This is a genomic window from Azospirillum sp. Sh1 (assembly GCF_008365135.1).
Taxonomy (GTDB): Bacteria; Pseudomonadota; Alphaproteobacteria; order Azospirillales; family Azospirillaceae; genus Azospirillum; species Azospirillum oryzae.
In genome coordinates this window covers 1-113,671 of record NZ_VTTK01000004.1, presented here as the reverse complement: position 1 = coordinate 113,671, position 113,671 = coordinate 1, and the positions used below count along the sequence as shown (strand labels likewise).

At 68.5% G+C, this 113,671-nt stretch carries 99 protein-coding genes (1 of these 99 cut by a window edge); 47 read left to right on the top strand and 52 right to left on the bottom strand.

Annotated features, from left to right (window positions below):
- The 12 genes from FZ029_RS06435 to FZ029_RS06375 form a co-directional block, all read right to left on the bottom strand.
- A protein-coding gene (locus tag FZ029_RS06435; protein WP_149268479.1) for a YoaK family protein crosses the window boundary here: on the bottom strand, positions 1-552 show its 5' portion. It extends 150 nt beyond the left edge of the window; only the first 552 of its 702 coding nucleotides appear in the window; the start codon lies at positions 550-552; its stop codon lies beyond the left edge, outside the window.
- Between the two features lie 29 nt (positions 553-581).
- The gene (locus FZ029_RS06430; RefSeq protein ID WP_149268478.1) at positions 582-1,028 is read right to left on the bottom strand and encodes a DoxX family protein; all 447 of its coding nucleotides are present in this window, start codon (positions 1,026-1,028) and stop codon (positions 582-584) included.
- Positions 1,029-1,198: 170 nt separating this feature from the next.
- Positions 1,199-3,181: an amidohydrolase gene (locus FZ029_RS06420; RefSeq protein ID WP_247892165.1), complete on the bottom strand. Its 1,983-nt coding sequence runs from the start codon at positions 3,179-3,181 to the stop codon at positions 1,199-1,201.
- Entirely contained in the window at positions 3,178-3,468 is a 291-nt protein-coding gene (locus FZ029_RS06415; RefSeq protein WP_149268477.1) for a XapX domain-containing protein, read from the bottom strand. The genes FZ029_RS06420 and FZ029_RS06415 overlap by 4 nt, the downstream gene beginning before the upstream one ends.
- A 65-nt stretch (positions 3,469-3,533) precedes the next feature.
- Positions 3,534-4,220 carry a hydrolase gene (locus FZ029_RS06410; RefSeq protein WP_149268476.1) on the bottom strand — a complete coding sequence of 229 codons (687 nt, stop codon included), beginning with the start codon at positions 4,218-4,220 and terminating at the stop codon, positions 3,534-3,536.
- Between the two features lie 161 nt (positions 4,221-4,381).
- Positions 4,382-4,876, bottom strand: a complete 495-nt coding sequence (gene dps, locus FZ029_RS06405) for a DNA starvation/stationary phase protection protein Dps (RefSeq protein ID WP_149268475.1) — start codon at positions 4,874-4,876, stop codon at positions 4,382-4,384.
- 3 nt (positions 4,877-4,879) lie between these two features.
- On the bottom strand, positions 4,880-5,716 hold the full coding sequence (locus FZ029_RS06400) for an alpha/beta hydrolase (RefSeq protein ID WP_149268625.1): 837 nt from the start codon (positions 5,714-5,716) through the stop codon (positions 4,880-4,882).
- 328 nt (positions 5,717-6,044) lie between these two features.
- Complete coding sequence (locus FZ029_RS06395; RefSeq protein ID WP_149268474.1) at positions 6,045-7,229, bottom strand: Gfo/Idh/MocA family oxidoreductase; 1,185 nt, start codon at positions 7,227-7,229, stop codon at positions 6,045-6,047.
- Entirely contained in the window at positions 7,226-8,293 is a 1,068-nt protein-coding gene (locus FZ029_RS06390) for a sugar phosphate isomerase/epimerase (RefSeq protein ID WP_149268473.1), read from the bottom strand. Before FZ029_RS06390 ends, FZ029_RS06395 begins: the two co-directional genes overlap by 4 nt.
- A 236-nt stretch (positions 8,294-8,529) precedes the next feature.
- Entirely contained in the window at positions 8,530-9,510 is a 981-nt protein-coding gene (locus FZ029_RS06385) for a substrate-binding domain-containing protein (protein WP_149268472.1), read from the bottom strand.
- A gap of 24 nt (positions 9,511-9,534) precedes the next feature.
- On the bottom strand, positions 9,535-10,509 hold the full coding sequence (locus tag FZ029_RS06380; RefSeq protein ID WP_247892164.1) for an ABC transporter permease: 975 nt from the start codon (positions 10,507-10,509) through the stop codon (positions 9,535-9,537).
- A 10-nt stretch (positions 10,510-10,519) separates the two neighbouring features.
- The gene (locus FZ029_RS06375) at positions 10,520-12,052 is read right to left on the bottom strand and encodes a sugar ABC transporter ATP-binding protein (RefSeq protein WP_149268471.1); all 1,533 of its coding nucleotides are present in this window, start codon (positions 12,050-12,052) and stop codon (positions 10,520-10,522) included.
- A gap of 354 nt (positions 12,053-12,406) precedes the next feature.
- On the opposite strand from FZ029_RS06375, the gene FZ029_RS06370 reads away from it, so the two are divergent.
- Positions 12,407-13,639 (top strand): ROK family protein, encoded by a 1,233-nt coding sequence (locus FZ029_RS06370; RefSeq protein WP_149268470.1) that lies wholly within the window; start codon positions 12,407-12,409, stop codon positions 13,637-13,639.
- Here the strand turns inward: FZ029_RS06370 and FZ029_RS06365 are convergent.
- The 3 genes from FZ029_RS06365 to FZ029_RS06355 all read right to left on the bottom strand — a co-directional run bounded on the left by FZ029_RS06365 (position 13,617) and on the right by FZ029_RS06355 (position 18,373).
- Positions 13,617-15,719, bottom strand: a complete 2,103-nt coding sequence (locus FZ029_RS06365) for a HAMP domain-containing methyl-accepting chemotaxis protein (protein ID WP_149268469.1) — start codon at positions 15,717-15,719, stop codon at positions 13,617-13,619. The two genes, FZ029_RS06370 and FZ029_RS06365, sit on opposite strands and share 23 nt — an antisense overlap.
- Before the next feature lie 390 nt (positions 15,720-16,109).
- Entirely contained in the window at positions 16,110-17,462 is a 1,353-nt protein-coding gene (locus tag FZ029_RS06360; RefSeq protein WP_247892163.1) for a DUF5666 domain-containing protein, read from the bottom strand.
- Entirely contained in the window at positions 17,459-18,373 is a 915-nt protein-coding gene (locus FZ029_RS06355; RefSeq protein WP_211104100.1) for a DUF6502 family protein, read from the bottom strand. The genes FZ029_RS06360 and FZ029_RS06355 overlap by 4 nt, the downstream gene beginning before the upstream one ends.
- 352 nt (positions 18,374-18,725) lie before the next feature.
- Between FZ029_RS06355 and FZ029_RS06350 the strand changes: the two genes are divergently transcribed.
- Positions 18,726-19,436: a hypothetical protein gene (locus tag FZ029_RS06350; protein ID WP_149268467.1), complete on the top strand. Its 711-nt coding sequence runs from the start codon at positions 18,726-18,728 to the stop codon at positions 19,434-19,436.
- A 180-nt stretch (positions 19,437-19,616) separates the two neighbouring features.
- On the opposite strand, the gene ptsP is transcribed toward FZ029_RS06350, so the two are convergent.
- On the bottom strand, positions 19,617-22,181 hold the full coding sequence (gene ptsP, locus FZ029_RS06345; RefSeq protein ID WP_149268466.1) for a phosphoenolpyruvate--protein phosphotransferase: 2,565 nt from the start codon (positions 22,179-22,181) through the stop codon (positions 19,617-19,619).
- Between the two features lie 330 nt (positions 22,182-22,511).
- Here ptsP and ptsG point away from each other — a divergent pair, with 330 nt between their 5' ends.
- From ptsG to nagA, 3 genes are all read left to right on the top strand, one after another.
- Positions 22,512-24,296 carry a PTS glucose transporter subunit IIBC gene (gene ptsG / locus FZ029_RS06340; protein WP_149268465.1) on the top strand — a complete coding sequence of 595 codons (1,785 nt, stop codon included), beginning with the start codon at positions 22,512-22,514 and terminating at the stop codon, positions 24,294-24,296.
- A 179-nt stretch (positions 24,297-24,475) separates the two neighbouring features.
- Positions 24,476-25,537: an SIS domain-containing protein gene (locus FZ029_RS06335; RefSeq protein WP_149268464.1), complete on the top strand. Its 1,062-nt coding sequence runs from the start codon at positions 24,476-24,478 to the stop codon at positions 25,535-25,537.
- The gene (nagA, locus tag FZ029_RS06330; RefSeq protein ID WP_149268463.1) at positions 25,537-26,700 is read left to right on the top strand and encodes an N-acetylglucosamine-6-phosphate deacetylase; all 1,164 of its coding nucleotides are present in this window, start codon (positions 25,537-25,539) and stop codon (positions 26,698-26,700) included. Before FZ029_RS06335 ends, nagA begins: the two co-directional genes overlap by 1 nt.
- Positions 26,701-26,870: 170 nt before the next feature.
- Here the strand turns inward: nagA and FZ029_RS06325 are convergent, their stop codons facing one another.
- Together FZ029_RS06325 and FZ029_RS06320 are read right to left on the bottom strand one after the other, a co-directional pair.
- Complete coding sequence (locus FZ029_RS06325) at positions 26,871-27,536, bottom strand: HAD family hydrolase (RefSeq protein ID WP_149268462.1); 666 nt, start codon at positions 27,534-27,536, stop codon at positions 26,871-26,873.
- A gap of 51 nt (positions 27,537-27,587) precedes the next feature.
- Positions 27,588-28,346, bottom strand: coding sequence for a GntR family transcriptional regulator (locus FZ029_RS06320; RefSeq protein ID WP_149268461.1), 759 nt, complete (start codon positions 28,344-28,346; stop codon positions 27,588-27,590).
- Between the two features lie 207 nt (positions 28,347-28,553).
- On the opposite strand from FZ029_RS06320, the gene FZ029_RS06315 reads away from it, so the two are divergent.
- From FZ029_RS06315 to FZ029_RS06300, 4 genes are all read left to right on the top strand, one after another.
- Positions 28,554-29,471 (top strand): N-acetylmuramic acid 6-phosphate etherase, encoded by a 918-nt coding sequence (locus FZ029_RS06315; protein WP_149268460.1) that lies wholly within the window; start codon positions 28,554-28,556, stop codon positions 29,469-29,471.
- 58 nt (positions 29,472-29,529) lie between these two features.
- Positions 29,530-30,999, top strand: coding sequence for an N-acetylglucosamine-specific PTS transporter subunit IIBC (nagE, locus tag FZ029_RS06310; protein WP_149268459.1), 1,470 nt, complete (start codon positions 29,530-29,532; stop codon positions 30,997-30,999).
- Positions 31,000-31,101: 102 nt separating this feature from the next.
- Complete coding sequence (locus tag FZ029_RS06305; RefSeq protein ID WP_149268458.1) at positions 31,102-32,415, top strand: amidase; 1,314 nt, start codon at positions 31,102-31,104, stop codon at positions 32,413-32,415.
- Between the two features lie 366 nt (positions 32,416-32,781).
- The gene (locus FZ029_RS06300; protein ID WP_149268457.1) at positions 32,782-33,711 is read left to right on the top strand and encodes a hypothetical protein; all 930 of its coding nucleotides are present in this window, start codon (positions 32,782-32,784) and stop codon (positions 33,709-33,711) included.
- Positions 33,712-33,753: 42 nt separating this feature from the next.
- On the opposite strand, the gene FZ029_RS06295 is transcribed toward FZ029_RS06300, so the two are convergent.
- The 5 genes from FZ029_RS06295 to FZ029_RS06275 all read right to left on the bottom strand — a co-directional run bounded on the left by FZ029_RS06295 (position 33,754) and on the right by FZ029_RS06275 (position 40,713).
- Entirely contained in the window at positions 33,754-35,094 is a 1,341-nt protein-coding gene (locus tag FZ029_RS06295) for a sigma-54 dependent transcriptional regulator (protein ID WP_149268456.1), read from the bottom strand.
- Positions 35,067-36,905 (bottom strand): ATP-binding protein, encoded by a 1,839-nt coding sequence (locus tag FZ029_RS06290; RefSeq protein WP_149268455.1) that lies wholly within the window; start codon positions 36,903-36,905, stop codon positions 35,067-35,069. Before FZ029_RS06290 ends, FZ029_RS06295 begins: the two co-directional genes overlap by 28 nt.
- 99 nt (positions 36,906-37,004) lie before the next feature.
- On the bottom strand, positions 37,005-38,285 hold the full coding sequence (locus FZ029_RS06285; protein ID WP_149268454.1) for a dicarboxylate/amino acid:cation symporter: 1,281 nt from the start codon (positions 38,283-38,285) through the stop codon (positions 37,005-37,007).
- A 103-nt stretch (positions 38,286-38,388) separates the two neighbouring features.
- On the bottom strand, positions 38,389-39,807 hold the full coding sequence (aspA, locus tag FZ029_RS06280; protein ID WP_149268453.1) for an aspartate ammonia-lyase: 1,419 nt from the start codon (positions 39,805-39,807) through the stop codon (positions 38,389-38,391).
- Between the two features lie 204 nt (positions 39,808-40,011).
- Positions 40,012-40,713: an MOSC domain-containing protein gene (locus tag FZ029_RS06275; protein ID WP_149268452.1), complete on the bottom strand. Its 702-nt coding sequence runs from the start codon at positions 40,711-40,713 to the stop codon at positions 40,012-40,014.
- A gap of 86 nt (positions 40,714-40,799) precedes the next feature.
- On the opposite strand from FZ029_RS06275, the gene otnI reads away from it, so the two are divergent.
- Positions 40,800-41,585 (top strand): 2-oxo-tetronate isomerase, encoded by a 786-nt coding sequence (otnI, locus tag FZ029_RS06270; RefSeq protein ID WP_149268451.1) that lies wholly within the window; start codon positions 40,800-40,802, stop codon positions 41,583-41,585.
- On the opposite strand, the gene FZ029_RS06265 is transcribed toward otnI, so the two are convergent.
- Complete coding sequence (locus tag FZ029_RS06265; RefSeq protein ID WP_149268450.1) at positions 41,582-42,022, bottom strand: GNAT family N-acetyltransferase; 441 nt, start codon at positions 42,020-42,022, stop codon at positions 41,582-41,584. The two genes, otnI and FZ029_RS06265, sit on opposite strands and share 4 nt — an antisense overlap.
- 94 nt (positions 42,023-42,116) lie before the next feature.
- Positions 42,117-43,187 carry an NADP-dependent oxidoreductase gene (locus FZ029_RS06260; RefSeq protein ID WP_149268449.1) on the bottom strand — a complete coding sequence of 357 codons (1,071 nt, stop codon included), beginning with the start codon at positions 43,185-43,187 and terminating at the stop codon, positions 42,117-42,119.
- A 92-nt stretch (positions 43,188-43,279) separates the two neighbouring features.
- Here FZ029_RS06260 and FZ029_RS06255 point away from each other — a divergent pair, with 92 nt between their 5' ends.
- Complete coding sequence (locus FZ029_RS06255; protein ID WP_149268448.1) at positions 43,280-44,215, top strand: LysR family transcriptional regulator; 936 nt, start codon at positions 43,280-43,282, stop codon at positions 44,213-44,215.
- On the opposite strand, the gene FZ029_RS06250 is transcribed toward FZ029_RS06255, so the two are convergent.
- The 3 genes from FZ029_RS06250 to FZ029_RS06240 all read right to left on the bottom strand — a co-directional run bounded on the left by FZ029_RS06250 (position 44,179) and on the right by FZ029_RS06240 (position 47,692).
- On the bottom strand, positions 44,179-45,501 hold the full coding sequence (locus tag FZ029_RS06250) for a YbfB/YjiJ family MFS transporter (protein WP_247892162.1): 1,323 nt from the start codon (positions 45,499-45,501) through the stop codon (positions 44,179-44,181). The two genes, FZ029_RS06255 and FZ029_RS06250, sit on opposite strands and share 37 nt — an antisense overlap.
- Before the next feature lie 98 nt (positions 45,502-45,599).
- Positions 45,600-46,202: a TetR/AcrR family transcriptional regulator gene (locus tag FZ029_RS06245; RefSeq protein WP_149268447.1), complete on the bottom strand. Its 603-nt coding sequence runs from the start codon at positions 46,200-46,202 to the stop codon at positions 45,600-45,602.
- A 119-nt stretch (positions 46,203-46,321) separates the two neighbouring features.
- Complete coding sequence (locus FZ029_RS06240) at positions 46,322-47,692, bottom strand: FAD-containing oxidoreductase (RefSeq protein ID WP_149268446.1); 1,371 nt, start codon at positions 47,690-47,692, stop codon at positions 46,322-46,324.
- Positions 47,693-47,897: 205 nt separating this feature from the next.
- Between FZ029_RS06240 and FZ029_RS06235 the strand changes: the two genes are divergently transcribed.
- From FZ029_RS06235 to FZ029_RS06220, 4 genes are all read left to right on the top strand, one after another.
- A complete protein-coding gene (locus FZ029_RS06235; protein WP_149268445.1) occupies positions 47,898-49,568 on the top strand; it encodes an ATP-binding protein in 1,671 nt (556 codons plus the stop codon).
- Positions 49,569-49,573: 5 nt separating this feature from the next.
- Positions 49,574-50,215 (top strand): response regulator, encoded by a 642-nt coding sequence (locus tag FZ029_RS06230; RefSeq protein ID WP_149268444.1) that lies wholly within the window; start codon positions 49,574-49,576, stop codon positions 50,213-50,215.
- A 121-nt stretch (positions 50,216-50,336) separates the two neighbouring features.
- Entirely contained in the window at positions 50,337-50,723 is a 387-nt protein-coding gene (locus tag FZ029_RS06225; RefSeq protein WP_188051830.1) for a response regulator, read from the top strand.
- A 216-nt stretch (positions 50,724-50,939) separates the two neighbouring features.
- Entirely contained in the window at positions 50,940-53,558 is a 2,619-nt protein-coding gene (locus tag FZ029_RS06220) for an ATP-binding protein (RefSeq protein ID WP_149268443.1), read from the top strand.
- A gap of 7 nt (positions 53,559-53,565) precedes the next feature.
- Here FZ029_RS06220 and FZ029_RS06215 read toward each other — a convergent pair whose 3' ends face one another.
- Together FZ029_RS06215 and FZ029_RS06210 are read right to left on the bottom strand one after the other, a co-directional pair.
- Complete coding sequence (locus tag FZ029_RS06215; RefSeq protein WP_149268442.1) at positions 53,566-54,339, bottom strand: M48 family metallopeptidase; 774 nt, start codon at positions 54,337-54,339, stop codon at positions 53,566-53,568.
- Positions 54,340-54,422: 83 nt separating this feature from the next.
- On the bottom strand, positions 54,423-55,331 hold the full coding sequence (locus FZ029_RS06210) for a LysR family transcriptional regulator (RefSeq protein ID WP_149268441.1): 909 nt from the start codon (positions 55,329-55,331) through the stop codon (positions 54,423-54,425).
- 94 nt (positions 55,332-55,425) lie between these two features.
- On the opposite strand from FZ029_RS06210, the gene FZ029_RS06205 reads away from it, so the two are divergent.
- A complete protein-coding gene (locus FZ029_RS06205; protein WP_149268440.1) occupies positions 55,426-56,295 on the top strand; it encodes an aldo/keto reductase family oxidoreductase in 870 nt (289 codons plus the stop codon).
- Positions 56,296-56,411: 116 nt separating this feature from the next.
- On the top strand, positions 56,412-57,932 hold the full coding sequence (locus tag FZ029_RS06200) for an AMP-binding protein (protein ID WP_149268439.1): 1,521 nt from the start codon (positions 56,412-56,414) through the stop codon (positions 57,930-57,932).
- 16 nt (positions 57,933-57,948) lie between these two features.
- Here the strand turns inward: FZ029_RS06200 and FZ029_RS06195 are convergent, their stop codons facing one another.
- Positions 57,949-58,374 (bottom strand): PAS domain S-box protein, encoded by a 426-nt coding sequence (locus FZ029_RS06195; RefSeq protein ID WP_149268438.1) that lies wholly within the window; start codon positions 58,372-58,374, stop codon positions 57,949-57,951.
- Between the two features lie 35 nt (positions 58,375-58,409).
- Positions 58,410-59,411, bottom strand: coding sequence for a PDR/VanB family oxidoreductase (locus tag FZ029_RS06190; protein WP_247892161.1), 1,002 nt, complete (start codon positions 59,409-59,411; stop codon positions 58,410-58,412).
- Between the two features lie 204 nt (positions 59,412-59,615).
- Here FZ029_RS06190 and FZ029_RS06185 point away from each other — a divergent pair, with 204 nt between their 5' ends.
- The 3 genes from FZ029_RS06185 to FZ029_RS06175 all read left to right on the top strand — a co-directional run bounded on the left by FZ029_RS06185 (position 59,616) and on the right by FZ029_RS06175 (position 64,643).
- A complete protein-coding gene (locus FZ029_RS06185; protein WP_149268437.1) occupies positions 59,616-60,251 on the top strand; it encodes an SH3 domain-containing protein in 636 nt (211 codons plus the stop codon).
- A 210-nt stretch (positions 60,252-60,461) separates the two neighbouring features.
- Positions 60,462-62,177 carry a methyl-accepting chemotaxis protein gene (locus tag FZ029_RS06180; protein WP_149268436.1) on the top strand — a complete coding sequence of 572 codons (1,716 nt, stop codon included), beginning with the start codon at positions 60,462-60,464 and terminating at the stop codon, positions 62,175-62,177.
- A 129-nt stretch (positions 62,178-62,306) separates the two neighbouring features.
- On the top strand, positions 62,307-64,643 hold the full coding sequence (locus FZ029_RS06175; protein ID WP_149268435.1) for an Orn/Lys/Arg decarboxylase N-terminal domain-containing protein: 2,337 nt from the start codon (positions 62,307-62,309) through the stop codon (positions 64,641-64,643).
- Between the two features lie 37 nt (positions 64,644-64,680).
- On the opposite strand, the gene FZ029_RS06170 is transcribed toward FZ029_RS06175, so the two are convergent.
- Complete coding sequence (locus FZ029_RS06170) at positions 64,681-65,607, bottom strand: LysR family transcriptional regulator (protein ID WP_149268434.1); 927 nt, start codon at positions 65,605-65,607, stop codon at positions 64,681-64,683.
- Positions 65,608-65,760: 153 nt separating this feature from the next.
- Here FZ029_RS06170 and FZ029_RS06165 point away from each other — a divergent pair, with 153 nt between their 5' ends.
- Complete coding sequence (locus FZ029_RS06165) at positions 65,761-66,747, top strand: MBL fold metallo-hydrolase (protein ID WP_149268433.1); 987 nt, start codon at positions 65,761-65,763, stop codon at positions 66,745-66,747.
- A 6-nt stretch (positions 66,748-66,753) separates the two neighbouring features.
- On the opposite strand, the gene FZ029_RS06160 is transcribed toward FZ029_RS06165, so the two are convergent.
- From FZ029_RS06160 to FZ029_RS06150, 3 genes are all read right to left on the bottom strand, one after another.
- Positions 66,754-68,070 carry an aminotransferase class III-fold pyridoxal phosphate-dependent enzyme gene (locus FZ029_RS06160; protein WP_149268432.1) on the bottom strand — a complete coding sequence of 439 codons (1,317 nt, stop codon included), beginning with the start codon at positions 68,068-68,070 and terminating at the stop codon, positions 66,754-66,756.
- Positions 68,071-68,076: 6 nt separating this feature from the next.
- Positions 68,077-69,114, bottom strand: coding sequence for a phosphotransferase (locus FZ029_RS06155; RefSeq protein ID WP_149268431.1), 1,038 nt, complete (start codon positions 69,112-69,114; stop codon positions 68,077-68,079).
- A gap of 94 nt (positions 69,115-69,208) precedes the next feature.
- The gene (locus FZ029_RS06150; protein ID WP_149268430.1) at positions 69,209-69,922 is read right to left on the bottom strand and encodes a GntR family transcriptional regulator; all 714 of its coding nucleotides are present in this window, start codon (positions 69,920-69,922) and stop codon (positions 69,209-69,211) included.
- A gap of 132 nt (positions 69,923-70,054) precedes the next feature.
- Here FZ029_RS06150 and FZ029_RS06145 point away from each other — a divergent pair, with 132 nt between their 5' ends.
- Positions 70,055-70,780: an aspartate/glutamate racemase family protein gene (locus FZ029_RS06145; RefSeq protein ID WP_188051828.1), complete on the top strand. Its 726-nt coding sequence runs from the start codon at positions 70,055-70,057 to the stop codon at positions 70,778-70,780.
- Here FZ029_RS06145 and FZ029_RS06140 read toward each other — a convergent pair.
- Together FZ029_RS06140 and FZ029_RS06135 are read right to left on the bottom strand one after the other, a co-directional pair.
- The gene (locus tag FZ029_RS06140) at positions 70,713-71,363 is read right to left on the bottom strand and encodes a class I SAM-dependent methyltransferase (protein ID WP_149268429.1); all 651 of its coding nucleotides are present in this window, start codon (positions 71,361-71,363) and stop codon (positions 70,713-70,715) included. The two genes, FZ029_RS06145 and FZ029_RS06140, sit on opposite strands and share 68 nt — an antisense overlap.
- A 46-nt stretch (positions 71,364-71,409) precedes the next feature.
- On the bottom strand, positions 71,410-72,093 hold the full coding sequence (locus FZ029_RS06135) for a GntR family transcriptional regulator (protein WP_149268428.1): 684 nt from the start codon (positions 72,091-72,093) through the stop codon (positions 71,410-71,412).
- A 152-nt stretch (positions 72,094-72,245) separates the two neighbouring features.
- Between FZ029_RS06135 and FZ029_RS06130 the strand changes: the two genes are divergently transcribed.
- The 3 genes from FZ029_RS06130 to FZ029_RS06120 all read left to right on the top strand — a co-directional run bounded on the left by FZ029_RS06130 (position 72,246) and on the right by FZ029_RS06120 (position 75,133).
- Positions 72,246-73,091 (top strand): fumarylacetoacetate hydrolase family protein, encoded by an 846-nt coding sequence (locus tag FZ029_RS06130; protein ID WP_109156303.1) that lies wholly within the window; start codon positions 72,246-72,248, stop codon positions 73,089-73,091.
- Between the two features lie 246 nt (positions 73,092-73,337).
- On the top strand, positions 73,338-74,333 hold the full coding sequence (locus FZ029_RS06125) for a 2-keto-3-deoxygluconate permease (RefSeq protein WP_247892160.1): 996 nt from the start codon (positions 73,338-73,340) through the stop codon (positions 74,331-74,333).
- 68 nt (positions 74,334-74,401) lie between these two features.
- Positions 74,402-75,133 (top strand): SDR family oxidoreductase, encoded by a 732-nt coding sequence (locus FZ029_RS06120; RefSeq protein ID WP_149268426.1) that lies wholly within the window; start codon positions 74,402-74,404, stop codon positions 75,131-75,133.
- Between the two features lie 5 nt (positions 75,134-75,138).
- On the opposite strand, the gene FZ029_RS06115 is transcribed toward FZ029_RS06120, so the two are convergent.
- Together FZ029_RS06115 and FZ029_RS06110 are read right to left on the bottom strand one after the other, a co-directional pair.
- The gene (locus tag FZ029_RS06115) at positions 75,139-76,053 is read right to left on the bottom strand and encodes a nickel/cobalt efflux transporter (RefSeq protein WP_149268425.1); all 915 of its coding nucleotides are present in this window, start codon (positions 76,051-76,053) and stop codon (positions 75,139-75,141) included.
- A 9-nt stretch (positions 76,054-76,062) separates the two neighbouring features.
- The gene (locus FZ029_RS06110; RefSeq protein WP_085082254.1) at positions 76,063-76,332 is read right to left on the bottom strand and encodes a metal-sensing transcriptional repressor; all 270 of its coding nucleotides are present in this window, start codon (positions 76,330-76,332) and stop codon (positions 76,063-76,065) included.
- 207 nt (positions 76,333-76,539) lie between these two features.
- On the opposite strand from FZ029_RS06110, the gene FZ029_RS06105 reads away from it, so the two are divergent.
- The 3 genes from FZ029_RS06105 to FZ029_RS06095 are packed head-to-tail and all read left to right on the top strand — an operon-like array spanning position 76,540 to position 78,248.
- On the top strand, positions 76,540-76,965 hold the full coding sequence (locus tag FZ029_RS06105; RefSeq protein ID WP_149268424.1) for a YqaA family protein: 426 nt from the start codon (positions 76,540-76,542) through the stop codon (positions 76,963-76,965).
- A 31-nt stretch (positions 76,966-76,996) separates the two neighbouring features.
- Positions 76,997-77,470 carry a YchJ family protein gene (locus FZ029_RS06100; RefSeq protein WP_149268423.1) on the top strand — a complete coding sequence of 158 codons (474 nt, stop codon included), beginning with the start codon at positions 76,997-76,999 and terminating at the stop codon, positions 77,468-77,470.
- 16 nt (positions 77,471-77,486) lie between these two features.
- Entirely contained in the window at positions 77,487-78,248 is a 762-nt protein-coding gene (locus tag FZ029_RS06095) for a YkgJ family cysteine cluster protein (protein ID WP_149268422.1), read from the top strand.
- A gap of 15 nt (positions 78,249-78,263) precedes the next feature.
- On the opposite strand, the gene FZ029_RS06090 is transcribed toward FZ029_RS06095, so the two are convergent.
- From FZ029_RS06090 to FZ029_RS06080, 3 genes are all read right to left on the bottom strand, one after another.
- Entirely contained in the window at positions 78,264-79,655 is a 1,392-nt protein-coding gene (locus FZ029_RS06090; protein ID WP_149268421.1) for an aspartate aminotransferase family protein, read from the bottom strand.
- Between the two features lie 29 nt (positions 79,656-79,684).
- Positions 79,685-81,178, bottom strand: coding sequence for an NAD-dependent succinate-semialdehyde dehydrogenase (locus FZ029_RS06085; protein ID WP_149268420.1), 1,494 nt, complete (start codon positions 81,176-81,178; stop codon positions 79,685-79,687).
- 142 nt (positions 81,179-81,320) lie between these two features.
- Positions 81,321-81,827, bottom strand: a complete 507-nt coding sequence (locus tag FZ029_RS06080; RefSeq protein WP_149268419.1) for an Lrp/AsnC family transcriptional regulator — start codon at positions 81,825-81,827, stop codon at positions 81,321-81,323.
- 120 nt (positions 81,828-81,947) lie between these two features.
- On the opposite strand from FZ029_RS06080, the gene FZ029_RS06075 reads away from it, so the two are divergent.
- The 10 genes from FZ029_RS06075 (at position 81,948) to ehuB (ending at position 91,635) form a co-directional block, all read left to right on the top strand.
- Positions 81,948-83,303 (top strand): PLP-dependent aminotransferase family protein, encoded by a 1,356-nt coding sequence (locus FZ029_RS06075; protein WP_211104099.1) that lies wholly within the window; start codon positions 81,948-81,950, stop codon positions 83,301-83,303.
- A gap of 123 nt (positions 83,304-83,426) precedes the next feature.
- Positions 83,427-84,212: an ectoine/hydroxyectoine ABC transporter ATP-binding protein EhuA gene (gene ehuA, locus FZ029_RS06070; RefSeq protein ID WP_149268417.1), complete on the top strand. Its 786-nt coding sequence runs from the start codon at positions 83,427-83,429 to the stop codon at positions 84,210-84,212.
- 65 nt (positions 84,213-84,277) lie between these two features.
- Entirely contained in the window at positions 84,278-84,937 is a 660-nt protein-coding gene (gene ehuC / locus FZ029_RS06065) for an ectoine/hydroxyectoine ABC transporter permease subunit EhuC (protein ID WP_149268416.1), read from the top strand.
- An 11-nt stretch (positions 84,938-84,948) separates the two neighbouring features.
- Positions 84,949-85,605 carry an ectoine/hydroxyectoine ABC transporter permease subunit EhuD gene (gene ehuD, locus FZ029_RS06060; RefSeq protein ID WP_149268415.1) on the top strand — a complete coding sequence of 219 codons (657 nt, stop codon included), beginning with the start codon at positions 84,949-84,951 and terminating at the stop codon, positions 85,603-85,605.
- Positions 85,606-85,638: 33 nt separating this feature from the next.
- Positions 85,639-86,424: an ectoine utilization protein EutA gene (eutA, locus tag FZ029_RS06055; protein WP_149268414.1), complete on the top strand. Its 786-nt coding sequence runs from the start codon at positions 85,639-85,641 to the stop codon at positions 86,422-86,424.
- Complete coding sequence (gene eutB / locus FZ029_RS06050; RefSeq protein ID WP_149268413.1) at positions 86,421-87,407, top strand: hydroxyectoine utilization dehydratase EutB; 987 nt, start codon at positions 86,421-86,423, stop codon at positions 87,405-87,407. The genes eutA and eutB overlap by 4 nt, the downstream gene beginning before the upstream one ends.
- The gene (gene eutC, locus FZ029_RS06045) at positions 87,395-88,387 is read left to right on the top strand and encodes an ectoine utilization protein EutC (protein WP_149268412.1); all 993 of its coding nucleotides are present in this window, start codon (positions 87,395-87,397) and stop codon (positions 88,385-88,387) included. The genes eutB and eutC overlap by 13 nt, the downstream gene beginning before the upstream one ends.
- A gap of 44 nt (positions 88,388-88,431) precedes the next feature.
- Positions 88,432-89,622 carry an ectoine hydrolase DoeA gene (doeA, locus tag FZ029_RS06040; RefSeq protein ID WP_211104098.1) on the top strand — a complete coding sequence of 397 codons (1,191 nt, stop codon included), beginning with the start codon at positions 88,432-88,434 and terminating at the stop codon, positions 89,620-89,622.
- Between the two features lie 2 nt (positions 89,623-89,624).
- Entirely contained in the window at positions 89,625-90,647 is a 1,023-nt protein-coding gene (gene doeB, locus FZ029_RS06035; RefSeq protein WP_211104097.1) for a N(2)-acetyl-L-2,4-diaminobutanoate deacetylase DoeB, read from the top strand.
- Positions 90,648-90,789: 142 nt separating this feature from the next.
- Positions 90,790-91,635, top strand: a complete 846-nt coding sequence (gene ehuB / locus FZ029_RS06030) for an ectoine/hydroxyectoine ABC transporter substrate-binding protein EhuB (protein WP_149268410.1) — start codon at positions 90,790-90,792, stop codon at positions 91,633-91,635.
- 15 nt (positions 91,636-91,650) lie between these two features.
- Here the strand turns inward: ehuB and FZ029_RS06025 are convergent, their stop codons facing one another.
- A complete protein-coding gene (locus tag FZ029_RS06025; protein ID WP_149268409.1) occupies positions 91,651-92,541 on the bottom strand; it encodes a LysR family transcriptional regulator in 891 nt (296 codons plus the stop codon).
- 144 nt (positions 92,542-92,685) lie between these two features.
- On the opposite strand from FZ029_RS06025, the gene FZ029_RS06020 reads away from it, so the two are divergent.
- The 5 genes from FZ029_RS06020 (at position 92,686) to FZ029_RS06000 (ending at position 99,772) form a co-directional block, all read left to right on the top strand.
- A complete protein-coding gene (locus tag FZ029_RS06020) occupies positions 92,686-93,813 on the top strand; it encodes a 4-oxalomesaconate tautomerase (RefSeq protein ID WP_149268408.1) in 1,128 nt (375 codons plus the stop codon).
- Between the two features lie 29 nt (positions 93,814-93,842).
- Positions 93,843-95,222, top strand: coding sequence for a C4-dicarboxylate transporter DctA (gene dctA / locus FZ029_RS06015; RefSeq protein ID WP_149268407.1), 1,380 nt, complete (start codon positions 93,843-93,845; stop codon positions 95,220-95,222).
- A gap of 304 nt (positions 95,223-95,526) precedes the next feature.
- Positions 95,527-95,925 carry a response regulator gene (locus FZ029_RS06010; protein ID WP_149268406.1) on the top strand — a complete coding sequence of 133 codons (399 nt, stop codon included), beginning with the start codon at positions 95,527-95,529 and terminating at the stop codon, positions 95,923-95,925.
- Between the two features lie 24 nt (positions 95,926-95,949).
- Positions 95,950-97,332 (top strand): hypothetical protein, encoded by a 1,383-nt coding sequence (locus FZ029_RS06005; RefSeq protein ID WP_149268405.1) that lies wholly within the window; start codon positions 95,950-95,952, stop codon positions 97,330-97,332.
- A gap of 76 nt (positions 97,333-97,408) precedes the next feature.
- Positions 97,409-99,772, top strand: coding sequence for an FIST N-terminal domain-containing protein (locus FZ029_RS06000; RefSeq protein ID WP_149268404.1), 2,364 nt, complete (start codon positions 97,409-97,411; stop codon positions 99,770-99,772).
- Positions 99,773-99,789: 17 nt separating this feature from the next.
- Here the strand turns inward: FZ029_RS06000 and FZ029_RS05995 are convergent, their stop codons facing one another.
- From FZ029_RS05995 to FZ029_RS05960, 8 genes are all read right to left on the bottom strand, one after another.
- A complete protein-coding gene (locus FZ029_RS05995) occupies positions 99,790-102,078 on the bottom strand; it encodes a mechanosensitive ion channel family protein (protein ID WP_149268403.1) in 2,289 nt (762 codons plus the stop codon).
- A gap of 96 nt (positions 102,079-102,174) precedes the next feature.
- Positions 102,175-102,363 carry a hypothetical protein gene (locus FZ029_RS05990; protein ID WP_149268402.1) on the bottom strand — a complete coding sequence of 63 codons (189 nt, stop codon included), beginning with the start codon at positions 102,361-102,363 and terminating at the stop codon, positions 102,175-102,177.
- Positions 102,364-102,490: 127 nt separating this feature from the next.
- The gene (locus FZ029_RS05985; protein ID WP_149268401.1) at positions 102,491-103,873 is read right to left on the bottom strand and encodes an L-serine ammonia-lyase; all 1,383 of its coding nucleotides are present in this window, start codon (positions 103,871-103,873) and stop codon (positions 102,491-102,493) included.
- Between the two features lie 218 nt (positions 103,874-104,091).
- A complete protein-coding gene (glyA, locus tag FZ029_RS05980) occupies positions 104,092-105,366 on the bottom strand; it encodes a serine hydroxymethyltransferase (RefSeq protein ID WP_149268400.1) in 1,275 nt (424 codons plus the stop codon).
- 15 nt (positions 105,367-105,381) lie between these two features.
- A complete protein-coding gene (locus FZ029_RS05975) occupies positions 105,382-105,936 on the bottom strand; it encodes a sarcosine oxidase subunit gamma family protein (RefSeq protein ID WP_149268399.1) in 555 nt (184 codons plus the stop codon).
- A gap of 11 nt (positions 105,937-105,947) precedes the next feature.
- Complete coding sequence (locus FZ029_RS05970) at positions 105,948-108,947, bottom strand: sarcosine oxidase subunit alpha (RefSeq protein WP_149268398.1); 3,000 nt, start codon at positions 108,945-108,947, stop codon at positions 105,948-105,950.
- Positions 108,944-109,267, bottom strand: coding sequence for a sarcosine oxidase subunit delta (locus FZ029_RS05965; RefSeq protein WP_085082214.1), 324 nt, complete (start codon positions 109,265-109,267; stop codon positions 108,944-108,946). The genes FZ029_RS05970 and FZ029_RS05965 overlap by 4 nt, the downstream gene beginning before the upstream one ends.
- Positions 109,268-109,277: 10 nt before the next feature.
- Entirely contained in the window at positions 109,278-110,531 is a 1,254-nt protein-coding gene (locus FZ029_RS05960) for a sarcosine oxidase subunit beta family protein (RefSeq protein ID WP_149268397.1), read from the bottom strand.
- A gap of 114 nt (positions 110,532-110,645) precedes the next feature.
- Between FZ029_RS05960 and FZ029_RS05955 the strand changes: the two genes are divergently transcribed.
- The 4 genes from FZ029_RS05955 (at position 110,646) to FZ029_RS05940 (ending at position 113,532) form a co-directional block, all read left to right on the top strand.
- Positions 110,646-111,689 (top strand): GlxA family transcriptional regulator, encoded by a 1,044-nt coding sequence (locus tag FZ029_RS05955; protein WP_149268396.1) that lies wholly within the window; start codon positions 110,646-110,648, stop codon positions 111,687-111,689.
- Positions 111,690-111,876: 187 nt separating this feature from the next.
- Complete coding sequence (locus tag FZ029_RS05950) at positions 111,877-112,407, top strand: YbaK/EbsC family protein (protein WP_149268395.1); 531 nt, start codon at positions 111,877-111,879, stop codon at positions 112,405-112,407.
- Between the two features lie 34 nt (positions 112,408-112,441).
- A complete protein-coding gene (purU, locus tag FZ029_RS05945) occupies positions 112,442-113,305 on the top strand; it encodes a formyltetrahydrofolate deformylase (RefSeq protein ID WP_188051827.1) in 864 nt (287 codons plus the stop codon).
- 29 nt (positions 113,306-113,334) lie between these two features.
- Entirely contained in the window at positions 113,335-113,532 is a 198-nt protein-coding gene (locus FZ029_RS05940; RefSeq protein WP_149268394.1) for a hypothetical protein, read from the top strand.
- Positions 113,533-113,671 lie beyond the last annotated feature (139 nt).

The window sequence follows — 113,671 nt, the reverse complement described above, 5'->3', positions numbered from 1 at the left end:
GACGCTGCCGATGCGGCGGATCCAGTTGGTGTCGGATCCGCCGGCCAGTCGGGAATCGGCCGCCAGTCCGGTCAGCGTCAGGGTCAGCACCGTGGTGGTCAGATCGGGCACCTTCAACTGGCGGATCGTCGCGTTGCGGAAGCCCATCGCCAGCGCGGTCAGCAGGATGATGCCGTAGAAGCTGGCCGGTGACGCCTCGCCGGTCTGGCGCAGCCATGCCAGCAGGGCGGCCAGCCACAGCAGTCCGGCCTCGATGGCGGCGGCCTTCAGCAGCCAGCGGCGCAGCGGCCGGCCGGCATGGGCCTTGCCGGTGCGGCCGGCGACCAGCGCGCCGACCAGGAAGGCGCTGATCGCCGTCAGATAGGGGGCGACGTCGAATCCCGGCGTGCCGGCGGCGGCGAAGCCGAGAAAGACGATGTTGCCGGTCATGTTGGCGGTGAACACCTTGTCGAGGCCGAGCACGCTGGTGGCATCCACCAGACCGGTCGTCACCGACAGCAGCATCAGCAGCCAGGGCAGCGGGGCGGCGACCGGAGGAGAAGGCGGGGCCATGGTGCTTCCCCTCTATCAGTGGTTCGGGATCAGTCGTTCGGGCCAAGGCGGCGGCGCATCCGCGAGATGATCGCCGCCAGGACGAAGCCGCCGACAAGGCCGATATGCTCGAAGAAGGCATTGGTCGCCATGAAGCGCTCCTGTCCCGCCATCGTCCAGAAATCATTGGCGATCAGGGCGGCCAGAACGGTGAAGACGCCGAGCGCGCCCGCACCGAGCCAGAGCGCGCGGTCCATCAGGATCAGCAGCGGGCCGACCAGTTCGACCGCAATGGTCAGCGCCGCCCAGAGCGCCGGCGGGGTGAGGCCGAAATGCGCCTGTTCGGCGACGGCGCCCGGCCAGTCGGTCAGCTTCACCAGACCGCCGAGCAGATAGGCCCCCACCAGCGCCAGCCGGGCCAGCAGCCATGTGCCGTCCCAGTCGAGGATGCGGTCGACGATGCGCTCTGCCGGGCGTTCGAAGGAGCGGAGGGTCATGGGGGTGTTCCGGGTTGGGGAATCGCGGGATTCTCCCTCTCCCCCCCGGGGAGAGGGTCGGGGTGAGGGGGATGCACAGGGAGGATTTTCGGGTAAGGGCCGCCGCGCGACCCCCTCACCCTAACCCTCTCCCCGGGGGGGAGAGGGGATCCGCTTTAGGGGAGAGGGGGTTACACCGCCCAGCAGCCGCAGCCGAGTGCGCCCCAGAAGGATTGCACGTCGGCGGCCGGGACATCGGTGGCATAGGCGGCGGCGTGGTCGTGGCCGTGGACGCCGCAGCCGGTGGCGCAGCCGCAGGCCGAGGCGAGCGCCTGGCGCTGGTCGCCCGAGGCGCTGTCGGCCGACTTGTAATAGCCGCCGAAGGTCCGCACCGGCGACCAGTCCGGCATCGGCTTGGGCAGTTGCGGGGCCAGCGGGCCGAAATCGCCCTCGCCGTGCACGACGGCGCCACCGAGGACGGTCAGCACCGAGTTCAGATGGGCGATGCGGTCCTCCGACACCGAGAAGAAGTCGTCGGACAGCACGGCGAGGTCGGCCAGCTGCCCGGCCTTGATCTGGCCCTTCTTGCCCTGCTCGTTGGAGAACCAGGTGTTGGCCTCCGTCCACAGGCGCAGAGCGGTTTCGCGGTCCATCAGGTTGGCCTGGGGATAGAGGCCGAGCCCGCCCACCGTCTTGCCGGTCACCAGCCAGGACAGCGAGACCCACGGGTTGTAGCTGGCCACGCGGGTGGCGTCGGTGCCGGCGCCGACCGGCAGGCCGGCCGCCATCATCTTGGCGATCGGCGGGGTGCGTTCGGCCGCCTTGGTGCCGTAGCGCTCGACGAAATATTCGCCCTGGTAGGCCATGCGGTGCTGGACGGCGATGCCGCCGCCGAGCGCGGCGATGCGGTCGATGTTGCGGTCGCTGATCGTCTCGGCATGGTCGAAGAACCAGTGCAGCCCGTCGAAGGGGATGTCGCGGTTGACCTTCTCGAACACGTCGAGCGCGCGGCTGATGGTCTGGTCGTAGGTGGCGTGCAGGCGCCAGGGCCAGCGGTTCTCGGCCAGCAGGCGGATCACCGGCTCCAGATCGCCTTCCATGTTCGGCGGCATGTCGGGGCGGGCGACGCGGAAATCCTCGAAATCGGCGGCGGAATAGACCAGCATCTCGCCGGCGCCGTTGTGGCGATAGCTGTCGTCGCCATCGCCGGGCTTGACCTTCGACGCCCAGCCGGCGAAGTCGGACAGCTCCTCCTTCGGCTTCTGGGTGAACAGGTTGTAGCTGATGCGCAGGGTCAGCTCGCCGTCGGCATGCAGTTTTTCGATGATGGCGTAATCGTCGGGATAGTTCTGGAAGCCGCCGCCGGCGTCGATCACCCCGGTCACGCCCAGCCGGTTCATCTCGCGCATGAAATGGCGGGTGGAGTTCAGCTGGTACTCGGGCGGCAGCTTCGGACCCTTGGCCAGCGTCGAATAGAGGATCGTCGCGTTGGGCTGGGCCAGCAGCAGGCCGGTCGGGTTGCCGGCGGCGTCGCGCACGATCTCGCCGCCGGGCGGATTCTGGGTGTCCTTGGTGTAGCCGACGGCGCGCAGGGCCGCGGCGTTCAGCAGGGCGCGGTCGTAGAGATGCAGGATGAAGACCGGCGTGTCGGGGGCGGCGGCGTTCAGCTCCTCGATGGTCGGCAGGCGCTTTTCGGCGAACTGGTGCTCGGTGAAGCCGCCGACCACGCGCACCCATTGCGGGGCCGGGGTGATGGCGGCCTGCCGCTTCAGCATCGACATGGCGTCGGCGAGGCTCGGCACGCCGTCCCAGCGCAGCTCCATGTTGTAGTTCAGGCCGCCGCGGATGATGTGCATGTGGCTGTCGATCAGCCCGGGGATCACGCGGCGGCCCTTGGCGTCGATCACCGTCGCCTGGGGTGCCGCGGCGCGCACCTCCGCCTCCGTGCCGACGGCGAGGAAGCGGCCGTCGCGGATGGCGATGGCGCTGGCCTGCGGGTTGGCGCGATCGAGCGTGGTGACCTTGGCATTGACGAGGATCAGGTCACCTGTGGGCGCGGTGTTCGGCATGGCGGCATTCCCGGATCTGGATGCGAGGGTGGACAGCAGCGGTGCGGCGAGCAGCGAGGCGGCGGCGCTTCCCGCCATGGCCTTCCGGCGGGTGACCGGCTTCACGCCTTTTCCCCGCCCGTGGTCTCGGCCTTGGCGGGCGTAGGCGGCTCGGGCGGCTCGGCAGCGGCATGCGGCCCCAGAACATGGCGGGCGCAGTCGGTCTGGATGAAGGCGAGCACCGGCTCGCCGGCCACCAGCCGCTTGACGACCGGCACCACCTGTTCGCCCACCAGCATGCCGAGCAGACCGATCAGGGCGATGGTCGGCGGCGCCGGGGAACGGACCCCGAGCAGCGCATAGATCACGCCGACCAGGATGCCGGCACCGGCCGAAAGAAGATAGGGCATCATCTTGCCGTCTCCCGCTCTGGACTGGGGGACCGGCGCCCGCAATGGAGCGGGCGCCGGAGGGAGCATCAGGCGTGCTCGTGCGCGGCGGCGCCGGTCACCTTGTGCGCGAACTCGCCGCGCTGCGGGGCCTTGTGGACCATGGTGTAGGCGTAATCGACGCCCATGCCGTAGGCGCCGAAATGCTCGCGGACGATGTTCATCACGCCGTCATAAGTGCCGCGCTTGGCCCAGTCGCGCTGCAGTTCCAGCAGGACGTTGACCGAGGTGATGGAATGGGCGCCGGCCTGCTCCATGCGGCGGATGGCGGCGTCGTGGGCTTCCTGCGAGGTACCACCCGAGGCGTCGGTGACGATGTAGACCTCGAAGCCTTCCTCGATGGCGCACAGCGTCGGGAACAGCAGGCAGGCCTCGGTCCACAGCGCGGCGATGACCAGCTTCTTCTTGCCGGTCGCCTTGACGGCGGCCACCAGCTCTTCCGAATCCCAGCTGTTCATCGAGGTGCGCTCGATCGGGTCCTGCTTCAGGACATCCATCAGCTCCGGCCAGATGTAGCCGGAGAAGCTCTCGGTCTCGACGGCGGTCAGGATGGTCGGGGCGCCGAACAGCTTGGCGGTCTTGGCCAGGGCGACCGTGTTGTTCTTCAGCTGCTGGCGGTCGATGTTGACCACGCCGAAGGACATCTGCGGCTGGTGATCGATGAAGATGAAGGCGGTGTCGTCGGCGTTGATGAGCGACTTGGCCGGGAAGGTCATGATCGTTTCCTGTTCGGTGTGGGTTTCAAAGGATTGGGCCGCCTGCCGCCGGTGCGTCGTCGGCGCCGTCTGACAGGGACCTTGCCATGGTGGAGGCTGTTCGAACAATCATGCGTGATGGAACATGACTGTTGCGCTAGGGGAGACAGTTGCGGTGAGGATCAGGCGGCGGATTCGCCGGTCACCAGATGGGCTTCGAGCATCCACAGCTGCTTGTCGCACTCGCGCGAGACCTGCGTGAACAGATCGGCCGTGTCGGCATCGCCGACGCCGGTGGCGGTCTCGATATTGGCCCGCACGCGGGCGCCGAACTGGGCCAGCGCGCCGGCCAGCGCCTTCAGATGCGCCACGCCGTCGACTGCCTGCAGCGGATATTCGTAGAGGGCGCTGCGGGCGGCGGTGGTCTGCACGCGACCATCGGCGATGTGGCCCAGGGTGGTGATGCGCTCGGCGATCAGGTCGACGAAGCCCTCGACCTCGTCATGGACGCGGTCGAACAGCTCGTGCAGCTGCAGGAAATGCGGCCCCTTGACGTTCCAGTGCGCCTGCTTGGTCTGGGCTTCCAGGTCGAGCGCATCGGACAGGCGGGACTGGAGCAGAGCCGCGGCTTCCTTGCGCACCACATCGTGCAGGTCGAGACGGGACAGGTAGGTCATGGCTCAGCTCCGGATGAAGGCCAGCAGTTCCTCGTTCACGATGTCCTTGTGCGTGGTGCACAGGCCGTGCGGTGCGCCGGCGACGACCTTGAGCGTGCCCTTCGGCAGAAGCTTGACGGCGGCCTTGGCGGAGGTGGCGATCGGGACGATCTGGTCGTCGTCGCCGTGCAGCACCAGCGTCGGGACGATCATCTTCTTCAGGTCTTCGCGCTGGTCGGTCTCGGAGAAGGCCTTGACGCACTCGTACTCGGCCAGCAGGCCGCCCATCATGCCCTGCATCCAGAAGCTGTCGATCGCGCCCTGCGAAACCTTGGCGCCCGGACGGTTGAAACCGTAGAAGGGGAGGGCGAGGTCCTTGAAGAACTGCGAGCGGTCGGCCTTCACGCCGGCGCGGATGCCGTCGAACACCTCCATCGGCACGCCGTCGGGGTTCCAGTCGGTCTTCACCATGATCGGCGGGATGGCGCCGATCAGGGCGGCCTTGGCGACGCGCGACACGCCATGGCGGCCGATGTAGCGGGCAACCTCGCCGCCGCCGGTGGAATGGCCGACATGGACGGCGCTCTTCAGATCCAGCGCCTCGGTCACCGCGGCCAGATCGTCGGCGTAATGGTCGAGATCGTTGCCGAAGCCCGGCTGCGACGAGCGGCCATGGCCGCGGCGGTCATGGGCGATGGTGCGGTAGCCGTGCTGGGCCAGGAACATCATCTGGTCTTCGAAGGCGTCGCCGGTCAGCGGCCAGCCATGGCTGAAGACCACCGGCTGGCCGGTCTGCGGACCCCACTGCTTGACGTAGATCTGGACGCCGTCCTTGGTGGTGACGTAGCTGCCCTGGAGCATCGGTTTCGTTCCTTTGGTCGGGTCTTGACGGGTGGCCGACTTTTCGGCCGCGGCGGCGGTGCCGGGGAGCGCGCCCAGCAGGCCGCTGCCCGCAACGGCGAGGGCGGCGCTGCCGGAGAGGACCGTCCGGCGGGAGGGATGGAATTCCTGGATGGTCATGCGTAGTCCGTTCAGGACCGGACCGGCGGGGCCGGCTCCGGCTGTCTTGATGAACGGATGGTACGGAAAGGGCGCAGAGGGTGATTGCCTCTTCGGAACGGCTTTTGCCGGTTCTGCGCATTATCCCCTCTCCCCGGGGGGGAGAGGGGGATTTGGGCGGGAGAGGGAATTAATCCGCCAACGACACCCATGCCGCATTGCTGCGGCTGGACTCCACAGCAGTATGTATGAAGCGCACGCCGCGCAGCCCGTCCTCCACTGTCGGCAGGGGCACGTCGGCCGGGACCGGGCGGCCGTCCAGGCGGGCGGCGATGCGGTCGGCGGCGTCGCGGTAGATCTGGGCGAAGCCTTCCAGATAGCCCTCCGGATGGCCGGCGGGGGTGCGGGCGATGGAGGTGGCCGCGGGCAGGCTGCCGGCACCGGCGCGCAGCAGGGTGCGGGTCGGCTCGCCGAGCGGGGTGAAGCGCAGTTCGTTGGGCTGTTCCTGCTGCCATTCCAGGCCACCGGCCTCGCCGAAGACGCGCAGCCGCAGGCCGTTGGTGGTGCCGGGGCAGACCTGGCTCGCCCACAGCATGCCGCGGGCGCCGCCGTCGAAGCGCATCATGATGTGGGCGTTGTCGTCCAGCCGCCGGTTGGGGACGAAGGCGGTCAGATCGGCGGCGAGATCGGTGCAGGTGAGGCCGGTGACGAACTCGGCGAGATGGAAGGCGTGGGTGCCGATGTCGCCGATGCAGCCGGCGATGCCGCTCCGCGCCGGATCGGTGCGCCAGGAGGCCTGCTTCTGGCCGCTGGCCTCCAGATCGGTCGCCAGCCAATCCTGGGCATATTCGACCTGAACCACCCGGATCTTGCCCAGCGTCCCGGCCGCCACCATCGCGCGGGCCTGCCGGATCATCGGGTAGCCGCTGTAATTGTGGGTCAGCACGAAGACGAGATCGCGGCTGCGCACCAATGCCGCCAATTCCTCCGCCTCCTCCACCGTATGGACCAGCGGCTTGTCGCAGATGACGTGGATGCCGGCCTCCAGAAAGGCCTTGGCGGCGGGGTGATGCAGGTGGTTCGGCGTGACGATGGCGACCGCGTCGATGCCGTCGGGGCGTGCCGCCTCCGCTTTCGCCATGGCGTGGAAATCGTCGTAGCAGCGGTCGGGGGCGATGAACAGCTCCGCCCCGCTGGCCCGCGCCCGTTCCGGATCTGAGGACAGGGCGCCGGCGACCAGCTCATAACGGTCGTCGATGCGGGCGGCGATGCGGTGGACGGCGCCGATGAAGGCGCCCTGGCCGCCGCCGACCATGCCCAGCCGCAAGCGCCTCGCGAAGGCGGACGAGTGGGGTGGTAATTGATCCGCGCTCATGCTGCCCCTTTCCCCAGACCGAGGATCCGGCGGTTGGCCGCCTCGTCGGTGCCGGCATCGGCGAAATCGTCGAAGGCGCGGTCGGTGACGCGGATGATGTGGTCCTGGATGAAGCGGGCGCCCTCGGCGGCTCCCTGCTCCGGATGCTTGATGCAACATTCCCATTCCAGCACCGCCCAGCCGTCGAAGCCGTACTGGGTCAGCTTGGAGAAGATGCCGCGGAAATCGACCTGTCCGTCGCCCAGCGAGCGGAAGCGCCCGGCCCGGTCCTTCCACGGCGCATAGCCGGAATAGACGCCCTGCCAGGGGGTCGGATTGAACTCCGCATCCTTGACGTGGACCATGCGGATGCGGTCGCGGAAGACGTCGATGTAGCCGAGATAGTCCAGCTGCTGCAGGACGAAGTGGCTGGGGTCGTACAGGATGTTGCAGCGCTGATGCCCGCCGACGCGGTCGAGGAACATCTGGAAGGTGGTGCCGTCGAACAGGTCCTCGCCGGGATGGATTTCGTAGCAGAGATCGCAGCCGGCCTCGTCGAAGGCGTCGAGGATCGGGCGCCAGCGCTTGGCCAGTTCGTCGAAGGCGGTTTCGATCAGGCCCGGCGGACGCTGCGGCCAGGGATAGAGGTAGGGCCAGGCCAGCGCGCCCGAGAAGGTGGCGTGGGCGGTCAGGCCGAGGTTTGCCGACGCCTTGGCGGCGAGGTGCAGCTGGTCCACCGCCCAGGCCTGCCGGGCGTCGGGGCGGCCATGGACCTCCGCCGGGGCGAAGCCGTCGTAAAGCGCGTCGTAGGCGGGGTGGACGGCGACCAGCTGGCCCTGCAAATGGGTGGACAGCTCGGTCAGTTCGACGCCGGCATCGGCCAGCGTGCCCTTGACCTCGTCGCAGTAGGTCCGGCTGGTGGCGGCCTTCTGCAGGTCGAACAGGCGGCGGTCCCAGCTGGGGATCTGCACGCCCTTGAAGCCGAGGCCGGCAGCCCAGCGGGCGATGGCGTCCAGCGAATTGAAGGGGGCGGCGTCGCCCGCGAACTGGGCGAGGAAGATCGCGGGGCCTTTGATGGTCTTCATGGGTTTTGGCTCCCTGATGGGGGGAGGTGTCGGCTGGCGAATGCCCCCTCCCCATCCCTCCCCCGCTCTCAGCGGACCTATGGTCCGCCTGTCGCGTCAGCACAAAGCAAAGCTTTGTGCGAGAGCTTCGCGGGAGAGGGGGTAGGACGCTTGCAGGAGTGATGCAAAGGAGCGGCGGCAGTTCCCTCTCCCTCGAAGAGGGGGAGGGTTAGGGAGGGGGCAACCGGCGCCAAGGATCAGTACGGCGAATCCGGGAAGTAGAACTCCTTGGCGTTCTCCTTGGTGATCAACGCCGACGGGATGATGTGGGTGGCCGGCAGCTTGTCGCCCTTCAGGCGGGCTTCGGCGGTCATCTTGATGGCGTCGTAGATGAATTTCGGCGAATAGGACACGTCGGCGTGGATCAGCGGGTTGGAGCCGTCCATGATGGTCTTCACCATCGTCTTGGACCCGGCGCCGCCGAACACCTCCTTGATGTCGGTGCGCTTGGCCTGCTCGATGGCCTTCAGCACGCCGAAGGCCATGTCGTCGTCGGCGGCCCAGATGACGTCGATGTCCTTGAAGCGGGTCAGGAAGTCCTGCGTCACCTTGAAGGCGTCGTCACGGTTCCAGTTGGCGTATTTGCCGTCGAGGATCTTGATGTCGGGATACTGCTTCAGCACGCCGGTGAATGCCTCCCACCGCTCGTTGTCGAGCGTGGTCGGGATGCCGCGCAGCGCCACGATGTTGGCCTTGCCGTTGTATTTCTTGGCGATGTATTCGGCCGGGATGCGGCCGAAGGCGGTGTTGTCGCCGGCGATGTAGGCGTCCTGCGCGCTGGTGTCGGTCAGGCCGCGGTCGACGACGGTGACATAGACGCCCTTCTTCTTGGCCTGCATCACCGGCTGGGTCAGGGCGGCGGATTCGAAGGGGAAGATGACCAGAGAATTGATCCCCGTCACCGTCACCAGATCCTGAAGCTGGTTCGCCTGCTCCGGCGCGCCGCCGGCGGTCTTGACGGTGATCTTCAGGTTGGGATGGGCCTTTTCAAGCTCCGCCTTCGCCTGGTTGGCCCACCAGACGATGCCGCCGGTGAAGCCGTGGGTGGCGGCCGGGATGCTGACGCCCAGCTTGACGGTGTCGGCCGCGAAGGCGACGCCGCCGAGGGCGACCGTTGCCGCCATCGCCAAGCCCGTGCCCAGCACCATACGTCGAGTGTAACGCGCAACTTCCGACATGACGTTTCTCCTCCTTATCGTTTTTCAGGGACGCCGGCGCTGCAGGAAGGCGACGGCGATGATGACGCAGCCCTGGACCGCCGCGTTCAGATAGACGCTGATGATGCTGGTCAGGTTCAGGATGTTGCTGATGACCGACAGCAGGACCGCACCGATCACCGTGCCGGCGATCCGGCCCTCGCCCCCCTTGAAGGAGGTGCCGCCGACGATCACCGCGGCGATGGCCTCCAGCTCCCACAGCAATCCGGTGGTGGGGGAGGCGGACCCCAGGCGCGGCACGTACAGCACCGTGGCGATGCCGACGCAGACGCCGAGCAGGCCGTAGGTCAGCAGCTTCACCCGGTCGACGTCCACCGCGGCGAAGCGGGCCACCTGCTCGTTGGAGCCGATGGCCTGGACATAGCGGCCGAAGGCGGTGCGGTTCAGCAGAACCGCACCCGCGACCGACACCGCCAGGAAGACCCAGACCGGAACCGGCAGACCCAGCAGGCTGCCGTAATAGACCGGGCCGTAGGCGTCGGACAGGTCGTTGTCCAGCGTGATGGCGCCGCCGTCGGCCAGCCAGGTCAGCACCGCGCGGAAGATGCCGAGCGTGCCCAGCGTGACGATGAAGGGCTCGATCCGCCCGCGCGTGATCAGATAGCCGTGCGCCAACCCGAAGCCGCCGCCCAGCAGCAGCGCGAACAGGACGCCGAGGGCCACCACCGCGACCGGCGAGCCGACCGACGCGGCGACCGCGTTCATCAGCAGGATCATGCTGCCGGCGATCAGCGCCGCCATCGACCCGACCGACAGGTCGATGCCGCCGGAGATGATGACGAAGCACATGCCGATGGAGATGATCCCGATGAAGGCCGTGCGGGTTAGCACGTTCATCATGTTGCCCCAGGTGGCGAAATCCGGGTTCAGCGCCGTGCCGATCACCAGCAGCAGCACCAGCCCGACGACCGGGCCGAAGCGGTGCGGGTCGAAGCGGCGCGCCGGCTTGCCTGTGGACACGGCGCGGACCTCAGCAGCGGGTGTGGGTGCGGGTGTGGGTGCTGACGTCGGTCCCGCTGGCATCTGTCCCGATGGCATGGGCAATCAACTCCTCTTCGCTGAGCCGGTCGGCGGGCACGGTCGCGGTCACCCGGCGCCCGCGCATCACGATCACCCGGTGGCAGAGCCCGATCAGTTCGATCAGTTCCGATGAAATGACGATCACGCCGCGCCCTTCGGCGGCCAGCCGCGCGATCAGGAAATAGATGTCCCGCTTGGCGCCGACATCGACGCCGCGCGTCGGCTCGTCCAGCACGAAGACGCGCGGGTCCGGCTCCAGGAACTTGGCGATGGCCAACTTCTGCTGGTTGCCGCCGGAGAGCGACGACGCGGCGCCCCGCGGGTCGCCGCGGATGCCGAAGCTGGCGACGGCATGCTCCAGCGCCCTGTCCTCCGACGCCGGCGACAGCAGCGGGTGGGCATGGTGGCGCAGAGTCATCAGGGTCAGGTTGTCGCGCAGGCTCATGCCGACATGCAGGCCCTTGCCCTTGCGGTCCTCGCTGAGATAGGTCAGGCCATTGCGCATCGCCTCGCGCGGGGTGCGCAAGGACACCGGGCGGCCGTCGATCTCGATGGTTCCGGCGCTGCGCGGGCGCAGGCCGAGGATGCCTTCGAACAGTTCGGTGCGGCCGGCGCCGACCAGACCGGCGAAGCCCAGGATCTCGCCGGGCAGGAGGTCGAAGCCGACATCCTCCGCCCAGCCGGGCACGGTCAGGCCGCGCACCGCCATCAGCGGCCGGCCCGAGGGAGGCGCGAAGCGTTTCTCCGGGAACATGTCGGTCAGCTCGCGCCCGACCATCAGCGTCGCCATGCGCTGGCGCGGCGTCTCGGCCGTGGGCGCGCGGGCGACGAAGCGGCCGTCGCGCATCACGATCACCTCGTCGGTGATGCGCTCCACCTCGTCCAGCTTGTGGGAGATGTAGACGATGGTGACGCCGTCCCGGCGCAGCCGGTCGATCAGCCCGAACAGCCGGTCGCATTCCGACGGGGTCAGGCTGGCGGTCGGCTCGTCCATGATCAGCAGGCGGGCGTTGCGCAGCTGCGCCTTGGCGATCTCGACCAGCTGCTTTTCGGCGACGATCAGGTCGCGCACCTTGGTGTCGGGATCACCGTCGAAGCCGACCTGCCGCAGGGCCTCGGCTGCCTGTGCGCGCATGGCGCGGTCGTCGAGCAGCCAGCCGCGCTTGATCTCGTGGCCGAGGAACATGTTCTGGGCGACGGTGAGGTCGTCGGCGAGGCTGAGTTCCTGGTGGATCAGAACGATCCCGCGTTTCTCGGCGTCGCGGGAGTTTTTGAACGTCACCGCCTCGCCGTCGATGCTGAGCGTGCCGGAGGTCGGCGCGTGATAGCCGGCGAGTATCTTCATCAGCGTCGATTTGCCGGCGCCGTTCTCGCCGAGCAGCCCATGCACCCGGCCGGGATGCAGGTCGAAGCCGACGCCGTGCAGGACGCGCACGGCTCCGAATTCCTTGGTGATGCCGTCGAAGGCGACATGCAGGCTCATGGCTCCGCACCCCCTGACGGTCGTTCCACCGGCCGCGTTGCGGCGTGGCGGATGCCGTCCATGACGTTTCTCCCATCGCGGAGCGTGTCGTCCCGAAGGCCGCCGCTTCGTTCGTTGAGCGGATGGTAAGCCCGGTGCTTTGGACAGACAATGGACGACTTCGAACATAATTTGGCAAAAGTGGGATGGGTGTGGTAGGGATGGGGGTGGAATCGGGTGCCCCCTCCCTAACCCTCCCCCGCTCACGCGGGAGAGGGGACTGCCGCCGCTTTTCCGCGCAAGCGCTTGCTCCCTCTCCCGCGAAGCGGGGGAGGGATGGGGAGGGGGCAGCACAGTTCAGAAAGGCATTCGTCGATGGTTGACTGGCAACGTCTGTCGGACGGCGAGCGCGCCCTGCTGGAACGGTTGTTCTGGGCGGGCGGGCTGTCGCGCGGCGAACTGGCGGCGTCGGTCGACTTCTCCAAGAGCAAGGCCAACCTCGCCATTTCCAGCCTGATCGGCCGCGAACTGATCGAGGAGGGCGGGGTGCAGCCGTCTTCGGGCGGCCGGCGGCCGGAAGTGCTGCGGCTGAGCCACCGGATGGGGGTGCTGGCGGGGATCGACATCGGCGCCACCAGCATCGACGTGGCGCTGCTCGCCCCCGACATGACGGTGCTGGACCATCGGTCGGAGCCGGCGGACGTGCGCGACGGGCCGGCGGCGGTGTTCGGGAGGGTGCGCGACCTGCTGCGCGAGGCGCGGGAGCGGATGGGGATCGGGCCGGCGCGGGTGCTGGGGATCGGCGTCGGCGTGCCGGGACCGGTCGCCTTCGGCAGCGGCATGCTGGTCAACCCGCCGCTGCTGCCGGGGTGGGAAACCTTCTCGATCCGCGAATGCCTGGCGGAGGAGTATGCCGCACCGGTCTTCGTCGACAACGACGTGAACATCATGGCGCTGGGCACCCATTGGCGCCTGCGCGGCCAGCTTCAGAACTTCCTGGTCATCAAGATCGGCACAGGCATTGGCTGCGGCATCATCTGCCACGGCATGGTCTATCGCGGGCGGGATGGTTCGGCGGGGGACGTCGGGCACATCTGCGTCGATCCCCACGGGACGGTCTGCCATTGCGGCAATGCCGGCTGCGTCGAGGCGATGGCGGCCGGCCCGGCCATCGCCCGCATGGCGGAGGAAGCCGCACGCGCGGGCGAAAGCCCGCGGCTGATGGAGGTGCTGGAGCGGAACGGCATGCTGACCACCGTCGATCTCGGCAACGCCAGCCGGGCAGGCGATGCGGCGGCGAATGCCATCGTCCAGCAGGCCGGCGGCCATATCGGGCGGATGCTGGCGGCGGTGGTCAATTTCTTCAACCCGTCGCACATCTTCATCGGCGGCGGCGTGGCGCGGATCGGGCCGCTGCTGCTGGCCTCGATCCGGCAAAGCGTCTATCAGCGCTCGCTCGCCCTCTCCACCCGGCATCTCGACATCCAGTATGTGCCGGAGGTCGAGAGCGCCGGGGTGATCGGGGCGGCGGTGATGGCGGTGCAGGAAACCATGCTGGCTGGAGTTGGGCTTGCAGGTGCGGGCATCACGCCGCGCGAACGGCGGTGATGAAGCTGGTGACCTCGCCGCGCAGGGTCTCGGCCTCGCGCGCGAGGCTGCTGGCGGCGTCCAGCACCTCGGTGGCGGCGGAGCCGGTTTCCAGCACCGCCTGATTGACGCCGACGATGGTGGAGGAGACCTCGGTGGTGCCGCGCGCCGCCTCCGTCACGTTGCCGGCGATGTCGCGGGTGGCGGCGCCCTGCTCCTCGATGGCGGCGGCGATGGTGGTGGTGATCTCGCTGATGCGGCCGATGGTCTGGCCGATGCCGGCGATGGCGTCCTGGGCGCCGCCGGTGGCCTGCTGGATCTCCTTCACCTTGGCCTGGATCTCGTCGGTGGCGCGGGCGGTCTGGCTGGCCAGCGCCTTCACCTCGCCCGCCACGACGGCGAAGCCCTTGCCCGCTTCACCTGCACGCGCGGCTTCGATGGTGGCGTTCAGCGCCAGCAGGTTGGTTTGCGCGGCGATGGTGTTGATCATCTCCACCACATGGCCGATCTGGTCGGCCGCCTCCACCAGCAGCCGCATGGTGCTGTTGGTCCGTTCGGCCTGGGTCACCGCCTCGCCCGAAATGCGGGTGGAGGCGGCGATCTGACGGCCGATCTCCAGGATGGAGGCCGACAGTTCCTCCGTCGCCGATGCCACCGTCTGCACGTTGGCCGACGCCTGTTCGGAAGCCGCGGCGACGGCGGTCGCCTGCGCGCTCGCCTGGGTCGCGGTGGTGGACATGGCGCCGGCGGTGCCCTGCATCTCGGTCGCGGCGGAGGCGACGGTCTCCACGATGTGCATCGCCTTGGCGTCGAAGTCGCGCATCAGCGCTTCCAGCCGGGCGGCCCGCGCCTCCTTGGCGGCCTGTTCGCGGGCCTGTTCCGCCGCCAGACGGTCGGCGGTGATCATGCTGTCGCGGAAGACGGTGACGGTCGCCGCCATGCCGCCGATCTCGTCGACACGGCCCAGGCCGGGGATCGCCACCGCCATGTCGCGGTCGGCCAGACGGCGCATCGCCTCGGTCATCGAGCGGATCGGGTCGCTGACCCGGCGCTTGGCGACGATCAGGCCGGCGACGGTCAGCAGCACGGCGGCCAGCACCAGCAGGCCGGCGATGACGGCGTCGCGGGTCGCACGCGCGGCCTGCGATTCGGAGCGGACGACCATCCGGTCCACCGCGGCCAGCGCGGCATCGACGATGTAGCCCTGGCTGGCGGTGTCCTGCCGGCGCAGCGTGCCGATCTCAACCGGCGAAGGGCGGCCCTCGGCCAGTGCGGCGAGCACCGCCTTGCGCTGGTCGACCAGCGGGCCTTCGAAATTCACCTTGGCCTTCTCGACCGCATCGCGGATGGCGTCCGGCGTGTCGGGGCGGGAGGCCGCTTCCTTGACCAGCGCCCAGGCCTGCCCGGTGCGGCCGATGGCCTCCGCCACCGCCTGCGCGTCGGCCGGCGTCCAGGCCTGGCCGGTGGCGACCGCGGTCTGGATGCGCAGCGCCATGCCGCCGGCATTCAGGCGGGTGTTCCAGGCGGCGCGCTTGACGCCCAGCAGATGGTCGACCATCGGATCGGCCAGCTTCAACGATCCGTCGAGCAGGTCGGTGGCGGCGGTCAGGGCGTCGAGATAGGCGACGGGCGCCGTCGCCCAGGCGTCCGCCACCGCCGGATCGCGCGAGGCCTTGCGCTGGCGCACCGCGCCATCGACCTGCCGGCGCAGGGCGGCAAGCGTGTCGTGGGTGGCGCGCAGTTTGTCGGCCGCGGACGGCAGGCCGGGCAGGTCGACAGTGGCGAGCTTGGCGGCGATGGCGGCATAGCCGGCCTCCGCCACCGCGCGGTTGGCGGCGATGTCGCGCAGTTCGGCATCGCCGGCTGGCTCCTCCGCCCCCAGTGCCGGGCCGACCAGACCGCGTTCCAGACGGATGGCCAGCAGCGTGCGCAGCAGGTCGCGGCTGGTCTCGCTCAGGGTGGCGACGCGGTGGGCGTTGCGGGTCCGGTCCACGACGTCGACCAGCGTGTAACTGCTGGTGGCGATCAGCAGCAGGCCCAGCGCGGCGACGACGAGTCCAAGGGTGGCGCGGATCGACAGCCGCGAGAGGAGCGTGATCATGGTCGATTCCTGTCTTTGCGAAGAGTTCGAGCCGTGGCGGAAGGCCCCGCACTCCTCCGCCGGCGGCAGTGGACCGGCACCGGCTGAACGGGCGCTGCTTGAAAGCAAGTCGGGATCTAAGCCGAAGTTGTTGATGGAAACCGACCAGTGCTTCCGGCTCAGCCCTTATTGACAGCGGTCGGCATGGCCCGCGGCGGCATCTATCCGACGTTGATATATTAATATTCTAAATCTCTCTGGTTTGAGAATGCAGATAAATCCGAAGCATGGATCAAAATGCCGCACGAGCATGATGCAAGTATTTGCCCGGAATTTAAAATAAAAGTAATGAGAGAGCCATGCTCTGGCGGAAGATCAACTTTATGTTGATAAGGCGGGCGACGGGCGTGGTCAGAAATGCCCGCCCCTGCCACCGAAACCACCGCTCGGCCCTCCATCGGGACCACTGCCGGTCCCGCCGCCAAAGCCGCCGCCGAATCCACCACGGGGGTTGCTGTGCGGGGAGCCGCCGCCACCTGGAACACTGCCTTGGGAACCGGCCGGAGCGCTGCCGGGCACACCTCCGGGTCCCCGGCCGGGACCGCCGAACGCACCGCCCGGACCGGGGGGACCGCCAATGAGGCCGGGGGGCGGCGCCGCTCCGGGACGGGAGCGCATGCCGCCGACCGGACCATCCGGCCCCGCCATGCCGGGCGCGTCCGGTCCCGGCATTCCGTCGGAGCGCATGCCCTCTGGCCGCATGCCCGCGCCTGCCAGCCCGGCGGCGCGGTCGGCGGGATCGGTGCCGGGCAGAGACCGGCCGCCCAGATGCGGCGCGCCGAAGGCCCGTCCGCCGCCGACCCCGCCGCCGGAGATGACCACACTGTCGATCACCACCCGTGCCGGCGCGGCGATGCCGTTCGCCCGGTCGATGCGTGGTCCGCCCGGCGCGACGGTCTGGCCGGAGCCGTCCACATAGGTTTCGACCGACAGGGCGCCGACCGTGGTGCCGAAGGGGTTGAAGGGATCGGGTTCCACCGTCAGCGCCGCGGTGCCAGCAGCTTTTTCGGCGACAGCGCCGGTGACCCGTACCATGCCGCCCACCTCCGGCAGTCTGCCGTCGAGCCCCCGGCCGCGGGATAGCGTCAGGCCGGCGACGGTCAGTGTCTTCGGCGTGACGGCATCGAGCCGGCCGCGCAGAACCCAGCCGCGCGCCGGATCCCAGGGCTCGACACGGCTGGCGTCGATCACGCCATCGGGACGGCGCAGGCCTGAGACGGCAACCCAGCGTCCGGGCGTGAGCGCGGTGGTGCCCTCGGCCTCGGCGAGGTCGATGCGCTGGCCCAGCACCAGCGCGCCGCCGGCCGTCGCCCGTTCCACCGGGCCGGCGACGGCGAAGCGCACCTCCAGCGTCCGGGCGGTCAGGCCGGTCGGCCCGCCGGGGGCGGCGGTCATCGCGACGGTCTGGCCGATGCGGACGTCGCCGGGCTGCGCCGGCTGGCCTTCGATCCGCACGGCGGTGGTCGGCGGCAGATCGACCCGCAGGCCGTTGACCCAGACGCTGCCGAAGGCGGTGACGGTGCCGACGACGCCAGTGCCTCCGATCCCCGTGCCGCCGATGCCGCGGTCGGCGACGGACACGCCGGTTCCGCCGATGCCGCGGTCCGCCAGCCCGTCGTCTCGGCCGGGGGAGTGGGCAGGCCCACAGCCGGCGGCCAGCAGCAGCGTCAGCAGCAGGGTCCGGGCGAGGGGTTTACCGGTCACGATGCGCCTGCTCCCCCGCCGGAGCCGGCATGTTGCGGCGCAGGAGCGGACGCCTCGTCCTCGTCATAGAGGTAGAGGCCGGCGGTGAAGCGGTGGCTGGCGTCGTCGCGGCCGGCATCGCCGTCGGCGAGATCCGCCGCCATGCGATTCAGCTCGACCAGCATCGCCATGCCCAGCCGGTCGGCTTCGCGACGCAGGGCGGCGATGGAGTCGGGGCTGAGCCGGTCATAGGCCAGCGCCCGCTCCAGGAAAGGCGGGGTGCCGCCGGCCAGATTATGCCCGGACGCCGCCAGATGGTCGGCGAGGTTGCGGCCGTAATAATAGGCGAGCTTGTCCAGGTCGCCGCGCGGCACATGCGCCGCCTCGGCGAGCTCGAGCAGGCCGTCGGGCCGTTCCGTCACCAACCCGGCATGCAGCAGCTCGTCCAGCAGGGCGCGCGGGCGGATGTCCTTGCTGATGCCGGTCACCAGCGTCTCGAAGCTCGGCTCGCCATCCGCAGCGGAACCGCGGGGCAGGGGGCTGGGGCGGCCGGCGGCATCGCGGAAGCCGGGATCGGTCAGCCAGCGGCTCAGCACCTGCGATCCCAGCGACGGCGCGGCGGCGGCGGCGGCTTCCGCGGCCGGTGGAGCACCGCGGATCTGGCTGACATCCTTGCGGTGGACGCCGGTCAGCAGGGTGATGCGGCTGTCGGTCATCGGCTTTCCGGGCAGCGCGAAGCCACGCTCCGCCACCTCGACATACACCGACTTCAGCAGGGTGGCCAGCATCGGCCAGGAAATGCCGAAGCCGATCAGCGTCCGCACCAGCGGGACCAGCACCCGGCGCACCGCCGACAGCAGCGCCGGCGGCGGTGCCGCCCCGGTGATGCCCGCCTCGCTGGGGCGGTCTGGCTGGGGGCTGCGGGTGGGCACGCGCCTGACACTCCGGCGGTTGGGGCTGTCTCTGTGGACCTCTATGGCCGATGTGACAATAGCGCGGCGGGACCGAAAGGGAATCACCTTTTCGCTTGATGTGGGAAATTTTCCCACGCATGATGCGGGACATGCGACGGCCGCCGTCGCTGCGCATTTCCACAAGGACCGACAAGGTCCCCCAAGCTTTCCCCAAGGTTAGGAGCGGCCGTCCGCCGTAGCCCGCATGAGCCTGTCATCGATTGATCAGCCTGCTTATCCGCCCGCCTGCGGGGATGCTCCGAACCCTGTCGGGGCGCATGGAAAACGGAACCCGTCTTCGGTCCTTCCCTTTCGAACGCGAGCGTCCGACATGGCGTCGTCCATCGCCCGTCACGCGGCCGTCAACCGGTCGGCTTTGATCCGCAGCATCCTGTTCGGGGCGGCGGCGAACCTGCTGGTGGCCGGCACCGCGCTCTATGCCCGGCCGCTGCAGGACGCCCTGTGGACGGGGGCCGACGACGGCAGCCTGCTTCTGCTGGTCGCTGTCGCGCTGAGCCTGTTCGCCCTGCATGCGCTGCTGGACTTCGGCCAATCGCGTGAACTGGCGCAGCTGGTGCCGCCCGGTGCCGTGTCCGGTGCGCCGGCGGGGTTGCTGGAACGGCTGTGGCTGCCGGAAGCGGCATGGGCACCGGTGCATCTGGCGGTGCTGGCACTGCTGAACCCGCTGATGGGGGCGATGGCGCTGGCGGGGATCGCGGCGTTGGCGGCGATGATCGCCGTCGGCGCCACCGGGCCGGCGAACGCGCCGGGCGGGCAGTCGCAGCTCGCCCGGCTGGCCGGCGCGGACAGTTTCGGCTGCACCGACGGATTCCTTGCCGGTTTGGGCTTCTGCGAGACGGTCTATCGGGTGCTGATCGTCGGGCTGGGGGGGGCGCTGCTGGTGCGTGGCGATCTGGAGCCGGCACTGTTCGTCGCCGCCTCACTGATCGGCATCGCCGCGATGCGCTCCGCCGCGCGGGCCGCCGCCCGCTGGCATGGCGGACGGCAGGCGGCGGTGATGCTCAGGGTCGGGCGGGTGTGATGGGATAAGTGCCCTCTCCCGCCCCGGGAGAGGGAGGGGACCCGCCGAAGGCGGGGAGGGTGAGGGGCGATCCGGACATGAATCCTGATCCTCGGGCCACCCCTCACCCTTCCCATGCTGCGCATGGGCCCCTTCCCTCTCCCGGGGCGGGAGAGGGAGTTTTACGCGGTAATCGATCGTTCAAAGCCCCGGCCACGCCTCCGCGACCAGACGGCGGACTTCGTCGGCGCTGTCGGTGCCGAGCGCGGCTTCGGCGACGCGGCGACAATCCTCCAGGCGCAGGGTGCGGATGAAGGCCTTCAGGTCGGCGATCACCGCCGGGGTGGCCGACAGCTCCGTCACGCCAAGCCCGATCAGCAGAGGCGCTGCCATCGGGTCGGAGGCGGAGCCGCCGCACACCGCCACCACCCGGTCGTGGGTCTTCGCCCCCATCACCGCAAGGCGGATCAGCCGCAGCACGCCCGGATGCAGCGCGTCGAGTTGGGCCGCCACATGCGGGTTGCCGCGGTCCATCGCCAGCACATACTGGGTCAGGTCGTTGGTGCCGATCGACAGGAAATCCGCCACCGCGCCGATGCGGTCGGCGATCAGGGCGGCGGCCGGCACCTCGATCATCGCGCCCAACTCGATCGGTTCGGCGCGGCCCAGCTTGGCCCGCTCCTCGTCCACCATTGTCCGCACCGCCTGGAGTTCGGACGGGGAGGCGATCATCGGCACCATGATGCGGCAGATGCCGGCCGGCTTGACGCGCAGGATGGCGCGGATCTGCGCGCGCAGAAGCTCCGGCTCGCGCAGGCCGACGCGGACGCCGCGCAGGCCCAGCACCGGGTTCTCCTCCTTCGGCAGCGGCAGGTAGGACAGCGGCTTGTCGCCGCCGACATCCAGCGTGCGGATCACCAGCGGCCGGCCTTCCAGCGCGTCGGCGATCTGCTGGTACTGCTGGTATTGCTCATCCTCCGTCGGGGCGGACTGGCGTTCCAGGAACAGGAATTCGGTGCGCAGCAGGCCGCAGCCCTCCGCCCCTTCCACCACGGCGCCGGGGGCGTCGCTGACCCGGCCGAGATTGGCGAACACCTCGATCCGCGTGCCGTCGGCCATGCGGCAGTCCTCGCGGGAGGTGCGGCGGTTCTCCTCGCGCCGGGCCGCACGGGCGGCGACGGCGGTGCGGGTGGTCGCCAGCATGTCCTCCGGCGGGAAGACCAGCAGCTCGCCGCGGTTGCCGTCGAGCACCACGGGGGCGCCGTCCGGCACCCGTTCCGCCTGCCGGCCCAGCGCCACCACGGTCGGCACGCCGAGCGCCGCCGCCAGGATGACGGCGTGGGAGGTCGGGCCGCCATGCGCCATGCTGATGCCGGCCAGCCGACCGGCCGGAACCCCGGCGAGGTCGGAGGGGAGGATCTCGTCGGCCAGCACGATGCTGCCGGCCGGCAGGTCCGCCAGACCGACCGACGGCTCCTTGCCGGACAGGGCGGTCAGCACCTGCTGCTCCAGATCGCGCAGGTCCGCCGCCCGTTCGGCCATGCGGGGATCGGCGAGAGCGGCCAGCGCATCGGCCTGCATCCGCGCCGCGCGCTGCCATGCCCATTCCGCACTCTTGCCGGCACGGATGTCGGCGAGGGCGGCGTCCAGCAGTTCGGGGTCGTCCAGAATCTCGCGGTGGGCCTGGAAGATGGCGGCGTGGTCCGGCATGCGTTGCGCCGACTGGGTCAGGCCGGCGACCACGCGGTCGAGCGCCTGCCGCAGCCGCGGCTCCTCGACTTGCTCGCCGGCGCCCTGTTCGGCCACGCGCACGCTGCGGCGGAAACGGCGGACGGTGGTACCGACCGCCTGTCCCGGCACGGCGATGGTGCCCTTCAGCAGCGCCTCCTCGCCGGGTGCGAAGGGCGGGCCGACCTCTTCCTCGGCGGCCGGCTGGGCCGGGGCGGCGGCCGGTGTTGAAGCGGCCGGAGCGGCGGCGCCTTCGACGACGGGATCGCCAAGGCCGCTGTCGATCAGGCCGGCGATGTTATCCACCACGCCCTGCGCACCGGGGCCGGTCGCGCGGATGGTCAGCCGGTCGCCCAGCACGGTGCCGAGCCCCATCAGCGCGACGACGCTCTTGGCGTTGGCGCTGCGGTCGCGGCAGAGGATGGTGACGGTGCCGGGATGTGCCTTGGCGGCGGCGACCAGGGCTGCGGCGGGGCGGGCATGCAGGCCGTGGGCGATGCGCAGGGGCACGGTACGCTCCGCCGTCTCGCCCGAGTCGGCGGTGGCGGCGGCAGCCGGGGTGGGCGCGGCATCGGCGCCGCTGCCGCCATGGATGGTCATCGCCGCGTCGCCGGCGGCGATCTCGCGGTTCACCGACTGGCCGTCGACGGTGTAGCCGTCATTGACCACCACCATCATGCTGACCAGGCTCTGCGCCCGGCTTCCCACCAGATCCATGTCGAAGCTGATGAGGCGGTCGCCGGTCTTCACGGACTGCCCGTCCTGGACATGGGCGGTGAAGCCCTCGCCGTTCAGGCCGACGGTGTCGACGCCCAGATGCAGAAGAACCTCCGCCCCGCTGGCGGCGCGGACGGTGCAGGCGTGGCGGGCGCGGTGGACCGACAGCACGACGCCGTCGCAGGGGCTGCGCAGTTCGTTCACCGTCGGGTCGATGGCCATGCCGGTTCCGACCAGCCCCTGGGCGAAGGCGGGGTCGGGCACTTCGGTCAGCGGCATGGCCCATCCGGCCAGCGGCGCTGCAAGCGTGATCGAGGTCATGATGGTTCGGTCCTCTTTTCTTATCGCTTCGACCGGGGCGGGTGTCCCAAGGCGGGCGTCTCCTGTTGGACGTCTCTTGTCGGGCGCCATCTGTGCGCAGACGCCGCATAGCCCAAGCGCAATTCCGATTATATGTTATCGAAAGATCCTGTCTGGAAAAGGCGGAAGCCTGCGGCCAATCCGCGCCCCATGTGGCGCATCGGGGATAAGCCGCAAGCTTGCCCGACACTCAACGTCGCCTATGTCGAGAAAACTGAGCACGGGTCAGGTTGTATTCCCATCCAGGGCTGACGATGTTGCCGCCGCCGGACAATTTGCGGGAGAGCCGCCATGGCATTGAACCCCTTTGCGTTTCTACAGAAAATCGGCAAGTCGCTGATGCTTCCGGTGGCGGTGCTTCCCGTCGCCGGCCTGTTGCTGGGCATCGGTGCGGCGAATTTCGAATGGATGCCGCCGCTGCTGTCGATGCTGATGAAGAATTCGGGCGACGTGATCTTCGGCAACCTGCCGCTGATCTTCGCCATCGGCGTGGCGCTGGGCTACACCGAAAATGACGGCGTGTCGGCCATCGCCGCCACCATCGGCTATGTCGTCATGCTCGCCACGCTGGGTGTGATGACCGGGGTCTGGGGCATGGAGCCCAAGACCATCATGGGCATCAAGTCGATGGAAACCGGCGTGTTCGGCGGCATCCTGGCCGGCGGGCTGGCAGCGGCGATGTTCAACCGCTTCTACAAAATCACGCTTCCGGCCTATCTGGGATTCTTCGCCGGCAAGCGGTTCGTGCCGATCATAACCGCGCTGGCCGCCATCGTGCTGGGCGTCGTCCTGTCGGTGATCTGGCCGCCGATCCAGGGTGGAATCAACAGCTTCTCGCACTGGGCGGCGGTGAACGACCCGCGCTTGGCCGCGACCATCTACGGCTTCGTCGAACGGCTGCTGATTCCATTTGGCCTCCATCACATCTGGAACGTGCCCTTCTTCTTCGAGATCGGGTCCTTCCAGAACGCCACCGGCCAGATCGTCCATGGCGACATCAACCGCTATTTCGCCGGCGATCCGACCGCCGGCATCCTGTCCGGCGCCTTCCTGTTCAAGATGTTCGGCCTGCCGGCCGCGGCCATCGCCATGTGGCATGCCGCCAAGCCGGAGAACCGGGTGCGCGTCGGCGGCATCATGATCTCGGCCGCGCTGACCTCTTTCCTGACCGGCATCACCGAGCCGATCGAGTTCAGCTTCCTGTTCCTGGCGCCGGTTCTGTACCTGATCCATGCGGTGCTGGCGGCGACCTCGCAGTTCATCATGAACTCGCTGGGCGCCCATATGGGCTTCACCTTCTCCCAGGGCGGCATCGACTTCGTGCTGTTCAACGTGCTCAGCCCCTATTCGCAGAAATGGTGGCTGGTGCTGATCCTGGGGCCGATCTATGCGGCGATCTATTATGTCGTGTTCCGCTACACCATCCTGGCGCTGAACCTGAAGACCCCCGGCCGTGAGGACGCGACGGAAGAGGGCATCAGCACCGCCACCGGCAGCGAGCGGGCGCGCGACCTCGTTCTGGCCTTCGGCGGGCGGGGCAACATCAGCAATCTGGACGCCTGCATCACCCGCCTGCGCGTGGTGGTGAAGGATCCGGCGCGCGTCGACGAGGGCAAGCTGCGCAACATGGGCGCGTCGGGCGTGCTGCGGGTGCGCGACAGCGTGCAGGCGGTGTTCGGCACCCTGTCGGAAAACCTGAAGACGGAGATGCAGGAGTATCTGCACAGCGCCGGTTCGGAAGCCGACGGTCCGGCCAGCGTGGCGGCACCGGTCGCGGCGGCGCCCGTTGCCGCATCGGCCGCAACCCCGCTGCCGACCGAGCGCGCCACCCGCATCGCCGAGGCGCTGGGCGGGACCGGCAACATCAAGACGCTGGCCGCTTTCGCCACCACCCGCCTGCGGGTCGAACTGAGCGACGCCGGCAAGGCGAATGCCGAGGCGCTGAAGCGGGCCGGCGTGCGTGCGGTTATGGGGCTGGGAGCCAACGGCATCGACCTGATCGTCGGCAACGACGCCGATGCGCTGGCCGGCGCGATGACCGGCATGCTGCCGGGCGGACGGCGCGCCGCCGAATAGCAGGACCCATGTCTGGTATTTGAGTGGTTTCATCAGGCGGCGCGACCAATCCCGGGTCGCGCCGCTTTTCTTTTCCGCAGTGCGGCTGTTGACGTGATGCGATTCCACCAATGGACGCTGGCCTCCGGCGCAAGAAGGTCTTACATTGGTATCTATACCAGTCAATCGCGAGCGCCGCCATGACCGATCCGGGCAATCCAGGTTTCAAGCCATCCCGCACAATTCCCCTGATGGCGGTGGAGGCGGCGGAGGCGCCCGCCGCGGTGGCCCGGCAGATCGAACGCTGCGGTGCCGGCTTCGCCGAGTTGGGCGCGCGCCTGCGCCGCGAGCCGCCGCGCTTCGTCGTCACCTGCGCCCGCGGCAGCTCCGACCATGCCTCGGCCTACGGCAAATACCTGATCGAGACGCGGATCGGCCGGGCGGTGGCCTCCATCGGGCCGTCGATCGCCTCCGTCTATGGCGGACATCTGAGCCTGGAGGGCGCGCTGTTCGTCGCGGTGTCCCAGTCCGGACGCAGCCCGGACCTGCTGCGGCTGGTGGAGGCGGCGAAGGCCGGCGGGGCGCTGGTGGTGGGATTCGTCAATGCGGAGGACTCGCCGCTGGCGGAGATGTGCGACCATTTCCTGCCGCTGGCGGCCGGGCCGGAGTGCAGCGTCGCCGCGACGAAATCCTGCATCGCTTCGCTGGCCGCCTATCTGCAGCTGGTGGCGCATTGGCAGGACGATCCCGCGTTGAAGGCGACTCTGGCGGCCTTGCCCGACACGCTGGAGGCGGCCAAGGCGCTGGACTGGACACCCGCGCTGATGCCGCTCGCCACGGCACAGAATCTCTATGTGCTGGGGCGCGGAGTCGGCTTCGGCGCGGCGCTGGAGATGGCGCTGAAATTCAAGGAGACCTGCCGCCTGCATGCCGAGGCCTTCAGCGCGGCGGAGGTCGTGCACGGCCCGCTGGCGCTGGTCGGCCCCGGATTCCCGGTGCTGGCCCTGACCCAGGCCGATGCGGCGGAACCCCACACCCGCGCGGTGGTTGAACGCATCGTCGGGCTGGGTGCCGCCGTCGCCACCACCGAAGCGGGACTTGCCGGAACCACGCTGCTGCCGAGCCTGCCGGGGATTGCACCGGAGGCCGCACCGCTGGCGGCGTTGCAGAGCTTCTACGGCGCGGTCTATGAACTGGCGCTGGCCCGCGGCATCGACCCCGACAGCCCGCCCAACCTTGCCAAAGTGACGAAGACCGTCTGATGCGACAACTCCTGACCGGCGCCCGGATTTTCACGGGCGAGACCATCCTCGACGGCCGCAGCCTGCTGGTCGGCGATGGCCGCGTCCTCGACATCGTCGCCCCCGGCCGCACCCCGCCGGACGTCGATCGGACGGTGGCGCTGGAGGCGGGCGACCTGCTGGCCCCCGGCTTTATCGACATCCAGGTCAATGGCGGCGGCGGCGTGCTGTTCAACGAGCAGCCGTCGGCGGAGGGGGCGCTCGCCATCGCCGCGGCGCACCGGCGCTTCGGCACCACCGGGCTGCTGCCGACCATCATCACCGACACCCCCGACTGCCACCGTGCCGCCGCCGAGGCCGCGGTGGAGGCGGTGGCGCAGCCCGGCAGCGGCGTGCTGGGCATCCATTTCGAAGGTCCCTTCATCAGCCCGCAGCGGGTGGGCGCCCACGACCCGCGCTTCGTCCGTGCGCCGGACGACGGCGATCTGGACTTCATCGGCGGGCTGCCGGCGCGGATGCCGGGCGGGCGGGTGCTGCTGACCCTGGCGCCGGAATGCGTGGAGGATGCGGCGCTGTCACGGCTGATGGCCGCCGGGGTCATCCTGTCGGTCGGTCACACGATGGCGAGCGCCGAGCGGGTGGTCGAAGCCTTCGATCTCGGCGTGCGCGGGGTGACGCATCTTTACAATGCGATGCCCGGCATCGCCAATCGCCAGCCCGGTCCGGCAGGGGCGGCGCTGGGCGACGGGCGGCCCTGGTGCGGACTGATCGCCGACGGGCATCATGTCCACCCGCTGATGATGCGGGCGGCGCTGGCGGCCCGGCCGCGCGGTCGGATGATGCTGGTGACCGACGCGATGCCGCCGACGGGCACCGACGCGGATCGCTTCGAGCTGAACGGGCGGACGATCTACCGGCGCGACGGCCGGCTGGTGCTGGCCGACGGGACGCTGGCCGGAGCGGATCTCGACATGGCGACGGCGGTGCGCAATGCCGGGACGCTGATCGGCCTGCCGCTGGAGGAGTCGCTGCGGATGGCGTCGCTCTATCCGGCGGAGTTTTTGGGGATGGATGGCGAGCGCGGAAGGATCACGCCGGGTTGGCGGGCGGATCTGGTGCTGCTGCGGCCGGATCTGACGGTGAAGGGCACTTGGGTGGAGGGGGAGTGGCGGGGGGCTGAGTGAGGGGATTTAGGATGTGAAAGTGTCGGGCTGACGATACCCCCACCCTAACCCTCCCCCGCTGGGCGGGGGAGGGACTGCCGTCGCCTTTCCGATTAAGCGCTTATCCCCTCCCCCGCCCAGCGGGGGAGGGTTAGGGTGGGGGCATCGTCAGCCTGAACCTCAAGGACTCGTCAGCCCACCGCCACGATCTCCAGCCCATCCTCCTCCACGCGCACCCGCAGAGCCGTCAGGTCGGGCAGGCACAGGTTGCCGCCCAACTCCTCCGCCGGCAGAGTCGTGGTCAGCGCGATCACCAGGGCGCCGGCGGCGCGGCCGGCCTCCAGACCCGCCGGGGCATCCTCGAACACCACGGTCTCGCGCGGGTCGAAGCCGAGTTTCTCGGCGGCGGTGCGGTAGCCTTCAGGGTGGGGCTTGCCGTGGGTGACCATGTCGGCGCCGATCAGCAGGTCGGGCAGGGGCAGGCCGGCCTGGGCGATGCGCTTCCGCGCCATGTCCTGCGGGGCGGAGGTCACCACCGCCCAGCGGTGACGCGGCAAGGACTGCAGAATCTCCAGTGCGCCGGCGACGGCGCGCACGCCTTCGACGTCGTTGGTGTAGCACTCCTCAACCAGGCGCACCTCCTCCTCGATGTCGGCGCCGGCGGGGGCGAAGCGGCGGACGGTTTCGATGCTGCGGACGCCGTGGCAGACGGCCAAGATGGCGTCGGGATCCAGGTCGTGCCGGGCGGCCCAACTGCGCCAGGAACGCTCCACGGGACCCTTGGTGTCGATCAGGGTGCCGTCCATGTCGAACAGGATGGCGCGGACACGGAACGGGGTATCAAGGGCAGGCTTCATCGCGCGCTCTCGTCAGGATTTTTTTGCAGGGGACGGAATGGTCCGGGGGGATCAGACCAGCGACAGCTCCACGACGAAGTCATAGGCGTCGCCGCGGTAGTGGGAACGGACGAACTCCAGGGGGGTTCCGTTCTCCAGGAAGGTGCGGCGCTCAATGTAGAGGGCGGGGGCGCCGTCCGGAACCCCCAGAAGCGTCGCCTGATCCGTCGGCAGGCGAATGGCAGACAAGCGTTGCAGCGCCCGGAAGGGCGGATTGCCGCGTGCGCGCAAGGTCTCGTACAGGGAACCCTGCACCAGATCCGGGTCGGGCAGAAAGCTGGTCGGCAGGGCGCTGAGTTCGATGGCGAGCGGGGTGCCGTCGGCCAGCCGCAGCCGGTGCAGCCGCACCACCTCCGCCCCCGGCCGCAGACCCAGCGCCATCGCCTCCTCCGGCGTCGCGGTGGCGACGGAGCGGCTGAGCCAGCGTGAATCGGGCTTCAGCCCGCGCCCGCCGATATCCTCGGTGAAGCTGGTCAGGGCGGACAGCCGCTGTTCCACATGGGGGCTGCGGTTGATGAAGGTGCCGGCGCCCTGGCGCTGGTGCAGCAGCCCCTCCGCGATCAGTTCGCGCAGCGCCTTGCGCACGGTGACACGGGACACGCCGAAGATCTCCGCCAGCTCCCGTTCGCCGGGCAGGGCGTCCTGGTCGGTCAGCCGGCCTTCGACGATCAGCGTCCGCAGATGCCGCGCCAGCTGAAGATAGAGCGGCAGGGGCAGCGCATCCGACAGGGCGGCGGGGTCGAACGGGGCCGCGGGGGCGGCGGTGGACATCGGCAACCACTCCAGTGCTCCGGGACCGGCATGATACCACTGAAAGGCCTTTGGGCAACAGGCCCGGACGGCAGCCGGCGGTGCCGCGCACGATTATGACCAGTTTCAGATTGCGGAATGTCCGGATTTTGGTATTCTGCACATACAGTCCAATCTAATACCACCAACCTCCGGTCCATGTACCGGAGCGACAGCGGAGCCGGGGGAATGGCAAGCGGCACCGAGGATGCGGCGAACCGGTACGGCCGGCTGGACGTGTGGCCGGCCGCCGAACTGATGACGGCCCTTTGGGAAGGGCAGACGCGGGCGCTGGCCGCCTGCGTTCCGGCATTGCCCGCGGTCGCCGCCGCCGTGGAGGCCGCGGCCGGGCGGCTGTCCGGCGTAAGTATGTCCGGCGGGCAGGGACGGCTGGTCTATGCGGGTGCAGGGTCGTCGGCGATGGTGGCGGCGCTCGACGGGATGGATCTGGGGCCGACCTTCGATTGGCCGGCGGAGCGTCTGGTGCTGCTGATCGCCGGGGGGCTCGACCTGTCGCGCGGGCTGGCCGGGGCGGCGGAGGATGACGAGGGGGCCGGTCGCGCCGATGCCGGCCGGGTGGGGATTTCCGCCGCCGACGTGGTTGTCGGGCTGTCGGCCAGCGGCGCCAGCGCCTACACCGTCGGCGTCCTGCGCGCCGCGCGGGAGGCGGGGGCGCTGACCATGGGCATCGCCAGCAGCGCCGGCTCTCCCCTGCTGGAGGCGGTGGAGCACCCGGTGCTGACCGCGACGGGGGCGGAGGTGATCGCGGGATCGACCCGGCTCGGCGCCGGAACCGCGCAGAAGGTGGTGCTGAACCTGTTTTCGACCGGCGTGATGACGGCGCTCGGCAATGTCTACGACAACCTGATGATCAATGTCCGGCCGGAGAACGCCAAGCTCCGCCGCCGCTGCACCGCCATGGTCGCCCGCATTGCCGGCGTCGACGAGGATGCTGCCGGGACGGCGCTGGAACGGCATGGCGACGTGCGCCGCGCCGTGCTGGGGCTGGCCGGGCTGGACGGGGCCGACATCGACCGGCTGCTGACGGAAACCGGCGGCAACCTGCGCCGGGCGATGGAACGGGCCAGGCCGACACCGCGAAAATGACCAACATGACGGGTCCGGCACAGTGAGGCCGGGGCCCGCTTCACTGGGAGACGTCCGAATGTCTGCTGATCGTTTGCCGGGCGACCGTTTCTCGGGCGTCCAGAGGCTGGGGCGGGCGCTGATGCTGCCGATCGCCGTTCTGCCCATCGCCGGGCTGCTGCTGCGCATCGGCCAGCCCGACCTGCTGAACATCGCCTTCATCGCCGCGGCGGGCGACGCCGTCTTCTCCAACCTGGGCGTCCTGTTCGCCGTCGGCATCGCCATCGGCTTCGCGCGGGAGAACCATGGCGCCGCCGGCCTGGCCGGTGCGGTGGGCTATTTCGTGGCGGTGAAGGGTGCGGTGGTGCTGAGCGGCGTCGCGCCGGAGCTGGTGGCGAAGATGTCCAGCCGCATCAGCATTCCGGTCGGCATCCTGATCGGCATCATCGCCGGCCAGCTCTACAATAGATACAAGGACATCAAGCTGCCGGACTATCTCGCCTTCTTCGGCGGGCGGCGCTTCGTGCCCATCATCACCGGACTGGCGGCGCTGGGGATCGCGCTGGTCTTCGGCTATGGCTGGCCCATCGTCGATTCCGGGCTGACCGCGCTGACCACCGGCGTGCTGGGGCTGGGCGAGTTCGGACTGTTCCTCTACGGCGTGCTCAACCGCATCCTGATCATCACCGGCCTGCACCACATCATCAACAACATCGCGTGGTTCCTGCTGGGCGATTACCAGGGCGTCACCGGCGACCTGAACCGCTTCTTCAAGGGCGACCCGACGGCCGGCGCCTTCATGGCCGGCTTCTTCCCGGTGATGATGTTCGGCCTGCCCGCCGCCTGCCTCGCCATGTACCACACCGCCAAGCCGGAGAACCGCGCGGCGGTCGGCGGCGTGCTGCTGTCGATGGCGCTGACCGCCTTCCTGACCGGCGTGACGGAGCCGGTGGAATTCGCCTTCATGTTCCTGGCGCCGGTGCTGTTCGCCGTCCATGCCGTGCTGACCGGCCTGTCGATGGTGCTGATGGACGTGCTGAACGTGAAGCTGGGCTTCGGATTCTCGGCCGGCCTGTTCGACTATGTGCTGAATTACGGCAAGGCGACCAACCCGATCCTGCTTCTGCCGGTGGGGGCGGTGTACTTCGCCGTCTATTACGGGCTGTTCCGCTTCGTCATCCAGCGCTTCGATCTGAAGACGCTGGGCCGTGACGACGTCGCCATTCCGGCCAGTCAGGCGCCGGCAACCGAGGGCGTCCGCCCCGCCGCTGCCGCGCCGGTGGCGGTGACCAGCGACCGGGCCGGTGCCTATGTCGCCGCATTGGGCGGGGCGGGCAACCTGCGCTCGGTGGAGGCCTGCACCACCCGCCTGCGCCTGAGCGTCGCCGACGCCGGCCGTGTCGACGAGGCGGCATTGAAGCGGATCGGTGCGCGCGGCGTGGTGAAGCCCTCGGCCAACTCGGTCCAGGTCATCGTCGGCCCGATCGCCGACCAGCTGGCGGGCGAGATCCAGGACTCGCTGAAGGCATCGGCCGGCATGCGGGTGTGATCGGCGAGGCGGGGCCGGCCCGCATCATCGCTATCGCCAACCCGGCGGCGATGTGGCACATGCCTTTACGCGCCCCATTCGATCATCCGCCAGGAGCCTGCCATGACCGCGCCGACCGCCTCCCGCGCCTCCGCCGCCGACCGGCTGGAGGCGGCGCTCTCCCGGATCGCCGACCCGGAGCGGCAGGGTGCCCTGGTCTTCACGGACGTCTATGCGGAAGAGGCGCGCGCCGCGGCCTTGGCCAGCGACCGCCGGGCGGCGGCCGGCCGACGGCTGGGGCCGCTCGACGGGCGGATCGTCTCGGTCAAGGCTCTGTTCGATGTGGCGGGCGAGACCACGGCGGCCGGGTCCGCCATCCTGCGGAGCCGGCTGGCCGCATCGCGCGATGCCCGTGCGGTGGCCCGGCTGCACGCGGCGGGTGCGGTGATCGTCGGCCGGACCCACATGACGGAGTTCGCCTTCTCCGCCGTCGGCATCAATCCGCATTATGGCAATCCCGGCAATCCGCGTGACCGTTCGCGGGTGCCGGGCGGGTCGTCGTCGGGGGCGGTGATCTCCGTCGTGGACGGCATGGCGGAGATCGCGCTGGGAAGCGATACCGGCGGATCGCTGCGCATCCCGGCGGCCTTGTCCGGCGCCGTCGGCTTCAAGCCGTCCGCCGGCCGCCTGCCGGCCGAAGGGGCGTTCCCGCTGTCGCCGACGCTGGACGTCATCGGGCCGATTGCCGCCACCGTCGCCGATGCCGCCTTGCTGGACAGCGTGCTTTCCGACGGCGATCCGGCGCCGTCGGCGGCGCTTCCGGTCGCCGGGCAGTCCTTCCTGGTGCCGCGCGGCCGGCTGTTCGACGGCGTCGAGACCGCCGTCGCCGCCGCGTTCGAGACGGCGCTGGACCGGCTGCGCGCGGCCGGGGCGCATATCGTGGACGGATCCATCGAGGCGGAATTGGACGCGCTGGCGGAGTTGGACCGCATCGGCGTCTTCACCGCCATCGAACTGGCGGCGACGCTGGCCGAACTCGACATCACGGCGCTCGACGGCATCGATCCGAAGACCCGCGCGCGGATCGAGGCCGGCGGTAAGGCGCCCGCCGCCGACTATGTCCGCATGCAGCGCCGCCGCGCCGAACTGATCCGGCTGATGGACGAGCGTCTGACCCGTCATCCGGTCCTGCTGCTGCCGACCGTGCCGATGACCGCGCCTGCCATTTCCGAGGTGCTGGAGGACGCGGCCTTCCATCGCGTCAATCTGGCGCTGCTGCGCAACACCCGCGTCGCCAACCTGTTCGATCTGCCGGCCATTTCCCTGCCGGTACCGACTGACGGCCTACCGGTCGGGCTGATGGCGATGGGGCGGCGCGGCAGCGACCACAGCCTGCTGGGCATCGCCGCCGGGATCGAAGCGGTGCTGCTCGGGTGACCCCCGGAGCGGGGGTGTGATCAAAGTGGGGCCCGGAATTTTCCGCGCAGGAATCCCGGCCCCGCACGTATCACCGGTGACGACGTGCGTCGTTGTTGAAGAGTATGAAATAAAATTCACAAATAACCGATTCATGACTCCCAAATGACCACTCATCGTCACAAGCGGTGGTAAAGAGTGGGCGCAGGAAAGAATCCGGTTCATTTTGGGGAAAACCGCCGCCTATTGTCTCCGGGCGGTCCGATGACGACTGCAGACGAGAGCTGAATGCCGTCGATGATGACGGCCGGGAGCCATCCGGTTGTGCCGTAAATATCGGCGCTGAAAATACGGATGGCAATCAGCTGAAATGCTTGGAGACTATTTATGGCTACCAACCTCGCCACTGATTCGCTCAAGTCCGTGATGTCCAAGGCTGCCACCGGCCCGACCTCTTCCGTCGCGACCTCCGACAGCGCAGTTGCCGAGTTCCGAGCCCACCAGCCTCTGCACCAGGACACCCAGAGCGACGCCTCCACTGGCGGCACCACCGACACCACCGCCCAGCATGGCACGCCGACGCTGTCCGACAGCGCCATCGCCGAACTGAAGGCCGCCTATGTCGCGGTCGAACACGCCATTGCCGAGGCCAAGAGCGGCGCGACGGGCAGCACGACCGACACGACGGGTACGGACAAGGCGGCCACGGATACGGCCGCTACGGATACGGCGTCGACCGACAAGGCGCCCACCGATGCGGCCAGCCATAAGACCGCCGACACTTCGACGCACCAGCCGCCGGCCGGTCCGCTGGTGAAGGTTCTGGCCGACGCCACCGGCGAAACCACCGCCACCGTACAAGGCGTGTTGCAGCAGGTCCGCGCCGTGCTGCACCAGGAGCACCTGACCGACGCCTCCGGCCATGATTCCGGCCATGCCGGGACGAGCGACACGGCGGCCGGCGCCAAACCCTCCACCGGCACCACCACCGGCACGGGAAACACCTCCACGGCGACGGACGACGCCAAGACCGGCGATACCCCGCACTGGCATGACCGGCTGATCGCGCAGCACGACGGCAGCGGCGGCGCAGGTTCGACCGATGCCGCCGGCGGTCAGGCCGCGGCCGACAGCGGCAGTGCCCTCTGGCAGCATTTCCTGAACCATTATGCCGCGGCCGACAGCACGTTCACCGGCAACGCCGACGTGGTCGCGGCGGTCGACGGGTTCGTCGACACCGTCCAATCGCTGCATCTCGACCACGGCCATGGGCAGATGCATGGCTCCGACGGCGTGCATCTCGACACCGCCGCCTGACCGGTCCTGCGCCCTCCCACCCGACGGGAGGGCGCAGCCTCTTCACGACAGCCCGTATTTCCTGATCTTGTCGTGCAGCGTGGTCTTGGCGATCTGCAAATCCTCCGCGGCGCGGGCGAGGCTGTGGTCGGTGCGGCGCAGGGTGTCGGCGATCAGGGCCCGCTCGAAGGCATCCACCGTCTCGGCCAGCGGCCGGCCGGTGGCGGGGTGGGTGCTGGCGAAGGGCGGGAAGCCGTGTTCGATGCCCAGGACGCAGCGGTCGGCGACATTGTGCAATTCGCGCACGTTGCCCGGCCAGTCATAGGCCATCAGGCGGCGCATGCGCTCGGCATCCGGGGGCGGAACCGGGCGGCCGTGGCGGGCGGCGGCCTGAAGGGTGAACTGCTCGAACAGCAGCGGGATGTCCTCGCGCCGGTCGCGCAGCGGCGGCAAGGGCAGGTTGGCGACATTCAGGCGGTAATAGAGGTCGGCGCGGAACTGCCCGCGGTCGGCCAGCTCGCGCAAATCCACCTTGGTCGCGGCGATCACCCGGCAATCGACATGGACAGGGGTGTTGGAGCCCAGCCGTTCCAGTGTGCGCTCCTGAAGCACCCGCAGGAATTTGATCTGCACCGGCATCGGCATGCTCTCGATCTCGTCGAGGAACAGGGTGCCGCCGTTGGCGTGCTCCACCTTGCCGACGCGGCGCTTGCCGGCCCCGGTGAAGGCGCCGGCCTCGTGGCCGAAGATTTCGCTGTCGATCAGGCTTTCTGGCAGGCCGCCGCAGTTGATGGCGACGAAGTTGCCGCCCCGGCGCGGGCTGGCGTCGTGCAGGCAGCGGGCGGCGAGTTCCTTGCCGGAGCCGGTCTCGCCATGGATCAGCACGTCGGCGGCGGAGTTGGCGAGTTCGCCGATCAGCCGGCGCACCCGTGCCATCTGCGGCGACCCGCCGACCAGCCGCGCCTCGATGCTGTCGCGGTTCTGCAGGCGCGCGCGCAGGTCGCGCACCTCCAGCGTCAGGCGGCGCTTTTCCAGGGCGCGGCGCACCACCTCGACCAGATAGTCGGGGGAAAAGGGCTTTTCGATGAAGTCGTGGGCGCCGAGCTTCATGGCCTGCACCGCCATCGACACGTCGCCATGGCCGGTCATCAGCACCACCGGCAAATCGGGGTCGGCGGCCAGCAACTCGGCCAACAGCGCCATCCCGTCCATGCCCGGCAGGCGGATGTCGGTGACGACGATGCCGGGAAAGCCGTCGGCCACCAGCCGGCGGGCCTTCTCCGCGCTGTCCACCGCCTGGGTTGGGATGTCCTCCAGCTCCAAAGCCTGCTGGCAGCCGAGGCTGACGTTCGGGTCATCCTCGACGATGAGGACCTTCAGGGCGGGGGCGGCAGAGTCGGACATGCGAAGTCTCCGGCCTGGATGGCGGTCGGGTCGGTGGGCAGGTCGGCGGCGGGCAGGTCGATGGTGAAGATCGCCCCGCCATCCGCAACATTCGCCCCGGTCAGGGCGCCGCCGAAGTCACGCACGATCCCGGCCGAGATGGCAAGCCCCAAGCCGAGCCCGCCGCCGCCCTCGCGGGAGCCCTCCTTCGCCGCCTCCTTGGTGGTGAAGAAGGGCTCGAACAGGCGGGGCAGCACGTCGGCGGGCAGGCCGGGGCCGTTGTCGGCCACCTGGATGCGGACCCGGCCATCCTCCGTCCGGGCGGTTATCGCCAGCCTGCCGTCCTTGCGCCCGGCCAGCGCGTCCAGGCCGTTGGCGACCAGATTGACCAGCACCTGCTCCAACCGGTTGGGATCGCAGAGCGCCACGACCTCCTCCGGCACGTCGAGCTGGACGGCGACGCCGGAGCGCCGCAGCCGCTGGTCGAGCAGGAACAGCGCGTTGTCGACCGGCCGGCGCACCGCCACCGGGCGGGGTGCGCCGGAGGATTTGCGGGCAAAGGACTTCAGCTGGCTGGTCAGGGCGCCCATGGCGTCCACCAGATTGGCGATACGCTCCAGATTGCCCTGCACGGCGTCGAGATTGCCGCGCTGGAGGAACTTGACGCTGTTGCCGGACAGGGTGCGCAGCGCCGCCAGCGGCTGGTTCAGCTCATGCGCCAGACCGGCGGAGAGCTGGCCGATCACCGCCAGCTTGCCGGCATGGACAAGCTCGTCCTGGGCGGCGCGCAGGTTGCGGGTGCGTTCCTCCACCTTGCGTTCGAGGTCGTGCAGGTGGCGGCGGCGCTGCACCCACATCAGCAGCAGGATGCCGAGAAAGGCGCTGCCCACCGCGGCAAGGGCGGCGCGGGTCCAGGCCATGCCGGTCACCTGATCCACCGGCGACAGCACGGTCATCGTCCAGCCGGTGCCGTGCAGCGGCGCCGTCTGGGCCAGGAAGCCGCCGGACACCGGGAAGACCGTCTCTTCCAACTGCCCCTCGGCCGGGCGGGGGAGGCGGACGAGTTCGGCATCCTCGGCGATGCGGTCCAGCGGCGTCAGGCCGAGCGGCGGTAGCGGTCGGGCGTTGTATTGCAGGGTCTGGTCGAAATGTCGGCGGGTCGGCTCGTCCATCGGCCGCAGGGTGGTGAATTTCCAGGAGGGGACGGAGGCGAGGATGACCACACCGTTCTCGTCGCTGACCAGCACCGGCGCCTCCACCGTCGACCAGCTTTGTTCCAGCTGCTCCAGGCTGACCTTCACCACCGCGACGCCGACGATGGCGCCATCCTCCGCCAGGGGCGAGGACAGATAATAGCCGGCCTCTCCCCGCGTGGTGCCGACGCCGAAGAAGCGGCCCTGGCGGCCGGCGGCGGCCTCGACGAAGTATGGGCGGTAGGACAGATCCTCGCCGATGAAGCTGTCGGGACGGTTCCAGTTGCTGGCGGCCACCACCAGGCCCTGGCGGTTCAGCACATAGATCGACAGGGTGCCGGCCCGCTCGTTCAGCCGTTCCAGATAGCGGTTCAGCCCCCAGGCCAGCGGAGCGCGGCCGGAGACGAGGTCGAGGACGTCGCGCTCCAGCCCCAGCGTGGCCGGGAAATAGGCGTATTTGTCGATCTCCCGCTCCAGGCTCTCGGCATAGAGGTCGAGCCGGTGGTGCCCGGTCTCCTGCAGCGCGGCCAGCCCCATCCCCTCGCTGATGCGGAAGCCGACGATGCCGGCAAGCAGGGCCAGACCGGCGAGCGCCGGCAGCAGAAGACCGATGGTGCGGAGGCGTCTGGCAACAGGCATGAAAAAGGCGGGCAGGGAAAGGGACCGCCGCATCATAGCAGAAGCCCCTGTCCCATGGCCCGCCCGTCTTCCGGACTGGTCCGTCGGGTTACTGGCCCGTCACTCGGCAGCGGCCGGGGCGGGCAGGGCGCCGCCGGCTTCCTCCGCCGCTTCATCCTCGCCGCCCAGCGCGTTCTCCCACTTGGCGACGACGGTGGTGGCGATGCCGTTGCCCAGCACGTTGGTGGCGGTGCGGCCCATGTCGAGGAAATGGTCGATGCCCATGATCAGCAGCACGCCGGCCTCCGGCAGGTGGAACATCGGCAGCACGGCGGCGACCACCACCAGCGAGGAACGCGGAACGCCGGCGATGCCCTTGCTCGACACCATCAGCACCAGCAGCATGACGATCTGCTGTTCCAGCGTCAGCGGGATGCCATAGGCCTGGGCGATGAACAGCGACGCGAAGGTCGTGTAGATCATCGAGCCGTCGAGGTTGAAGGAATAGCCGAGCGGCAGGACGAAGCCGATCACACGCTCACTAACGCCGAAGGCCTTCAGCTCCTCCATCACGCGGGGATAGGCGGATTCGCTGGACGCGGTGGAGAAGCCCAGCAGCATCGGCTGGCGCATCGCCTTGACCACGCGGAACACGTCGCCCTTCAGCACGACGAAGCCGGCGAAGATCAGCGTCGCCCACAGGACCGCCAGCGTCAGATAGAAGCTGCCCATGAACTTGCCGTAGACGGCCAGCACGCCGAGGCCCTGCGTCGTCACCACGTTGGCGACGGCGGCGAAGACGCCGATGGGGGCGAAGCGCATGACATAGTCGGTGACCTTCAACATCACCGGCACGACCTCTTCGATCGAGCGGGCGAGCAGGCCGGCCTTGGTGTCGCGCAGCTGGCCGATGGCGAGGCCGACGAAGACCGAGAAGATCAGGATCTGCAGGATCTCGTTGTTCGCCATCGCTTCGAAGAAGTTGCGCGGGAAGACGTGGGTCAGGAAATCCTTCAGGTTCAGGGCGGAGGTCTTCAGGCCGGCGCTGGCGCCGGCATCGGGAAGCGGCACGCCGACATTGGCGCCGGGCTGCAGCAGGTTGGCGAAGATCAGCCCGATGAACAGCGACGCGAAGGACGCCATCAGGAACCAGCCGACCGCCTTGCCGCCGATGCGGCCGACGGTGCGGGCGTCGCCCATGCCGGCCATGCCGGCGACCAGGGTGGCGAAGATCAGGGGCGCGATGATCATCTTGATCAGGCGCAGGAAGATGTCCGTCACCATCGCGAAATAGCCGGCGATGTCCTTGGCGGCGGCCGCGTCGAACAGGCTGTTGCAGACATAGCCGGTGACGATGCCCAGCAGCATGGCGACGATGATCAGCGTCGTCTGTTTGTTCATGGTCCTGTTACCTCACCTTTCCCGCCCGCCTCGATGCGCCGGCCGGGTTGCGGTCGATGGGAAAACCGGCCCCGAACGGGTCGGAGCCGGGTGGCGGAACGGGTCAGCCGGCGGTCGCCAGCAGCCGCGGCCGGGTCAGCACATCCGGCCGCAGCACCTCGGCCAGCGCGGCGGCGGTCATCAGGCCGCGCGCCTCCACCAGTTCGGCCACGCCCTTGCCGGTGCGGTGGGCCTCGGCGGCCACCTCGGTGGCGTTGGCGTAGCCGATGTAGGGGTTGAGCGCGGTGACGATGCCGATGGAGTTGCGCACCGCCGCTTCCAGGTGGTCGCGGTTGGCGGTGATGCCGTCGACGCAGCGGTCCGCCAGCACCAGACAGCCCTGGCGCAGATGGGTGATGCTCTTGAACAGGCTGTGCGCGATGATCGGCTCGAAGGCGTTCAGCTGCAGCTGTCCGGCCTCGGCCGCGAAGGTGACGGTCATGTCGTTGCCGATCACCTCGAAGGCGATCTGGTTGACCACCTCGGGGATCACCGGGTTGACCTTGCCCGGCATGATCGACGAGCCGGCCTGACGCGCCGGCAGGTTGATCTCGCCGAAGCCGGCGCGCGGTCCGCTGGACAGCAGTCGCAGGTCGTTGCAGGTCTTGGACAGCTTCACCGCCACCCGCTTCAGCACGCCCGACAGCTGGACGAAGCTGCCGCAATCCTGCGTCGCCTCCACCAGATTGGGGGCGGTGACGACGGGAACGCCGCTGATCTCGGCCAGACGGCGGCAGACCAGCGCCGCATAGTCGGGATGGGCGTTGATGCCGGTGCCGATGGCGGTCGCGCCCAGATTGATTTCGCGGATCAGCAGGGCGGCCTCCTTCAGCCGCTCCTCGTCCTCGGCCAGCATCACGGCGTAGGTGGAGAATTCCTGGCCCAGCGTCATCGGCACGGCGTCCTGCAGCTGGGTGCGGCCCATCTTCAGGATGTCGCGGAACTCGTCGGCCTTGCGCTGGAAGGCGGCGCGCAGATGGCCCATCGCCTCCACCAGCCGGAAGATGCCGGTGTAGGTCGCCAGCTTCAGCGCCGTCGGATAGACGTCGTTGGTCGACTGGCTCATGTTGACATGTTCGTTGGGGTGCAACTGGGCGTAGTCTCCGCGACGGTGGCCCAGGATCTCCAGCGCCCGGTTGGCGATCACCTCGTTGGCGTTCATGTTGGTCGAGGTGCCGGCCCCGCCCTGGATCACGTCGACGACGAACTGGTCGTGCAGCTTGCCGGCGAGGATTTCGCGGCAGGCGGCGGCGATGGCGTCGGCCCGCTCGGCGTTCAGCAGCCCAAGCTCGTGGTTGGCGCGGGATGCTGCCATCTTGATCTCGGCCAGCGCGCGGACCAGATCGGGGTAATGGGAAATCGGCGTGCCGGTGATCGGGAAATTCTCGACAGCGCGCAGGGTGTGGACACCGTAATAGGCGTCGGCCGGGACCTCGCGGTCGCCCAGCAGGTCATGTTCGGTGCGCGTTGTTGCTGCAGGCATCGGACGTTTCGCTCCCTTGGTTGAGACCGCCCCGTCTTCGCGGGGCGCAACCGGTAAGGAGCAACCGCCATGCCAGCGCGGGCGGGCATGGTGTCGCGGCCTAAGCCATTGATCTTTCTGCGTATGATTGCTGGTGAGAGCCGCGGTCGTTCGGATTTCCGAATGCGCCCGCCATCGGGCGTCCGGAAATCCGAATGCCGCCGGTCATTCGCCGAGGCGGTTGGTCCAATCCTCGACCCGGCCGCTCTCCACCCGGCGGCGGGCGAGGGTGCGCCAGCCGGACGCCAGCGGCTCCAGTTCCGCGATGCCGGCCAGCGTGGGAAGGTCGCCGGTGTCGTGGTAGAAGGCGCGCAGGATGCGGGCCAGCGGCCAGTCGGGCAGGAGGCGGTCGATCAGGGCGACCTCGTCGCCGGCGGCGGCGATGCCGGGCTCCAGCACGCGATAATACCAGCCGGTCCGGCCGGTGGACTGGACCCGCCGCGCCATGTCGGTCACGCCGAAGCGGTGGTTCAGCTTCCAGCAGGGCTGGCGGCCCTGGCTGACCTGCAAGACCGCCGTGCCGATGCGGAAGACGTCGCCGACGCAGACCGTCTCCTCCGTCAGGCCGAGGGTCGAGATGTTCTCGCCGAAGGCGCCGACACCACCCAGCATCGGGGCGGGGGCGGGCAGGTCGGCGCGCCACGCCGCATAATGGTCGAAGGGGTAATGGTGGACCGCCTTGTCCGGCCCGCCATGGTTGCGGCGGTCGGCCTGCTCGTCGCCCTCCAGCCCGGCCGGGCCGATGGCGACCGCGGCATCGGTCGGCTGCTTGCCGATGGCGCTGAGCGTGTCCGGCCTTCCGAACGGCACCGCCTTGCCGGTCAGCACAGCGTTCAGCATCGCCTTCGTCATCAGGGGCTTCGTCATTGGCCGTTCTCTTTGACCTTATCGTTTCGCCTGCTTTCCCTTATCAGTTTCAGGCCACCCGTGCCACGAGGGAGCCCAGCCGCGCGATGCCCGCCTTTGCCGCCAACCTGACGATGATGTTCACGGAGTGGCCGTTCCTGGACCGCTTCGACGCCGCCGCCGATGCCGGATTCCGGGCGGTCGAGTATCTGTTCCCCTACGACCATGCGCCGGACGAGGTGGCCCGGCGGCTGGAGCGCAATGGGCTGACCCAGGCGCTGTTCAACATGCCGCCCGGCGACTGGGCCGCCGGGGACCGCGGGCTGGCCGCCCTGCCGGAGCGGTTCGAGGAGTTCCGCGCCGGGGTGGCCAAGGCGCTGGACTATGCGGCGGCGACCGGCTGCCGCCGGCTGCACATGATGGCCGGGCTGGCCGATCCCGCCGATCCTGTGGCGGCCGGGGCATACCGGCGCGCCGTGGCTTATGCGGGCGAGGCGCTGGCTGCGCGCGGAATCGGGCTGTTGCTGGAGCCGATCAACGGCCGCGACATGCCGGGATATTTCCTGAACGATTTCGCCCTTGCGGAGCGGCTGATCGCCGACTCCGGCCTGCCCAATGTCGGGCTGCAGTTCGACCTCTACCACCGGCAGATCCTCCATGGCGACGTGACCATGGCGCTGCGCCGGCTGATGCCGCTGACCGGCCATGTCCAGATCGCCTCGGTTCCGTCGCGCAACGAACCGGACGGCGAGGAGCTGAACTGGCCCTTCCTGTTCGCGGAACTGGACCGGCTGGGCTATGGCGGCTTCGTCGGCTGTGAATACCGGCCGAGGGCCGCCACGCTGGATGGGCTGGGCTGGTTCGCCCCCTACCGTGCGGCGGCGGAGCGTTAGTCCAGCTTGTGGACGAAATGGTGGCAGCCGATCCGATAGCGCTTGCCCATATAGACGCGGTGGGCGTCGCTTCGCTCCGGACCGACGCCCGAATCGAGGTGCAGCGCCTTGCAGTCCAGCCTTTCGGCCTCGGCCTTCGCCCAGTCGAGGATGAGCGAGGCATAACCCCGGCCGCGGTGGTCCGGCAGGGTCGCCATGTCGACGATGTAGAAGGACTTGCCCAGCCACAGGGAATATTGCAGCCGGAATCCCAGGACGCAGGCGGCCGGCCCGCCCGCTTCGGGGACGATGCCGGCGAGGCGATAGCCGTTCGGGCGCAGCACGGTGTCGATGATGCGGGTCATTTCGGCCGCATCGTATTTCGGCCAAAGCACCTGAAGCGCCGGCACCGCCGCCGCCGTATTTTCTTCGGTAATCTCGATGATCTCCGGCTGCACGACTCTTCCTCTTGGTTCCGGTCCCGGCAATCAGGATGGGCCGGACGGGGAGGAGGTTGCAAGGCCGGCCTGGGCTTGGCTGCCGTGCGCGCGGTCAGGCGGCGGTGAGGACGATCTTGCCCTGGACATGGCCGTCGGCGGCGCGCTCGTGTGCCTTTCGCGCGTCGGCCAGCGGGAAGACGCTGTCGATGACCACGCGGATGGTGCCGTCGTTCAGCAGCCTTCCGATTTCCGTCAGTTGGGCGCCGTTCGACCGGACCTGGGTGGCCGACACGGTGACGCCCAGGTCCGCCGCTTCCGTACCGGCGTCGAAGCCCAGCGGGAAGATCGGGAACAGGGCGCCGCCGCGCTTCAGTGTCGGCAGGAAACGGCGGGTGGCCGGGCCGCCGACCGCATCGACGACGAGATCGGTGCCGCGCACCACGTCCTCTGGCCTCGTCCTGGTATAGTCGATGACCTCGTCGGCGCCGAGATCGCGCAGCAACGCCTCGTGCCGGCCGGAGGCCACGGCGATGACGTGCGCGCCCTTCCATTTCGCGATCTGCAGAGCCAGATGCCCGACACCGCCGCTGGCACCGTTCACCAGCACGGTCCTGCCGGCGAGCGGTACCGGCCGATGCTGGTCCGGTTGTAGCGGATTCGGCTGGTCATGGCCGAGATCGACCAGAAACTGCCAGGCGGTGAGCAGCGACATCGGCGCGGCGGCGGCATGCACATGGTCGATGCCCAGCGGCTTGATCCCGAGTTCGGATGCCGGGACCGAGACATACTCGGCATAGGCCCGGCTGTCGCCGGCGAGGCCGGCGGGAAAACGGACCATCGCATAGACCTCGTCGCCGACGGCGACAGTCCTAACATCGTCGCCGACGGCGACAGTCCTAACATCGTCGCCGACGGCGACCGTTTCGATGCTGTCGCCGACCGCTTCGACCACGCCGGAAATGTCGGTTCCGGGGATGATGGGGAAGGACACCCGCGGCCGCCATTCGGGCGGAAGCATCCGGTAGCCGTCGCGCAGATACCAGTCGGGGGGATTGAGTCCCACCGCGTGGACGCGGACAAGGACCTCGCCCGCTTTCGGCCGGGGTTTCGGCGCGTCTTCATAGACCAGGACCTCCGGACCGCCGAAGGCGTGCAACCGTACCGCTTTCATAATATCGCTCATCTCAGGCTCCTTGGGAGAGGATCGGACCTGGACGAGCATATGATCGGCGGTTCAGAATTGATAATCGGGCCGGACATCTGTTCAATTATGCCATGAAGGAACAAATGGGCCTGGAACGGCTGACCGGGCTGATCGCATTCGCGCGCGCCGGATCGCTCGGCAGCTTCACCGCCGCGGCGCGGTCGCTGTCGATTTCGCCCTCCGCCGTCAGCAAGAGCGTGCAGCGGCTGGAACAGCGGCTGGGGGTCTCGCTGTTCACCCGCACCACGCGCTCGCTGACGCTGACGCCGGAGGGGCGCGAGCTGCATGAACGCGCGGTGAGGTTGCTGCGCGACGCGGAGGAGATCGAGCAGGCGGCGATGGCGGCGCGATCGGAGCCGTCCGGCACCCTGCGGGTCGCGGCCCCGCTGCCGATCGGCGTCCATGTGATCGCGCCGGCATTGCCGGTCTTCCGCAAGCTCCACCCCAAGGTGACGGTCGATCTGCGCCTGAACGACCGGATGGTCGACATCGTCGAGGAGAGGATCGACGTCGCCGTGCGCATCGGCGAGCTTGCGGATTCCGGGCTGCTGTCGCGCCGGCTGGCGCCATACCGGCTCTGCTGCTTCGCCTCGCCGGATTATCTGGCGGCGCGCGGCATGCCGATGCACCCCGACGAACTGGAGGGGCATGACACCGTCCTGCTGCGCTATCAAAGCACGGGGCAGGCTCTGCGCTGGCCCTTCCGCATCGGCGGACGGTTGGTGGAGGTCGTGCCGCCGGCCGGCATCGTCGTCGATGTCAGCGATGCGCTGGTCGCCGCACTGGCGGCCGGCGGCGGCATCGGCATGGCCGCGACCTTCATCGCAGGTCCCCTGGTGGCGCGAGGCGAACTGGTCCCGCTCCTGTCGGATTTCGCGGTCGAGCGGAACAACATCACGGCGCTCTGGCCGGAAAGCCGTCACACCAACCCGGCGGTGCGCGCCTTCCTGGCCCTGTTGCACGAGGTGTTTCAGGAGCGGATGACGGCCGCCGGCTTTCCGGCCTGATCCTTCCTGGCCAAATCCTTCCCAGCCAAATCCTTCCTGGCGTGACGGTGGCGGCGGGCGTTGGCGAGGATGTTGGCACCAAGCGCGATCATCAGGGCGACGGCGCCGCACAGGAAGACGGCGGCATAGCTCTCCCCACTGTGGGTGAAGAGATAGGAGTAGCCGTAGCCGCCCAGCGCCTGGAACAGGGCGAAGGCGGTGGTGGCCCGGCTCCAGGCCGCGCGCTGCTCGGTCTGGCCGTGCGGCAGCAGCTCGTGGATGCGGCCCAGCACCAGGGGAACCACACCCGGCGTCAGGGCGCCGATCACCACCGTCGCCGCCCCGACCACCAGCGGATGGCCGCTGAGCGCCAGCGTGGCGACGGCCGCCGCCTGAAGCAGCAGGGCGATCCGGTATGCCGCGGCATAGCCGACCCGGTCGGCCAGCGATCCGGCGGCGACGGGTCCGGCCACCGATGCCACGCCATACAGGACCCAGTAGAGGGCGCCGACATCCGCGCCCTGGTGCAGGCCGCGGGCGACGTAATCGACCAGCAGCAGCATCACCGGCACCAGCCCCAGGGCGTTCAGCGCATATTCGGCGTAGAGCGAGCGCAGGACTCCCCCTTCATGGCGCGGCGCATGCTCAACCGCCGGGGCGGCAATGCCCTGCGGCGCGGCCGACGGGGGCCAGCCGAACCAGGACAGGGCGGTCAGCAGCAGCGACAGCCCGCCCAGCCCCAGCCATGTCTCGTGCAGGCCCAGCCGCATCAGCGCCGGCACGGCGGTGCCCGACGCGGCGATCCCGAGGCCGATGCCCAGGAAGATCATGCCGCTGACGAAGCCCCGCCTCGATGCCGGGATGTGGGGCAGGATGCTGGTGGCGACCAGCACCATGATGGACCCGCCGGCAAGGCCGGAGACGAATCGCCATGCGAAGAACCAGCCGAGCGAAAGCGGATAGGCGCAGGCGATGAAGGCGAGCGACGCCGCCAGCATCAGCAGCCGCAGCAGCGCCCGGCTGGGCAGCAGCCCGGCCAGCGGCCGGCCGAGCAGGGCGCCCGCCAGATAGCCGGCGAAATTCGCCGCGCCCAGCGTCACGGCATCGCCGGCGGAGAACCAATGCGCCTCGATCAGCGATGGGACAAGCGGGGAGTAGGCGAAGCGTGCCAGCCCGATGGCGACGAGGCTTCCCGCCATTCCGGCGAGCGTCGCCATCCAGGCGGCGCCGTCCAGACGGTCCTTCGGACGGTTGGCCGGGCGGTCGGCCGGACGGTTCGGCGCCTCGGCTGCGGATGTGGTGTTCATGGTCGTGCGTCCCCTTCGACGGCGCCGCGGCAGCGGCCCGCCCGGTTGCCGGGAAGACTGGGAATGGGAAGGCCGTGCGGCGGTCAGGAGACCAGCGGTCAGGAATCAGGCATCGGCGGCAGGCCCAGGCACGCCAGGGCGGCGCGGGCGGCGCCTTCCAGCAGGCTGCGTTCGGGACGGACGCGGGCGAGGACGCGGATGCCCAGGATGCTGGCGAAGAGCAGGCGGGCCGCGTCGTCGGCATCGACGCCTGGGGGGATCTCGCCGCTCTGCCGTCCCTTGACGATGCAGCGGCGGAAGAAGTCTTCGATGGTCGTCAGTTCCGCATTCAGGAAATCGCGCAAGTCCGGATCGGCCGCCGTGACCTCCAGCGCGGAGTTGACCAGCAGGCAGCCGCGCCCGCAGCCGTCGCCGAGCGAGCGTTCGACGCTCTCGCGCAGGAAGCCGGCGATGGCGGCGGCCGGGGAGGGGGAGGCCTCGTGCCGGGCAATGCGGGCGCGCAGGGACCCGTCCAGGTAATGCTCCAGCGAGCGGCGGAACAGCGCCCGCTTGTCGCCGAAGGCATTGTGGATGCTGGCGAGCGTCATCCGCATGCTCTCCGCCAGCTCGCGGGTGGAGGTCGCCTCGTAGCCCTGGGTCCAGAAGCGGTCCATCGCCGCGTCCAGCACCGCCGTCTCATCGAACTTCCGCGGCCGAGCCATCGCATCCGCCTCCCGATCCAGATTTTAGATCACTTGATCCAAAACATAGACCCGTCAGTTCCGCGGTCAAGAATTTCCGTTGCGCCGCAAACGCCGCCCTGCATTGCGCAGAACCGCCGTCACTCCAGCGGCTTCAGTTCGCCCAGCAGGGTCGGCAGCAGTTCGGCGACGGTGGGGTGGATGTGGACGGCGCGCTGCAGGGTGGGGTAGGGCGCCTTGGCGTACATCATGTCGAGCACGCCGTGGATCGCCTCGTCGCCGCCCGGGCCGAGGATGGCGGCGCCGAGGATCTCCTGGCTGTCGGCATCGACGACGATCCGCATGAACCCATCGGCCTCGCCCTTTTCGACCGCGCGGCCGACGCGGGTCATCGGCCGCTGGCCGACCAGCGCCCGCCGGCCGGAACGGCGGACCGCCTCGTCGGTCATGCCGACGCGGGCGAGCGGCGGGTCGGTGTAGAGCGCGTAGGCCTGGATGCGGTCGTCGACGCTGCGCGGATCGTCGTCCAGCAGGTTGGCGGCGACGATCTCGAAGTCATTGTAGGCGGTGTGGGTGAAGGCGCCGCGCCCGTTGCAGTCGCCCATCGCCCAGATGCCCGGCACGGTGGTGCGCAGCCGGTCGTCGACCGTGACGTAGCCGCGGGAATCCGTCGCCACCCCGGCACGGTCGAGCCCGAGGTCGCCGGTGTTGGGCGTGCGGCCGACCGCCAGCAGCACATGGCTTCCCACCACCGACGGGGTGCCGGAGGCGCAGTTCACACCGACCTCGATGCCGTCGGCGTGGGGGGCGAAGCGGATGCAGTCGGCCGACAGGCGGACGGTCACCCCCTCCTTCTCCAGCAGCTCCCGGATGGCGTCGGAGACGTCGGGGTCCTCGCGGCCGATCAGCCGCTCCCCCTTCTCCACCACCGTCACCTCGGCGCCGAACCGGCGGTACATCTGGGCGAATTCCAGGCCGATGTAGCTGCCGCCGACCACCACCAGATGCCGCGGCACCTGATCGAGGTCGAGGATGGTGCCGCTGGTGAGGATATTCACGTCGTGGACACCGGGCATGTCCGGCACCGCGGCGCGGGCGCCGACATTGAGGAAGATGCGCTCCGCGGTCAGCAGCTCGTCGCCGACGCGCACGCTGTTGGCCGATTCGAAGCGGGCATGGCCTTGCAGCACCCGGCAGTTGGGCATGCCGCGCAGCCAGCGTTCGACATTCCGGCGCGAGCGGCCGGAGACTTCGTCCTTGCGCGCCTTGACCCGCGCCATGTCGATGCGCACCGGGCCGTCCAGCATCACGCCGTACTCGGCGGCGCGCTGGGCCATCCGGGCGACGCGGGCGCTGGCGATCAGCGTCTTGGTCGGGGTGCAGCCGGTGTTGACGCAGGTGCCGCCGAACAGCTTGCGCTCGACCACCGCCACGCTCATGCCGGCGGCGGTGAGGCGTTCGGCGAGCGGCGGTCCGGCCTGGCCGGCTCCGATGATGATGGCGTCGACCATGGCGGGCTCCTGCGGCCTGAAGCGTTTGTTGGGGAAGGGGCGGGGGAAGGCGTGGGGAATGGATGGTACCGCCGGTTCGGCGGCCTTCTCAACCAACCCAAGGTATGACTGGCGCCGCCGTGTCCAGATCGTTCAAGAAGCGGGAGGCTTCGGCAGGCAAGCTGCGGGAATCGGAACGGCACACCCCGAGGTTGGAGACGGGCGCATGGGCGCGGATTGGACGGGCGCGGAGTGGAGCAGTTCGCAGGCGGCTGGCCGGGCGGCAGAGCGGCGGCTTGGGGTTCTGGCGGTCCCGCTGGCGCTGACCGTGTTCGTCATCGACACCTTCACCGACATCGAAAGCGCCATCGCGGTCCTGTATGTCCTGGTGCTGCTCCTGGCGGCCACCGCGCTGTCCCGGCGGGGCATCCTGCGGGTGGCGGCCGGCTGCGCGCTGCTGGCGGTGCTGTCCTTCTTCCTGTCGCACTGGCACGACATGGATCTGTCGGCGGTGCTGCGCTGCGGCGTCTCGCTGGCGGCCATCCTGATCACCGGTGCGCTGCTGGTGCGGGACCATGAGTCGCGGGCGTTGCTGGTCCGGGCCAACGGCGCGCTGGCGCGCAGCGAACGGCGCTACCGAGGCATGTTCGAGCAGGCGCGCATTTCGCTTTGGGAACAGGACTTCACCGCCGTGACGGCGGCGCTGGACGCGCTGCGGGCGGACGGGGTGACGGACATCGCCGCCCATGCGCAGGCCAATCCCGGCTGGGCGCGGGAGATGGGGGCGTCGGTGGTCACCACCAACGTCAACGACGCCACCCTGGAACTGCTGGGTGCCGCCGGCCGGGCCGAGGTGCTGGGGCCGCTCGAACGCTTCCTTCCCGCCGAGGATCCGGCGTTGCCGCAGATACTCCTGGCGCTTTGGGACGGGCGCGACCGGTTCGAGGGGAGGGCGCAGCTGATCGCCGCCGACGGACGCACCCTGACGGTGCTGCTGGGCATCAGCTTTCCGGACGACGGCGTCGGCTTCGACCGGGTGGTGGTCGGCGTCGTCGACATCACCCAGCGCGAACGCACGCAGGAGGCGCTGCTGGCGGCGCAGGCCGAACTCGCCCGTGCCGCGCGCGCCGCCACGCTGGGCGCCCTGTCGGCCTCCATCGCCCACGAGCTGAACCAGCCGCTGGGCGCCATCGTGCTGAACGCGCAGGCCTGCCTGCGCTGGCTGCGCCGCGACCCGCCGGACATCGAGACCGCCGCCAAGGCGGTGGACCGCATGGTCCGCGACGGCAAGCGCGCCGCCGACATCGTGCAGCGGACCCGCGGCATGCTGGTCAAGGACACCCGCTGCGACGAGACCATCGACCTGCGCCAGCTGGTGGAGGAGGTGGCGATGCTGCTGGAGCGCGAGCTGTCGGCCGCCGCAACGGTGCTGGTCACCGGCTTCGCGCCCGACGTTCCGCCGGTGCGGGGCAGCCGGGTGGGCTTGCAGCAGGTGCTGATCAACCTCGTCACCAACGGCCTGCACGCCATGGCGGAGGCGGGGAGCCCGCGCCGCGAGCTGACCGTCACCGTCGAGCGGGCCGGGGCCGGGGATGGTAACGGCGCGGAGGTGAGGGTGGCGGTCCGCGACCGCGGCCGGGGCATCGACGAGGCCAACCGCGCCCGCCTGTTCGACCCCTTCTTCACCACCCGGCCGGACGGCATGGGCATGGGGCTGTCGATCTGCCGGTCCACCGTGGAATCCTGCGGCGGCACGCTGACCGCGCACAACCATGCGGAGGGCGGGGCGGTGTTCGAGTTCACCATACCCGCGGCTTTGCCCCAACCTCCGGCCCCTGCCCCTGCCATTTCCGGGCCATCGCCGGCCGTTTCGTCCGTGCCGGCACGAGAGGACTGACCGCCATGCCGCAATCACCCGCACCGCCGCCCGTTACAAACGATCCGCTGGTTCTCGTCGTGGATGACGATGCCGGCATGCGGGAGGCGGTGGTCGACCTGCTGCGGTCGGTCGGCATCGAAAGCCTCGCTTTCGGCAGCACGGCCGAACTTCTGGCGGCGGCGGTTCCCGACCGGCCGGGCTGCCTGATCCTGGACGTGCGGCTTCCCGGCCTGGGCGGGCTGGAGTTCCAGACGAGGCTGGACAGCCTGGGCATCGCGCTGCCCATCGTCTTCATGACCGGTTTCGCCGACGTGCCGATGTCGGTTCGGGCGATGAAGGCGGGAGCGATGGATTTCCTCATCAAGCCCTTCCGCGACCAGGACATGCTGGACGCGGTGGAGGCCGCGATCGCCCGCGACCGCTCCAGGCGGCGCGACCGGGCCGCCGCGATGACGGTGGAATCGCTGGCCGCGACCCTGACCCCGCGGGAGCGCGAGGTGATGGCCGAGGTGGTCAAGGGACGGCTGAACAAGCAGATCGCCGGCGATCTCGGCATCAGCGAGGTGACGGTGAAGCTTCACCGCGGCAAGGTGATGCGGAAGATGCAGGTGCGCTCGGTCGCCGATCTCGTCCGCAAGGCGGAGGTGCTGGACCCGGAGGAATAGGCCGCCGAGGAGTAGATCCCGGAGGAGTAGACCTAGGTGTGGTATCTCCCCGCGGTCCCGTCCGGCTAGGATGCGCGTGGCGCCGGGGAACGGCGCCTCCATCCGTTCGAGGCATCACGAATTGTCCAACGCACCCCTGATAGCGGTGGTCGATGACGACGAGGCGATCCGCGAGGCGCTGGACGACCTGCTGCGGTCCGTCGGCTTCCGCTGCCGGTCCTTCATCTCCGCCGAGGATTTCCTGGCAAATTTCCTGGCCGGCGCCGACCGCGGCGGCATCGCCTGCATCATCCTGGACGTGCGCATGCCCGGCCTGTCCGGGCTGGAGATGCAGGAGCGGCTGAACGCCGACGGCGGCGGACATCCGCCGATCCTGTTCATGACCTCCTATGCCGACGAGACCACGCGGGCGCGGGCGATCGGCGGCGGCGCCCGCGACGTGCTGGGCAAGCCGGTGGATGCCCACATCCTGATCGCCTCGCTGAACAGCGCCATCGCGGCGGGGTGACGGCCGGGGCGGCCTGCGTGTGTGCGGGGCAACCCAATCGCTCTCACTTCTGATCTGTTGTGCTTCGTCGATTTCCCGACGAACCTGCCGGGCCGCAAATGGCGATCGCATGGCAGCGTTCGGCAGTCCCCGACGGTTAAGGGTTGAGCGGGACCGGACGGGAGACGGAGCAATGACGGTCGCAACCCACAGCACCAAGGCCGGAATCGGGGCGCCATGAGCTTCCTGACCCGCTTGCTGCTGCTCGTGTTCCTGGCTCTGGTTCCGATCTGCGCCCTGGAGGTCTGGAACCAGATCGACCTGCGCCGCCAGCGTTCGGAGGAAATCCACGAGCATGCGCGGCAGCTTCTAAGCCTGCTCGGCGGCGAGCAGCAGCGCCTCGTCGAAGGTGTGCACCAGATGCTGGAACTGTTGGCCGAGACACCGGCCGCGCAGGCTCTCGATGCGTCGGAGTGCCAGACGCTGCTGACGCGCACGGGCTCGCGGATCGCGGATTACCTGACGATCAACCTCGCCGGCACGGACGGGGTCATCCTCTGCTCAACCAACGCGGCCCTGACCGGACGGACCATCGCCGACCGCATGCATGTGCGCGCCGCCCTGGAAAGCGGCGGCTTCACCGTCGGCGAGTTCATCCGGCAACGGCACAACGGCAAGCCCGCCATGCCGTTCGGCCTGCCTATCCGCCGCAACAGTGCCGACGGTCCGCCGATCGGCGTGGTCACGGCGCTGATCGATCTCGGTTGGCTCGAACGCTATCTCTCCGAACACCCGCTTCCCGACAACGCGTCGCTGCTGGTGGCCGACGGCAACGGCATCGTGCTGGCCCATGCGCCGACACGGCCGGGTGCCGTCGGCAGCGCGCTTCCGCAACGGTTCCGCCCCCTGCTGGACGCCGACACCGTGGGCACCGCCCAATTGATGGGGATCGACGGCATCCAGCGGGTGTTTGCCTATGTTCCGCTGTCCGCCGGGGTCCGGCATATCTTCGTCGCCATCGGCATCGACCATGACGCGGCGATGCGCAGCATCGACGACGCGCTGCGACGGTCGCTGATCTGGATCGCCGCCACGCTGATGCTCGGCCTGCTGGCGGCATACGTGATCGCCAAGCGCCATATCTATCGGCCGGTGGCGGCGTTGATCGCCGCGACCGAACGCTGGCGTTCCGGTGACCGCTCCGCCCGCGTCGGCGCGGTGGACGGCCCGGAAATGAGCCGGCTCGGACTGTCGTTCGATGCGCTGGCCGAAGACCTCGACCGGCAGATGCGGGCCAAGGAGGAGGCGTCCGCCGCATTCCGCGCCAGCGAGGAACGGTTCCGCGCCCTGGTCGAGAATGCGCCGCACATGATGTGGGTGAACCATCCGGACGGCACCCTGGAATTCGTCAACGCCGCCTTCCGCGCCTACACCGGCCGCATGACGACCGAGGCCAACCGGATGGACGACCTCCATCCCGACGATGTCGAGCATGTCCAGGCGATCCGCGCCCGCGCCATCGCCGCCGGCGCGCCGCACGAATACGAACTGCGCCTGCGCCGGGCCGACGGAACCTACCGATGGCATCTCAGCCGCACCCATCCGATCCACCAGGGGGGACGGATCGTCGCCTGGTACGGCGGCGCGGTCGACATCCACGACATCCACCGCGCCCGTGACGCGGCGGAGGAAGCCGGCCGCAGCAAGAGCCGCTTCCTGGCCGCCGCCAGCCACGATCTGCGCCAGCCGATGCAGTCGATCCTGCTGTTCGCCGAGGTGCTGCGCCCACATCTGACCGACGGTCCCGGCCTCGACGCGCTCGGCCGTCTCCAGCATGGTCTGGAAATTCTCAAGGGGCTGCTGGACGGACTGCTCGACATCTCCCGCCTGGACGCCGGCATCGTGGCGCCGCAGTTCGAAGAGTTCCGCGTGTCGGATCTGCTGAGGAGCCTGGACGACGCCTATGCTCCGCTCGCCCAGGAAAAGGGGCTGGATTGGCGGGTGGCGCCCTGCCACGCGACGATCCGCAGCGACCGTGTGCTGCTCGGCCGCATGCTGCGCAACCTGGTGGAGAACGCCATCCGCTACACCGACCGCGGCGGAGTCACGGTCGAATGCACCCTGCAGGCCGATCATCTGCTGATCGGGGTTCGCGACAGCGGATGCGGCATCCCGGCCGACCAGATCGACCGTGTCTTCGAGGAGCTGTACCAGATCGACAACCCCGAGCGGGATCGCAACCAGGGGCTGGGACTGGGGCTGGCGATCGTCCGCCGCCTGTCGGACCTGTTGGATCATCCCGTCACCGTGCATTCGCAATCCGGGCAGGGGGCGCTGTTCAGCGTCGCCGTGCCGCTCGCCACCGGAGACCGCGCCGCGGAGCCCCGGCCCGCCGAGGCGGCGCCGGCACCGCCGGAGCGGGGGGAGACGCGGCTGGCGGTGGTGGTGGATGACGACCCCATCGTCCTGGCCGGGATGGAGAGCATCCTTCGTTCCTGGAAATTCGACGTGATCGCCGCCGATTCCACCGACCATGCGGTGGAGAGCCTGGAACGGGACGGGCGGCGGCCGGACATCCTCATCGTCGATTACCGGCTGCGGGACAAGCGCATCGGAACGGAGGCCATCCTGCGCATCCGCGCGATGCACGATCCGGGCATTCCCGGCCTGATCGTCACCGGCGAGATCGGCACCGAACCGCAGAACGACGCCCTCAGATACGGTTTCCACCTGCTGCACAAGCCGGTCACCCCGCGCACGCTGGCCGCGGCGCTCAGCCGGCATCTGGCGGGGGCCGACCGAGACGGCCGGTCGCCGGTCGCCGATGGCGCCGGTCCGCCGTCGGCCGGCCGCTGAGACGCCGTCACTTCGGTGCGTAGAGCTTCAGCGCCTCCGGCATCAGGCGGTTCAACTGGCCGATGCGGTCGTCGATGCCGGGATGGGTGGACAGGAAGACCGGCGGTGACGATCCGGACTGCCGCATGTTGCCCCACAGCGCCACGGCCTCGCGCGGGTCGTAGCCGGCGCGCGCCATCAGCATCAGCCCGTCGCGGTCGGCCTCCAGCTCCTGGTTGCGGGAGTAGGGCAGGATCAGGCCGTATTGCGCACCGGTGCCGAGCGCGGCGGCGATCTGCTGGCTGGCCGGAACGCCGCCGGCGCCCAGTGCGGCGCCGACGATGCCGGCCCCGGCCTCCGTTGCCATCTGGGTGCTGACGCGCTCGGCGGCGTGGGCATCCAGATTGTGGGCGATCTCGTGCCCGATCACCGCGGCCAGTTGCGCGTCGTTCCTGGCGTAGCGGAACAGTCCTTCATAGACGCCGATCTTCTGGCCGGGGAGGGCGAAGGCGTTGGCGTCCTCGCCCTGGAAGACGCGGACCTCCCATTTCGAGGCGTCGAGGCCGGCGGCACGCAGCAGGCGCGCCGACACCTCCTCGGCCCGCCGCTGGTAAGATTGGTCGTTGGTGGCCGGCGTGGAGGAGACCAGGCGTTGCCAGTCCTGCTTGCCCAGGTCGGCGAGCTGTTCCTGCGAGACGAGATTGAGGCCGAGCCCAGTCGCCCCGCCGCCGCACCCGGCCAGGGCCAGACAGCCGGCCATCATCGCCGCGAGACGCAGCGAACGGGTCCTATCGTTCGGCATGAGTGATCGCTCCCTGCATTTGCATTCAAGCTTAACCCTGGCACGCCGTGGCGGTTCCAAGAAAGCTGACCATACGGGAGGCATCAGCCGGTTCCGTCCCCGGCCTTGATGAAGTCGAGGAAGGCCCTGAGCGGCGCCGGCACAAGACGGCGCCCCGCATAATAGAGGAAGGGACCGGAAAAGCTCTGCCACCAGGGTTCGAGGACGGGCTCAAGCGCGCCGCTGTCCAGATGCGGGCGCAGCCATTGCTCGAACAGATGGATCACCCCGACGCCGGACACCGCCGCGTCGATCGCCAGTTCCATGGCGCCTCCCGGTCCCACCACCAGCGGGCCGGGCGGGTCGAGCCGGATCACCTCCCCGTCGCGCTCGAACTCCCACAGTGGAAAGGCGCCGCTGGAAAAGCGCCCGCGCAGGCAGGCATGGGCCATCAGGTCGCGCGGATGCTCGGGCCGTCCCTTCGCGCGGAGATAGGAGGGCGAGGCCGCCGTCGCGAAACGCTGGCGGCGGGGGCCGATGGGAACCGCGATCATGTCCTGCTCCAGCCGCTCGTCATAGCGGATGCCGGCGTCGCAGCCGGCCGCCAGCACGTCGACGAAGCTGTCCTCCGCCATCACCTCCACCTTGATTTCCGGATAGGCGGCGAGGAAGCGCGGCAGGATCGCCGGCAGCACCAGCCTTGCCACGCTGACCGGCACATTGAGCCGGAGGGTCCCCGCCACCCGGTCGCGAAATCCGTTCACCACGTCCAACGCGGCATCGACCTCGCGCAGCGCGGGGGCGAGCCGGGCCAGCAGACGCTCCCCCGCCTCGGTCAGCACCACGCTGCGCGTGGTCCGGTTGAGCAGCCTCACGCCCAGCTGTGCCTCCAGCCGGCGCACGGCTTCGCTGAGGGCCGAGGCGCTGGCGTTGCCGGCGCGGGCGGCCTCGCGGAAGCCGCGGGCGCGGGCCACCGCGACGAAGGCATTCAGGTCCCCAAGGTCATGCTGCATTGTTCGCCGATCCGCACAGGCTGTCCCGACTGTGCAGTCTAATCGAACAGGGCGTTGGCGACTAGATTTGGCGAGACCAACAAGGGAGGCCATCATGTCCAATCTCGACAAATCCGGCAGTTTCACCCTCGGCGGCAAGGCCGTGCGGCGGCTCGGCTATGGCGCCATGCAGCTTGCCGGTCCCGGCGTGTTCGGCCCGCCGAAGGACCATGACGCGGCGATCGCCGTGCTTCGCCACGCCGTTGAAGCGGGCGTGAACCACATCGACACCAGCGACTTCTATGGACCGCATGTCACCAACCGCCTGATCCGCGAGGCGCTGGCGCCCTATCCGGACGATCTGCTGATCGTGACCAAGATCGGCGCCCGGCGCGGCGACGATGCCTCCTGGCTGCCGGCGGCCTCGCCCGACGAGCTGCGGCAGGCCGTCCACGACAATTTGCGCAATCTCGGCCTGGACGTGCTCGACGTCGTCAATCTGCGGCTGTGGGGCGACCATGGCCATGCCCCGGCGGAGGGGCCGATCGAACGGGAACTGAGCGTGCTCGCCGACCTGCAGCGGCAGGGACTGGTCCGGCATATCGGCCTCAGCAACGTCACCGCCGCCCAGGTCGAGGAGGGCCGCCGCATCTGCGACATCGTCTGCGTGCAGAACCACTACAACCTCGTGCACCGGGCGGACGATGCGCTGATCGACGACCTTGCCGGCAAGGGGATCGCCTATGTGCCGTTCTTCCCGCTCGGCGGCTTCTCGCCGCTGCAGTCGGACCAGCTGTCGGATGTCGCCCGCCGGCTCGATGCGACGCCGATGCAGGTGGCGCTCGCCTGGTTGCTGAAGCGGGCGCCCAATGTGCTGCTGATTCCCGGAACCTCCTCGGTCGGCCACCTGCGGGAGAATCTGGCGTCGGCCGAGCTGGATTTGCCCGCCGATGCCGTGGAGCTGTTGGACCGCTTGGCCTCATAGAGCCGGCGGCACCGAGACTGTCATGGGAGCCGGTCGATAAGGGGGGCTGCCCGAATTGGTTCCCATATCCTACAATCGGCTGCTCAAGCGGATCAGCCGTAAAAGGAACAGCCCCGGTGAATCTCTTCTCCCTTCTCGATCAGGCGGCAAGCCGGTTCCCCGACCGCGGGGCGGTGTTCCGTGGCACCGAGCCGGTCCACAGCTTCGCGGAGCTGCGCTCTCGCGCGCTGCGCATCGCCGGTGGGCTGCGGGCGTCGGGGCAGCCGGGCGACCGCATCGCCATCGCGACGGAGAATGTGCCGGAATATGTCGAGCTGTTCTTCGCCATCTGGGCCGCCGGCATGGCGGCGACGCCGGTGAACGCCAAGCTGCATCCGCGCGAACTGGTGCAGATCCTGGAGGATTCCGGCGCGACCGCCGTCTTCGTCTCGCCCAAGCTGGCCCCCGGATTGGAGCAGGCGCTTGACGGATCGCCAGCGGCGTCCTGCCGCCGGATCGTCATCGGCGGGAGCGATTACGCGGCCCTGGCGGCTGGGGAGGAGTGGACCGGGCCGGTCGATCCCGATCCGCAGGCGCTGGGCTGGCTGTTCTACACCAGCGGCACCACCGGCCGGTCGAAGGGGGCGATGCTGTCGCACCGCAACCTGCTGGCCATGACCATCGCCCATCTCGCCGATGTCGAGGCGGTGGACGAGGAGTGCAGCCTGCTGCACGCGGCGCCGATGTCTCACGGCTCCGGCCTCTACATAGCGGCCTATGTTGCCCGCGGCGCCCGGCAGGTGGTCCCGGCCTCGTCGGCCTTCGAGCCGGCGGAGTTCCTCGATCTCTGCGACCGTCATCCCGGCTGCGGCGCCTTCCTGGCCCCGACCATGGTGCAGAGGCTGCGGCTGGAGGCGGAGCGCGGCGGGCGCCGGCCGGCCAATCTGCGCTCCATCGTCTATGGCGGCGGCCCGATGTATGTGGAGGAGCTGCGGCGGTCGCTGACGGTCTTCGGACCGGTCTTCGTCCAGATCTACGGACAGGGCGAGGCGCCGATGACCATCACGTCCTTGCGCCGCCGCGACCATGCCGCGGACGACGACGCGGTGCTGGGATCGGTCGGCTTCGCCCGCAGCGGCGTCGAGGTGGCGGTGGTGGATGCCGACGGCCGGCCGCTGCCGCCCGGCGAGGTGGGCGAGATCGTCTGCCGCGGCGACGTGGTGATGGCGGGCTACTGGAACAACGCCAAGGCGACGGCCGAGGCGCTGCGCGGCGGTTGGCTCTACACCGGCGACATGGGGTCGTTCGACCGGCGCGGCTACCTGACCCTGCGCGACCGGTCGAAGGACGTCATCATCAGCGGCGGCACCAACATCTACCCGCGCGAGGTGGAAGAGGTGCTGCTGCGCCATCCCGACGTCGCCGAGGTCTGCGTCACTGGCCAGCCCGACCCGGAATGGGGCGAGATCGTCGTCGCCTTCATCGTCGCCGAGGCCGGCCGCGACATTTCCCCCGACAGCCTCGATGCCCACTGCAACGCCAGCATCGCCCGCTTCAAGCGGCCCAAGCGTTACCTGTTCGTCGAGGCGCTGCCGAAAAACAATTACGGCAAGGTGGTGAAGCGCGAACTGCGGGCGCGTCTGGCCGGCGGCGCATAGTGCCGGAAAAGGCCCGTCAGCGGCCGGCCACCTGACGGCGCAGGGCCTTCATCTCCTCGAAGCGGGCGGAGACGTCGCGCATGACGGCGGCCATTCCCAGCATCGCGCCGTCGGCATCCTTCAGCGGCACGATGGTGAACTCCACCGAGATGCGGCTGCCGTCCTTGCGGGTCGCCGGAACCGACAGCAGGTCACCGCTGCCATAGCGGCTGACCCCCGACTTCATCACCTCGTCATAACCGTCCCAATGGCGCTGGCGCTGCCGTTCGGGAATGATGATGTCCAGCGACTGGCCCAGCGCCTCCTCGGCGGTGAAGCCGAACACCCGCTCGGCGCCGGCGTTCCAGAAGCGGATGAGGCCGTCCCGGTCGGAATAGACGATGGCCTCGGCCGGACTGTTCAACAGCGCCAGCCCGAGCCTCTGCAGGTCTTCCTCGGTCATCACTCCTCCCACTACCTTCGTTGAATTGTCCGGACTCACAGGTCCAACACCAGTCTTGCGCTGCGGGCCCGCGACACGCACAGCATCATCGTCTTGCCGGCGGCGCGTTCCGCGTCGGACAGCACGCTGTCGCGGTGGTCGGGCTCGCCCTCCAGCACCGTCGTCTCGCAGGTGCCGCAGATGCCCTGTTCGCAGGACGAATCGACCGTAACGCCGGCGGCGTCGAGCGCCTCCAGCACGCTGGTCCCCGGCGGCACCGTGACCGTCACGCCCGACCGGGCGCAGACCACCTCGAAGCTGTCGTCCTCTAGGCTGTCGGCGGCCGCATCCTCGCGGACGGGCTCGACCCGCGGCGTGAACCATTCGAAGCGGACATCCTGCGCCGGTTGGGCAGATGCTGCAACCGCCTCCATCAGCCGTTGCGGACCGCAGCAGTAGATCGGGACCTCGGCGGGGGTGGCGGCGAGCAACGCGTCCACCGTCAGCTTCCGGCCCTCGTCGGCGGCATGGACCTCGACACGGCCATGGGGCAGGGCGCGGAGTTCGCCGAGGAACGGCGCCGCCGCGGCGCTTCGCACGCAATAATGCAGGGTCCAGTCGGCTCCCCGGCCGGCCGCCGCGCGGATCATCGGCAGCAGCGGCGTGATGCCGATGCCCCCGGCGATGAACAGATAGCGCGGCGCCTCGTCGAAGCGGAAGTTGTTGCGCGGCAGGCCGATGGAGATGGCGGCGCCGGGTTCCAGCTCGCCATGGACGAAGCGCGATCCCCGCCCGCCGGGGACGTTCAGAACGGCGATGCTGTAGGCCTGCCGGTCCGCCGGATCGCCGCACAGCGAATAGGACCGCACCACCCCGTCCGGCAGATGGACGTCGATGTGCGCGCCGGGCTCGGCCGGCGGCAGGGGCTCGCCGTCGGGATCGCGCAGTTCCACCAGCATGACCTCCGGCGCCACCCGCTCCAGACGATGCGCACGCAACGTCCGCGTGGTCGAAGGCGGGCGCCGCTGCGTCTCCGGCTCAAGGCTGCTCATCATCATACCTGCCTGAAAAGTTCGTCGGTAGGAAAGGTGCCGGCGCTTGGTATGCCAGATCCAATGCAAGCACCCTAAAACCTCAACCGCACTTGAGGTCAAGCGGAAATGCTGCTGTGCCGCGGTGGTCTTCCCGGATGGATCATCCGCCCGCTGCCGCGTGTTGTTCGCGAAAGGGTGCGCACCGGCACCACAGCGGGAGGAACGGTCATGTCACGCAAGACGATCATGGTCCTGGTTGCGGCACTCGGTACGGTGGGGATGCCGGTCATTCCGTCGCTTGCCGCCTCCGGCGACGTCCATGCGGTGGTGGGGGAGAAGGTGAACCTGCGTGCCGGACCCTCCGACGATGCGGCGGTGCGGTCCACCGTCGCGCGCGGCGACGAGGTGGTGGAGTTGCGGCGGGAGGGCAACTGGATGGGCGTTCGGGTGCTGCGCAGCGGGGAGGAGGGCTGGCTGTTCTCCGACCTCGTCAAGCGGCAGACCGCCAGCACGCTGGGCGGTGGGGAGGCGGCACCGGCGCAGGCCGGGTTCGAGCGGCTGTCGCCCGGCTTCGACGGGCTGGTCGCAACCATCGGCGAGCGTCTCGGCTACCGCTTCGCCGACAAGGTGGACCAGACCGGCAACGGCACTCTGCGCGTCGTGCCGACCCAGGAATGGTCCTACAACACCGGCCGCGACGCAAAGATGTATGCGGCGCTGGCCCTGTACCAGATGTGGAAGAACTACAACAACGGCCGTCCGGTGACGGTGACGCTGGGATCCCAGGGGCCGTCCGCCATCACCATCGCCGATGCTGCGAAGGGGCCCGAACTGACCATGCCGGCGCCCAACCCGTCACGCTGACCCCAGAGGCCACGTCTGGGTCCGGCGGCGTGCGTCTTGTTGGCGCAGGAGCGTCACCAACCGTCAACTTATCCGCCGCTGCCGCGCCCGAATACCCTGAAATACCGCCATATGTAAACCGTGCAGCAATGTTTGGGTTCGACACTGACAACAAAGTGCGTAGTCCGCACGGCAATCGCCCAGCCGATCGAGTTCGAAAAGGTGCACCCCATGTCCGTGTCGCTCACCTCCGTGCCGCCCACCCGCACGCGCCTCGTCACCAGGATCATGGGGCCGTCGCTGCTGCTGGCCGCCATCGCCATCGGGATCGCGGTCTATGGCCTGGTGTCGCTGTCCACCCTTCATGAACGCAACGTTCAGCTGGTTGAACGCGACGCTGCACGTCTGGAAATGGCGCTGCGCCTGAACAGCGAGTTGAACGTCACGGCGATCGCCACCTCGAACGCCGTGCTCGCCACCAAGGCGGAGGACGTGAAGACCATCCGCGGACGCTACCAGCAGCGTCTGGCCGCCGTACTGGATTATTCGAAGCGGATCCTGGAGACCAACCCCGCGCCGGCCATTGCACAGCCGGCGAAGGACATCCAGGCCCTGTCCGGCGACTATGACCGGCTGGCCCAGCGGGCCATCGCCCTGTCGGCCGAAGGTAAGAAGGACGAGGCCTTCCAGGTGATCTTCGGCGAGATGCGCGACGTGCGCTTCAAGATCAACGGCGAGGCGGACAAGCTGGTCGCAGCCGCCAAGGAGGAGATGCAGGCCGCGCAGAGGAGCGGCGAGGCGGTCTATGACGCCGCCCTGTTCTGGCAATCGCTGGGATCGGTGCTTGGCATCGCGCTGTCGCTGGGCCTGCTGGTCTGGATCGTCCAGCGTCACGTCTCCCGCCCGCTGAAGCGCCTGACCTCGGCGACCGAGCGGCTGTCGCGCGGCGATCTGGAGGTCGAGTTGGAAGCGCTGGGCGAGGGGCGCGGCGATGAGGTCGGCACGCTGGCCCACGCGCTCCACATCTTCCGCGACAACGCGCGCGAGATGCGCCGTCTGGAAGCACAGCAGCATGAGGAGGAGGCGCTGAAGGACCGCCGCCGGCAGGCCGTCGACGGGCTGATCGCCAATTTCGAGAGCGGCATCACCGGACAGCTCACGGTGCTGACCAATGCCGCCGACCAGATGCAGCAGACCGCCCAGCTGATGAACCGCACCGCGGAGTCGACGCACGAGCGCACCGCCGCGGTGGCCAACGCCTCCGAGGTGGCATCCGGAAACGTGCAGACGGTCGCCGCGGCGGCCGATGAGCTGACCGCGTCCATTGCGGAGATCAGCCGCCAGATCGAACAGGCCAACGGCGTCGCCGGCGAGGCCGTGCAGCAGGTGATGCAGACCAACACGACCGTGGAGGGGCTGTCGACCGCCGCCGCCCGGATCGGCGAGGTCGCCCATCTGATCACCGAAATCGCCAGCCAGACCAATCTGCTGGCGCTGAACGCCACCATCGAGGCCGCGCGGGCCGGGGAAGCGGGCAAGGGCTTCGCCGTCGTGGCGCAGGAGGTGAAGAACCTCGCCACCTCGACCGCGCGGGCGACGGAGGAGATCACCGCGCAGATCCAGGAAATCCAGGCGGTGAGCGGCGAAACGGTGGCGGCGATCCGGAATGTCGGGGCGACGATCCGGTCCATCAGCCAGATCTCCGCCACCATCGCCGCCGCCGTCGAGCAGCAGAGCGCGGCGACGCGGGAAATCGCGCGCAACACCCAGGAGGCGGCACAGGGAACCAGCCAGGTTTCCACGCACATCGGCGGTGTGGAGGCGGCGGCCCGCGACACCGAGGCGGCGGCCGATCAGGTCAAGACCGCCGCCGCCGCGCTGTCCGGCGAAGCGGCGTCGCTGCATGCCCAGGTCGCCGCTTTCCTCTCGTCGATCCGGGCCGCCTGAGCGGTCCATCCCGACCGGGCGTCATACATCTGTCACGGTGCTGCTGTAGCGTGGCGCGCCGGCCTAAGGCCGCCCACGCCGAACTTCGTCCGGCGGCCGATCCGCCCTGTTTTTCCGGAGACCCGTCGCATGGATTTCTTCCGCCGCTTCAACTTCCTGGTCTGCGCCCCCGCCTTCGAGGTGGACGAGCTGGAGGGCATGCGGCTTCAGCAGATCCTGTCGGAAGTGGAGCGGATGGGCTTCGAGGTGGTGCGCGCCCGCCGGGTCGAGGATGCCGAGCTGGCGATCCGCACCGATGCCGCCATCGGCTGCATGATCGTCGATTGGGGCAAGCGCGGCGCCGACGGCAAGCAGGCCTCGCTGATCGCCTTCGCCCGCCAGCGCGGGTTGGAAATGCCGATCATCCTGCTGGTCCGCCGCCAGCGGCTGGAGAACATCCCGGTCGACGTGCTCAATCAGGTCGACGGCTACATCTTCCTGGCGGAGGAGACGCCGGAGTTCATCGCCAAGAATCTGGTCAGCCGGCTGAAGCAATATGCCGACACGCTGAAGACCCCCTTCTTCGGCGCGCTGGTCGATTACGCCGAGGAGGGCAACCAGCTTTGGACCTGCCCCGGCCACAATGGCGGCATCTTCTACAGCCGCAGCCCGATCGGCCGCATCTTCGTCGAACATCTGGGCGAGGCGGTCTTCCGCGACGACATCGACAATTCGGTGCTGGAGATGGGCGACCTGCTGGTCCATGAGGGGCCGGCGCTCCAGGCGCAGAAGGAGGCCGCCCGTATCTTCGGGGCCGAGCGCACCTATTTCGTGCTGAACGGCACCTCGGCCTCGAACAAGATCGTGCTGTCGGCGCTGGTGGCGGAGGATGACCTCGTCCTGTTCGACCGCAACAACCACAAGGCGGCCCATCATGGCGGCCTGTTCCTGGGCGGCGGCATCCCGATCTTCCTGGAGACCGAGCGCAACGCCCATGGCCTGATCGGTCCCATCGACCCGCAGGCGCTGGACGAGGAGGTGATCCGCGAGCGCATCCGCCGCAACCCGCTGGTCAAGGACCCCGACGCCTGGAAGCGCGAACGCCCCTTCCGTGCCGCGGTGATCCAGCAATGCAGCTACGACGGCACCATCTACAATGCCCAGATGATGCTGGAACGGATCGGCAAGCTCTGTGATTACATCCTGTTCGACGAGGCGTGGGCGGGGTTCCTGAAATTCCATCCGCTGTTCAAGGGCCATTTCGCCATGGGGCTGGAAGGGCTGCATGACGGCCATCCCGGCATCATCGCCACCCAGTCAACCCACAAGCAGCTGGCCAGCTTCTCGCAGGCCTCGCAGATCCATGTGAAGGACAATCACATCAAGGGCCAGCGCCGCCGGGTGGAGCATCGCCGCTTCAACGAGACCTTCCTGCTGCACGCCTCGACCTCGCCCTTCTACCCGCTGTTCGCCTCGCTGGATGTCGGCGCGCAGATGATGAAGGGGCGGTCGGGCGAGGTGCTGTGGGACGACACGATCCGGCTGGGCATCGAGCTGCGCAAGAAGATCCGCGCCATCCGCCGCGAGTTCGAGGATCGCGAGAGTGACCCGGCCAAGCGCTGGTTCTTCGATCCGTTCGTGCCCGACCGCGTCACCCGCAACGGCGTCCCGACCGCGTGGGAAGAGGTGCCGACCGACGAGCTGGCGACCGACGTGCGCCATTGGGAATTCGCCCCCGGCGCCGACTGGCACGGCTTCCAGCATGTCGGGCCGGGCTATGCCATGACCGACCCCAACAAGCTGACGCTGCTGACCCCCGGTTTCGACCGCCACAGCGGCGCCTATGGCGACCACGGCATTCCGGCGCCTGTGGTGGCGCAGTATCTGCGCGAGAACCGCATCGTTCCGGAAAAGAACGACCTGAACTCGCTGCTGTTCCTGCTGACGCCGGGCGTGGAATCGAGCAAGGCCGGCACGCTGCTGAGCGGTCTGGTCGCCTTCAAGCGGCTGCACGACGACAACGCCCCGCTGGAGGAGGTCATCCCCGAATTCGTCGCCAAGCGGCGCGCCCATTATCTGGGCCGGCGCCTGCGCGACCTCTGCGCCGAGATGCATGCCTTCTACCGCGAGAAGAACACCAGCGCCCTGCAGCGCGCCATCTTCCGGCCGGAGCATCTGCCGACCATGGCGATGCCGCCGCGCGAGGCGACCCGCCATCTGGTGCGCAATACCGTCGATTACCTGCCGATCGACGAGATCGCCGGCCGCATCGCCACCACCCTGTGGGTCGTCTACCCGCCGGGCATCGCCACCATCGTTCCGGGTGAAAGGCTGGACGAGCGGGCGAAGCCGATGATCGACTATCTGAAGGTCTTCCAGGAAAGCGCCAACCGCTTCCCCGGCTTCGACAACGAGATCCAGGGCCTGTACCGCGAGACCGACGCGAAGGGCGTGATCCGCTACTTCACCTATGTGGTGAGGGAGTAACGGACTCCGCCAAGCATCTCGACCGGACCGGCAGCGTTCAACCCTGAACACTGCCGTCCTCCAGGTCGATGTGCCCGACCAGGAAATCCAGGAAGGACCGCACCTTCGGCGGTTGGATCCGCCCGCCGGGAAAGACGGCGTGCAGGTCGACATCCGACCCCTTCCAGCCGTCCAGCACCCGCACCACCTGCCCGGCCGACCAGTAGGGCCGCATGGCGAAGTCGGTGGCGAGCACCAGCCCGCCACCGGCCAGCAGCGTCGGGACCAGCATTTCCGGATCGTCCGCCGCCATCACCGGATCGATGGGCACATCGACCTCTTCGGCGTTGCGGCCCCCATCGGTCCGGAACAGGCGCCAGCCGTAGCCGGAGGAACGCCGGGCGGTCATGTTCGCCAGCGTCAGATGCCGGGCCAGTTCGTCGGGATGGGCCGGCGTGCCATGGGCAGCACAATAGGAGGGGGCGGCGTAGACGTGGCGGGGCAGGACGCCCAGTTTGCGGGCCGCCATGGCGGAGTCCTGCAGCGCCCCCATCCGGATCGCCAGATCGATGTCCCGCGCCACCAGATCCAGATTCTGGTGGCTGAGCACCAGATCGATGCGGACATCGGGATAGCGGGTGCGGAAGCCGGGCAGAAGCGGTGCGATCACCTTCATCCCGAAGGATGGCGGGGTGGTGACCCTCAACCAGCCGCGCGGCGCGTCGCGAAGCTGGGCGACGGCGCTTTCGGCCTGTTCCAACTCCTCGGCGATGCGCCGGCAGCGCTCGAAATAGACGGTCCCCGCCTCGGTCAGCCCAATGCGGCGCGTGGTCCGGTGCAGAAGCTGGATGCCCAGACGCCGTTCGAGGTCGCGCACCTTGCGGCTGAGCGTCGTCTTGGGCAGCCGCAGCCGCAGGGCGGCCTTCGTGAAGCTGCCTTCCTCCACCACCTTGACGAAGGCGATGGTGTCGCCCAGGTCCTGCATCCGCGCCTGCCAATTGGATCTGAATTCGGCACAATGTTGCCCAAAGCCGGTGGGTAATCAAGCCGTCCACCCGGTGCTAGGTGATGAACCTGCGCGGCGGCCGGAACGAACGCCGCCGCTGGACCACACACCCGGATCGCACCAAGGACAGGCATGATGAAAACAATGATGCTGCTGCTGGCCGCCGGCCTGCTGTTCGCCGCCATCCCGGCCGGCCATGCCGCCGAAAAGGCCGGCGGTCAAAACGCCACCCAGGCGGTCACCCAATCGGCGGCCCAACCCTCCGCGGCCGGCGTCTATCGTTTCGCCGTCGGCGATCTCCGCATCACGGCGCTCAGCGACGGCACCCTGCCGCTCGGCATCAAGCCGCTGGTCAAGGGGCTGCCGCCGGAGCGCATCGACGCGCTGCTGGCCGAACGGTTCGAGCGCGACCCGCTGGAAACCTCGATCAACGCCTTCCTGATCGACGCCGGGTCGCGCCTTCTGCTGGTTGACACCGGGGCGGGCCAGTTGTTCGGACCCTATGGCGGCAAACTTCCGGTCAGCCTGGCCGCGGCCGGCTACCGCCCGGATCAGGTGACCGACATCCTGCTCACCCACATCCACACCGATCATTCCGGCGGGCTGGCGCTGGATGGGCGGATGGTGTTTCCGAACGCCACGGTCCATGTCGGTCAGGCCGATCTGGATTTTTTCCTGAACCGCGACAATACGGCCAAGGGATTGCAGCCCCGCCACTATGACGAGGCGGTCGCCACAGTCGGCCTCTATGTCAAGGCCGGCAAGGTCAAGCCCTTCACCGAACAGTCGGAAATCCTGCCGGGCGTCACGGCGGTCCCCACCCCCGGCCATACGCCCGGCCATGCCTTCTACCGGGTGGCCAGCCGCGGCGAGACCATCGAGTTCTGGGGCGACATCATCCATGTCGGGCCGGTGCAGTTCCCGCACCCGGAAGCCACTGTCGCCTTCGACGTCGACCAGGACGCTGCGCGCGCCCAGCGTCTGAAGCGCTTCGCCCAGGAGGCGGACAGCGGCCAGTTGACCGCCGCCGCCCATCTCAGCTTCCCCGGCCTCGGCCGCCTGCGGCACGACGGCGACGCCTATCGCTGGGTGCCGGTGGAGTACCGCAACCGCGAGTGAAGCCGGCTAAAGGGCAGCCAGCACCTCGTCCAGCGTGGCGAGGAACAGCCGGGCGTCGTCGGCCGAGAACACCAGCGGCGGCCGGATCTTCAGGATGTGCCCTTCCTGGCCGGTGGCGCTGATGAGCACCCGGCGCCGGCGCATGTCGTTCACCACGCGGGCGGTTTCCTCCGGAGCCGAGGTCTTCAGCTTGCGGTCGCGCACCATCTCGACGCCGATGAACAGGCCGCTGCCGCGCACGTCGCCGATCAGATCGTGCTTGGCGGCCAGCGCGCGCAGGCCCTCGATCATCTGCGTGCCGACGGCCAGGGCGTTCTCCTGCAGCCGCTCCGTCTTGATGACGCGCAGCACGGCGAGCGCCACGGCGCAGGACACCGGGTTGCCGCCGAAGGTGTTGAAATAGCGCTGGCTGCGGCCGAAAGCCTCGATCACCTCCGGCCGGAACACCGCCCCGGCCACCGGATGGCCGTTGCCCATCGGCTTGCCGACCGTCACGATGTCGGGCACCAGACCGTGGCGCGCGAAGCCCCACATGTGGGTGCCGAGACGGCCGAAACCGGGTTGCACCTCGTCGGCGATGAAGATGCCGCCGGCCTTGCGCATAACCTCCACCGCCGGGGCGAGGAAACCGGCCGGATCGGTAAAGACGCCGCTGCTGGAGAAGATGGTGTCGACCAGCAGCGCCGCCGGGGCGATGCCCTTTTCCCGCAGATCGGCGATGGCCGCCTCCACCGAGCGGGCGAAGGCAGCGCCGATCTCCGAATCCGGGATGCGGTAACTGTCCGGGGCCGGCACCACGCGGACATGGTCGCCGAGCTTCACCGCGCCGCCCAGCGAGGGCGACATCTCCGCCAGTGCCGAGGTGACGCCGTGATAGGCGTTGTGCGCGATGACGACGCCGGTGCCGCCGGTGTGATGGCGGGCGACGCGCAGGGCCAGATCGTTGGCCTCGCTGCCGGTGCAGGTCAGCATCAGGTGCGACAGCGGCGCCGGGAACTCCGCCAGGAAGGCTTCGGCGAAGTCGATGATGCCGTCGGTCAGATAGCGCGTGTGGGTGTTCAGCACGGCCGCCTGCTTCGCCATCGCCTCCACCACCTCAGGCCGGCAGTGCCCGACCGATCCGACGTTGTTGTAGGCGTCCAGATAGCGGTTGCCGTCCGCATCGAAGAGGTACGAGCCCTCCCCCCGCACCACATGGATCGGGTCGGCATAGAACAGGCGGTAGGCCGGGCCGAGAAGCTTTTCGCGGCGGGCGATCAGGGCGCGCTCGCGCTCCGGCAGGGAACCGGCGGCGTCGGGCGCATAGGCGTTGATCATGGTCATGACGGGTCACACTCTCTGGCAGGCGCGATGGAGCAGACGGCGCGCGGTGGCGGCCTCGTCGCCGGTCAGCTTTTCCAGGCCGGCGAAGGCGCGTTCGGCATTCCGCAGGATGTAGGCGGCGTTGGCCGGATATTCGGCAGCCCGCCAGCCGGTGATGGCGATGGTCAGGGCGAGGCGGGCGGCCACCAGATCGGGCAGCAGCTCCACCTCGTCCGCCGTCAGCGGCAGCACGGCGGTGAAGGCGCCGGTCATCTCGACCAGCGAGCCGAAGGGCGTCTCGCCGCTGGTGACGTGGTAGGCGAGGGCGGTCGCCAGATCGTTGACCAGCGGCGCTTTCAGCGCGTCGCCAAAGTCGATGATCCCGGTAACCGTCTCGTGCCCGACCGGATCGACCACCGCGTTGTGCGGGTTGAGGTCGTTGTGGATCACCTGATGCCGTAGGCCGGGCAGCCGCGGCGCCACCAGATCGGCGAAACGGGCGATGAAGCGCTCCACCATCCCGCGGCGCGGGCCGTCCGTCAGGTAATGCAGCCGGTCGGCGACACTGGCGGTGCGCGTGATGTCCCAAAGCAGGTCGCGCTCCGATCCGGGATGCTCGTAATCGGCCAGCGCCAGATCCAGCCGGGCCAGTGTTGTGCCCAACGCCCGCATCTGCCCCGGTGAGGCCGGCGCCGCGTGGAGCGGCGTGCCGTCGAGATAGGTCAACAGGCGCAGGACCATGGCGTGGCCGTCGACCCGGACGGTCGCCTGGGCCTCTCCATCCAGCGTCGGCACGACGCGCGGCACCGGCAGGGACGGGTCGCGGGCGGCCACATGCTGCATCGCCCCGGTCTGGAAGCTGGTGACGAGCGCCGGTTCCGCCGGGTTGGTGAACTTCAGCACATAGCCATTCCCCTCGGGGGTGGTAATGTGGAAGTTGCGGTCGCGCTCGCTGCTGAGTTCGCGGATGCTGCCGGTCACCCCGAAGCATCGCTGCATCATGGCGCCGGCCTCGATCGCGGAGATCGGCGGTGCGGCTGTGGTCAGAACATCAGGCTGCGTCATGACCGCACTCTCCTCGTCGCTCGAAGCTTTCAATGTTTGATGCATCATCTTCATGAACGGATCGGCCTTGCAAACCGATGAAGGGGGAGAAGCGTCAGGAAACCAGCGCCCTGGGCGCAGGGGTAAGGGCAGGGGCAGGATTGGCGGTCGCGCCGTCGATCCGCTCCAGGATCGGGCCGCTGGCCAGCAGGATGTCGGCCTGGATGGCGTGGGCGGCGGCCGGACCGTCGTGACGGCGGATGGCCTCCATCAGCGGGTAATGGTGGTCGATCATCGTGCGCCCGGCACCGCCATAGACGTCGGCGATCAGCGGCCCCATCTGCAGCCACAGCCGCCGCAGAATGTCGCCGAGCACCGGCATGTCGGCGATCTCCGACAGCTTGAAATGGAAGATCTGGTTGAGTTCGGTGGCCCGCGCGGTATCGCCGGCGGCCAGCGCGTCCTCATTGTGCTTCAGCAACGCTTCCAGCAGCGCGATCTGGGCCGAGGTTGCCTTTTCCGCGGCGCGCGCGGCGGCCAGCCCTTCCAGGTTGACGCGGATATCGCGGATCTCAAGGTAGGCGGCACGGGTCAGCATCGGCACGCGGATGTCGCGCGGCGAGCGCAGCACCAGAGCCTGATCCTGCACCAGACGCAGGATGGCGTCGCGCACCGGGGTGACGCTCGTCCCCAGCCGTTCGGCCAGATCGCGGATCTTGAGGCGGTCGTTCGGCTTGAACACGCCCTTCATCAGAGCCTCGCACAGCCGCTGGTAAATCGTGCTGCCGAGATTGTCATGTTCAAGAAGGGTGAGGTCGAACCCGCTCATCGTCTGCCCTTCACCCGCCGTCCGCTTTTGCTGTATGATGCATCATAGTGAGGCGGAAGCGGGCGGAGGTCAAGTCCCGCCGCACGTCCTGTCCATACCTGCCCGGCGGAAGGCCCAAGAAGGAGAGAGCGCATGAATGCCGAGACGACCGCCGACAGGACGTCGACCTTGCAGGGACCGCGCATCGCCTTGATCTATGCGCTGGAGGAATCTGTGGCTCCGGCGCGGGCCGCATTCCGGGCGCATTGGCCGGAGGCGCGGATCTTCGACCTTCTCGACACCTCGCTCGCCGTCGATCTGGCCGAGGCCGGCCGGCTCGACGAGGCGATGATGGGGCGTTTCCGGACGCTGGCCGACTATGCCGCCGGCACGATTGGGGCGGGCGGGCGGACGGCGGGTATTCTGTTCACCTGCTCCGCCTTCGCCCCGGCCATCGACGCCGTCAAGCCGCGCCTGCCGATCCCGGTCCTGCGGCCGAACGAGTCGGCCTTCGAGGCGGCGATGGCGGTCGGAAGCCGGATCGGCATCGTCGTCAGCTTCGGCCCGTCCGCCGACTCGCTGCGCACCGAGTTGCTGGCGATGGCCGCAGCCGCCGGCCGCCGGATCGAGGTCACCGTCGCCATCGCCGACGGCGCATTGGCCGCGCTGAAGAGCGGTGACGGCGACGGCCATGACGACCGCGTGGCCCGGACCGCCGGGCAGCTGGCGGGCTGCGATGTCGTCATCCTCGGCCAGTTTTCGATGGCGCGTGCCCAGGCGAGGCTGCAGCCGCTGCTGTCCGTCCCGGTGCTCACCACGCCCGCTGCGGCGGTGGAGGCGTTGCGCCGCCTGACGGCACCGCCGTTCCCTCATACATGAAGGTCATGATCTTCGGGCCCGGCAGGTGGTTTTCCGTCAGGTCCGTGATCTCGAATCCGGCCGCGCGGATCAGCTCGTCCATCTTCCGGTCCAGGTGGCAGCCCCCCGAACAGCGCGACCACAGCGGCGTCAGGCGGTGCTGCCAGCGCCGGACAGCCGGGGCCGGGGCAAGGCCATGCTCGACGAAGCGCAACTCCCCGCCCGGTTTCAGCACCCGGCGCGCCTCCGTCAGGGCGGCCGACGGGTCGGGGATGCTGCACAGGGACCATGTCACCACCACCGTGTCGAAGCTGCCGTCCTCGAACGGCAAGCGTTCCGCCGTCCGTTCCACCAGACTCACCGGGCGGGGCGACTGCGCCGCGGCCTGACGGGCCATGGCGAGAAGTTCGGCGGAGGGATCGATGCCGACGATCTCGTCGGCCGCCGCGCCATAGAAGGGCAGATTGCGGCCGGAGCCGATGCCGATCTCCAGAACACGCCCGCGCGCCTGCCCGGCAACCCTGGCGCGAGCCTCCGCGAGCATCGCCTGCCCCATGACCCAGTTGATCAGCCGGGGCAGGATGTGGTGGCTGTAAATGGCCATGCGTGCGTGCCTTTCGCTTGAACCTTTCACCTGAACGTGGGACGGCTCAGAGGGCCTCCTGCGTCTCGAACAGCCGCTGAACGGCGTCGGCCGTGCGCTGATAGTGGTCCTTCAGGGCCGCCACCGCCTCTTCGGCATTGCGGTCGATGGCGCAGGTCATGATCCGTTCATGCTCGCGAACCACGTCACGGTCCTGTTTGGGCACGCTGACCGACAGGCGGCGGTAACGGTCGGCCCGGACGAACAGCTTCTCGCACAGTTCGATCAGGATCGGCGACCCGCAGGCCGAGATCAGGATGCGGTGGAAATCGGCATGCCGCAGGTCCCAATCCTCGCGGATGGCGGTCGGCAGGTCGTCGCGTTCGCGGGGCAGGCGCGACATCATGTGGTGCGCCGCCAGCAGCCGACCCTCCCATTCCGAGTCGCCCCGTTCGATCGACAGGCGCAGCGCCTCGCCCTCCAGCAGTTTTCGGGTGGCGACGATGTCCAGCAGTTCGGCGACCGACAGTGGGGCCACCGAAAAACCGCGGTGATCGTCCGAGACGGTGAAGCCTTCCGCGGTCAGCCGGACCAACGCCTCGCGCACCGGCGAAACGCTCATGCCGCACAGGGCCTGCAAATCGGCGAAGCGCAGGCGCTGGCCGGGCTCCAGCACGCCGGAACGGATGGCCCGGTGAATGACGGCATAGGCATCGCCCGCCAGCGTGCGTGCCTCGGCACGGTCCTTCATGACTGCTCCCTCCAAACCGGCACCCACATTTTCGAAAATCCTATACTCATTCGAAAACCGTTGACAGGCTATATGATCCGTGGAAACTGTATGTTAACGCAGCAATCCTGAAAAGATGACCACGAAGCTGGTCGGCGCAAGGAGACGACGTTTTGAAACTCGTTCGCTTCGGGGCTCCGGGGGAAGAGAAGCCGGGCCTGATCGACAAGGACGGTTCCATCCGGGACTTGTCGTCGGTTGTCAAGGACATCGACGGTTCTTCTCTGAATAAAAGCAGCCTGGAGAGGCTCCGGTCCATCGCGGTCGATGATCTGCCCCTGGTCTCGGGCGCGGTGCGGTTGGGGCCGTGCGTGACCGGCGTCGGCAACTTCATCGCCGTCGGCCTGAACTATGCCGACCATGCGGCGGAAAGCGGCATGCCGGTTCCGGCGGAGCCGGTGCTGTTCAACAAGGCGCCGTCCTGCATCGTCGGCCCGGACGACACCGTGCTGATCCCGCCGGGGTCGGAGAAGACCGACTGGGAGGTCGAACTCGCCATCGTCATCGGCGAGCGCGCCTCCTACGTGTCGGAGGCCGACGCGCTGAATTACGTGGCCGGCTATTGCGTATGCAACGACGTGTCGGAGCGCGGCTATCAGCTGGAGCGCGGCGGCGGGCAGTGGACGAAGGGCAAGGGTTGCCCGACCTTCGGCCCGCTCGGCCCCTGGCTGGTCACCAAGGACGAGGTGGAGGACGTCCACAACCTCGCCATGACGCTGTCGGTCAACGGCCAGACCATGCAGAACGGCTCCACCCGGACGATGGTCTTCCAGGTGCCGTTCCTGGTTTCCCACATCTCGCAGTTCATGACGCTGATGCCGGGCGACGTCATCACCACCGGAACGCCGCCGGGCGTCGGCATGGGCATGAAGCCGCCGCGCTACCTGAAGCCGGGCGACAGCATCCGCGTCGAAATCCAGGGGCTGGGCGTGCAGAACCAGCGCGTCGCCGCCACCTGACCTGACATCCGGGCCGCGATCCGTCGCGGCCCCTCTTTTCCGGCGACGCGCGGGTTCGGCCTCCAGTTCGGCCGCCATGCCGCGTCCCGGCCTTCTTCGGCGTCCCATCGCCGCCCGTTCCAGTCAATGCAGAAAGCGGGAACTCGCCGTAGCGCGGGATTGCACCCGCTCGTTCATCCGAAATTCGTGGCCGAGACTTGCGGCCGAGATTTGTGGAGGAAGCGCCCCATGAACATAAAAGACAGAATGGATCGGATTCCCGGCGGCCTGATGCTGGTGCCGCTGCTGCTCGGTGCGCTGTGCAAGACCTTCGTGCCGGAGGCGCCCGCCTATTTCAAAGGCTTCACCCAGGGGATCATGACCGGCGTGGTGCCGATCCTGGCGGTGTGGTTCTTCTGCATGGGCGCGTCGATCAAGCTGAGCGCGACCGGAACGGTACTGCGCAAGTCAGGCACGCTGGTCCTGACCAAGCTGATCGCCGCCTGGATCATCGTGCTGGTGATGTCGCAGTTCATTCCGCCCGAGGGCATCCACACCGGATTCTTCGCCGGGCTGTCGATCCTGGCCATCGTCTGCGCCATGGACATGACCAACGGCGGGCTCTACGCCTCGCTGATGCAGACCTACGGCACCAAGGAGGAGGCCGGCGCCTTCGTGCTGACCTCCATCGAATCCGGTCCGCTGATGAGCATGATCATCCTCGGCGCGTCCGGCGCGGCGCATTTCGAACCGCAGATCTTCATCGGCGCCGTGCTGCCCTTCCTGGTCGGCTTCGCGCTGGGTAACCTGGATCCGAAGCTGCGTGCCCTGTTCGCACCGGGCGGTCAGTTGATGATCCCGTTCTTCGCCTTTGCGCTCGGCAACACCATCAATCTCGGTACGCTGTTCTCGCCGCTGCTCGGGCTGGGCGTTCTGCTGGCGCTCGGCGTCATCGTGCTGACCGGCATTCCGCTGATCCTGGCCGACAAGATCATCGGCCGCGGCACCGGCACCGCCGGCATCGCCGCCTCCTCCACCGCCGGCGCGGCTGCCGCCAACCCGGTGGCGATCGCCGCCGTCGCCCCGCAATTCGCCCCCGCGGCGGCCGATGCCACCGTGCTGGTGGCGATCTGCATCATCGTCACCTCCGTCGCCGTCCCGATCATCACCGGCCTCTGGTACAGGCGTTTCGGCCAGGGACTGGCTGAGACGAACCGCGCCGACACCCCGCTGATGCCGGTCGGGGCGACGCCGGTGGACTGACGCCGCAACCGTCCGTCCGCAGGAATCGTTATCCATACGCACCAAGCACCGTTTTCAGGAGTAGGACCATGACCGGAAAGCTGACCGGCAAGACCGCCGTCATCACGGGTGCGGCCCAGGGGATCGGCCGCGCGACCGCCGAACTGTTCGCCCGCGAAGGCGCGAACGTCGTCGCCACCGACGTCAACGGCGCCAAGCTGGCCGAACTGGCGGGGCAGGGGATCGAGACGCGGGTGCTGAACGTGCTCGACGATCAGGCGGTGCGTTCGGTCCTGGGCGAGATCGGCCGCGTCGACATCCTGTTCAATTGCGCCGGCGTGGTCCACAACGGCACGATCCTGGAGATGACCGACGATGAACTGGAGTTCGCCTTCGACCTCAACGTGAAGGCGCTGGTCCGCACCACGAGAGCGGTGCTGCCGACCATGCTGGAGCACGGCGACGGCTGCATCATCAACATGTCGTCGGTGGCGTCGAGCGTGAAGGGGGTGCCCAACCGCTTCGCCTACACCACCACCAAGGCGGCGGTCATCGGGCTGACCAAATCGGTCGCCGCAGACTATGTGGCGAAGGGCATCCGCTGCAACGCCATCTGTCCGGGAACGGTCGAATCGCCGTCGTTGCAGGAGCGGCTGTCGGCCCAGGGCGATTATCAGGCCGCCCGCGCCGCCTTCATCGCCCGTCAGCCGATCGGCCGCATCGGCCAGCCAGAAGAGATCGCCGAACTGGCGCTCCACCTCGCCACCGCCACCTACACCACCGGCCAGATCCACATCATCGACGGCGGCTGGGCAATGTAGGAGCGTCACGACAGGTGCGGTCCCCCGATCCAGGCCAGCGTAAGCCCAAGCCCCTGCAGGGCATGGACGCCGACATAGATCCCCACCAGGGTGATGACGGCGCTGGACAGGTAGGGGGCACGCCGGGCGAATTTGCCGAAGGCGTCCGACCAGCGCCGCTCGGCGTGGCGCATGCCCAGCGCGGCGACCGCCCCGGCGGCCACCAGCGTCAGGGCCAGGCCAATGCTGAAGCAGACGACCAGGGCGGCGCCGAGCGTCACCTCCTTGAGCTGCAGGCACAGCAGCAGGACGGTGATGGCCGCCGGGCAGGGGATCAGCCCGCCGGTCAGGCCGAACAGCAGGATCTGTCCGGTGGTGACGTGCCGGCCGGCGAAGCGGCGCTGGATGTCGCGGGCATGCGCCCGCTCATGCGCGTCCTGATAGTCTGACTGTCCGAGATCCAGTGCGCGCGGTGCGCCGGCGGTGGCATGGCTGTGCCCGCCATGGCTTTGGCCATGATGGTGATGCGCATGCCCATGGTGGTCATGGTCATGACCGTGGTGATGGTGGTGATCGTGCCCGGCCGCCTCGTGCCGCTGTTCCCGCCAGGTCCGCGCCGCCATCCACAGCGCCACCGCGACGATCAGCACCGCCGAGGCGAGCTGGAAATAGGGCTCGGTCGTCTCGGCATTCCAGCCACGGCCGATCCACATCCCTCCGAGGGCAACGGCCCACACCACCGCCGTGTGCGACAGCGTGGCGGCCAGACCGAGCATGACCGCCTGGCCGACGGTGCCGCGGATGGCGACGATGAATGCCGCCATCATGGTCTTGGAATGGCCCGGTTCCAGCCCATGCAGCGCACCGAGCAGGATGGCGCTCGGGATGAACAGCCAGGCGTTGGCGGCGCCTTGCTGCAGGAGGGCGGAAAACTCGGGCATCGTGGGTCTCTACAGATATTTCGTGATCGCCTTGAACTCCGCGATCGATGCCCGCGCTTCGGCGGGCGTGGCGTCGACCGCCGCGTCCAGGCAGTGATCCAGATGGTCGTGGATGAGCACCTTCTTGGCCTCGCGCACGGCGCTTTCCACCGCATGCAGCTGTTGGGCGAGGTCGAGGCAGGGCCGGCCGGCTTCGATCATCTCGATGATGCCGCGCAGATGTCCATCGGCCCGCTTGAGGCGCTTGATGATGTCGGGGTGGCTGTGGTGAGTGCTCATACCGAAATGGTATCCCCCCGGATAGGATATGGCAAGGCCGATGGCGGCGGAGGCTGTTCTGCCGGTTATGCCCGGTTATGCTTTGATTGCGCAGCATGCCGGGCGGAGTTGACCGCGCCCCTGATCTTGCTCTATCCCCCTGGATAGGATCGCCGCGGTGACGCGCGCGTGGCGGGCGTCCGCTCCCGCCGATCCGACGGAGGTCTTATGGACGATTTCGCCGGTCTGGCCGGCCTGTTCAGCGCCGCGCTGGTGGCGGCGACGATCCTGCCGGCCCAGTCGGAGGTGATCCTCGCCGGCATGCACATGGCCGGGACCCATTCGGCGCAGACGCTGGTGCTGGTCGCCACCGCCGGCAATGTGCTGGGGTCGGTGGTGAACTGGCTGCTCGGCCGCTACCTGATCCATTTCCGCGACCGCCGCTGGTTTCCGGTCAAGGCGTCGCTGATCGACCGCGCCACCGCCTGGTATCAGAAATGGGGGGTGTGGTCGCTGCTGCTGGCCTGGGCGCCCTTCATCGGCGACCCGCTGACCCTGGTCGCCGGCATCCTGCGGGAGAATTTCTGGATATTCCTGCTGCTTGTCACCATCGGCAAGGCCGCCCGCTACGTGGCGCTGGTGGTCGCCTTCTGATAGTCTTGCCACCTTTAACCGAGGACCAACGATGTCGTCTTGCCCCTGCTGTTCCGGCCGTTCCTTCGAAGAATGCTGCGGTCCCATCCTGGCCGGGGAGCCGGCGCCGACCGCCGAGGCGCTGATGCGGTCCCGCTACACCGCCTTCGTCCGCCACGAGCTGGACCATGTCGAGCGCACCCATGCCCCGGAAATCCGCGACGACTTCAACCGCGGCGAGGCGGAGCGGGTGGCGGAGGAGTCGGAGTGGCAGCGGCTCGATATCCTGCGCGCCAGCGAGGAGGGCGACATCGGGGTGGTGGAGTTCCAGATCCATTTCCGCAAGGACGGCAACGACATGCGCCATCACGAGCGGGCAAGCTTCCGCCGGGAGGATGGGCGGTGGCTTTACGTCAGCGGCGAGGTCAACCCGAAGGGCGAACCGCGCCGGGTGGTCAAGGTCGGGCGCAACGAGCCCTGTCCCTGCGGATCCGGCAAGAAGTACAAAGCCTGCTGCGGCAAGTGACCGGAGGGGCGACGCGATGGAACCGCGCTTCTCCTGCACCGCCTGCGGCAAATGCTGCCACGGCTGGCTGCCGCTGACGCTGGCGGACGCCGTCGCCCATGCCGGCCGCTTCCCGCTGGCGATGGTGTGGACGCCGGTACGGTCGAACGCCCGGTCCTACGAGCTGGCGACCCGTTTGGGCGCGACTGTGCGCCTGCCCAACCGCAAGACGGTGGCGGTGCTGATCGTGCCGACCGCCTATCTGCCGACCTCCCACCCCTGTCCGGAACTGCTGGACGACGGGCTGTGCGGCATCCATGAGACCAAGCCGTCGCGCTGCCGCACCATGCCCTTCTACCCCTACCGCGAGGAGAAGGATCAGGCCGACCTGTTGATCCCGCGCAAGGGCTGGCAGTGCGACACCTCGGCCGAAGCGCCCGTCGTCTATGCCAACCACGCCATTCTCGACCGCACGGATTTCGACCGCGAGCGGGGAGACCTGCTCGACCAGGCGCCGGCGATCCAGCGTTACGCCGACTATGTACTGAAATACATGCCGTGGATCGTCGACGAACTGGCGAAGCTGGCGGCCAAGCCGACCGGCGGCAATCTGGTCACCAGCCTGTCCTCCTTCCTCACCGCCACGCGCCGGCCGGATGCGGCGGACATCGCCGCCGCCCAGGCCCCGCTGTTCCGGGCGATGGCGGATCGGACGAAGGACGATCCGGCCTTGCGCGACTACCACCGCAACTACAGCGGATGGGCCAAGGAGATGGAGGGGCTTGCCCGGCGGAAGTAGCCCCCGCCTTTTCCTTCAGAGTTCGGCCGCGACCGCCTTCACCGCCTTGGCGGTGGCGGACACCACGATGTCGGCCTCTTCCCGCGTCAGGCAGAGCGGCGGGGCGAAGCCCAGGATGTCGCCCTGCGGCATGGCGCGGGCGATGACGCCCCGTTCCAGCAGTGCGGCGGACAGGCGCGGCCCGACCTTCGCCTCGGCCGGGAAGAAGCGGCGGTCGTCCCGGTCGGCCTCACGATCGGCGACGAACTCCACCGCCGCCAGCATGCCCTCGCCGCGCACATCGCCGACCATCGGATGCCCGCCCAGCGCGTCGGTCAGCGCGGCGCGGAGATAGCCGCCGGTCTCGCCCGCGTTGGTCACCAGATCGAGCGTGTCGATCAGCTCCAGGTTGGCCACGCCGGCGGCGGCGCAGAGCGGATGGGCCGAATAGGTCCAGCCATGGCCGATCGGCCCGAGCTGGTCGGATCCCTGCTCCAGCACCTTCCACACCCGCTCGCCGACGATCACGCCGGACAAGGGCGCATAGGCGGAGGTCAGGCCCTTGGCTATGGTGATGAGGTCCGGCTTGATGCCGTAATGGTCGGAGCCGAACATGCTGCCGAGCCGGCCGAACCCGGTCACCACCTCGTCGGCGATCAGCAGGATGTCGTACTTGTTCAGCACCGCCTGGATCTTCTCCCAATAGCCGACGGGCGGCGGGACGATGCCACCGGTGCCCAGCACCGGTTCGCCGATGAAGGCGGCGACGGTCTCCGGCCCTTCCGCCAGGATCATCGCCTCCAGCCGGTCGGCGCAGTGCTGGGAGAACTGCTCCTCGCTCATGCTGCGGTCGGCGCGGCGGAAGTAATAGGGGGCTTCGGTGTGCAGCACCGGCGGGCGCGGCAGGTCGAAGGCCTTGTGGAACAGCTCCAGCCCGGTCAGGCTGCCGGTCATCACCCCCGACCCGTGGTAGCCGCGCCAGCGCGAGATGATCTTCTTCTTTTCCGGCCGGCCGAGGATGTTGTTGTAATACCAGACCAGCTTGATGTTGGTCTCGTTCGCGTCCGACCCCGACAGGCCGAAATAGACGCGCGACATCCCGGCGGGCGCGCGGTCGATGATCATCTTGGCCAGCGTGATCGACGGCTCGCTGCCATGCCCGACATAGGCGTGATAATAGGCGAGCTTGCCGGCCTGCTCGGCGATGGCATCGGCGATCTCGCGGCGGCCATAGCCGACATTGACGCAATAGAGCCCGGCAAAGGCGTCCAGGCTGCGCCGGCCGTCACGGTCGGTGATGTAGACGCCTTCGCCGCCGGTGACGACGCGGGTCGGCGTGTCGCCGCGGGCATGCGCCGCCATGTGGGTCGACGGGTGGAAGAAATGGTCGCGGTCCCAGGCGGTCAACTCGTTGGTCAGGTCGGTCATGGCATGTTTTCCCAGACAAGAATTTCGGTTCAGGCGGCGTCGAGGCAGACGTATTTCAGCTCGGTGAAAGCCTCCATCCCATGGCGCGAGCCTTCGCGGCCGAGGCCGGATTGCTTGATCCCGCCAAAGGGAACCGGCGCGCCGGTGATCTTCACCCGGTTGACCGCCACCATGCCGTACTGCAGCGCCCGCGACAGGCGCAGGATCCGGGCGGCGTCGCGGGTCACCAGATAGGCGACGAGGCCGTATTCGGTGTCGTTGGCGCGGGCCACCACCTCCGCCTCGTCATCGAAGGGCAGGATCGCGGCGACCGGACCGAAGGTCTCCTCGCGCAGGATCAGCGAGTCCGGCGCGACGTCGGCCAGAACGGTGGGACGGTAGAACAGCGGGCCGGCGGGATGGACCTCGCCGCCGGTCAGGCAGCGGGCGCCGCGGTCCACCGCGTCGCGGACATGGCGGGCGCATTTGTCGACCGCCCGTGCGTTCATCAAGGGTCCGATCTGCACGTCCGGCTCCAGCCCCGGCCCGACGCGCAACGCCGCGCTGCGGGCGGTGAAGGCAGCGCAGAAGGAGTCGTAGAGCGGACGCTGCACATAGATGCGGTTGGCGGCGAGGCAGTCCTGGCCGGAGGTGGCGAACTTCGCGTCGATGGCGATGTCCACCGCCCGCTGCAGATCGGCGTCGGCGAAGACCAGCAGCGGCGCATGGCCGCCCAGCTCCATCACCAGCCGTTTCATTGTGGCCGCACAGCGCGCGGCGATGCGGCTGCCGATTTCCGTGGAGCCGGTGAAGCTCATGGCACGGACGCGGGCGTCGTCGCACAGCGCGCCGACCAGCGGTTCCGGATCGCCGGTCAGGACGTTGAACACGCCGGCGGGGATGCCGGCCCGCTCCGCCAGTTCGGCCAACGCCAGCGCCGACAGCGGCGTTTCGGAGGACGCATGGGCCACCACGGTGCAGCCGGCGGCCAGCGCCGCCGCCGCCTTGCGCGTCAGCATCGCCGAGGGGAAGTTCCACGGCGTCGCCATGCCGACCACGCCCAGCGCCTCCCGCCGCAGCAGCATTTCGGCGCCGGGCAGGTGGCTTGTAATGCTCTCGACGCCCACCCGCTTGGCCTCCTCCGCGTACCATTCGACGAAGGAGGCGGCATAGTCGATCTCCCCCCGCGATTCGGCGAGCGGCTTGCCCTGCTCCAGCGTCATCAGCAGGGCGAGATCCTCCTTGGCGGCGGTGATGCGGTCGAACCAGTCGCGCAGGCGGGCGGCGCGGTCCTGCGGCAGCCGGGCGCTCCAGGCCGCGAACGCCGCCGATGCCGCGGTGACGGCGGCGGTCGCCTGGGAGGATTCCAGGGCCGCGACATGGGCGAGCGTCCGTCCGCTGGCCGGATCGGTGACCGGGAAGGTGGCGCCGTCGGGCGCCGCGGTCCAGCGTCCGCCGACATAGGCGAGTTCGCGCAGCAGCCGGCGGTCGGTCAGGCGGCTGACGGCGTCGTGACGGTCCAGGCGGGACAGCTGCGCGGTCATGGGCACCTCCGGAAAATGGGTTGAGCGCCGAAGCGCCCGTGTTCCGGAGTCTAGTGGTGATGCGGCGGAGACTGTGTCCGAACTGGGCCTGCGTGGTGGAGAGTGTCTCTTTGTCGGGGCGGCGAGGAAGAGAAAGTCTCTATCACGATGGGACGGACCCGCCCGGCTCCTCCATCAGCGCCTCCAGCGGCATCGCCGCATCGTCCTTCACCGTTCGCGTGACGATGTAGGTGAAATACCGGTCGATCCCGGCATCGCCCTCCAGCAGCCGGTCGATGATCCGCTGATAGGCATCGACGTCGCGTGCCACCACCCGCAGGACATAGTCGAGCCCGCCACCGACCGACCAGCAGGAGACGATGCCGGGTTCCGCCCGCACCACCCGTTCGAACCGGTCGAAATCGGCCTGCCGGTGGCTGCCCAGCGTCACCTCGACCAGCGCCATGGCAAAGGGCGTGACCTGCCGCAGGGCCAGTCGGGCATGATAGCCGGTGACGATGCCCGCCGCCTCCAGCCGGCGCAGCCGCACCCAGCAGGGCGTCGGCGACAGCCCCACCCGGTCGGCCAGCGCCAGCTTGGTGATGCGGCCGTCACGCTGGATTTCCGACAGGATGCGCAGGTCGATGGGATCGAGCTTCAGGTCAGGCATGGGGCCGGTCGCCTTTGGAAAAGTGACAACCCGACGATGTCCGTGCTTTCCGGCATTGTCAAATGTGATGATTTCCAGCAGAAATGTTGCATGACAAAGTGGCACCCCGATGCATCGGCTTTGAGCAGGCCCGTCTATCTCTCGCTGGCCGATCAGGTGCAGCGGGCGATCACGCAAGGCCAACTGGCGGTCGGCGACCAGCTGCCCACCCACCGGCAGCTTGCCGACGAATTGGGCATCTCCGTCCAGACCGTCAGCCGCGCCTACGAGGAGCTGATCCGGCGCGGCCTGATCAGCGGAGAGACCGGGCGCGGCACCTTCATCCGCGCAGCGCAAACCGAGGTCGATCCGCCCTATATCCCCCAGCGCACCGACGAGGTGATCGACCTGTCGATCCTGAAGCCGGTGTGCGAACCGCTGCATGTCGAGGCGATGCGGCAGGCGCTGGTGGAACTGTCCGCCAACCTGCCGCCGGCCGTGGTGCTGTCCTTCCGTCCAAACACCCTGTTCGCCCGCCACCGGGCGACGGCAGTGTCCTGGCTGCGTCACTGCGGGGTGGAGACCACGGCGGCCAACGTCACCCTGACCAACGGCGCCACCGCCGGCATGACCATCGCCCTGATGGCCGCCGCCCCGCCGGGATCGACCGTGGTGACGGAGGAGGTCGGGCACCACACGCTGCTGCCGCTCGCCTCCTATCTCGGCATCAAGCTGCGCGGCGTCGCCATCGACGAGGAGGGCATCCGTCCCGACGCGCTCGACGCCGCCTGCCGCGACGGCACGGTGAAGGCGCTGTTCGTCATGCCGAACCCGATCAACGCCACCGCGACCCATATGGGCGAGGCCCGGCGCGCCGAGATCGCGCGGCTGGCCCAGCGCCACAACCTGTCGATCGTCGAGAACGATCCGCTCGGGCCCCTGCTGACCGACCGCCGCCCGCCGCTGGCGGCCCTGGCGCCGGAACGGACGCTCTACGTCACCAGCTTCACCAAGACGGTGATGCCGGGCCTGCGCACCGGCTATCTGGTGGTTCCCGACCGGCTGCTCGCCGCCGTCACCAACCGCCATCTGGTGACCAACTGGATCGCCACGCCCATCGTCGCCGAAATCGCCACCCGTTGGGTCGAGAGCGGATTCGCGATGGAGATGGTCGAGTGGCAGCGCAAGGCGCTGCACCGCCGCCACGCGCTGGCCGCGGAGATCCTGAAGGGCATTCCCCACCGCAGCCATGCCGAGGGGCTGCATCTGTGGCTGCCGCTGGGCGAAGGGCGGCCGGAGGCCACCTTCGTGTCGCATGCCCGCCATCAGGGGGTGGCGCTGGCGCCCGGATCGGCCTTCGCCATCGGCCCCGGCACGCGGCCCGACGCGCTGCGCGTCTCCATCGGCTCCACCACCGAGGCGGAGCTTCACGCCGGTCTGCGCGTGATCGTCAATCTGCTGAACAGCGACCCGGAGCCGGTGCTCCTGGCGATCTGAAGAGTCCCGAGGTAAGACTCTTTAGAATTGTCATGATTTTATTTTCCAGATTGACATGATTTAAGCGGTCCCGCATCGTTTGCGCACATCCACGGTCGCCAACCATTGCAAGGGAAGACCGGTGTGACCGATACGATCATCGACATCGACTGCGTCACGAAGCGCTACGGCTCGCACACCGTGCTGAAAGACTTGTGCTTTTCAGTCCGGCCGGGAGAAAAGCTGGCGCTGATCGGGCCGTCGGGTTCCGGCAAGACGACGATCCTGCGGACGCTGATGACGCTGGAAAGCATCGAAGGCGGCACCATCCGCATCGACGGCGAGAACCTGTTCCAGATGGAGCGCAACGGCCGTCTTGTCCCCGCCGACGAGGCGCATCTGCACCGGATGCGGACCAAGATCGGCATGGTGTTCCAGCTGTTCAACCTGTTCCCGCACAAATGCGTGCTGGACAACGTGACGCTGGCGCCGATGCTGACCAAGGGCGTCAGGAAGGCGGATGCCGAACGCCGGGCGATGGAACTGCTGGACCTCGTCGGCCTCGCCGACAAGGCCCGCGCCATGCCGGCCCAGCTGTCCGGCGGCCAGAAGCAGCGGGTCGCCATCGCCCGCGCCCTGGCGCTGCAGCCCCGGATCATGCTGTTTGACGAGGTAACCTCGGCGCTCGACCCCGAACTGGTGGAAGAGGTGCTGAACGTCATGAGGATGCTGGGGTCCACCACCGACATGACCATGTTGCTGGTGACCCACGAGATGAGCTTCGCCCACGATTTCGCCGACCGCGTGCTGTTCTTCGACCGTGGCCGCATCGTGGAGGAGGGGCCGCCCGACGTCCTCTTCACCAACCCGTCGCATGAGCGGACCCAGGCCTTCTTGAAAAAGATCATCGCGGCCGGCCAGCGCATCTGACGGTCCCCCGCGACCGCAAGGCGTCCGTCACCGCTTTTTCCCCGAACGCAGGAGATTTCGGCTTCATGGCTGATTGGGCCGGCTATATGGGCTTGATGCTGGACGGCGCGCTGGTGACGGCGAAGCTGACCGTGCTCGGCTGCGCGCTGGCTCTGCCGGCCGCCTTCCTCGCCGGGCTGGGCCGGCTGTCGCGCTTCTCCGCGGTGCGCGCCGCGTCGGTCGCATATATCGAGTTCTTTCGCGGCACGTCGATCTTCGTCCAGCTGTTCTGGGCCTATTTCGTCCTGCCGCTGATGGGGGTGACGCTGACGCCGCTGCAGGCCGGCATTCTGGCGCTGGGGCTGAATGTCGGCGCCTATGGCGCGGAGGTGGTGCGGTCGGCGGTGCAGTCCATCGGCCGCGAACAGCACGAGGCCTGCGTCGCCCTGAACCTGACGCGCTGGCAAAGCCTGCGTCACGTGCTGCTGCCGCAGGCGGCGGTGGTGATGGTCCCGACCTTCTGCAACAACGCCATCGAGCTTTTGAAAGCGACCTCGGTCGTCTCGCTCATCTCGCTCAGCGACCTGACCTTCCAGGCACAGGTCGTGCGCTCGCAGACCGGCAGCACCGCCATGCCGTTCCTGACCGTCCTGGTCATCTACTTCGCCTATGCCAGCCTGATCTCGTTCGGCATGAAGGCCCTGGAGCGCCGCATGACCCGCGGCCTCGACGGGCTGCGCTCTTAAGGAAACCGGCCATGGAATGGGATTGGGAGTTCGTCCGCGAAATCATGCCGACGCTGCTCGACGGCCTGCGCATCACGCTGCTGGCCACGCTGCTCGGCTCCGTCCTGGCCGCCGCCGCCGGGCTGGGCTTCGCCCTGCTGCGCCGGTCTAAGAGCCGGGCGGTGGCGCGCACCACCGGTTTCGTGGTGGAGTTCATCCGCGGCACACCGCTGCTGGTCCAGCTGTATTTCCTGTTCTACGTGTTGCCGGAACTGGGGCTGCTGCTGTCGCCGCTGACCGCCGGGGTGGTCGGGTTGGGTCTCCATTACGCCACCTACACCTCGGAGGTCTTCCGCGCCGGCATCGACAACACGCCGCGCGGCCAGTGGGAGGCTGCGAAGGCCTGCAACCTCACGCCCTACCAAACTTGGCGCCACATCATCCTGCCGCAGGCGATCCCGCCGATGATCCCGGCGCTGGCGAACTACTTCGTCGCGATGTTCAAGGAAACGCCGCTGCTCTCCGCCATCACGGTGATCGAGCTGATGAGCGAGGCGCGCAGCGTCGCCAACAGCAACTACCGCTATCTGGAGCCGATGACGCTGGTCGGCGTCCTGTTCCTGTGCATCAGCCTGATCGCCGTGCCCGCCCTGCACCTGCTGGAACGCCGGTTCCGGCCCACCCGCTGACCGCCGGCCTGCTGACTCTGGAGTTTTCGAGCCATGACCTCCATCCCCATCCTGCGCTCGGACACGACGCTGGTCTTCGACGACCGCCCGGTGGAAAAACGCGTGGGCCTCGTCGTCCTGGCGACCGACCACACGACCGAGCCGGATTTCCGCCGCATGGTCGCCGGCGAGCGCATCGGCGTCTACACCGCGCGCATCGCCTACGCCAATCCGACGACGCCGGAGAATCTGCGCCGCATGCAGCCGCGCCTCGCCGAAGGGGCGGCGCTGATCCTGCCCGACGAGCCGCTCGACGCCATCTGCTATTCCTGCACCTCGGCCAGCGTCGTGATGGGCGACGACGCCATCGAGGAAGCCATCGCTTCGGCCAAGCCGGGCGTTCCCGTCATCACGCCGCCCGCCGCCGCCCGCCGCGCCCTGACGGCGCTCCGCGCCCAGCGGATCGCCGTGCTGACCCCTTACACCGAACAGACCAGCCGGCCGATGGCCGCCTATTTCGGCGTGCATGGCTTCGACATCGCGCGCTTCACCTGTTTCGGTCTGGATGACGACCGCGAGATGGCGCGCATCGCGCCGGCCAGTCTGGTGCGAGCCGCCGTCGAGGCGATGGCGCCCGATGCGGACGCGCTGTTCATCTCCTGCACCGCCCTGCGCTCGGCCGGCGTCGCCGCGGAAATCGAGGCTGCGATCGGTCGCCCGGTGGTCACCAGCAACCAAGCCACCGCCTGGGCCACACTCCGCCTGTGCGGCGACGACCGGCCCCGGCCGGAAGGCGGACGGCTGATGACCCTTCCTTTGCCGGCAGAGGCTCAACCATGACCGGGCACGGCATCGGCCTGGAGGATGTCTTCCGCGCACGCGCGCGGCTGGCCGGGCGGATCGCGGTGACGCCGACCGTCGCCTCGCCCAGCCTGACCGCCCGCTGCGGCGCCCCGGTCTTCCTGAAGCTGGAGACCCGCCAGACCACCGGCAGCTTCAAGCTGCGCGGCGCAACCAACGCGCTGTCGGCCCTGCCGCGCGAGGCATTGGCGACGGGGGTCGCGGCGGCGTCCACCGGCAACCACGGCCGGGCGCTCGCCCATGCCGCAGCCCAAGCCGGCGTCCGCTGCGTCGTCTGCATGTCGGCGCTTGTCCCCGCCAACAAGGTCGAGGGCATCCGCGCGCTCGGCGCCGAAATCCGCATTGTCGGCCGCTCCCAGGACGATGCCCAGGTCGAGGTCGACCGGCTGGTCCGCGAGGAGGGGTTCGCCACCGTCCCGCCCTTCGACCATGCCGACGTCATCGCCGGGCAGGGCACGCTGGGGCTGGAGATCATCGAGGCGGTTCCCGACGCCGAGCTGCTGCTGGTGCCGCTGTCGGGCGGCGGCCTGATCGCCGGCGTGGCGCTGGCGGCCAAGGCTCTGCGGCCCGGCCTGCGGGTGATCGGCGTCTCGATGGAGCGCGGCGCCGCCATGCACGCCAGCCTGAAGGCCGGCCGCCCGGTGCAGGTCGAGGAACTGGAGACGCTGGCGGATTCGCTCGGCGGCGGCATCGGCCTCGACAACCGCTACACCCATCGGCTCGCCGCCAGCCTGCTCGACGACGTGGTCCTGCTGACCGAGGACGAGATCGCCACCGGCATCGTGCATGCCTATTCCGCCGAGCAGGAGATCGTCGAGGGCGCCGGCGCCGTCGGCATCGCAGCATTGCTCGCCGGCAAGGTGACGCCGTGCGGCCCCACAATCGCGCTGCTGTCCGGCCGCAACATCGCCATGGACCTGCACCGCCGCATCATCACCGGAGCCAATCCATGCCCCGCATGACCATCCTGACCGAGGCGGAGCTGCGGCGGATCGTTCCGCTCGACCGCGATGCCGTCGCCTGCGTCGAGGACGCCTTCCTGGCGCTGGCCACCCGCCCGGTGGCGATGCCGCCGATCCTTCGGCTCGACATCCCGGAATATCGCGGCGAGGTCGACGTCAAGACCGCCTATGTCCCCGGTCTCGACGGCTTCGCCATCAAGATCAGCCCCGGATTCTTCGGCAACCCGGCGCTCGGCCTGCCCAGCGTCAACGGCCTGATGGTGCTGCTGAGCAGCCGGACCGGTCTGGTCGAGGCACTGCTGCTCGACAACGGCTACCTGACCGATGTGCGCACCGCGGCGGCGGGGGCGGTCGCCGCCAAGCATCTGTCGCGACCCGACAGCGCTGTCGTCGCCGTCTTCGGTGCCGGGGTGCAGGCGGCGTTGCAGCTGGAGGCGCTGACCCTGGTCCGCCCGATCCGCGAGGCCCGCATCTGGGCGCGCCAGCCCGAGCGCGCCGCCGCCACCGCCGCCCGCCTGTCCGACCGGCTGGGAATCCCCGTCCGTGCCGCGGAGGAGGGTAGGGCGGCTGTCGCCGGCGCCGACATCGTCGTCACCACCACCCCGGCCGACCAGCCGATCCTAATGGCGGACTGGCTGGTACCCGGCCAGCACGTCACCGCCATGGGGTCGGATGCCGAGCACAAGAACGAACTCGATCCCGCCATCCTGTCCCGTGCCGACCTCTACGTCGCCGACCGCCTGACGCAGACCCGCCGGCTGGGCGAACTGCACCACGCGATTGCCGCCGGCACGGTCGCCGCCGACCGCGACTTCCCCGAACTGGGCGCCGTCATCGCCGGGCAGACCGCCGGCCGGCCGGCCACCGGCGCCATCACCGTCTGCGACCTCACCGGAACCGGGGTGCAGGACACCGCAATCGCCACGCTGGCGCGCAGCCGGGCGCTCGCGGCCGGCGCCGGCACCGTCTTCGACGCCTGATCTCCCTTTTCCCATGCCCCTCTTCTCATAAGAGAGACCCCGACATGCTGGAACCGACGCTGAACTTCAGCCGGGCCGAATATGCCGCACGGCTCGACAAGACCCGTGCCGCCATGGACAAGGCCGGCATCGAGCTGCTGATCGTCACCGATCCGTCGAACATGGCCTGGCTGACCGGCTATGACGGCTGGTCCTTCTATGTCCACCAATGCGTGATCGTGCCGCCGCACGGCGAGCCGATCTGGTACGGCCGCGGCCAGGACGCCAACGGCGCCAAGCGCACCGCCTATCTCGCCCATGACAGCATCATCGGCTATCCCGACCATTATGTGCAGTCGACCGAACGCCACCCGATGGACCTGCTGTCGACGATCCTGGCGGATCGCGGCTGGGGCAATCTCGCCATCGGCGTCGAGATGGACAATTACTGGTTCACCGCCGCCGCTTTCCAATCGCTGACCACCCACCTGCCCAACGCCCGCTTCAAGAACGCGACGGCGCTGGTCAACTGGCAGCGCGCGGTGAAGAGCCCGCAGGAACTCGACTACATGCGCAAGGCCGCCCGAATCGTCGAGGCGATGCACGCCCGCATCGTCGAGCGGGTCGAGCCGGGCATGCGCAAATGCGACCTCGTCGCCGAGATCTACGACGCCGGCATCCGCGGCATCGGCGGAGCGGACGGCTTCGGCGGCGACTATCCCGCCATCGTCCCGCTTCTGCCGTCGGGGGCCGACGCCTCCGCCCCGCACCTGACCTGGGACGACCGGCCGATGAAGCTGGGGGAGGGCACCTTCTTCGAAATCGCCGGCTGCTACAAGCGCTACCACTGCCCGCTGTCGCGCACCGTCTTCCTCGGCACGCCGACCCAGGCCTTCCTCGATGCCGAGAAGGCGACGCTGGAGGGGATGGAGGCCGGGCTGGCCGCCGCCAAGCCGGGCAATAGCTGCGAGGACATCGCCAACGCCTTCTTCGCCGTCCTGAAGCGCTACGGCATCACCAAGGACAACCGCACCGGCTATCCCATCGGCCTCAGCTATCCGCCGGACTGGGGCGAGCGCACCATGAGCCTGCGTCCCGGCGACCGCACCGAACTGAAGCCCGGAATGACCTTCCACTTCATGACCGGCCTGTGGCTGGAGGATATGGGGTTGGAGATCACCGAGAGCATCGCCATCACCGACACCGGCGTCGAATGCCTCGCCGACGTGCCGCGCAAGCTGTTCGTGAAGTCCTGACCATGGCGCCCGTCACAATTGCCCCCTCCCCGATAACCCCGACGGTCGATTTCGACCGCGACGGCGTGCAGCACGGATTTTTGCGCCTGCCCTACAGCCGCGACGATTCGGCCTGGGGTTCGGTGATGATCCCGATCACCGTGGTGCGCAACGGCAGCGGGCCGACCGCCCTGCTGACCGGCGCCAACCATGGCGACGAGTATGAGGGCGCGGTCGCCCTGTTCGACCTGTCCCAGACGCTGACGGCCGACCGGGTCGCCGGCCGCGTCATCATCGTCCCGGCGATGAATTACCCGGCCTTCCAGGCGGGAACCCGCACCTCGCCCATCGACAAGGGCAACCTGAACCGCAGCTTTCCAGGCCGCCCGGACGGCACGGTGACGCAGAAGATCGCCGATTACTTCACCCGTGAACTCCTGCCGCTGGCCGATCTGGTGATGGACATCCATTCCGGCGGCCGGACGCTGGACTTCGTCCCCTTCGCCGCCGCCCACATCCTGCCCGACAAGGACCAGGAGGCGCGCTGCTTCGCTGCGGTGGCCGCCTTCGCCGCGCCCTATTCCATGCGCATGCTGGAGATCGACGCGGTCGGCATGTACGACACCGCGGCGGAGGAACTGGGCAAGACCTTCGTCACCACCGAACTCGGCGGCGGCGGCACCGGCCGGGCGGAAACCATCGCCATCGCCAAGCGCGGCGTCCGCAACGTCCTGCGCCACGCCGGGATCCTGACGGACGCACCGCCGGCGGACGACCAGCCGGCGGAAGCCGGCCGCTGGCTCGACATGCCGTCAGCCGACTGTTTCCGCTTCGCCGAGGACAGCGGCCTGATCGAAGCCTGCGTCGACCTGGGCCAGCCGGTGCGCAAGGGCGATCTGCTCGCCCGCATCCACCCCATCGGCCGCACCGGGCTGGCGCCCTCCGAATACCGGGCGGCGCTGGACGGCATCCTGGCGGCCCGCCATTTCCCCGGCCTCGTCAAGGCCGGCGACTGCATCGCGGTGGTGGGAACGGTCGAGAACTGACCAATCCAATCGCCTGTCGGAACCCGCCTCGGCAGAAGGCGGGCGTGTGAAGAACGGTATCGACACCGACCAAACAGGGGCCGGCGCCCCTAGGGGAACGCCGGCCGGGCACTCACCAAGTCACGAAAGAGGGACGGCAGACATGAAACACCTTAAGATCGCCCAAAGCGTTGGCATCGCCGCCGCACTCCTCACGCTCGCCGCGCCGGCATTCGCCGCCGACACGCTGGAGACGCTGCGCGAACAAGGCTTCGCCCGCATCGGCATCGCCAACGAACCGCCCTATACCGCCGTCAAGCCGGACGGCACCGTGTCTGGCGCCGCCCCCGACGTCGCCCGCGCGGTGATGAAGAAGCTGGGGGTCGGCGACGTCGTCGCCTCGATCTCCGAATATGGCGCGATGATCCCCGGCCTGCAGGCCCGCCGCTTCGACGTCGTCACCGCCGGCCTGTTCATGAAGCCGGAGCGCTGCAAGGCCGTCGCCTATTCGGAACCCATCCTCTGCGATGCCGAATCCTTCGCCCTGAAGAAGGGCAACCCGCTGAAGCTGACCTCCTACGAGGACATCGCCAAGAACCCGAATGCCAAGATCGGGGCTCCCGGCGGCGGCACCGAGGAGAAGCTGGCTCTGCAGGCCGGCGTGCCGCGCGACCGCGTGATCGTGGTCCCCGACCCGCAAAGCGGCCTGAAGATGCTGCAGGATGGCCGCATCGACGTTTATTCGCTGCCGGTCCTGTCGATCCATGATCTGGTCGGCAAGGCCAACGACCCGAACATCGAGGTGGTCGCCCCGGTCAAGGGCGCCCCGGTCTATTGCGACGGCGCCGCCTTCCGCAAGCAGGACACCGCGTTGCGCGATGCCTTCGACAAGGTGCTGGCCGAGATGAAGGCGTCGGGCGAGTTCGCCAAGATCATCGAGCCCTACGGCTTCTCCGCCGAGGCGGCGAAGCAGACCTCCCGCGAGAAGCTCTGCGCCGCGTCCAACTGATCGGGCCGGCGACCATCAGAGTTTCAAGGAGTCGAGCAGCACGTCCAGGAAGCGCGCCGCCATCGGCGACAGGATCGCGCCGTGGCGGCGGACGACGCCGATTGTCCGGGAGATCTTCGGGTGACCCAGCGGCAGGGTCAGGATGATCGGATGGCCGGAGGAGGGGGTGGCTAGCTTGGGAAGCACCGCGACGCCAAGCCCCGCCTCCACCAGCCCCAGCGAGCTTGCGAGATGCGTGATCTCGTAGGACCAGCTGAGTTTCAGGCCATGCTGCGCCAGGGCGTTGTCGATCAGCGCCCGGTTGCCGCTGGTCCGTCCCACGGTGATGACCCGGTGGGCGGCCAACTCATCCCAATTCACCACCTTGTGCGACGCCAGCGGATGATCGTGCCGGCAGGCGACGACGAAGGGATCCTCCGCCAGGGGCGTGAATTCGATGTCCGGGTGTGAGGTGCCGATGAAGTTGATGCCGAAATCGGCCTCGCCGCGCGCCACCGCCTCCAGCCCCTCGTTGGCGCCGAGATCCAGGATGCGGATGCGGATCCGCGGGAAGGCGATGCTGAAACGGCTGATCGCGTTCGGCAGGAAGTAGAACACCGCCGTCGGAACGGAGGCGATGGTGATCTGCCCGCCGCTGCGCGCACCCAAATCGCTGATGCCCAACAGCGACGTTTCGAACTCGTCGAGAAAGCGCCGGACCTTCGGCATGAAGTCGCGCCCGACCATGGTCAGGGCGACATGGCGGGTCGAGCGTTCGAACAGCGCCACCCCCAGCGTATCCTCCAGCTTCTGGATGCGGCGGCTGAGCGCGGGCTGCGACAGGTTCAGCAGGTCGGCAGCGCGATTGAAGCTGCCCAACTCCGCCACCGCGATGAACGCCTTCAGATCGACCAGTTCGAAGTTCATGCCCGGCCCCGCGCGGCGCTTGGATTGATGCGTATAATGGAATAATAGCGCGAATCATTGCATTTCACAAATACGGTTCGCAAACGGAATATCGGCGCATCGGCTTTCTTCGCCAACCGGCGAACTCAAGAGAAACCAAGCGCCATGACCCATCCGATGAACCGCCAGATCGGCATTCCCTGCGTGATGATGCGCGGGGGGACCTCACGCGGACCCTTCTTCCTGGCGTCCGACCTTCCCGCCGCTCCGATGGAGCGCGACGCCCTGCTGCTCTCCGTGATGGGGGCAGGGAACGATCTTGGCATCGACGGCATCGGTGGCGGCAATCCGCTGACCAGCAAGGTCGCCATCGTCGGTCCCGCCACACGGGCCGGTGCGGACGTGGATTATCTGTTCGCCCAGGTGCGGGTGCAGGAGGGGGTGGTCGACACCTCGCCCAATTGCGGAAACATGCTGGCCGCCGTCGGCCCCTTCGCCATCGAATCCGGGCTGGTTCCGGCGACGGACGGCGTCACGGTGGTGCGCATCCACAATGTCAACACCGGCAAGCTGATCGAGGCACGCGTCCAGACCCCCGGCCGGCAGGTGGCCTATGAGGGCGAGGCCGTGATCGACGGCGTGCCCGGCACCGCCGCCCCTATCCATCTCGCCTTTCTCGATGCGGCCGGCGCCAACACCGGCCGGCTGCTGCCCACCGGATCGCCGGCCGACCTGATCGACGGGGTCGAGGTCACCTGCATCGACGCCGCCATCCCAGTGATGCTGGTCCGCGCCGCCGACTTGGCCAAGACCGGGTACGAGCCCGTCGACAGCTACCGGTCCGACCGTGATTTCATGGCCCGGCTGGAAGCGTTGCGCGTCGAGGCCGGCCGGCGCATGGGCTTCCGCAACGCCGCCGGCATGGTGATCCCGAAGCCGGTGCTGCTGGCCCCGCCGACGCGCGGCGGCACGCTGGCCGTACGCTATTTCATGCCGCACGACTGCCACCGGGCGATGGCCATCACCGGCGCCGTCGCCACCGCGACCGCCTGCACCATTCCGGAAACCGTCGCCGCCGCACTGGCCGGGCGGCTGACCCTGCCCGGCGACGTCACCTTCGAACATCCGGCCGGGCGGCTGACCGTACGCCTCGATCCAGGGGCCGGCCAGTCCGCCCTGACCGCAACCGCCACCGCCCCGACCGCCAGCATCCTGCGCACAGCAAGGCGCCTGTTCGAGGGAACCGTGTTCGCACGGCCATCGACCCCGTCGCGAACCGCCCTTGCAGCCTGACGCCACAGCACAAGAGAGGAGGAAACGCCATGCGTCCACAAATGGGAGACCATACCCAGGCGCCGGCCCCGTCGAAAGCCTTCTACAAAGCCCTCTACTTCCAGGTCGTCGTCGGCCTGACGCTGGGCATCCTGGCTGGCCATTTCTGGCCCGACCTCGGCGCATCCCTGAAGCCGCTCGGCGACGGATTCGTCAAGCTGGTCAAGATGATGATCGCGCCGGTGGTTTTCTGCACCATCGTCAGCGGCATCACCAGCCTCAACGACACCCGCGAGATCGGCAGGACGATGGTCAAGTCGATGGCGCTGTTCTACGCGCTGACGGTGGCCGCACTCCTCATCGGCTTGGCCGCGGTCATGATCATCGAGCCAGGCGTCGGCATGCACGTGTCGCCCGCCTCGCTCGACCCCGCGGTGGCGGCGCGCTACGCCAAGCAGGCGGCCCCGGTCGGCTTCGTCAGCTTCCTGCTGCACATCATCCCGCATTCCTTCTTCGGCGCCTTCGCGGAAGGCGAGGTGCTGCCGGTGCTGCTGATCTCCATCCTGGTCGGCTTCGGGCTGACGCGGGCCGGCAAGGCGGGAGAGCCGGTGGCCCAGGGCATCGATGCCTTCTCCCATGTGCTGTTCGCCGCCTTCGGCTTCATCATGAAGCTGGCCCCGATCGGCGCCTTCGGCGCGATGGCCTTCACCGTCGGCAAATACGGCATCGACAGCATCGGCTCGCTCGGCCTGCTGATCCTCACCTTCTACGTCGCCTGCGGCGTCTTCCTGGTGGGCATCATCGGCACGCTGGCCCGGCTGCACGGCTTCAGCCTGTGGAAGGTGCTGCGTTACTTCCGGGAAGAACTGCTGATCGTGCTCGGCACCTCCTCCTCCGAACCGGTCCTGCCGCGCGTGCTGCAGAAGCTGGAAACGCTGGGCTGCAAGAAGGGCGTCTCCGGGCTGGTGCTGCCGATGGGCTACTCGTTCAATCTCGACGGCACCGCGATCTACCTGACGCTGGCCTCCCTGTTCATCGCCCAGGCCTGCGACATCCACCTGTCGGCCGGCCAGATCTTCGCCATGCTCGGCATCATGCTGCTGACCTCCAAGGGTGCGGCCGGCGTCACCGGCAGCGGCTTCGTCGCCCTGGTCGCCACGCTGACGGTGATGCCGGACCTTCCGGTGGCGGGCGTCGCGCTGCTGGTCGGCATCGACCGCTTCATGTCCGAAGCCCGCGCCCTGACCAGCATCATCAGCAACTGCGTCGTCAGCATCGTCGTCTCGATCTGGGAAAATGCCTGCGACCGCGAGGTTCTGCAGCGGGAACTGAACCAGGGTGACGCCGCCGCCGAACGGTCCCTGGAAGGGGAGGGTGGAATCGCCGTCATGCCGTTGACCGCCCGGGCGCCCGCCCAGCCGTCGCACTGATCCTCCCGATTGGGCCAAAGCGCGCCGCCATGCCGACCCGGACAGGTCGGCATGGCGGCGCGCTTTTCTCGAGTCTCCCTCCGACAAAACCGGCGCGGTCCAGACAGGGATCGAGGGGCCCCCTGCTGCTGGCACTGCCGCGGTTGAATGCCGGTCGCACGACACGTTGGCCGGCAGCATAGCACCTTCGGCTGACCGCAACCATCGGGGGTGATTTGGTTTAGACGTTAACGCTCTGATAACGGCCTGACGCGCATTCTTTTGTCGAGCACGACTGCACGCTCGCCTGAAAGGGGAGGCGAAGATGCCCACGGTACTCGTGATCGACGACGAGGATATGGTCCGCTCGGTTCTCCGCCAGTTTCTGGAGCGCCAGTCGATGACCGTCATCGAGGCCGAGGATGGCGAAGAGGGCTTGCGCATGTTGCGTGCCAACGCTGTCGATCTGGTCATCTGCGACCTGATCATGCCGCGGGCGGATGGCATCGGCACGATCCTGAACATCCGCCGCTCGATGCCGGCCATGAAGATCATCGCCATTTCCGGTGGTGGACGCAGCCACGCCATGGAACTGCTGAAGGTCGCCGAGCAGATGGGGGCGGACCATGTCCTCGGCAAACCCTTCACCCGGGATCAACTGCTGACCGTGGTCTCCGCCTGCCTGCCGGGACATCCCATCGCCCGTTCCACACGTGCCAAGTGACGGCGGCTCTGAGAGGATATGGTCATGCTTGGACTGTCGTTGGGGGAAAAGCTCCGCAACTGGTTCGTCGAGGAGGAACCCGCCGCGACCGCCCCCTCGTCGCGGAGCGGAACGGCAAACGACGCGGATGTCGAGCGGATGAGAGCCCTGGAGCGGCGGCTGAAGGTTCTGCTGGCCCAGCCGCAACTGCTCTCCGCCGGCCGCATCCATATGCTGAACCTCGACGCCTTGCGCGCGAGCCTGGGGCCCGCCTGGGATGAGTTGCGCGACCGCGTTCACAGTTCTGCCGACCGTATCATCAACCGCCACATCGACGACAAGGACGTCCAGTTCCGCAGCGGTGACGGCGAATACATCATCGTCTTCGCGACGCTGAGCCGGCAGGCGGCGTCGCTCGTCTGCGCCAAGATCGCCGAAGAATTGTACCGGCTTTTCCTGGGCGATCCCAAACTGGCCGAAATCACCGTCTCCACCGCTGTCGGCGCGGTGGATGGGAAGTTGCTGTTCGAACACGCCTCCGTCGCGGACCTCCTGTCGGCCGTCGAGCAGACGGTGGAGGCGAACGGCCCGGCGGAGCAAGCGGCAGGTTCGGCGGCTCCGCCCCCGCCGGGCGCCGCGGCCAGCGCGGCGGAGCAGCGCAAGCTGAAGCTGTCAACTTTGGAGATGGCGCAGATCGGCACCATGTATCGCCCGCTGTGGGATGTCGGCCGGCAGGTGATCTCCACCTACATGTGCACGCCGGTCCGCCGCTTTCCCGACGGAACCTCGGTCGAAGGGATGCTGGCGCTGTCCGGGGTCAGCGAACCGCAGCAACTGGCCAAGGTCGACATCGACACCCTGGCCGATACGGTGGAGATTCTGGACGAGTTGTTCCGCAACAAATTCCGGCTGATGGTGTCGGTCCCCGTCTGCTTCGAGACGCTGGCGGCGCGCCGGAGCCGGCAGGACTATCTGGCGATCTGCCAATCGGTACCGGACTATCTGCGCCCCTTCCTGATCTTCGAGTTCCTGCGCTTTCCCGCCGGCGTGCCCGGCGGCCGGATGAGCGAACTGGTCAACGAGGTGCGGCCATTCTGCCGCTGGACCTTCCTGCGCGTGGAATGCCGGCAGCAGAGCTTTGCAAGCCTTTCGGGAACCGGGCTGACCGGCCTGACCACCATGATCTCGTCCGACCGCGGCACCGAAGCCAGGATCATGGAGGACATGAACAGCTTCGTCGCAGCGGCGGAGCGGGCGAATTTGAAGACCTGCATCGTCGGCATCACCTCGACCAGCCTTGCGGTCGCGGCACGGGCGGCCGGGACCACGCTGATCGCCGGCGACCGGATCGGCCGTGCCGGGGAAATTCCCCAGCATATGCTGCGCTTCGGCTGGCAGGACCTGTTCCTGCGGGAGGCCGTGCGCTGACATGCCGCCGGCCACACTGACGGCCGGCCCGACCGCAATCATTCCGTGGTGATCTCTCAGGACAGGAGGTTCCACCATGCCGGGTGCCATCGGACGTTCGAACGGGTTCATCAGAACCCTTGCCACCGATGCTGCCGATCTCTGCGACGCTCCGAGGCTGCTTGCCTTCGATGACGACCCGCCGGCCTTCGTCCTCGGCTTCGTCTCGCCGGCGCTGCCATTTGCGAATGTCGCGGAGGATCTGCGCTCCGTTCTGTCTCCGCAAAGCAGGCTGGTGCTGGTGTCGACGGCGGGGGAGCTGTGTTCGGGAGTGCCCGGCGGCCTCTACCATCCCGGCGAACGGCAGGACGGCATCGTCCTTCAGGCCTTCAGCCACGACCTGTTCGCCGATGTCAGCATCCACAGCGTTCCCCTGCACAGCGAGGACATCCGCGCCGGCAGCATTCGCCTCTCCCACGAACAGCGCGTCGACGCGATATGCCGGGAGTTGGAGGCCATCGAGCCGGCATTCCCGCTCGACTGTCACGACACGGTGGCGCTGCTGTTCATCGACGGGCTGTCCGCCAGCGAAAGCTGCCTGATGGAGGCGATCTATGCCTCCGGCCGTTTCCCGGTGCTGTTCGTCGGCGGCTCCGCCGCCGGCACCTTGGATTTCCTCAACACATGGGTTTATGAGGGCTGCCGGGTGCTGGACAATCACGCGGTCATCGCCTTCCTGCGGATGGCTCCAGGCAAGCGCTACGGAGTCTTCAAGTCTCAGAATTTCAGCAAGACCGGACTGTCCTTCACCATCCTGGACTGTGATCCGATCCGGCGCACGGTGACCAGCGTCATCGATCCCGAAAGCCTGGAGGTCACCGGCTTCATCGAAGCCCTGTGCCGGAGTCTCCAGTGCCAGCCCGAAGAGCTTGAGCGCCTGCTGGTCTCCCACACCTTCGCCGTCGAGTTGGACAGCGGGCTTTTCGTGCGCTCGGTGGCGGGAATCAACCGTGCGAAGGGACGGGTCTCCTTTTTCTGCGACGTCAACGCCGGTGACGAGCTGTTTCTGGTCGAGGCCACCGATTTCATCGGGCAGACGAGAAACGATTTCGCCGCGTTTCTCCGCGACAAGCCCAGACCGGTCGGAGGCATTCTCAACGACTGTGTCCTGCGGCGGATCAACAACGGCCCCAACCTGACCGGGATGACCGTCTTCGACGATCTTCCCGTGGCAGGCTTTTCAACCTTCGGCGAAATCCTGGGCATCAACGTCAACCAGACGCTCTCCGCGCTCTTCTTCTTCACCGACGACGGCGGGGAAGATCCGGCGGGACAAGGCGGATTCCGTGACGATTACGTTGCCCGCTTCCCGATCCACTACGGACACTTCCAGAATTATTTCCATCGCGCCCGCAATACCCGGTTGCGCATGCTGAACCGGCTGCGGCAGAGCCTTATCCGCGACTTGGTCGGTCGCGGCGACGCTCCCGGCACGCTCTATGGACGCTTCAAGCAGATCGGCGCCTACACCGAGCAGATCGCCACCCAAGCCGCCGATCCGCTGGGTTCCGCGGTCGACGATCTGCTGGATGCCGTCCGGCAGGCGACGGAGGAGCGGGAAGCGGTGGCCGAGGTGTTGAGCCTGCGGGAGGCGGAACTGCGCTTCGCCGAGGAGCGCCGCCGCGCGGCCGAAACCCGCTCGGAGCTGGAGGGTCAGCTGCGGGAGGCCCAGAAGCTGGAGGCTCTGGGCTGCCTGGCGGGCGGTCTGGCGCATGAGATCAACAACATGCTGCAACCGATCATCGGCTTGACGGAACTGGTCATGGAGGATGTGCCGCCCGATTGCCAGGCACAGAAGAATCTCGCCAGGGTGATCGAAGCCGCGCAGCGCGCCCAGCGCATCACCCAGCAGGTGCTGACCTTCAGCCACGCCGATCCGGCGGCGACCGGTCCGCTGCAGTTGGGATCCGCCTTGCGCAATGTGGCCGACATGGTCGACGTGCTCGTCCCCCGGAACGTCGAACTCGTCTGGCGGATCGCCACCACCCCTCTGATGGTCCGCGCCGACGAGACACAGATGGCGCAGGTTCTGATAAACCTGATCCGCAATGCGGCCGATGCGATCGGGTCATCGGGGGGAACGATCGAGGTCGCGGCAGACGCGGTCCAGCTCGACGGGGCGACGGACGGGGCATGGCCGCACCCGGCCGGCCGCTATGCCGCCCTGACCGTCCGCGACGACGGGTGCGGAATGGATGCGGCCACGCTGGCCCGGATCTTCGATCCCTTCTTCACCACCAAGTCGGTGGGACACGGCACAGGGCTGGGTCTCCCCGTCGTGCATGGCATCGTCGCCGGTTGGGGCGGCCACGTCCTTGCAGACAGCGCTGAGGGGCAGGGGACCACGATACGCATCCTGTTGCCGATCATCCCGGCGGAGCCGGCCGATCCGCGGTCCTGAACCGGGAAGAGCGCCGTCTACAACGCACCCTTGTGCCTGCCGGCCGCAGCCCCGGCGTCCGGTGCGTCCTCGTCCAGCGTGTGCAGGACGGCGCCGGCGGCCAGGGTCCGGGCATCCTCTCCGGGCGGTGCCCCGGCCGGGCCGTTCACCGTCGCCTCGCCGGCGAAGCGGACCGTCACCTCGCGATGGGCGAAGCGGATGCCCTCGCGGCGGAACAGGGCGTGAAGTTCCTGGAACACCCGCTTGCGGACGTCCCACTGGTCGCCTGGGCGGGTCATGAACTTGACGCGGAGGATCATCGCCGAATCCTCCATCTGGATGACACCCTGTGATTTCAACGGTTGCAGGAATTTCGGCCCCAGTTCCGGATCCTCCAGCAGGGCCTGCCCAAGCTGCTTGATGTGCTTGCGGACCTTTTCGACATCGGTGTCATAGGTGATGCGCAGCGGCAGCTTCATGATCACCCAGTCGCGCGAATAGTTGGTCAACTGGTGGATTTCGCCGAAGGGGACGGTGTGCAGGGGGCCGCGATGGTGGCGGAGTTGCATCGACCGCACGGAGATCTTTTCCACCGTGCCGCGGATGGCCCCGATCTCGATGTACTCGCCCTTGCGGAAGGCGTCGTCGATCAGGAAGAAGGCGCCGGAGAAGATGTCGCGGATCAGCGTCTGCGCGCCGAAGCCGATGGCGATGCCGGCGATGCCCGCCCCGGCGAACAGCGGCGCGATGTTGACCCCCAGATCCATCAGCACGCTGACCAGAACCGCGCCGACGATCGACAGCAGGACGAAATTGCGCACCAGCGGCAGCAGCGTCGCCAGCCGGCTGGCCGAGCCGTGGCCGCCCCCCTCGTCGCCCGGAACGGTGCCGGGCACCGGCCCTTCCTCGGCGATCCGGCGGTCGATCCAGATGCGGATGCTCTGGTGGGCGACGTAGCCGATCAGGCAGATCGTCATGACGCTGGTGAGGTGCTCGGCCGCATCGCCCCGCATGCGCGGGATGTTCCACACCGACAGGGTCACGGTCACCCCGGCGGCGGCGGCCAGGATGCCCGCCACCCGCCGGGCCAGCGCCTCGTAACTGTCGAGGGCGGCGACCGGCGGGGGCGAGGAGGGCGGGGTGCTTCCGTCCGCGGTTCCGCCCCGGTCATCGTCCGCAGGCTCCCCCACAGACCACCACTGGGGCCGCCGCTGGTGGAACAGCCGGTGGGTGGCGTAGGTGACGGTGGCGTAGACGGCCAAAATCGCCCCGGCGACCGCATAGGCGCCGAGCAGCAGCGGCAACTCGGTCGGCCAGCCCAGGATCAGGCGGTTGACCAGCGCTGCCCAAGCGCAGGCGAAATAGACGACCACCACGGGAAACCACAGGCGCAAGGCCAACCGTTCGAGCGGAGCGACCGTTCCGGCGCCGCGCCCGGCAAGGAAGATGCTGTCGACCGTCCGCCGGTGGACATAGAGTGCGCCGACCGTCGCCAGCACGGTCAGCAGCCCGAACAGCGCAACCAGCACCGCATGGGGATCGGCGGGCATCCCCAGCGCCTCCAGCCAGACCGTACCGATCATCAGGGCGATGCCGACGGCACCGCTGGCGGACAGGTCGCGCCGCAGCCGATCGACGCCGGGGGGCAGCACCAACCGCCAGAACAGGCTGATGGTCCAGACCAGCAGATATCCAACTCCGACGAGGATGACGGTCTTTTCGGTCATCGGCGTCGGGTCCGGGATCAGCGCGGTGGCGAGCCCGAATGCGATCAGGCTGGCGAGGATCATGCCGACCGCCGTCATCAGCGCGCGGGCGACCAGACCGGGAAAGCGGGCGGCCAGGTCCGAATCCCCCGGCCTGGGCGCGTCGCGGCGCGGCAGCAGGCGGCGGGCGACCGGCCGTTCGTAAATGACATGCTGCACCGCATGACCCACGACCAGCAGGGCGATGATCAGGCCGATGACCCGCAGGAAGTGGCCGGGCTTGCCGGTCGGGCTCTGGGCCGTCAGGGTCGCCAATATGGCCGAGGGAACTTCCGGCGCGGCACGGAGCCGCTGGGCGAGCTTGCCACGGAACCCGGCCATACGGTCCTGTCCCTCGCTCAGCATCTTCATCATCATATCGTCGGTCCCACCCGGCGCGGCGGTGGCGGCCGGCACGGGAGGGGGAGCCGCCGGCGAGATCGCTTGGGCCGAGATCGCTTGGGCCGAAGCCCCGGCCGCCGGCAAGAGCGCCATCAGCAAAAACAGCGCGCCGATCCAAAGCCGGACCGCCGAACCGAAACGCGAGGGCAGGGCGCGCGTGATAGACAGGACTTCATGCATGGCGTGGCTTCGCGGTCCGTGGCGGTCGACGCCATCAGAATAGCGCAGGTCACGCGGCCGGGAAGTCCGCGGGCAGCGTGCGCACCAGGATTTCCTTCACGCCGTGGTCGGCCTGACCTGTCGCCATGGCTTGGCGACGGCACAGGCCACGATCAGAATGCCGAAGGGGGCTGCGGGCGACACATAGAGGTAATGATAGTCGCTGCGCAAGGCGGTGACGTTCAGGAAGGATACCAGCAGGATCCGCTCCGTATCATGCTGTATGCCCGCCGGTAAAAAATACACCCACTGTGATTGCAGGAATGCTGCAAGTCAGAATGGAACCTACCCTGAGCGACACCAAAAACACATAACGGTTATTATGGAAATATATGTTCCACATGCGATGTCGCATGATGGGCAATTCCGGCCATCAGCACTCCGGCAGATTGACCGCGAGTCCGCCCAGGCTGGTTTCCTTGAACTTGCTGTTCATTTCCTCGCCGGTCTGCCGCATCGCCTGGATGCAGTTGTCCAGCGGCATGAAATGCTGGCCGTCGCCGCGCAGCGCGAGGGATGCCGCGGCCACCGCCTTGGTGGCGCCGATGGCGTTGCGTTCGATGCACGGCACCTGGACCAGCCCGGCAACCGGGTCGCAGGTCATGCCGAGGTGATGCTCGAGCGCGATTTCCGCCGCATTCTCCACCTGCTCCGGCGTTCCGCCCAGAACGGCGCAAAGACCGGCGGCGGCCATGGCGGCGGCGGACCCCACCTCGCCCTGGCAACCGGCCTCGGCCCCGGAGATCGAGGCGTTGTGCTTGATCAGGCCGCCGATCGCCGCGGCGGTCAGCAGGAAATCGGCGACCTTGGCCGGTTCGGCGCCGGCGCAATGGTCGAGGTAATAGCGGATCACCGCCGGCACGACGCCGGCCGCCCCGTTGGTCGGCGCGGTCACCACCTTGCCGCCGGCCGCATTCTCCTCGTTGACCGCCATCGCGTAGACGCTCAGCCAGTCGTATGCGACATGCGGCTGGCTGGAATTGACGCCGCGCTCCCGCAGCAACTGCTGGTGGATGGCTTTCGCCCGCCGCTTCACCTTCAGGCTTCCCGGCAGTTGGCCGTCCAGGCTCAATCCGCGTTCGATGCAGCCGTTCATCACCGCCCAGATGCGGTTCAGGCCGTCGTCCAGCGCCGGCCCGGAGTGATGCACCAGCTCGTTGGCGCGCTTCATGGCGGCAATCGACAGGCCGCTTTCCCTGGCCATGCGCAGCATGGTGGAGGCACGCTCGAAGGGATAGGGCCAGTCGGCGCTCCCCTCACGGGCCGCGGTCGGGGCCGCCTCCCGCTCGGCCGCCGTGACGACGAAGCCGCCGCCGATGGAATAGAAGGTTTCGGACAGCAGAACCGTCCCCTCCCCGTCCAGCGCCTCGAAGACCAGCCCGTTGGCGTGGCCCGGCAGCGCCGGCCCGAAGTCGAACACCACGTCGGCCTCGGGGTCGAACGCCAGGGCCGGCAGGCCGGGAGGCGTCAGCGTCCGCCCGTTCCGAAGCTCGGCGATGCGGCGGTCGGCCTCGTCGACGTCCAGATTGTCCGGCCGGTAGCCGAGCAGGCCGAGCACCACCGCCCGATCCGTCGCATGGCCCTTGCCGGTGAAGGCGAGCGACCCGTGCAGCCGGACCCGGACCGCGGCAGGCGCAGTTCCGGTCCACTCCCGCAGCATGGCGAGGAACCGCACCGCGGCGGTCATCGGCCCCATCGTGTGCGACGAGGACGGGCCGATACCGATCTTGAACACATCGAATACGCTGAGGAACATCGGGTGCCTCGTCAGAGTTTGTGAGTTTTTGGAAGCTCTTATTGGCCGTCATCCCCGCGAAGGCGAGGATCCAGGCGGCTCCGCGTCTAAGCTATTGAAACGGTTGGATTCCCGCCTTCGCGGGAATGACGGCCGAGAGATGCTCATGATGAGATCCGGTGCGATGCGGTGCAAATATGAAGCGTCTCTCGGCAGGACTCACAAAAACTCACAAACTCTCAGCCGTAGATCGGGAAGCGCTCGCACAGTTCCCGGACCACGCCATGCACCCGCTTCTCGACCTCGGGATTGCCGTCCGGGCCGGCTTCGGCCAGGGCGTCGACCACGGTCAGGATCAGTTCGCCGATCCGGGCGAACTCCGCCTCGCCGAAGCCGCGGGTGGTGCCCGCCGCGGTGCCCAGCCGGATGCCGGAGGTCACCGCCGGCTTTTCCGGGTCGAACGGGATCGAGTTCTTGTTGCAGGTCAGGCCGGCGCGCTCCAGCGCGCGCTCGGCGTCGCGGCCCTTCACGCCCTTCGGCCGCAGGTCGACCAGCACCATGTGGCAGTCGGTTCCGCCGGAGACGATGTCCAGCCCGCCTTTCACCAGCGTGTCGGACAGCACCCTGGCGTTGGCCACCACTTGGCCCGCATAGGCCTTGAACTCCGGGGTCAGCGCCTCGCCGAAGGCGACCGCCTTGGCGGCGATGACATGCATCAGCGGGCCGCCCTGGTTGCCCGGGAACACCGCCGAATTGAACTTCTTGGCCAGCGCCTCGTCGTTGGTCAGGATCATGCCGCCGCGCGGACCCCGCAGCGTCTTGTGCGTGGTGGTGGTCACCACATGGGCATGCGGCAACGGGTCCGGATAATGGCCGGTGGCGACCAGCCCGGCGTAATGGGCCATGTCCACCATCAGATAGGCGCCGATCTCGTCGGCGATGCGGCGGAACTCGGCGAAGTCGATCACCCGCGGATAGGCCGACGCGCCGGCGACGATCAGCTTCGGCTTGGTCTCCAGCGCCTTGGCCCGCAGCGCATCATAGTCGATCCGTTGGTCGCTCTCGCGCACCTCATAGCTGACGATGTCGAACCACTTCCCCGACATCGTCACCGGCGAGCCGTGGGTCAGATGGCCGCCATGGGCCAGCGACATGCCCATCACCCGGTCACCCGGCTGCAGCAGGGCGAGGAAGACGGCCTGGTTGGCCTGGGCGCCCGAATGCGGCTGGACATTGACGAAGCCGGCGCCGAACAGCTTCTTGGCGCGGTCGATGGCGATGGTCTCGACCTCGTCCACGAACTGGCAGCCGCCGTAATAGCGTCGGCCCGGATAGCCTTCGGCATATTTGTTGGTGAGGATCGAGCCTTGCGCGGCCAGCACGTCCGCCGAGACGATGTTCTCCGAGGCGATCAGCTCGATCTCGTACTTCTGGCGGTTCAGTTCGCGGTCGATGGCCGCCGCGATCGCGGTATCGGCGAGATCGGGCTTCGGCAGTGACTGATGACGGTTCATGTGCGTTTCTCCCGATCAGATGCCGAGCGCGATTTCGCGGCTGACGGCTTGCAGCAGGCCCCAGACATGGTCGGCGAAGGAGCGCCAGACCTCGATCCGGAAGCGGTTCTTGTCCTCGCGGATCAGGACGATCTGCGCCTTGTCGAAGATGGTGCGGCAGCCGCTGCCGACCGGCATCGCTTCGATGTCGAAGGCGATGGCCGCGCGCAGGGCGAGCGCCGCCGCCTCCCCTTCCACCAGGATGCCGACCTCGCGATGGCCGATGTCGACCAGGCTGTGCGGCTCCTGAAGGGCGGCGAAGGCATCGGCGATGGTGTCGCTCTCGGCGACCGGCGCCAGCAGCACCCACTCGTCGGGGCCGAGCTGGAGCGCGGTCCGTCCGCCATTCTCCACCATCCCGCCGATGCGGGTGGGAAGCGGCGTGCCGAAGGCGGCCCCGGCCGACTGCGCGGCCGCGGGATCGATGCGCAGGCTGAAGCGGGCGACGTCCTCGGCCGCGCGGATGGTCAGCCTGCTGGTTTTGTCGCCGGCGATCGTCTTGCCCAGCAACGGGTGATTGGCCAGAAGCACGGGTAGGCCTCCTATGCGCTGAGACGCTTGTTCTCGGGATCGACGAACACCATACCGGTGATGGTCGCGGAGTGGACCTTGTCCGGCATCGGCACATGCACGGTCTGGCCCTGCAGGGACCGGCCGCCCTGGATCACCGCCAGGGCGATGGACCGCCCCAGCTCGGCGCTCCAGTAGGACGAGGTCACATGGCCGACCATCTCCATCGGCACCGGCTGGTTGGGGTCGAGGACGATCTGCGCCCCCTCCTCCAGCACCGTCTTCGGATCGCTGGTCAGCAGGCCGACCAGCTGCTTGCGGTCCTTCGCCAGCATGTCCGGCCGCGTCAGCGACCGCTTGCCGACGAAGTCCGGCTTGGTCTTGCCGACGGCCCAGGACAGGCCGGCGTCGTCCGGCGTCAGCGTGCCGTCCGTGTCCTGCCCGACGATGATGTAGCCCTTTTCGGCGCGCAGGACATGCATCGTCTCGGTGCCGTAGGGGGTGATGCCGAAGCGCTGCCCGGCCTCGAACAGCTTCTCCCACACCGCGCGGCCGTAGCGGGCCGGCACATTGATCTCGAAGCCGAGTTCGCCGGTGAAGGAGACGCGGAACAGCCGGGTCGGCACGCCGCAGATTTTACCGGTCGCCACCGCCATGTGCGGGAAGGCGCCTTCCGACAGGTCGATGCCCTCGACGAACGGCTCGATCAGCTTGCGGGCATTCGGACCTTGCAGCGCGATCACCGACCATTGCTCGGTGGTCGAGGTCAGCCAGACCTTCAGGTCCGGCCATTCGGTCTGGAGGTAATCCTCCATCATGTTCAGCACGCGTGCCGCGCCGCCGGTGGTGGTGGTGACGTGGAAGCGGTCATGGGCCAGACGTCCGATCACGCCGTCGTCGCGGATGAAGCCGTCCTCGCCGAGCAGCAGGCCGTAGCGGCAGCGGCCGGGCGCAAGCTTTGTCCAGGCGTTGGTGTACATGCGGTTCATGAACTCGGCGGCGTCGGGACCGACGATCTCGATCTTGCCGAGGGTGGAGGCGTCGAACATGCCGAGCGACGAGCGCACCGCCTTGCATTCGCGCGCCACCGCCGCATGCATGTCCTCGCCGACCTGCGGGAAGTACCAGGCGCGGCGCCACAGCGACACCGGTTCGAACACCGCGCCGTTTTCCTCGGCCCAGCTGTCGATTGGCGTCTTGCGCGTCACATCGAACAGCGCGCCCTTGTTGTAGCCGGCGAAGGTGCCGAAGGTGGTCGGGGTGTAGGGCGGGCGGAAGGTGGTCAGACCCACGGCGGGGATCGGCCGCTTCAGCGCATCGGACGCGACGGCCAGACCGTTGATGTTGGACGTCTTGCCCTGGTCCGTCGCCATGCCGTTGGTGGTGTAGCGCTTGATGTGCTCGATCGACTTGAAGCCTTCGCGCACGGCCAGCCGGATGTCCTTGGCCATCACGTCGTTCTGGAAATCGACGAAGGCCTTGGCATGGCCCGGATCGCGGTCGGTCGGCAGCTCGCGGCCGGTCACCCCGGTGAAGGACAGCTCGCCCTCCACATGATAGGACGCAGGCTCGACGCCGAACCCGGCGTCCGCGGCGGCGGCGGCACCGGCGGCGGCGCCATCCTCGAAGGCGGCCTTCAGACCGAAGCGGCCCTTGCCGGCGCCGGCCAGACGGCATTCCTCCTTGCCGCGGCCGGGCAGGAACATCTGACCGTCCTCGTTCCAGGTCAGCGAACCCTGGGTGTGCGAGAACAGATGGACGCTGGGGGTCCAGCCGCCCGACATCAGCAGGGCGTCGCAGGCGATGGTCTCCCCACCCCCTACCTTGCCGCCGGCGCCGACCGGATTGACCCGCACCGACGAGACGCGCAGCCGGCCCTTGGTGCCGGTGACGGTCCAGCCGATCTTTGTCTTGATGCGCAGCGCGTCGGCGGCGGCGACCAGCTGGGTCGGAACGGTGCCGCGGACATCGACGATGGCCGCGATCTCCACCCCCGCCTTGGCCAGATCGAAGGCGGCATGCCAGGCGCTGTCATGGGTGGTGACGACGACGAGCCGGTTGCCGACCTTGACGCCGTAGCGGTTCAGATAGGTGCGCGCGGCACCGGCCAGCATCACGCCCGGACGGTCGTTGCCGGCGAACACCAGCGGCTTTTCGATGGCGCCCTGGGCCAGCACGACCTGCTTGGCCCGCACCTTCCACATCCGCTCGCGCGGCGCGCCGTCCGGCACGATGCGGAGATGGTCGGTCAGCCGCTGGCACAGGCCGACGAAATTCTGGTGGTAATAGCCGATGGCCGTCGTGCGCGGCAGCACGGTGACGTTCGGCATCGACGCCAGCGCGGCGTTGGTGTCCTCCAGCCAGTCCCAGGCCAGCTGCCCGTTGATCTCCGCGCTGGGCTCCGACAGCAGCGAGCCGCCAAGCTCCGTCTGCTCGTCGCACAGGATGACCGAGGCGCCGCTGCGCCCGGCTTCCAGCGCGGCGGCCAGACCGGCGGCGCCGCCACCGACGACCAGCACGTCGCAATGGGCGAAACGGCTGGCATAGGTGTCGGGATCGGGGGCGGTCGGCGCCTTGCCCAGGCCGGCGGCGCTGCGGATGAACGGCTCGTAGACCTTGTTCCAGAAGCTCTTCGGCCACATGAAGGTCTTGTAGTAGAAGCCGGCCGAGAACAGCATGTAGAGCCCGTCGTTCACCGCGCCGATGTCGCGGGTCAGCGACGGCCAGCGGTTCTGGCTCTCGGCCTTCAGCCCCTCGAACACCTCCAGCACGGTCGCCCGCGTGTTCGGCTCGAACCGGCCGTTGCCGCGGTCGGTGCCGACCAGCGCGTTCGGCTCCTCCGACCCGGCGGTCAGGAAGCCGCGCGGCCGGTGGTACTTGAAGGACCGGCCGACGAGATGGACGCCGTTGGCCAGGAGCGCGGACGCCAGGGTGTCGCCCTCGTACCCGGTATAGTCCACGCCGTCGAAGGCGAAGCGGACCTGACGGCTGCGGTTGACCCTGCCCTTGCCTGCAATGCGGAAATTGCTCATGGACGTGCTTCCTTGACGCTGGAGGCGGCCAGCGCGATCTCCTCGTCGCTCGGACGCGGAGCCCCCGCCTTGTAGGTCATGGCGAATTTGTCGGTCACGGTGTCGCGCACCGCGTTGAAGAAGCGGCCGCAGCCGTGCATGTGGCGCCAGCGTTCGAAATGCCGGCCGCGCGGGTTGGTGCGGATGAACAGGAAGTCGCGCCATTCGTCGTCGGACAGGGCGGACGGGTCCGCCGGGCGGGCGATGTGCGCCTCGCCGGCATAGGTGAACTCCAGCTCCGGGCGCTCGGCTTCGCAATATGGGCAGCGGATGAGCAGCATGGTCGTTTCCTCAATGCGCGACGGCGGCGGCGGCGGCCTCGTCGATCAGCCGGCCGGTCTTGAAGCGTTCCAGCGTGAAGGGCGCGTTGATCGGGTGCGGCTCGTCACGGGCGATGGTGTGGGCGAAGACGTTCGCCGAGCCCGGCGTCGCCTTGAAGCCGCCGGTTCCCCAGCCGCAGTTCACATACAGGCCCGGCACCGGCGTCTTGCCGATGATCGGCGAGCGGTCGGGCGTGACATCGACGATGCCGCCCCATTTGCGCAGCATGCGCATGCGGTTGAAGATCGGGAACACCTCGCAGATCGCGGCGACCGTGTGCTCGATCAGCGGCAGACCGCCGCGCTGGCTGTAGGAGGTGTACTGGTCGGTGCCCGACCCGATCACCAGTTCGCCCTTGTCGGACTGGCTGATGTAGGCATGCACGGTGTTGGACATCACCACGCAGGGGAAGGCCGGCTTGACCGGCTCCGACACCAGCGCCTGCAGCGGATAGCTTTCCAGCGGCAGCCGGACGCCGGCGGTGTCCATCACCACCGAGGTGTTGCCGGCGGCCGACACAGCGACCTTCTTGGCCTTGATGAAGCCGCGCGCCGTCTCCACGCCGGTGACGCGGCCGGAGGCATCGCGGCGGATCGCCGTCACCGGGCAGTTCTGGATGATGTCGACCCCGCGCGCCGAGGCGGCCCGCGCATAGCCCCAGGCGACCGCGTCGTGGCGGGCGGTGCCGCCTCGCCGTTGCAGCGCCGCGCCCATCACCGGATAGCGGGCGTTGGCGGCGATGTTCAGCGGCGGGCAGTATTCCTTGGCCTGCTCCGGCGTCAGCCACTCGTTGTCGATGCCGTTCAGGCGGTTGGAGTGGATGTGGCGCTTGAAGCTCTGGATGTCATGAACCGTGTGCGCCAGCATCATCACGCCGCGCTGCGAGAACATGACGTTGTAGTTCAGCTCCTGGCTCAGCCCTTCCCACAGCTTCACCGCATGCTCGTAGAGCCGGGCGCTTTCGTCGTACAGGTAGTTGGAGCGGATGATGGTGGTGTTGCGGCCGGTGTTGCCGCCGCCGAGCCACCCCTTCTCCACCACCGCGACATTGGTGATGCCGTGTTCCTTGGCGAGGTAATAGGCCGCACCCAGACCATGCCCGCCCGCGCCGACGATCACGACGTCATATTCGGCTTTCGGCTCCGCATCGGGCCATTGAGGCTGCCAGTTCTTGTTTCCGGTCAGCGCGTTCGTCAGCAGCGAGGAGAATGAGAAGCGGGTCATGGCAGCACCGCGAAGTTCAACGTGCTGACAGTATCGGGAAGCGACCCTTTGTTGGACAGAACGGGTGCGTCAGTTTAATGTCACCCATGCGACGATGCGTCCGCCGGAGGTCACATGACGAACAGTATCGGGGCAGGCCGCGTCAGGGCGGGCGGCATCGGTACGAACGCTGCCAGGACCGGCCGGTTCCCGGACCGTCCCGCGGCGCCGCGCCTGTCCGTCGGTTTCATCCTCGCCCACCGCTTCACGCTGTGCGCCTTCGCGAATTTCGTCGATGTTCTGAGGCTCGCCGCCGACGAGGGTGACCGCAGCCGGCCGATCCTGTGCGACTGGGCCGTGCTGTCGGACCAGATGCGGCCGGTGGCGTCCAGCTGCGGCATGCTGATGCAACCGACCGAACGGCTGGGCGACCCGGCAAAGTTCGACTACATCGTCGTGATCGGCGGGCTGATCGACGAAATCTCCAACCTCAGCCCCGACTACATCCGCTATCTGCGTCAGGCGGCGGCATCGAAGATCCCGCTGGTGGGTGTCTGCACCGGCGCCTTCATCCTGCAGCGTGCCGGGTTGATGGACGGCTACCGCTGCTGCATCAGCTGGTTCCACCATGCCGATTTCCTGGAGCAGTTCGACGGCATCATGCCTGTGTCCGACCAGATCTTCATCGTCGACCGCGACCGGCTTACCTGCTCGGGCGGGACCAGCTCGGCCCATCTCGCGGCATATCTCGTCGAAAAGCATGTCGGCCGCGCCCAGGCCCGCAAAAGCCTGCACATCATGATCATCGACGACGCGCTGCGCGGGGAGAAGCCGCAGCCCGGCATCCCGCTCGACTTCTCCACCAATGACGAGGTGGTGCGGAAGGCGCTGCTGCTGATGCAGCAGAACATCGACGTGCCGCTGTCGGTGGCGGAGATGGCGCGCCGCCTGGGAGCCGCCCGGCGCCAGATGGAACGGCATTTCCAGAATGCGCTGGGCATGACGCCGACCGAGGCCTATCGGATCATGCGGCTGGAACATGCCGAATTCCTGCTGCGCAACACCGAACAGTCGGTGACGGAGATCGCCGCCGCCGTCGGTTTCTGCGATTCCTCGCACTTCGTCCGCGCCTTCAAGGAACGCCGCGGCATGACGCCGTCCGTCTTCCGCAAGGTCTGAGTCCTTCCGCGCCGGCCGTTTCATGCAATGCCGGTGACGCACCCGTACAATCGGCGGGTGGATCCCTTTGCCATGCTGTCATCAGGGAATCGGTCAGGGATGGGGGGCCAGCGCAAGGCCGCGACCCCGCTCCTCATCGCGGCAGGAACCGCGCTCCGGGTTTGCCGAACAGACAAGGATTGGCAAAATGCTCGACGACACCGACACCATGCAACTGCACTGGCGTGAAGCCGGAATTCCCGAAGAGCTGTGCCGGGAACTCGCCCTCGCATCGATGCCGATGCGCCTGCACGCCCATCCGCCGGTGCGGACCGTCGCCGACGCCGAGGAACACTGGCGCAGCGTTCCCGGCGTGCACAGCAAGAATCTGCTTCTTAAGGATGCCAAGGGCATTCTGTGGCTGGTCGTGCTGCCGCACGATCAGGCGGTGAACATGAAGGAATTGGCCCCGGTCATCGGCGCGGCCAAGCTGTCCTTCGCCTCCCCGGTCACGCTGGAGCAGGTGCTGTCGATCGAGCCGGGCGGCGTCAGCCCGCTGGCCCTGGTGGCGGACAAGGAGCGCCGCGTCCGTCTGGTGCTGGAGCGCCGCGTTCTCGCCGGCGACACCGTCAATTTCCACCCGATGACCAACCGCGCGACGCTGTCGATGCACCCCGACGACCTGTCGGCCTTCCTGGCCCGACTCGGATACGAACCGACGCTCGTCGACCTCGCCTGAGCCCTCCGGCCATCCCTTCCGCGCGAGACCTGCGATGCGTCCGAATCACAACCCGTTCTATATGACCGTCAGTTGCCGGAGCCGGCCGGGGATCATCTCCGCCGTTTCGACATACCTGTCGGACCGCGACTGCGACATCATCGAAAGCGCGCAGTTCGTCGATCACGACGGCGAGCATTTCTTCCTGCGGATGGCCTTCGACGCTCCGGAAGCGATCCGAAGCGAAGCCGTTCTCATCGAAGAACTGCAGCCCATCGTGAACCGCTTTGCGACGACCCTGACGGTGCGGGATGCGCGGCGGCGGCCGAAGATCCTCATCATGGTGTCGAAGTTCGGCCATTGCCTGAACGACCTTCTCTACCGCCACAGCATCGGGGCGCTGCCCGTCGACATCGTCGGCGTCGTGTCGAACCACGACGACTTCCAGTCGCTGGTCGAATCGCACGGCATTTCCTTCCACCATCTTCCGGTCTCGGCCGGCACCAAGCGGGAACAGGAACTCCGCCTGATGGAGATCGTGGAGGCGAACGACGTCGAACTGGTCGTCCTCGCCCGCTACATGCAGGTCCTGTCGCAGGATCTCTGCACGCGGATGGCCGGGCGGATCATCAACATCCACCACAGCTTCCTGCCCAGCTTCAAGGGAGCCAAGCCCTACCATCAGGCCTACAAGCGCGGCGTGAAGCTGATCGGCGCCACGGCGCATTACGTCACCGACGATCTCGACGAAGGGCCGATCATCGAACAGGAGGTGGCGCGCGTCGACCACTCCATGTCGCCCGACGATCTGGTCGCCATCGGCCGCGATGTCGAAAGCGTCATCCTGGCCCGCGCCATCCGCCTGCACATCGAAGCGCGCGTCATGGTCCACGACCACAGGGCGATCGTGCTGCGCTGACCACCCTTTCAAAGGAGTTCATGGACATCATGCAGCTCATCGACGAAAAGGCCACCCAGGCGGTTCACCGGGCCTTCGCGGCAGGCGGTCTGGCCGCGGCGGTGCAGGAACTCCGCCGGCATGTCGTCATCGAGGACGAACGCATGGCGCTGGCCACCATCGAAGCCTTCCTCGCCGCCTCCCGGAACGAGGCCGCACCGCCGAAGGACCCTGCATCGCGGTCGTAACCATCGCCTGCCGGATGCATGCATCTCGGCATCACGCAAGGCACTGGAATAAGGTAATTTTGTCGGCCGTCATTCCCGCGAAGGCGCACTGCTGTCCGGGATTTTTGAATGGATTGCAGCTGCACGGCAGACACAGCCA

Excerpts from the sequence above, each read along its gene's own strand:
- FZ029_RS06430 (WP_149268478.1), bottom strand. The coding sequence starts at position 1,028 with ATGACCCTCCGCTCCTTCGAACGCCCGGCAGAGCGCATCGTCGACCGC.
- FZ029_RS06415 (WP_149268477.1), bottom strand. The coding sequence starts at position 3,468 with ATGATGCCCTATCTTCTTTCGGCCGGTGCCGGCATCCTGGTCGGCGTG.
- FZ029_RS06410 (WP_149268476.1), bottom strand. The coding sequence starts at position 4,220 with ATGACCTTCCCGGCCAAGTCGCTCATCAACGCCGACGACACCGCCTTC.
- dps (WP_149268475.1), bottom strand. The coding sequence starts at position 4,876 with ATGACCTACCTGTCCCGTCTCGACCTGCACGATGTGGTGCGCAAGGAA.
- FZ029_RS06400 (WP_149268625.1), bottom strand. The coding sequence starts at position 5,716 with ATGCTCCAGGGCAGCTACGTCACCACCAAGGACGGCGTCCAGATCTAC.
- FZ029_RS06395 (WP_149268474.1), bottom strand. The coding sequence starts at position 7,229 with ATGAGCGCGGATCAATTACCACCCCACTCGTCCGCCTTCGCGAGGCGC.
- FZ029_RS06390 (WP_149268473.1), bottom strand. The coding sequence starts at position 8,293 with ATGAAGACCATCAAAGGCCCCGCGATCTTCCTCGCCCAGTTCGCGGGC.
- FZ029_RS06385 (WP_149268472.1), bottom strand. The coding sequence starts at position 9,510 with ATGTCGGAAGTTGCGCGTTACACTCGACGTATGGTGCTGGGCACGGGC.
- FZ029_RS06375 (WP_149268471.1), bottom strand. The coding sequence starts at position 12,052 with ATGAGCCTGCATGTCGCCTTCGACGGCATCACCAAGGAATTCGGAGCC.
- FZ029_RS06370 (WP_149268470.1), top strand. The coding sequence starts at position 12,407 with ATGGTTGACTGGCAACGTCTGTCGGACGGCGAGCGCGCCCTGCTGGAA.
- FZ029_RS06365 (WP_149268469.1), bottom strand. The coding sequence starts at position 15,719 with ATGATCACGCTCCTCTCGCGGCTGTCGATCCGCGCCACCCTTGGACTC.
- FZ029_RS06350 (WP_149268467.1), top strand. The coding sequence starts at position 18,726 with ATGGCGTCGTCCATCGCCCGTCACGCGGCCGTCAACCGGTCGGCTTTG.
- ptsP (WP_149268466.1), bottom strand. The coding sequence starts at position 22,181 with ATGACCTCGATCACGCTTGCAGCGCCGCTGGCCGGATGGGCCATGCCG.
- ptsG (WP_149268465.1), top strand. The coding sequence starts at position 22,512 with ATGGCATTGAACCCCTTTGCGTTTCTACAGAAAATCGGCAAGTCGCTG.
- FZ029_RS06335 (WP_149268464.1), top strand. The coding sequence starts at position 24,476 with ATGACCGATCCGGGCAATCCAGGTTTCAAGCCATCCCGCACAATTCCC.
- nagA (WP_149268463.1), top strand. The coding sequence starts at position 25,537 with ATGCGACAACTCCTGACCGGCGCCCGGATTTTCACGGGCGAGACCATC.
- FZ029_RS06325 (WP_149268462.1), bottom strand. The coding sequence starts at position 27,536 with ATGAAGCCTGCCCTTGATACCCCGTTCCGTGTCCGCGCCATCCTGTTC.
- FZ029_RS06320 (WP_149268461.1), bottom strand. The coding sequence starts at position 28,346 with ATGTCCACCGCCGCCCCCGCGGCCCCGTTCGACCCCGCCGCCCTGTCG.
- FZ029_RS06315 (WP_149268460.1), top strand. The coding sequence starts at position 28,554 with ATGGCAAGCGGCACCGAGGATGCGGCGAACCGGTACGGCCGGCTGGAC.
- nagE (WP_149268459.1), top strand. The coding sequence starts at position 29,530 with ATGTCTGCTGATCGTTTGCCGGGCGACCGTTTCTCGGGCGTCCAGAGG.
- FZ029_RS06305 (WP_149268458.1), top strand. The coding sequence starts at position 31,102 with ATGACCGCGCCGACCGCCTCCCGCGCCTCCGCCGCCGACCGGCTGGAG.
- FZ029_RS06300 (WP_149268457.1), top strand. The coding sequence starts at position 32,782 with ATGGCTACCAACCTCGCCACTGATTCGCTCAAGTCCGTGATGTCCAAG.
- FZ029_RS06295 (WP_149268456.1), bottom strand. The coding sequence starts at position 35,094 with ATGTCCGACTCTGCCGCCCCCGCCCTGAAGGTCCTCATCGTCGAGGAT.
- FZ029_RS06290 (WP_149268455.1), bottom strand. The coding sequence starts at position 36,905 with ATGCCTGTTGCCAGACGCCTCCGCACCATCGGTCTTCTGCTGCCGGCG.
- FZ029_RS06285 (WP_149268454.1), bottom strand. The coding sequence starts at position 38,285 with ATGAACAAACAGACGACGCTGATCATCGTCGCCATGCTGCTGGGCATC.
- aspA (WP_149268453.1), bottom strand. The coding sequence starts at position 39,807 with ATGCCTGCAGCAACAACGCGCACCGAACATGACCTGCTGGGCGACCGC.
- FZ029_RS06275 (WP_149268452.1), bottom strand. The coding sequence starts at position 40,713 with ATGACGAAGCCCCTGATGACGAAGGCGATGCTGAACGCTGTGCTGACC.
- otnI (WP_149268451.1), top strand. The coding sequence starts at position 40,800 with ATGCCCGCCTTTGCCGCCAACCTGACGATGATGTTCACGGAGTGGCCG.
- FZ029_RS06260 (WP_149268449.1), bottom strand. The coding sequence starts at position 43,187 with ATGAGCGATATTATGAAAGCGGTACGGTTGCACGCCTTCGGCGGTCCG.
- FZ029_RS06255 (WP_149268448.1), top strand. The coding sequence starts at position 43,280 with ATGAAGGAACAAATGGGCCTGGAACGGCTGACCGGGCTGATCGCATTC.
- FZ029_RS06250 (WP_247892162.1), bottom strand. The coding sequence starts at position 45,501 with ATGAACACCACATCCGCAGCCGAGGCGCCGAACCGTCCGGCCGACCGC.
- FZ029_RS06245 (WP_149268447.1), bottom strand. The coding sequence starts at position 46,202 with ATGGCTCGGCCGCGGAAGTTCGATGAGACGGCGGTGCTGGACGCGGCG.
- FZ029_RS06240 (WP_149268446.1), bottom strand. The coding sequence starts at position 47,692 with ATGGTCGACGCCATCATCATCGGAGCCGGCCAGGCCGGACCGCCGCTC.
- FZ029_RS06235 (WP_149268445.1), top strand. The coding sequence starts at position 47,898 with ATGGGCGCGGATTGGACGGGCGCGGAGTGGAGCAGTTCGCAGGCGGCT.
- FZ029_RS06230 (WP_149268444.1), top strand. The coding sequence starts at position 49,574 with ATGCCGCAATCACCCGCACCGCCGCCCGTTACAAACGATCCGCTGGTT.
- FZ029_RS06220 (WP_149268443.1), top strand. The coding sequence starts at position 50,940 with ATGAGCTTCCTGACCCGCTTGCTGCTGCTCGTGTTCCTGGCTCTGGTT.
- FZ029_RS06215 (WP_149268442.1), bottom strand. The coding sequence starts at position 54,339 with ATGCCGAACGATAGGACCCGTTCGCTGCGTCTCGCGGCGATGATGGCC.
- FZ029_RS06210 (WP_149268441.1), bottom strand. The coding sequence starts at position 55,331 with ATGCAGCATGACCTTGGGGACCTGAATGCCTTCGTCGCGGTGGCCCGC.
- FZ029_RS06205 (WP_149268440.1), top strand. The coding sequence starts at position 55,426 with ATGTCCAATCTCGACAAATCCGGCAGTTTCACCCTCGGCGGCAAGGCC.
- FZ029_RS06195 (WP_149268438.1), bottom strand. The coding sequence starts at position 58,374 with ATGACCGAGGAAGACCTGCAGAGGCTCGGGCTGGCGCTGTTGAACAGT.
- FZ029_RS06190 (WP_247892161.1), bottom strand. The coding sequence starts at position 59,411 with ATGATGATGAGCAGCCTTGAGCCGGAGACGCAGCGGCGCCCGCCTTCG.
- FZ029_RS06185 (WP_149268437.1), top strand. The coding sequence starts at position 59,616 with ATGTCACGCAAGACGATCATGGTCCTGGTTGCGGCACTCGGTACGGTG.
- FZ029_RS06180 (WP_149268436.1), top strand. The coding sequence starts at position 60,462 with ATGTCCGTGTCGCTCACCTCCGTGCCGCCCACCCGCACGCGCCTCGTC.
- FZ029_RS06175 (WP_149268435.1), top strand. The coding sequence starts at position 62,307 with ATGGATTTCTTCCGCCGCTTCAACTTCCTGGTCTGCGCCCCCGCCTTC.
- FZ029_RS06170 (WP_149268434.1), bottom strand. The coding sequence starts at position 65,607 with ATGCAGGACCTGGGCGACACCATCGCCTTCGTCAAGGTGGTGGAGGAA.
- FZ029_RS06165 (WP_149268433.1), top strand. The coding sequence starts at position 65,761 with ATGATGAAAACAATGATGCTGCTGCTGGCCGCCGGCCTGCTGTTCGCC.
- FZ029_RS06160 (WP_149268432.1), bottom strand. The coding sequence starts at position 68,070 with ATGACCATGATCAACGCCTATGCGCCCGACGCCGCCGGTTCCCTGCCG.
- FZ029_RS06155 (WP_149268431.1), bottom strand. The coding sequence starts at position 69,114 with ATGACGCAGCCTGATGTTCTGACCACAGCCGCACCGCCGATCTCCGCG.
- FZ029_RS06150 (WP_149268430.1), bottom strand. The coding sequence starts at position 69,922 with ATGAGCGGGTTCGACCTCACCCTTCTTGAACATGACAATCTCGGCAGC.
- FZ029_RS06145 (WP_188051828.1), top strand. The coding sequence starts at position 70,055 with ATGAATGCCGAGACGACCGCCGACAGGACGTCGACCTTGCAGGGACCG.
- FZ029_RS06140 (WP_149268429.1), bottom strand. The coding sequence starts at position 71,363 with ATGGCCATTTACAGCCACCACATCCTGCCCCGGCTGATCAACTGGGTC.
- FZ029_RS06135 (WP_149268428.1), bottom strand. The coding sequence starts at position 72,093 with ATGAAGGACCGTGCCGAGGCACGCACGCTGGCGGGCGATGCCTATGCC.
- FZ029_RS06125 (WP_247892160.1), top strand. The coding sequence starts at position 73,338 with ATGGATCGGATTCCCGGCGGCCTGATGCTGGTGCCGCTGCTGCTCGGT.
- FZ029_RS06120 (WP_149268426.1), top strand. The coding sequence starts at position 74,402 with ATGACCGGAAAGCTGACCGGCAAGACCGCCGTCATCACGGGTGCGGCC.
- FZ029_RS06115 (WP_149268425.1), bottom strand. The coding sequence starts at position 76,053 with ATGCCCGAGTTTTCCGCCCTCCTGCAGCAAGGCGCCGCCAACGCCTGG.
- FZ029_RS06110 (WP_085082254.1), bottom strand. The coding sequence starts at position 76,332 with ATGAGCACTCACCACAGCCACCCCGACATCATCAAGCGCCTCAAGCGG.
- FZ029_RS06105 (WP_149268424.1), top strand. The coding sequence starts at position 76,540 with ATGGACGATTTCGCCGGTCTGGCCGGCCTGTTCAGCGCCGCGCTGGTG.
- FZ029_RS06100 (WP_149268423.1), top strand. The coding sequence starts at position 76,997 with ATGTCGTCTTGCCCCTGCTGTTCCGGCCGTTCCTTCGAAGAATGCTGC.
- FZ029_RS06095 (WP_149268422.1), top strand. The coding sequence starts at position 77,487 with ATGGAACCGCGCTTCTCCTGCACCGCCTGCGGCAAATGCTGCCACGGC.
- FZ029_RS06090 (WP_149268421.1), bottom strand. The coding sequence starts at position 79,655 with ATGACCGACCTGACCAACGAGTTGACCGCCTGGGACCGCGACCATTTC.
- FZ029_RS06085 (WP_149268420.1), bottom strand. The coding sequence starts at position 81,178 with ATGACCGCGCAGCTGTCCCGCCTGGACCGTCACGACGCCGTCAGCCGC.
- FZ029_RS06080 (WP_149268419.1), bottom strand. The coding sequence starts at position 81,827 with ATGCCTGACCTGAAGCTCGATCCCATCGACCTGCGCATCCTGTCGGAA.
- ehuC (WP_149268416.1), top strand. The coding sequence starts at position 84,278 with ATGGCTGATTGGGCCGGCTATATGGGCTTGATGCTGGACGGCGCGCTG.
- ehuD (WP_149268415.1), top strand. The coding sequence starts at position 84,949 with ATGGAATGGGATTGGGAGTTCGTCCGCGAAATCATGCCGACGCTGCTC.
- eutA (WP_149268414.1), top strand. The coding sequence starts at position 85,639 with ATGACCTCCATCCCCATCCTGCGCTCGGACACGACGCTGGTCTTCGAC.
- eutB (WP_149268413.1), top strand. The coding sequence starts at position 86,421 with ATGACCGGGCACGGCATCGGCCTGGAGGATGTCTTCCGCGCACGCGCG.
- eutC (WP_149268412.1), top strand. The coding sequence starts at position 87,395 with ATGCCCCGCATGACCATCCTGACCGAGGCGGAGCTGCGGCGGATCGTT.
- doeA (WP_211104098.1), top strand. The coding sequence starts at position 88,432 with ATGCTGGAACCGACGCTGAACTTCAGCCGGGCCGAATATGCCGCACGG.
- doeB (WP_211104097.1), top strand. The coding sequence starts at position 89,625 with ATGGCGCCCGTCACAATTGCCCCCTCCCCGATAACCCCGACGGTCGAT.
- ehuB (WP_149268410.1), top strand. The coding sequence starts at position 90,790 with ATGAAACACCTTAAGATCGCCCAAAGCGTTGGCATCGCCGCCGCACTC.
- FZ029_RS06025 (WP_149268409.1), bottom strand. The coding sequence starts at position 92,541 with ATGAACTTCGAACTGGTCGATCTGAAGGCGTTCATCGCGGTGGCGGAG.
- FZ029_RS06020 (WP_149268408.1), top strand. The coding sequence starts at position 92,686 with ATGACCCATCCGATGAACCGCCAGATCGGCATTCCCTGCGTGATGATG.
- dctA (WP_149268407.1), top strand. The coding sequence starts at position 93,843 with ATGCGTCCACAAATGGGAGACCATACCCAGGCGCCGGCCCCGTCGAAA.
- FZ029_RS06010 (WP_149268406.1), top strand. The coding sequence starts at position 95,527 with ATGCCCACGGTACTCGTGATCGACGACGAGGATATGGTCCGCTCGGTT.
- FZ029_RS06005 (WP_149268405.1), top strand. The coding sequence starts at position 95,950 with ATGCTTGGACTGTCGTTGGGGGAAAAGCTCCGCAACTGGTTCGTCGAG.
- FZ029_RS06000 (WP_149268404.1), top strand. The coding sequence starts at position 97,409 with ATGCCGGGTGCCATCGGACGTTCGAACGGGTTCATCAGAACCCTTGCC.
- FZ029_RS05995 (WP_149268403.1), bottom strand. The coding sequence starts at position 102,078 with ATGCATGAAGTCCTGTCTATCACGCGCGCCCTGCCCTCGCGTTTCGGT.
- FZ029_RS05985 (WP_149268401.1), bottom strand. The coding sequence starts at position 103,873 with ATGTTCCTCAGCGTATTCGATGTGTTCAAGATCGGTATCGGCCCGTCC.
- glyA (WP_149268400.1), bottom strand. The coding sequence starts at position 105,366 with ATGAACCGTCATCAGTCACTGCCGAAGCCCGATCTCGCCGATACCGCG.
- FZ029_RS05970 (WP_149268398.1), bottom strand. The coding sequence starts at position 108,947 with ATGAGCAATTTCCGCATTGCAGGCAAGGGCAGGGTCAACCGCAGCCGT.
- FZ029_RS05965 (WP_085082214.1), bottom strand. The coding sequence starts at position 109,267 with ATGCTGCTCATCCGCTGCCCATATTGCGAAGCCGAGCGCCCGGAGCTG.
- FZ029_RS05960 (WP_149268397.1), bottom strand. The coding sequence starts at position 110,531 with ATGACCCGCTTCTCATTCTCCTCGCTGCTGACGAACGCGCTGACCGGA.
- FZ029_RS05955 (WP_149268396.1), top strand. The coding sequence starts at position 110,646 with ATGACGAACAGTATCGGGGCAGGCCGCGTCAGGGCGGGCGGCATCGGT.
- FZ029_RS05950 (WP_149268395.1), top strand. The coding sequence starts at position 111,877 with ATGCTCGACGACACCGACACCATGCAACTGCACTGGCGTGAAGCCGGA.
- purU (WP_188051827.1), top strand. The coding sequence starts at position 112,442 with ATGCGTCCGAATCACAACCCGTTCTATATGACCGTCAGTTGCCGGAGC.
- FZ029_RS05940 (WP_149268394.1), top strand. The coding sequence starts at position 113,335 with ATGCAGCTCATCGACGAAAAGGCCACCCAGGCGGTTCACCGGGCCTTC.